We start from the raw sequence: 115343 nt of genomic DNA, 5'->3' as shown, positions 1-115343 counted from the left end.
TGCTCCCAGTTTGGCAGTAAGCTGCTCTGATACAGCAGACAAAGCCTTTTTGGAGGATTCAATCTGCTTGCTGACGAGTTCTTCCGTCAATTGCGATGAGACTGTGTTCCCTTCCAGAGTCACATGCTCCTTAGAGATCGTAACTTCGCCGGCTTTGTTCAGGGCCGCCTGGCTCGATGACAGGATGCCTTGTTTCAATTGCTCGATCTCTGCTGCCGCTACACCCTGTGTGTTATTCATAACTGCTGCCGCATTCTGTATGAGCGTCTGTGCAAAGGCAAGCGCTTTGTCAGCAGTGTCCAGCTTGTTCAATACATATGATGCGCTGTCTATTAATGTATTGATTGAACTGACAATCTTTTGCTTCTCTGCAGGATCTTGAATGCTTGCCAGCAATTGGGCCGCACTGTCCAAGGCTTGAGACATACTCTTGCTGTTCTGTTCCGCTTCTTGGGCTGTGGCCCCGGCCTTCAGGGATTCGGCAATGCTGCCCAGCGCTTTCTGCGCCGCAGCTGCCCGTTCTGCCTGTGTCCCGCTTGAATTTTTTACCAAATCCTGAAGCTTTGTATTCTGTTCATTTACATTCACATTTACCGGCGTTGTGGTTACAGGTGCTGTTACACCGCCGTTACCGTTGCCACTGCCATTACCATTACCATTACCATTACCATTACCATTACCATTACCATTACCATTACCACTGCCATTATCGGGATTGCTGCCGTTCCCCGGATCTGTTCCCCCGCTGCCGCCGTTTCCGCCCGGAACAGGCACACCAGGATCGATAACGGTTCCCGCAGCTGTGTCCAAAACAAATTTCTTATCCAAACTATAGGTTTGTCCTTCAATTGTTACCGAAGCTTTAAGCACGTAGGTCCCGTTCGGGAAAATTCTATTTACGCTAATTGGGTAGCCGGTAGAAGTTGCTTCGTACAGTTTCAATCCGGCCTCATCCTGGATCTCATAAGAAGCCGCTTCAGGATACAGAAGTTTATATCCCCGGGATGATCCATAGTCTGTAACCAGAATCCGGGGTTTACTAAGTTGTCCAATCTGGTTTCCTGCGGTATCGACTAATCCGATTTGCAGCTGTTCATTGCCGGAGGTGCGAACCAGCTTGCCGTTCTGCAGCCCAAAGATATCCAATCCGGCGATAGCTCCCGGCGCAAGTTCCGATATAGTTCCTGCTTTCAGTGCTCCCGCTGCAAAATGAATATTGAACTGATATTCAAGACTGCCGACCAATTGGTCCACCTTAACGATGACTTCCCCCGGAGTCAACTGGATCTGTCTGGCATCGTAGGAGTAGCCTCTTAATTGCGACCGGGCTGGTGTAATGTACTCTACACCGTAAATGCTTCCCGAGTCCGGGGCAAGCAGCGTCGCTAATCCGGCGGCACTGTCATTATAATCCCATATATTATCTCCTGCATTTACAGCAACATCATCGCGGTAAATAAAGATGTCTCCCTTGGTATGGGCAAGAGCGCTATAAGTTCCTTCTGTGGCATAAAAATAATTATCTTCACTGGTATTGCTGTCCATGACATAAGGCACATAATCGACCCCGGGCAAATCCTTGCGGATTACTGATAATTCCTCTATATATTTAGTCAGGTTGACTTTGCTGACTGCCTGCAGCGGTTCTCTTGCATCAAGCAGCAAGGAATAATCCTTACCCGGCTCGGTATGAATGGAACCATACATGTAGTAACCGTATTTAGATTCCACACCCAGATGGCTGCGGTTATAGCGCATGAAATCTACTCCGACCGTCGATGGCGATTCTACAACCAGAAATGTCTGCTCGCCCCCGGTGCCGATGAACTTCGACTGCCGGGTATAGCTGTCATCACTCTTTTTAATTACGGCTTGAACGTAAGCATAGTCCAGCGGAACTCCGCCGTCATAAGCACCTTCAGCCTTGTCCAATCCCCGGACCCGGACTACCGCTTGAATCTTCGGATCGATAACGGCAACAGATTCCGTTCTGGATAAATAATCCGTTTTCTTAAAAAAGAATTCGCCGAAATACGTACCCAGTCTTGCCGGTAGAATCAGTTGGCCCTGCTCATCTGTTACTCCGATGTCTTCACCGTACCGGGTCACCTTTACACCTGGCAGAACTTTTCCAAGCCCGCCTGTAACATGCTCGCGTACAGTAACGGTTACCTTCTCAGCCTGGTCTAAGGTTATATAAGGCTTATTCACCAGGTCCACCAAATTTCCGGACTTATCACGGATTTCGACTTCAAGCTCCTGCTTCGGCAGAACCTTGAGGGCTGCTTCGGCAATCACTGCGCCCTTAACGTACCCGGTACCGCTTACGTAGTGATGCGGCAGAAATTGAATGGTGTAATCGCCGGACTTCGCAGGCTTCCATTGCCGCTGGCTGATACGCATCAGCTTGCCGTCTTCTTCTTCAGATGTCCAGCTGAGTCCGTTGTCTTCAACGATTGCTCCAGAAGCATCCAGAATTTGTATGGTGTACTCACTTGTCAGATCTATCGCGTTATTGTACTCGTCCCTCATATCCACTCGCAACTGCAGGTTCTCACCCAAAACAATTTGATTGCGGACCTCGTCTTGGTCATAGTAGTCGGAACTAAGGACCTTCAGAGTGACTTGAGACGTGTACTTGCTTCCTCCCTTGAATGCATACTCATTATCCGTCGGGGTAAAAAAGGAATTCAGCACGATTTCATCATTGTAGCTGCTGTTCTTGGCTGCGCCGGAAACGGTGGTAGTTAAACGGTGAATTTCTTCACCTTTCCGTACATACAGGGTTGAATCAGCAGCCTGAACCTTCAAGCTAAGCTCATTGTGATTGAATTTATTATTCAAATAGGAAATAAATAGATCTCCCAGCCCTTGTCCGCGCTCCGGAACCTGAACCTTCAGGGCGCTGAAGTCCGCAGCTTTGGCTGCATATTGTACGGTGAACTGGTCTTCGGCAGGTTTGACCTGGTTTCTCAGTACAACTTTGCTGTTTGTTCCGGGGATACCCGCAACTGCTGTAATATCATATTCCACATCTTTCTTCACATATAATGAACTTGAAGCTATGTTCTGAAACGGATTGGATAAATTGACTTGTTTGTACTGATTGTTGGGAACAATGGAGAAGGACTCAATCTCAACAGGTGCCCCTTCCCATGAATACTCAAAGCCCAAGCGGCTGTATTCGCTGCTGTCCTGGACAATCTCCAGACGAGCCCCGTCGGCGGCTGAATACAATGCAGTCTGGCTTGTCTGGAACATGTAAACTTCGTTTTCTACGGATCTGATCAGCGCCGGATAAGTGCCCGAAATTTCACCTGTTTTGAGCACCAGCACATCCAGCCCTGAAGTGCCAAAGGATTGGCTTACCCCACTCGGCAGGGAAGTATTGTCCGATTTCTGCTGAATCAGTTTTCCATTCCCATCAAGGTAACGGATAGCCGCTGTGTATGTACCTTCTTTCATCAGGTTATTGACATATAGAGGCGTAGCCTCATAGTCTGGTTTTCCTTGACGCACGGACACAAAGAGCACCGGACTTGTCAGCGAAACTTTCGGGTTTCCTATGATTTGTACCTGTCCAGCCTCATCTGTAGTCAGATTGTTGTAAGAGGAATAAGTTCCAACCGAAATCGCTTCGTTGGCGAGCGGCACGCCTTTGCTTAAAATCGTCAGCCTGATATTTTTATCATCGCTGCGGACTTCTCCGGTTGGTGAAATGTTGTATGTATCGGAATCCTTAGCCATCCGTTCCACGACAATTTGGATTTCAGAGGCAGCAGGAACCTTGATGCTCTGCGGGTCAGTAACTATTAACCCCGACTCCCCTTGATATTCTGCCTGAAGCACAACCTCCTCGCCGGCGGTAAGTCCCTCAAATGAGATATCAGGGTACTTGAGCGAATATACGGAATCCGCTGCAGATATGCGTTCTCCCTGATCTTTTTGCTTGATTTGGGTTGCCAATACATTGCCGTCCTTCATAAGAGAGAACTTCACTTCGTTAAGCTTGTTGTAGTCTCCATAGGTTACATCCAACACGCTGTTGACAGAGATCTTCTGTGTCCCGTTCAGCATTTTCTCCGAGGTTACTACCGTCGCTTTCAGCGATGCAGCCGATACCTCCAGCACACCCATAAAGGATAAAATGAAAACCAATACCATGGATACTGCACTTCTCAACCTTTTTGAATACATAATTGTCTCCTTTACACCAAAGATAGTCATCCATACAGCCCTAAAACCCAGAATCTATCCTTGACTCCTCCCCCAGCAGAATTGTCAATTACAGATAGATATAATGGCATCCTATCTAAGGACCTATTTAATGTCAATCAATTCCTTAACAATAGACCGAAGAATCTCTTAATTTAGCGTAAAGAAAGATATTTTGTCACATTTCGCCATTTTATCAAGTATAAAATAAGGACTAAAGACCCAAACACACACAAAAGAGAAAAACTTGAGATTTCTATCCATTCGGCAAAACAGCCGCTTTCAACCAGAAGAGCCAGCTTCGCAAAAAAAAGAGAGCAGCTGAACTGCTCACTTCCAGTTGGGCCTCAAGGCGATAAGCTGATCGTCCGCTGCGCCAGGGCTGCCTCTGCCATCCCGGTTATTGGTCATCACGTAGAGGGTGCCGTCCGGCCCTTCGGCCACGTTGCGGATACGCCCCCATTTTTCATGAAACAAAGCTTCTGCCGAAGGTTTCTTATCTCCCGTACCCGGTGAAACATGAAGCAGCTGCTGTCCGGCCAGATTCGCCACAAGCAGCTCGCCGCTCCACGGCCCCTGGGTAATAAAAGCCATTCCTGACGGCGCCCAGGTCACCTCCCCGCTATGCAGCAGCGGAAGCTTCATCTTCGCCACGCTCCCGGTTCCGGCCTCATCGCCTTCGATCAGCGGCCATCCATAATTGCCCCCGGCCTCAATGAGGTTGATCTCGTCATGGCTGGACTGTCCATGCTCCGAGCTGTAGAGGACTCCGCTCTCCGGCTGCCAGGCCAGCCCCTGAGGATTGCGGTGCCCCCAGCTGTAGACGGGAGAATGAGGAAACGGGTTATCTGCCGGAAGGGTGCCATCCTTGGAAATGCGCAGGATTTTGCCGCCCAGGCTCTCCTGATCCTGCGCCAGCTCCGGCTCATATCTTTCACCGGTAGTGATATACAGATAGCCGTCAGGTCCGAATTTGATCCGCCCGCCGTTGTGGTTGGTGTCACCGGGAATGCCGTCCAGCAGAACCTTGTCGATCTCGGCCTTGCTCCCGCTGATGCTCAACCGCAGCACCCGGTTCTCCACACCGCCGCTGTCACTGCGGTAGGAATGGTAGGCATAGGCGAAGCCGTTGTCTTCAAAAGCCGGATCAAGGGCTAAGCCCAACAGCCCCCCTTCGCCTTCGCTGATAAAAGGCGCCGGGAGCTCCAGCAGCGGCTTCTTCCTCAGCTCACCTTCTTCAAATACACGCAAGGTACCGGGCCGCTCAGTGAAAAAGATCCGTCCATCCGGAGCAAAGGCCATCTCCCACGGAACATTCAGACCGCTCGCCAGCGTCCGGGCCGTATACGGAAAGGACGAAGAAGAAAAGGCCGGCTGCGAATTCTCCGGCTTCCCCCCTCCGTCTTTTGACGGTTCGGCTGCTGATGGCACTGGCTCAGGGCTGGCGGATGCGGAAGGTGTCTTCGCAGGACGGTTTTCCCCGGCGCTCATTCCGGCTTCATTGACCTCCGGTGCGGCAGAATTCATGCAGGCGCTCAGCAGTCCAGCCCCTATAATACATGTGCTGCCTAGCAGCCATATGCGGTTAAGGCTTTTTTTACAAAACATGATTTAACCTCCCACAGGATAAAATTCCGGGGGAGCGAATGGAGCCCCTACGGAGTAAGTTTGTTCAGGAAACAAAATGAAATGCAGATAGGAACCCAAACCTTTCACACAGGTATGCTAAATGTATTATGTGCAGTTAAAAGAAGGTAAAACCGCCTCATGCCAGCGCCAAGTGTATTTCGTGCAACTAAAAATAGCGTTTGGCCTGTTTTCAGCCCATTGGAGTCTTTTTAATTGTACGAAGTGCAATAAGCTTTGGTTTGGACATAAAAACATTCACTTTAGTTGTACGGAATACAGTTAGGGTTAGAGCTACAGTTACAGCTAACACAGGCGGATAGTAAAAAAGCCACCAGCTCATTCGGCATCAAAAAATGCATAGCTCTGCTCTCGCCGCTGCCAAGCCGTAAAACGATTTTGGCACCTATTACCCCGCGCTCACCAGTCATAAACCCTGGCCCCCCCCGTATTGACCTGCGCGTGCACCCTACCGGGTTATGATCTATAATGAGAGCGTTGCTTTGTAACGTGAAACCGAAAGGGGAACAACTGAAATGAATGAGGCTCTATCCACATTGGAGCAGGGAATGGCCGGCGGAGGCCTGGATGCGCTGCTCGTTACCGATCCGAAGCATGTCTATTATTTGACCGGATTTGCCAGCAATCCGCATGAGCGTTTTCTTGGACTGCTGCTGATCCGCGGCGGGGAGCCGGTGCTGATCGTTCCGGCACTTGATGCCGAAGCGGCTCATGCCGCCTCCTCGGTAACTAAGATTCTGACGCACAGCGACACGGACAACCCGTATGAGCTGTTGAAATCATGTTTTGCAGGCTCTAAGCCGGGAACTGTGGGCATCGAGAAGGAGCATTTCACCGTACACCGTTATGAACAGCTGGCCGAAGCGGTTCCTGCGGAAGCCTTCCGCGATATCGGCCATCTGCTGCGGTCCATGCGCGCGAAAAAAACGCCGGATGAGATCAGCCGGATGAAGCATGCCGCCGAGCTGGTCGAAGAGGTGCTCCGTCAAGGCCTCACCCATGTCAAAGCGGGGGTCAGTGAAATTGAGCTGGTTGCCGAGCTGGATTATCTGATGAAAAAGGTGGGGGCTTCCGGACCCTCCTTCGACACCATGGTTCTCTCCGGCCCGAATACTGCCTTGCCGCACGGTGTGCCGGGCAGCCGCATTATTCAGCCGGGAGACTTTCTGATGTTCGACCTGGGTGTATACGCCGCAGGCTACGCTTCCGATATCACCCGCACCTTCGCTGTGGAAGAGGCAGACCCCAAACTGGCCGAGATTTATAACACTGTGCTCGCCGCCAATGAAGCGGGTATCGCCGCTTCCCGCGCTGGCGCGACCTTCGGTTCAGTGGACCGTGCAGCACGTGATGTGATCGAAGCAGCCGGTTACGGCGAGTATTTCATGCACCGGGTCGGTCACGGCCTCGGCATGGACACGCATGAGTACCCTTCGCTGCACGGCATGAACGGGGATTTCATTGATATCGGCAATGTATTCACCGTGGAGCCGGGAATTTATGTGGCCGGTCTGGGCGGTGTGCGGATTGAAGACGATGTCTGGATTACGCCGGAAGGCCCGCAGACGCTGACAACCATGTCCAAAGCGCTGACGGTGCTGCATTTGTAGTTAGCGGCTTCCGTACCAGCATTTCCCGCAGACCGTGCGTATTTTCCGTGTGCTGCCTGCGGGCAGGCGTAGAACAGAGCGGTGCGCCGTCCTGATTGGATAAGCAGCCGGTGAGGATTTCAATTAGCGCCGCTTGGAGAACCCTGGATGAATCCTTCGGCAATTCCAAGTGGAAAAAGGATCACTAATTTAGCTCGTTCCGCCTCTGGCAGCGTAATATTGTCCAATTAAATTCCTTTTTTCCACTTATATCTCATAATTGTTAATTTTCAGGAAGAAATAAGTTCCCTTATTCCAACTAGCATTTGCAAAAAAGCCGGTGAGAAAGCGCTAGTTGGAATAAAGATATCTAGACCGACTGATTTCCGGACTTTTCCCAAATAATCAAAAAAAGCAGCAGAACGGCTCCGGAAAGAGCTGGTCTGCTGCTTTTGTGATGCAATATAATCGGGTGCTTCTTAGGCAAGGCCTCAGGAAACGCTGCGTGTATCTGGGGATGTACGAACAGGCAGTTCGTCCTCCGTAAATTTGAAGGAACGGGCAATGTACAAAATTGGCGTTCCAGCCCCGGTAAGAAGGAACTTTACAACATAAGTAGTCAGCAAAATCTCTGTCCACACCCTGAGGTCATAGGTTCCGGCGAAGGCAATCGTGCAGAAGACCAGCGTATCGACAAAAGAACTGACCATCGTACTGCCGTTGGAGCGGACCCATAGCTGGCGCGAGCTGCCATAATACTTGCGAATCCAGGCGTAGAGCCGGACATCGAGGAACTGGCTGATAAAATAGGCGGTCAGGCTGCCCAGCGCCAGCCGCGGCATCAGACCAAAGATGGTCTCCAGCGAAGACTGGGCGATATCCGTTTCCTGCGGCTCGAACAGGAGCACCATCTGCATAATCGCGGTAGTCATCAGCAGTGTGAAAAAGCCAAACCATACCGCATGCCGCGCCTCGGCACGCCCGTATTTCTCGTTCAGCAGGTCACTGGTCATATAGAGCGTGACGTACATGGTGTTGCCCAGCGTCATTACAATATCGAACGGCATGGCAATGGTTTTGGCGACCTGAATGTTGGCGATGACCGTTGCCACGCCGACCCAGGCATACAGGCCTTTTTTGCCGAAAAGCCGGTAGCAGAGCAGATAGAAGCCAAAGTTGACAACTACGAACAAAATTCCCCACAACAAATTAAACATAAATCTGTAACTCCTCCTAGTTTTGGTTACGCGGGATGGTTACGAACCGCGGCGTTCAGCTTTTGACAAGCAAAAACAATTAAACCGTTCTTCAAAAAACGTATAACTGTTCTATATGAACAAAAGATTACTCTACCACAATCAAAGCTAACATGCTATGAAATTTTAAATTTTCATGAAAAACAGTTTTATTCATCTTTTTTCGCTAAACAAACAAAGGATTCGTCATTTATTCATATATTTTCTGAAAATTCTTCAGGATTAAGCAAATTTTCACTATTCAACCGGAGGTTAATTCTATAGAATAGTTATCAATCACATTCCCGGAAATGATAGCTTCATATATGACCAATACCTACGGAATATATCGCTGCTTACCGGCCCGCAAAGCATTGACATGGGTTAGAAGGATGCAATTGAAGGATAAGGAGAGAATGAAATGTTTCAAGTCAAAAAATCAATCAGCCGTAAATTTACACGTTTGCTGTTCGTCGTTCTGCTGCTCTCGTCTGTTCTGCTAAGTACCAGCTTTTATTTCATATCCATCAATACCATCAACAGCTATGTCATGCCGCAGATCAACAAGATTCTGACAGCCGCCGCCCAGGACATTTATAAAAATATGAATGCGGCACATGCCCAGCAGACTCTGAACAAAAACGAGCAATCGAGGACAACAATCGAATTTTATTTCCAGGATAAACGAAAGCAGCACGATCTTGAAACCATCTTTCTTATCGATTTGAAGGAAGGCAAAGCCACTGTGCTGACCGCAGATCACGGAGCTAAGCTGAAGCCGGATGAGAGCATCGAGGTACAGCCAGCCATGGAACAGGCCGCCAAAGGAAAGGCCGGACTCAGTGAAATCTATAGTGACAGTCATGGTATACATAAGACCGCGTATGTCGGTGTTCCCGGCACTACAATGGTCATCGGAGCAAGTTCGGATGTCGCTTTTGTCAAAGATAAAATGAGCAGTATCCTCTGGACCAGCGCCGGAATCACGCTGGCTGTACTGATCGTTGGCGTGGGTTCTGCACTGCTTATGACCCGCAGAATTACCCGCCCGATCACACAGCTTGCAGCCTACAGCAACAAGCTGGCAGGCGGCGATTTCACCCAGCAGCTGGAGATTAAGGGCAGCGACGAGGTAGCCCAGCTCGCCGAAAGCTTCCGGACCATGAGCCAGCAGCTGAGGGAAATGATCGGACAGGTACTGGATACCTCCAGCATCGTGGTTGCAGATTCCAATGATCTGAAGGAGCGCACTAACATTTTGAACGGAATGGCTGAACAATCCTCCCTGTCCGTTGCGGAGATCGGCAAAGGCAGTACTGCCATTGCGAGCAGTGCGCTGGATAACTCCCGGGCCATGGATGAGATTAATACCGGCATCCAGCATATTGCTTCAGCAGCCGGTGAGGTTACCGAACAGATTATCGAGGCTTCCGAAGAGGCAACTGGCGGGAACGACATTGCTCAAAGCGCCGTGGAGCAGATGCGCCAGGTAGCGGAGGCTTCTGTGAAATCCCTGGAGCAGTTCCGCATGATGAATGAGCGTTCCCTGCAGATTGGTGAGGTTGTCCAGGGCATTACGGAAATCACCAAGCAAATTCAAATGCTCTCACTGAACGCTTCCATAGAAGCTGCGCGGGCTGGCGAGCATGGCCGCGGTTTTGCGGTGGTTGCCGGGGAGGTCCGCAAGCTGTCCGAGCAATCCAAAGAATCGAATGAGCAGATCCGTGAGTTCCTGCTCAGCCTGCAGGAGGATATGAACCGGTCGGTGGAAGAAATGAATCACGTGAACGCCGAGGTGGCTTCCGGGGTGGGTAAAGTGGCTGAAGCCGGAAATGCTTTTAGCCATTTGCTGATTCTGATTCAGAGCATTAACCACAGCATTCAGTCCGTATCCGCCGCCACCCAGCAGATTTCAGCAGGCACCGAGGAGGTCAGCGCCTCTGTGGAGGAAACGGCCCAGATCACTTCCAAGTCCCGGCAGAATGCCGATACCCTTGCCGCCAACTCTGAACGTCAGCACCAGGAGCTGGAGGTCCATGCGCAAACCGTAGAGCATTTGTACCAGCAAGCTGTACAGCTGCAGCAAGCCGTACAGCGGTTCAAAATATAGTCCGGCGTACTCGTAAGCTCGCCGCAGCAGCAAGCATAAAACGGGTGCCGCTCCCTGCAGGGAGCGGCACCCGTTTCTTGTTTAGTTTAATTAGGAAATAGCAGAAACTCTATCACATGCTGCCAATTAAGGCTACTACGGAAACAGAAGTGTGGCGTGCAGCTCCAATCTGCAGCCCTGCTGCGGCAAACCGAGAGGAGTGGAGTGGAAAAAGGATCACTAATCTTACCCAAAGAGCCGTTTAGCGATGGATATGCTTGAATTAGGTGGATAAATTCCCACTAAACACCGCTCCGGAATAAATTTGCGCAAAATAGTTACACTTTTTCCACTTAGCCTCCGGTTCGCCATGAACTATCTTCTTCAGTCAGCTCCATGGTCCAATCCGGACCTGGAACTGCCTTTTATCTGTTCCCTGACGCTGCCGGTGTAGAGACGCATGCCTGCTATGGCTGTAGACATGCCTATCCCAGAGCGTGCCTCTCACAGCCGCTCAATGTCTTGGCGCCCACAGAATGACAGACACGCCGATTACACAGATGCCGGCACCCAGCCAGTCATAGAGATCGGGTGTTTTTTTATCGACCAGCCAGCCCCACAGCACGGCCAGCACGATGAACACCCCGCCATAGGCAGCATAGACTCTGCCGAAGGAAGGAAACTTCTGCAGGGTGGGAATGATGCCGTACGCCACGAGAATCAGCGCTCCAACCAGTCCATACCAGAGCGGCCGTGATTCCCTGAGCCACAGCCAGACCAGGTAGCCGCCGCCAATTTCGGCCAGGCCGGCAACGATAAAGAGCAGAATCGCAATAACCATGGTTACCTCCCTTGCTGAGATACACCCATAATCTCATAGATGGCGGCCATGTCAAGGCTCGCACGCACGGTATCCGCCAGACGGTCAAACTCCTGCTCGCGCAGCGCCGCTGCCGAGAAGGTCTGCCCCAGCGGCGCTAGTCCTTTGGACAGCCTCAGGCCGTCAAGCCAGGCTCTGCGCAAGGCATCGTTATGGAACAATCCATGCAGATAGGTTCCCCAGACCCGTCCTTCCGGCGTTCCCCAGCCTTCTTGCTGTATACTCCCATCCGGTCCCTGCAGCCGGAAAAGGCTTCTAACCGATGCAGGATCATGGTTCGTGGTGGTGCCCATATGGATTTCGTATCCTTCGATAGAGAACTCTGCTGCCGTGCCGGGGGATGCTTCGCTTAGTGGCAGCGGATGATCCTGAGCCAGCATCCCTTTGGCACGGACAGTGGTCTTCTGCTGCAGAAAGGAGGTCGACAGCGGCAAAAGCCCAAGCCCCTCCCTTTCGCCGGGTTCTGCACTTTCTACAGCATGCGGATCAAGAAGCTTCAAGCCCAGCATCTGGTAGCCTCCGCAGATTCCTGCAAGCTGCCGGGTTCCCTGATTCAGCGCGGCTGCGATAGCTTCCGGGAAGCCCTGCTCCCGCAGATAATCCAGGTCGGCGGCTGTGTTCTTCGTGCCCGGCAGGATGATGACATCCGGTGTACCCAGTTCTACAGCGGTGCTCACATAACGCACAGCTGTATCCGGTTCGTCCTCCAGCGGATCAAAATCGGTAAAGTTGGAGATTCTCGGGTAGCGGATGACGGCGATATCCAGCTCTTTCCCCTGCGCCGCGCGCATCCTCCCCGAGGTTCCTTCCAGAACCACGGAATCTTCGGCTTCAATCCGCAGGCGCGGTAGAAAAGGCAGCACGCCGAGCACCGGGATGCCTGTCCGCTGCTCCAGCCAATCGAGTCCGGGCTGCAGCAGCGACAGGTCGCCGCGGAACTTATTGATGATGAAGCCTTTGACACGGGCCCGCTCATGCGGCTCCAGCAGCTCCAGCGTGCCGACCAGAAAAGCAAACACACCGCCCCTGTCAATGTCGGCAACCAGCAGCACCGGAGCATCCGCCCAGCCTGCGAGATTCATATTGACTATATCCCCCGCCTTTAGGTTGATCTCCGCCGGACTGCCTGCGCCTTCCATCAGCACGATATCATAGGCCGTCCGCAGCCGCCCAAGCGCATCCATCACTGTACTTTTAGCTTCGGGCAGAAACTTCTCCCGGTATTCGCGCGCACTCAGCGCTGTATGCGGCACGCCGTGCACCACAATCTGGGCACTCATTTCGCCTGAGGGCTTCAGCAGAATCGGATTCATGTCCGTGGTGGCGATAATGCCGAACGCTTCGGCCTGCATGCCCTGGGCACGGCCAATTTCCTTGCCGTCCTCGGTGACATAGGAATTCAGCGCCATATTCTGCGACTTAAAGGGTGCCGTACGGTATCCGTCCCGGGTCATGATCCGCCCGATGGCCGCAGTCACCAGACTCTTTCCGACATCCGATGCCGTTCCCTGAATCATCAGCACGGCCGCAGGCTGCGGCTTCTTTTCTGTTGTAGCTGCCTGATCTTTCATGCCAAGCCTCCTTGCTGTATTCCTGCTGCCGGAGTTCAGGCGAAGCAGTTGTCTTATTGGAAGGAGCCGACTGACAGGACCGGCTCCGATAAGTGCTAACGGCGCTACAGGTTATGCTGCAGCAGCACCAGCAGGAGCAGCAGCAGCGCCTCCAGCAGCTCGTTCAGCGCGCCGTACACATCGCCGGTGAGCCCGCCGAGCCGGCTGCTGATCCGCCGGGCCGCAAGCGTGCCGCAGGCCAGCGCCAGGGCCGGGGCCAGGATGGCCGCTGCCAGCAGCTGCGGCCAGGCGCTGTCCGCGCCCAGCGCCAGCGGCGCGGCGGCTGCGGCCAGCGAGAGCAGCGCCGCCAGCAGCAGCGCGCGCCGCTCCTGCCGGGCAGGCAGCCCGCCGAAGCTGGCAGCCAGCCCTTCATTGCTGCGGGCGAGCGGGTAGCGGGCCATAGCCCGCACCATGTACCAGCGGCTCCAGACCGGCGGCAGCAGAAGCAGCGGCAGCTCCGTCCAGGAGCCGCCTTCGAGGAATGCCGCCAGCAGCGAGGCCTTCAGCAGCAGGAGCAGCACGCAGGCCAGCACTCCCATAGCCCCAACGCGGCTGTCCTTCATAATCTCCAGCATCCGCTCCCGCGTGCGGTAGCTGAGCAGCGCGTCGGCGCTGTCCATCCAGCCGTCCAGATGCAAGCCGCCCGTCAGCCCCACCCACAGGATGAGCGTGATCACGGCGGCAGGCCAGGCAGGCAGCAGCCAGACCGCAACGCCTGCGCCTAATGCCGCGCTCAGCCCGATGGCTGCGCCAACCAGCGGGTAATACACCACGCTGCGCTGCAGCAGCTCGCGGGAGAAATCTCCGCCCCCCTTAACCGGGAAGCGCGAAAGAAACTGAAAAGCGGCAGCAGCATCCCCCCGCACGCTCATAGCCGGTACTCTCTGCTCTTCAGCTCAATCGGAATCCCGGCAGTAACCAGAAAAACCTGCCCGCACCGCCGGGCCAGCAGCGCATTCATCCGTCCGGCCAAATCCCGGTACAGCCGGCCAAGCGCGTATTCCGGCACAATGCCGTCACCTACCTCATTTGTCACCAGCACCAGCGTGCCGCGAAAGGAAGATACACTCTGCTCCAGCCGGGAAATTTCCCGTTCCGCCCGTTCTTGTCTGTCTTCCTGATCCTCCACGGCCAGCAGGACATTGGAGAGCCACAGCGTCAGGCAATCCACAAGCACCGCCTTGCCGCCGGAGAGGCGGTCCAGGAGCGCAGGCAGCTCAAGCGGCTCCTCCAATATCTCCCATGCGCCCCCGCTCTCTTCACGAAGCTTGCGGTGCAGAGCAATCCGGGCCTTCATTTCTTCATCGAAGGCTTGGCCGGTAGCCACATATACGGCCTGATCCGCCAGGGAGTGCACCAGCCGTTCGGCAAAACCGCTCTTTCCGCTGCGCGCCCCGCCGGTTACCAGAATGCTCATTTCCCCTCAGCTCCCGAAACGCCGGCACTTTCAAAGGTAGCCATCTCAGTCATGATGCGGCTGACCGCTTCAATTAGATGGAGACAGAGCACGCCTCCCGTTCCTTCGCCCAGCCGCAGCCCCAGATCAAGCAGCGCTTCCAGTCCCAGGCACTCCAGCATCAGCTTGTGTCCCTGCTCGTTCGATACATGGGAGGCGATCATATACGCTGTGGACTCGGGGGCAATGGCTTTTGCAACCAATGCGGCTGCGCCGGAGATGAATCCGTCGAGAATGACGGGAACGCCTGCGGCAGCGGCTCCAAGAATAAGCCCCGCCAGCCCGGCGATTTCAAGCCCGCCTACCTTGGCAAGCACATCCATCGGGTCTGCCGGGTTCGGGGAATTTACCCGCAGTGCCCGCTCCACGACCTCGATTTTGTGCAGCAGCCGTTCATCATTGATTCCTGTTCCGCGTCCGACGGCCACCTCCGGCGAGATGCCCTCCAATGCGCACAGAATGGCCGCGCTGGCTGTTGTGTTGCCGATGCCCATTTCACCGGTGATCAAAATCTCCGTACCGCTTTTTACCGCTTCCTGGGCAACTCTTACACCCGCAAGCACCGCCTCAAGAGCCTCCTCCCGGCTCATGGCCGGTCCTGCGGCCATGTTGTCCGTTCCCCGCCGTACTTTGCGGTTAATCAGCTCCGGGTGCTCAAGCTCTGCGTTGATACCGATATCCACGAACTGTACGTTTGCCCCGGCCTGACGGGCCAGCACATTGACCGCCGCTCCTCCGCTGAGGAAATTATAGGCCATCTGCACCGTAACCTCCTGCGGAAAAGCGCTGACTCCCTCACAGCACACCCCATGGTCGGCTGCCATTACAACAACAGTGCGTGTCCCATAGCCGGGCTGCTCCGTCTTCGAAATGCCCGCCAGGCGGACAGCCAGTTCTTCCAGCTGTCCGAGGCTTCCCGGAGGTTTGGTCAGACTGTTCAGGCGGAGTACCGCCCGCAGTGCCGCTTGTTCATCTGGCGGAGCAATCGGCCCCGATACTTCTTCAATTGCTGAGATCATCATATAGCCTCCAGTGTGTTTATTATATTGAAATTAGAGTTCCAAACCATTAATGCAACTAAGGCAGCAGAGTGCCCTCTTCCCTGAAGAAGAGGGCACTCTGCTGCGCCAGCTATTCCGTCACAACTCCCTATTTCTTCCTTAAGGATTATAGGGGATAGAGATTGATCTTACAATTACATTTTTACCTTCATGAAGCCTTCCATTCGCTCCAGCGCTTCGGCCAGCTTGGCGGGGGAAGCCGCATAGGAGCAGCGGAGATGGCCTTCGCCGCCCGTTCCGAACACATGGCCCGGCACTGCTGCAACTCCTGCTTCCCGCAGCAGCCGAAGCGCAAAATCCTCCGACCTCATCCCGGTATGCCTGATGGAAGGGAAAGCATAAAATGCCCCCTGCGGCTCATGGCAATGCAGCCCGATGGATCTGAGCCCTTCTACGAACAGCGAACGGCGCTGCCGGAAGCATTCCTTCATATGATCTTTGTCAGGCAATCCATGGCGCAGCGATTCCAACGCAGCAATCTGGCCCAGCACCGGTGCGCACATTGCGGTATATTGATGGATTTTGAGCATTGCGGCCAGCAGCTCGCGGTTCCCGCAGGCATAGCCGACCCGCCAGCCGGTCATGGCAAAAGCTTTGGAGAAGCCGCTGATGACGATTGTCCGCTCTTTCATGCCGGGAAGCGAGGCAATGCTGACATGTCTGCTGTCATAGGTCAGCTCGGCATAGATCTCATCCGACAGGACGATCAGATTATGGGCCTTTACAATTTCCGCAATGGGCATCCAGTCCTCGTAAGACATGACCGCCCCCGTGGGATTATTCGGAAAGTTCACCATCAGCAGCTTGGAACGCGGGGTAATGGCCTTTTCCAATGCCTCGGCAGTAAGCTTGAAGCCCTGTTCCGCAGCAGCCTCCACCTCCACCAGTGTTCCTCCGTTCAAATAGGCGATGGGCGAATAAGCAACATAGCTGGGAGAAGGAATAATAACCTCATCCCCCGGAGCGGTAAAGGCACGCAGCGCCAGATCCAGAGCTTCACTGCTGCCGACCGTTACTATCACCTCGTCCTGCGAATGGTACGCCAGTCCGAAGCTCTCCTGCTGATAGCGGGCAATCTCCTCCCGCAGCTCCGGCAGCCCGGCATTCGGGGTATACATCGTCTCTCCCCGTTCCAGGGCACGGATGCAGGCGGCCCGGATATGCTCAGGCGTAGTGAAATCGGGCTCCCCCACTCCAAGTGATATAACCCCGTTGTTACCCGCACTGAGATCAAAAAAAGCACGGATGCCCGAAGGCGCAATCTCCCGTACACGCGGAGCAATCCGCTCACTCAGCTGGGCGCTGCTATCCTGCGGCAGGAACGGCTTTATTTTATACATAGTTGACCACTCCCTGCTTTGTTGTCAGCGCTCCCTGCATGGTTTCCCCCAAACCTTGCCCGCTCTGCACTTCCTGGTTTCCGTTTTCACCTTGTATGCTTCGGGTTCCTATTAGGCCTTGTTTTTCCACCGCTGCCTCCATCCCCCGCCGCTCTGCAAGCGAACCGGAGATGATCTCGTCCAGCAGACCGCTGAAGGTATATCCGGCAGCAAGCGCACTTCTTGGCAGCAGGCTGGTTTCGGTCATGCCCGGCAGTGTATTTACCTCAAGCACATAAGGAATGCCGTCCTTAACCAGCATATCCACCCGGGCGTATACCGTACATTTCAGCGCCTGATAGCAGGCCAAGGCCGCCGCATGCACCTGTTCCTCAAGCTCTGCAGACAGCTGAATCACCCGCTCTTCTGCACCGCCCAGCTCATATTTGGCGCTGTAATCGAACCAATCCGCTCCAAGTGAACGGATGCCGATGATCGGCAGCAGCGTTCCTCCGAGAATGGGGCAGGTGATTTCCTGGCCTTCGGTATATTCCTCGATCAGCACTGAACGGTCAGCGGCAAAAGCCTTCTCCACCGCGCTCCGCAGCTCCGCACTGCTATCCACCTTTGTCATGCCGATGCTGGAGCCGCCTGAGTTCGGCTTAACCATTACCGGGTAACCAAGAGCCTCCACCGCTTCCGGCGATAAATCCTCCATCCGGCCGAGGCAGAGCCAGTCAGGGGTGTGCACACCTTTGCTGCGGATAATGGTCTTGGACAGATGTTTATCCATGCACAGGCTGCTTGCGAGCACGCCGCTTCCGGAATAGGGGATGCCCAGCGTTTCCAGCGTACCCTGCACCGTTCCGTCCTCGCCGTAGGCTCCGTGGAGGGCGAGCAGCGCGAAGTCCAGGCCTTTTACCGCATCAACCAGCTCTTCCCGCGAATGAATGACAACCGGAACGCCCTCATATTTGCTGCGGTCCAGATGCTTCAGCATTTCCCTGCCCGTATTCAGCGACACCTCATATTCCGAGGATACCCCGCCCATAATCACGCCTACTTTTTTCATTCTCATAACCCCTCTTCATCCCAGTAGTTGCCGTGCTGTCCTGCCAATAATCTCAATGCCCTTCAGAATATCCTCATCAGCTACCCTGGAGAAGCCCAGCCGCAGCGTGTTCTGCCCTTGCCCATTCGTATAAAACATATCTCCCGCCGTAAAAATAACCCCCTGCTCCCGGCATGCGTCCAGCAGCTCTCTCGTGCTGAAGCCCTCGGCAAATGTTGCAAAAAGATGCAGGCCCCCATCCCCGGTGAGTGACGCATACGGAATGTGCTCCTGGCAGCAGGCCAGAGTCAGCTCGTATTTCCGCTTATATTCCGCTCTCGCCCGCTTCAGGTATTTCTCCAGGTTGCCGCCCAGCAGATACTGGTACAGAATCGATTGGTCCAGCGTTGAGGTGTGGATGCTGCGGGCTCTTTTGACACTTTCCAGGTAATAAATCAGCTCCTGATCCGCAACCACCCAGCCGACCCGCAATCCGGGGAAAAGAACTTTGGAGAAGCTGCCCAAATAGATCACAGCGTTTCCGCCGCCCGCCGCTGCAATCAGAGGAGCCACGTGGGAACCCGAATACCGCAGCTCTTCGTTGAAGCCGTCCTCGATCACCGGCACCTTGTATTCGGCCATCAGCCTCATCAGCCGCTGCCTTTTTTCGGGAGACATGACGATGCCCGTCGGATTGTGATAAGAGGGAACGAAATATGCACAGTCATATTCACGTGCCTCCAGCGCCCGCTTCAGCTCACCCAGATGAATGCCGTCACGCTCCATAGCCACTCCGGCTATCTCAAAACCGTGCAGCTTCATGTTCTTAATCGCCGTATGATGCGTAGGATTCTCACAAACCACTGCCCCGGCTTTACGGCCGAGTGCGGACAACACAAGATCAAAACCTTCCGTAAATCCGTTCGTGATCAACATGTCCTTGCCCCGCATATCCACGCCTTTGTGCTCCATATATTGCTTCAAATAGTCTATTAAAGGCTTATACCCCTTGGCATAACCATAGTTCAGCAGAACATTGCCTTCCACCGCCATGCGTTCAAGAAACGCCCGCTTCACATTTTCCAGATCGAACAGGCTTTCATCGGGGGCGATGCTTGTAAAAGAAATCGTCCCCTTCGCCGCGCGGATCCCGCGCTTCATAATATCCAGCTCTTCAGCGAGCCGGGCCTGGCTGCTTAACCGGGCTTTCCAGTCCAGTGTCCATGCGGATTCATCCGGGCTGCCGGCCTGGGCTGCTGCACCTGGTGCGACGTAGCTTCCCTGACCCTGCACCGCATACGTGAATCCATCGTCGGCAAGTGCCTCGTAGGCGGAAATGACCGAATTGCGGCTGACGCCCAGCAGCGTGCTGAGCTCGCGTGTGGAAGGAAGCTTTTGGCCCCCTTGGAGGGCGCCCTTGATCATAAGATGCTTCATGTAATCCTTCACTTGTATATATACCGGCCGACCGGCAATGAGCCTGAAATCCTTGAACATGCTTCAATCGCCCCCATAGCTATCATGGCACAGTCTTCTTCGTAAAAAAAGAACCACAGCCCCGGGATTTTCTTCCCGCTGTGGTTCTATTGAGGGTAAATCCGCCCGAATTCCCGGCGGCAGCCTGGTTTCGAACGGATTCTATACCGTTAGGGAGCTGGATAACCGGAGGTTAACCGCCATTGCCCTCCCTGAAGCTGCAGCCTCACCGTGGCTGCAGTACCCGGCGGCGGGGCAGCTGTGTCACGGAAGCTGCACCCCTCCATGGTCCGTGCCAGCAGCTGGCGGATGATGCCGCCATGCGTCACAACCAGCACCCGCAAAGGCCCCGCATGGCTGCCGTTCTTCAAGCCGGGCGCTGCTGCCGCTGCCTGCAGCAGACCGGACACAAAATGCTCGACGCGTCCAGTGAACGCACTCCAGGCTTCACCGCCCGGCGGGGTGACCGCCGCCGGATCATCGATCCAGCTCCGATATTGCGGAAGATGCTGAAGCTGCTCATAGGTGTGTCCTTCCCACGAGCCAAAGCTCATTTCCCGCAGCCGTGAATCATAGATGGCATTGTGCATAAGTGCAGGCGCGATGAGGTCCAGGGTCTCGCGGCATCTGCGCATATCGCTGCAGTATACCCGCCAGAAGCCCCCGGCAAGCTCCGGCTGCTGCCGGAGCGCAGCCAATTCCGCCCTGGACTCCGGCAGCAGCGCAAGATCGGTGCTGCCCAAATAGCGTCGTTCCTTATTCCACAGCGTATGTCCGTGGCGGATCAGCACCAGTTCAAGCACAAGTCCAGAATCAGAACCAGATTCTGATTCCGATTGATCATCGGACCCCAATTCCGTTTGCTTACGTTCAGGGCTCGGGTCATGCTCATACTCAGAACTAGACTCACGCACATGCCCAGAACTGGGCTCATCCGCTGTATCCAGTTCATCCACTGGTTTCCGTTCAGGCTCAAAATCCAGTCCGGATTGGGTCTTCGCCATCTTCAGGTCAGCCCCCCATCCCGTGCCAGAGCAACGCGGCCGCTGCACAGAGGCAGACAAATATGGCAGAGGTGCGCAGCATCAGCCGTGAAGCAAGGATGATATCCTCCGGCTCCATTGTCCGCAGGGGATCGCCCATGTAGGCGCGGAACGAAGCCACGCCGTGATATACGTTTTCTCCGCCCAAGCGGATGCCGATTGCTCCGGCTACCGCCGACTCCGGGAATCCGCTGTTCGGGCTGGGATGGAGGCGGGCATCGCGCCGCACGATACGCCAGCTGCTGCGCCAGTCCAGGCGCAGCAGCCAGGCACACAAGACTAACAGCAGCGCTGTCATCCGCGCCGGTATGTAGTTGGCCACATCATCGAGCCGGGCGGAGGACCAGCCGAGATTGCGGTATTTGTCATTTTTGTAGCCAACCATAGAATCCAGCGTATTCACCGCACGGTAAGCCATGGCCAACGGTGCTCCGCCCAGCAATGCGAAAAAAAGCGGTGAAATAATCGCATCCACGATATTCTCCGCCACTGTCTCTACCGTGCCCCGGACAATATCCGGGCTCTCCAGCTTGGTAGTGTCACGGCCGACGATCATGCCGAGCGCTGTGCGGGCTGCCGGGATATCCCCCTTGCGCAGCTCGGCATATACAGCCATCCCGGCATCCTTAAGCCCCTTGGAGGCAATCGTTGTAGAGATCAGCCAGACCTCTGTCGCCCAGGCCAGCCAAGGTGCGATGCGGGACAGCAGCAGGAGGATCACTGCGGTCAATCCCCAGGCTCCGCCTGCTACCAGCAGCGGGAGCAGCACTCCCGCAATTTTTAGCGCGCGCGGCTGCGAGCAAAAGCGGCGGATCAGCCGCTCAATGGCGGTAATCGCTTTTCCCATGAGCACGACCGGATGGGGAATACTGCGCGGATCGCCTATTATCCGGTCCAGTACATAGGCTGCAAGCAATATAACAGCAAGCTTCACCGGCCTTCACCCGGCAGCGGCTTACGATTCAAATCGCTCATTGGCTGCCCTTCCTTGCCGGCTCCGCAGCGGGGGAACCGCCAATGCCGGGTCTGACTGTGAATCCACAGGCTCCTGCGCAGAGCTCCAACCGCTCGGCTTCTCCGTTTGGGCCGCCGCTACCGAACCGAGGCTCGCTGTTACAGCGGCGTACACCAGCCGGCCGATGGCTCCCCCCAGGTCGGTGGCCGTTCCGGCGTAGACATGCTCCGCGCCGTAGCGTCCGCTCCCGCTCACTGCGAGTACAACTGCATCCGTAGTGGTGCCGGTTGCAATCAGGCCATTCTCGGGGTCTGTGATCCCGAGATCGGCCAGTGCGGCAGCCTTCGCTTCGGCTGCCGTCATGACGGCATTGACCATCGCGGACGGAGTCAGGCGGCCGTCAATGCCCAGCATGATGTTGATCGTGCCGGGGCGGTAAGCCGCCAGCACGTTCCGCGCCACTCCGGCGCGCGCGGCATTGCCGGATGCTGCGGTCACGCAGCAGAAAATCCCCGCCGAGCCGGTATCCTCCTCTGCAACTGCAGCATGCTCCAGCGGCACCGCTGTCATCAGCCCCGCGCAGCCTTCCAGCGGATACCCCCATTCGCGCAATTTGTTCTCCATATCGCGCACCGGATTGCTGCACTTATAATCGCGGCTGACGAACTGGTTGACGGCCCGTTTCAGACGGACCATGCCCCCTCCGTATACCGCACTCGAAATTCCTTCCGCTTCAGCCGGGAATTCCAGCAGCAGATGCTCAGGCTTCCGTTCCAGTACCAGCCCCGGCCAGACGGCAGAACCATATCTTGTCTCCCCATCCTTGAGATTAAAAGGATTTCGCGCCTCAGTCATTGAATTTCCTCCCCCTTCACACTCATAATCAACAGCTATCCATGACCACGCAGCTATCCTAAGTGGAATTTCTCCAACTAATCGGGGCCATATGCCGTTCCTGCAAACGTTATTTGGAAAAAGTAAACTTAATCACGCCACATCCGCACATATATGGGGATTCACCTCAAATTAAGTGTACAAAATCCCACTAATCCCCATTCCGAGCTGCAATTCAACGAAATAAGTTTACTTGCTCCACTTAGATTTTTCACAAGGGCAGATTAGTCCAAAACGTTGAAGAACCTCTACTTATGCATCAGTATCTGGAGCGCAGATGCTACCAGAGTATGGTATGACCGTTTCATTTCACACTTCTACTCCATAAGACAACCTTCATTTACTTCTACCACTTCTACTCCGTACCACTGCCCCTACTTACTTCTATCACTATTACTCCGTACGCTGCTCCCCAATTACTTCTACCACTATTACTCATACGCCGCTCCCCACTTACTTCTACCGCTTCTACTCCGTGCTCCCAGCTGCTCAGCGCACCCGCCTTACGCCTTGCGTTTTACTGCGGCTTGTGCCATCGGGCTGCACGCTTTAGCTTTATTTCAGTGTCAGCCCCCCCGCCCCGATAATCTCCTCCAGTTGCCGCAGCAGGCGGGCATTGTCCCCGCGGCCTTTGACCGCGACGCGGATATGGCCCGGCGCAAGGCCCGGGTACATCGCGCAGCTGCGCACGAGAATGCCGCTTCGGCCCAGCTTCTCCTGCAGGACCGCTGCGCTCCAGGGCGCGGGCAGGCCCAGCAGCAGGAAGTTCGCTTCGCCCGGCGGCACCTCGCAGCCGAGCCGCAGCAGGCCCTGCCGCAGCGCTTCGCGCTCTGCGGCAATCAGCCCCCGCGTGCGCTCCTCATAATCGCGCCCGCTGCGCAGGCAGGCTTCCCCGGCCAGCAGGGCCAGGCCGTTTACGCTCCAGGTCACCTGCTTGCCGGTCATGGCTGCGGCAAGCTCCGGGGCGGCGATGGTGAAGCCCAGCCGCAGCCCCGGAATGGCATAGAACTTCGTCATCGAGCGGATCAGCACCGTATGACGGTAAGCCATAAGCTCCGGCAGCAGCGATTGCCTCCGCTCTTCGGGGATGAAGTCGATGAACGCTTCATCCACCGCTAGCACCGCCCCGCAGCGCTCCGCCTGCTGCGCGAGAAGCCGGAGGTCGTCCAGCGCATACTGGACGCCATTCGGGTTGTTCGGCTGTCCGAGGAACAGCAGATCCACCTGTTCCAGCAGTCCGGCGATGCTCTGCACACCGGCCCGGTAGCCCTGCTCCTTCGTCCCACGGACCGAGAGGACGTCCGCACCGAACTGCTCCGCGAGCTGGCGGTACTCGGAGAAGCAGGGCTCGACGATCCCTACCCGGCGCGGAGCCGCAGCCAGCAGCAGCAGGGCCATCGATTCCGCGGCTCCGTTGCCTACCGTAATCCATTCGCTGTCTACGCCGAGACTCTCCGCCAGCAGGGATTTCAGTCTGCGGTGACCGGGGTCAGGATAAGCCGTCACCGCTGACACTGCATCCCGCAGCAGTTCCAGCACGCCGGGCGGCGGACCGAGGGGGTTGATATTCGCGCTGAAATCCACAAAAGCGCCGCCCCCCCCCTCCCCATACAGTTCCGCCGCCGTCAGCAAATCGCCGCCGTGGCCGTATTTTTCAAGCATGTCTACACTCCTCTTAGACTATCGATTATTACTCTATGTGACTCATTGACCCCATTATTGCCCCATTGCAGGAGATACGTCAATGATTTCACTCCCCGGCCACAGCAGGGTTTTGCACAAGAGGGGGGCTTCTGTCTCAAAGCTGCTTGTTCTTTTGTACAAACTGCGCTTTTGGTTTAAAATAACTAAAGCAGTTAATCATGCACAAGCGGAGGAATTCACCATGCTTTTTATCGATAACACCGGAATTACAGACGCTTCGATCAATCTTGCGATTGAGGAATTTGCCCTGAAAAATCTGCCGATGGACGACAGCTATCTGCTTTTTTATATCAACAGCCCGTCCATTATCATTGGCAAACATCAGAATACCATTGAAGAGATCAACCAGGAATATGTGAAGGAGCATAATATTCAGGTCGTACGGCGGTTATCCGGCGGCGGAGCGGTCTATCACGACCTGGGCAACCTCAACTTCAGCTTCATTACCAAGGACGACGGGCAGTCTTTTCATAATTTCCTGAAATTCACCCAGCCGGTCATCGACTACCTGCAATCCATGGGGGTGAACGCCGAACTCAGCGGACGCAATGACCTTCAGGTCGGTGAGCAAAAAATCTCCGGCAACGCCCAGTTCTCCACACGCGGACGCATGTTCAGCCACGGCACTCTGATGTTCGACCTCAATCTGGACGATGTGCAGGCTTCGCTGAATGTGAACCCGGAGAAATTCAAATCCAAGAGCACCAAATCCGTGCGCAGCCGTGTCGCCAATATCAAAGACCTGCTCGGAAAAGAGATGACGATTGAGGAATTCCGTGCGGGCCTGCTCCGTTCGATCTTCGGCATGGAGCCTTCCGAGGTTCCGCAGTACAAGCTGACTATGGACGATTGGGTGCGGATCAATGAAATCTCCAAGGAGCACTACCAGAACTGGGATTGGAACTACGGCCTGTCGCCAAAAAGCAATGTAAAGCACACCCGCAAATTCCCGGCAGGACTCGTCGACATCCGCATGGATATTGAGGATTCCTACATCAAGGATATCAAAATCTACGGCGATTTCTTCGGCGTAGGCGATGTGGCGGATGTGGAGAATGCGCTGCGCGGCAAGCGTTATGAAGAAGCAGCGGTCAGAGAAGCTCTTGCCGGACTGGACCTAACGCATTATTTCGGCCGCATTGAGCCGGAGGACTTCATCGGGCTGATTTTCCTGGAGGAATAGAACAAGCAGCAACGCTGAATATGAAAAAAAACAAGGGCGGGACCGTAGTCATTATATACGGGCCCGCCCTTTTGTGGTGGTATAGCAGTGCGAATCAAAGGTATAAATACCCTCGATTTCACTGCCTGAGCACATCCGTACGAAATCAAAGGTATAAATACCCTTGATTTCACTGCCTGAACGCATCCGTACGAAATCAAAGGTATAAATACCCTCGATTTCACTGCCCGAGCACATCTGGACGAAATCAAAGGTATAAATACCCTTGATTTCACTGCCTGAACGCATCCGTACGAAATCAAAGGTATAAATACCCTTGATTTCACTGCCCAGGCTCATCTGGACGAAATCAAAGGTATAAATACCCTTGATTCCACTGCCCGAGCGCATCTGGACGAAATCAAAGGTATAAATACCCTTGATTCAACTGTCCATGCGCAATTGGACTATATCAGAGGTATAAATACCCTTGATTTCACTGCCTGAACGCATCCGTACGAAATCAAAGGTATAAATACCCTTGATTCCACCGCCCAGGCGCACTTGGCCTATATCAAAGGTATAAATGCCCTTGATTTCACTGCCTGAGCGCAGTCAGACAATTCAAAGGCTTGTCAAACTCTCCGGCAGCAAAAAGACTCCCGTCGCTTTATGCGGCAGGAGTCTTCAAGATGGAGCAGCAGCTTTTTACAGATTGGGGGTGAGCACAAATACATACATAACCAGCACCAGTGTGAGCACGATGCAGAATTTCTCCACCGCACTGCCCTTCTTCGTGCCGGTGCTCATCAGCTTCAGGCGAAGCTTGATGGGCAGCGGAGGCAGCGGAGTAATGCCGCGCTGGGTCAGGGAATCGGCCAGCAGATGCAGCGCATAAGACATGCCGCCGGCAATCCACAGGCTGCCGCCGTCATTCATGCCGAGCGAAGCAAAATAGAGCAAGGCTCCCCAGCCGGCCACAGCGTACAGCGTATGCGTCAGTCCGCGGTGCGGAACAACCGAGGATACGACAAGCACGCAGGCGGCTATGTAGTTCCACGGATCGTAGGCATCCGCGAACGCGAACAGCGCCAGTGCCAGCAGCAGCATCACGAGATGCCGGAGCCTGCGGCCCGGCAGGAAGGATACGCTTCCGACAAGCAGCGCCAGCGCGAGATTCCAGGGGGGCGCGGCGATTCCGGCAAAATACAGATAAATGGCCGCCCCGATTAGCGATACCTGCAAGATCCGCAGCAGGAATTCCGGCACGGCTTTGCGCACCAGCAGTGAATTCGGCTCATCAATATCGGGCAAGAGGGCACTGAGCCCTGCCACGGCAACCGCCGGAATCGTAATTTCATGGCCGAGCAGGCTCATGACGGATAGGGTAACCCCGGTGCTGATGATTAAATGGGATTTGCCCATCATGGTGTACCCGCTCCTTTCTAAGGTGTAGGGACTTTGAAGCACAAAAATAAGAACAAGTGTACGGTTCTCGAAGTATACCAAGTGCTGGCTTTTTTGTCCAGCCTTTAGCTGTATTTCAGAGGTTTCAGCCCTCCCCAGGCGTTCCGGGGCACAGTTCTGTCTTGTCCTCCCCCCTGTTTTGAGCTACAATTTGGAGAACTTGATTTTACAAAATATTTGTCGTGTCAAGAAAGGATGACCTCTGTGAATCGCTCCCGATTAGCCGGCCTCAGTCTGCTGCTGGTGGCGATGATGTGGGGATGTACATTTCTCATTGTGCAAAGTGCGGTCAAGGTGCTGCCGCCGCTCGCCTTCAACAGCATCCGTTTCATCGGCGCAGCTTTGCTGCTGGCGCTGATTACCGCCGTTTTTTACCGCCGGGAATGGAGGCTGCTGAACTGGCGTATGGCAGGGCATGCCTTGCTGCTGGGCCTATTTCTGTTTCTGGGCTATGGGTTCCAGACGATGGGACTGCTCTATACCACAACCTCCAATACCGGTTTTATCACGGGACTGTCGGTCGTGCTTGTCCCTTTCCTCTCGCTGGCCCTGCTTAAGACGGCCATCTCACGGTATACCTGGTTCAGCGCGGGACTCGCGGTGGCAGGCCTCTACCTGCTCACCTTCACCGGCTCCGCGCTGTCCCTTAATAAGGGCGACGCGCTGGTGCTAATATGTGCTGTCGCCTTTGCCCTGCAGGTCGCCTATACCGGCGTATATGCTCCGCGATATCCGGCGCTGCCGCTGGCTGCGCTGCAGCTTGCTTGTGTCGGGCTGCTCAGCGCCGCCGCCTCCCTGCTTGTGGATGGGCCGGCCCCGCTTGCGCACAGCGGGACCCTGATCCTGAAGCCGGATGTGCTGTGGGCCCTGCTTGTTTCCATCGGCCCCACCAGCGCCTTTGCCTTCTGGATTCAGACGGCCTGCCAGAAATACACCACGGCTTCCCGGGTGGCGGTTATTTTTGCCACGGAGCCGGTATTCGCTGCCCTAACAGGGCTGGTGTTCGGCGGAGAAACGCTCGGCGTATCGGCACTGCTGGGCTGTCTCTGCATTCTTGCGGCCATGCTGATGGCCGAACTCAGCCCCGGGCCTGCCCCTACATCGCAAGAGGACGAAGAACCAAGCCTTCTGCTTTCATCTGATCCATGATTTTTTTGGCCTAGTACAGCATCAGTTTTTTAATTGTGGAATCCAAGCTCTGGCCCATCGGAAGCTGCCCATTTGGAATCCACAGGGTACTACCAGCTTGTTCAGAGACAAGAGCCATGCCTTCCGCACAGGCTCCCCAAATTTAAGCTTAGGCTTCCGAAGCATTGGTACGAAGCTATTCAGGAAGCTAAGCTCACCCCATAGGAGAGAATCTACATGTACAAATTGATTGCAATCGATATTGACGATACCTTGATTAACGATGACAAGGAAGTTACCCCTGCCACACAAACAGCGCTGGAAGAGGCCGTTGCCGCAGGCGTTGTGGTTACCCTGGCTACCGGGCGCGCCTACGCTTCCGCCCAGGCCATCGCCCGCCAGACCGGACTGAACGTGCCGATCATCACTTACCAGGGCGCACTTGTGAAGAACCTTATGGATGAAAAAGTGCTCTACGAGCGTTATGTGCCGCAGGATGCCGTACGCAAGCTGTTCAACTACTGCGTGGAGCATAACCTGCACTTGCAGACCTATATTGATGACAAGCTGTATGCCCGTGAAGAGAACCAGAAGCTGGTCGACTACGCCACCCTTAACGGAACTAAATATTATATCGAGCCGGATTGGGAGAAGCTTGTCCCGCAAAAAACGCCAAAAATGCTGATCATCGACGATCCCGATTTCCTGGATGAGCTATCGCCTATTCTGCGCGGGCTGCTGGGCGATTCCGTGCACATTACCAAATCCAAGCCGCATTTTCTGGAGATCATGCACCATGAAGGCACCAAGGGACTGGCGCTGGAGTTCCTGGCGGCCCACTTCGGCTGCGAGCTGTCCGAAACCATCGCAGTCGGCGACTCCTGGAACGACCACGAAATGCTGGAAGCTGCCGGCCTTGGCGTAGCCATGGCTAACGCCATCCCGGCGCTGAAGGACATTGCAGACTTCGTCACCCTCAGCAACAATGAAGACGGCGTGAAATACGCCATCGATAAATTTATCCTGCAAACTGCTGAATAAAGAAGCATAAGCTTGCTCTCCAGCAGCACAAAGGGTGCCTTACGCCGGTCAACTGATCCCGGCGGTAAGGCACCCTTTATTTCCTATCCCATCGACTCTATAGAGCTTTATGTTCCATATCCGGGGGATTAATCGAACCGGTAGGTCCAAAACGGTTCCGTTCCGAACCGGGTCCGGATTTCCTCATCCGTCAGCTCCTGATTCCCAACCAGCTCCGCCGCTTGGAATTGCGTACGGTGCGCACGGATCGACGCCATTTTTTCCTCAAGGAAGGCGGTCACGTCTACGATCATATCCGCCTTCCCGATCGCCCGCTCGTGGTTGCTTGCGAACGCGACGCAGTGGACAAGCGGCCGTTCTGCTGCGGGAAGCCGGCCAATCGTACGTATGACAGCGGCTCCGGTGGCATCGTGGTCGGGATGCACACTGTACCCCGGATAGAAGGTGATCACCAGCGACGGACTCAGTTCCTGGAGCAGCGCCATAATCTCATTGTCCAGCCGCTGCTGGTCTTCGAACTCGATCATTTTATCGTGGAAACCGAGCATCCTTAAGTCCTGGATGCCGATTGCAAGGCAAGACGCTGCCAGTTCCTCTTTGCGGATGGCCGGCAAAGTGACACGGCTCGCGAACGGCGGGATGCCCATGTTGCGCCCCATCTCTCCCAGGGTCAGACAAGCATAAGTGACTTGAGCACCGCTGTCTATGTACTTCGCCAGCGTCCCCGATGCCGCAAAAGCTTCGTCGTCTGGATGGGGAAACACAACTAAGATACGCTGGTGTTCCGTTTGTTGGTTCTTCATGGCTGTGTAATCCTCCGCTTTCATCAGAACGTTTCCCGGCTCAGCTGCAATGCAACGATCAGCTTGCCTTGACTGTCATGCCCAGCCAAGATTAGCCGTTCCTTTTCCGTCTCATCCACATGTGTAAGGCCTTCGGCATAAACCCAGCCCTGTGTTGTCTTTAAGCCCACCCGGTAGGGTCCCGTGCCGGAGATGGAGCCTTGTGTATAACGGACCGCCGCATTGGAAATGAACGCCGACGCCGGGTGCCGGGTACTGTCCAAGTGACTGGCGTAGGCGCCCGTCGTGAGTTCAAGGTGTACGTATAGATTCTGCCCGGCGAGCTGATCAATCCGGATTTGGATGTCTTCGGGGGTTATCGGCTGCATGTTGGCCTCCTTATGTCTGTTTCTCCGATCCGCTTATTTAGCTATCGTGTCCTGGTATTACAGCAAGTACAACTCATTTTCTTGCTAAATACAAGTCGATAGTATCATAAACCATTAGGACATCGCCAAATTTTATAATGGCTTCTCTGATCTCATCTTCAAACCGCTCTTTGGCAGGGGATGGCAAGCTTCTATGGTCTGAATATGTGTTCAATAATGCGACATAGTCAGTCGAAGAAAATTGTCTGGTTAAATGATACAGCTTAAACACAACATCTCTAAATCCATAATTTTGAATAGTTTTCGATGTATTATTGTATCTCTCAGTGTCATTTTCTATGAGCTTGGTATTAGAAGGTCTATATTTTTGATATATGCCTTGAATAATCTGATGTAATTCGTCATTTTCCCGTGATACAAACGGCCGGTTCCAAAATAACGCCAGAGTCCCATCATTTTTTAATAATTTGGAGGCTTTACGATAACCTGTTTCTTCCGGAATCCAATGAAATGCAGTAGCTGAATAAATGAAATCTATACTGCTGTCCGGGCATGCAAACTCTTCAAATGAAGTATTGTATATCGTAAAATTTTTATATTCCCGGAATTTTAATTTTGAATATTCTGTGAGATCTTTTCCTAATTCAATTGCCGCTACTTCACAGTCTGTTTCCAAAAAAGGTCTGGTGGCTTGGCCTGTTCCAATACCAATTTCAATTGCTTTTCCGCCCTGTTCAAGATGAGAGTAGGCTATGATATCTTTAAATAATTCTTCACAATAGGTTGGTCTCCATTTGTCGTAATTCTCCACATCTTCATTAAAGGTTAGCCGTTTATCGATAATAATCATCCTCCATTCCATCCCCATAACGCAACCGGATAAGAGCCAATCAAGTAAAAGATATACTCCTTATCGTTGCCCCAATTTCTTCATAACGGCGAAGTAAATTTTCGTATTGGTCTTTTTGCATTAACACTTTTTTATTTCTTTCGCAATAATTAACGATTTGTCCAACGTCTGTGTTGAGGATATGCTGCCCTTCATTTTCCAACTCCGAGAACATGGCTTTTTGCTCTGCTCTAAAGGTATGGAGAGAGTCTTCTATTAGACTCTGTTTCCTTGCCAAAAGTGTAGTTGCTTCATTTAGGTCAATCAACTGATGCTTCCATAAAATTTTAATAGACAGCAAATCGGTATCTTCATAAATGTCTATCGTTTGCGCCAGTTCCCGTAGACTTGAAGACAATCTTGAGACGAGATCCGTATCCCATTCATTAATCAAATATAAAAGGATGTTGTATATCCAGCCGGTGTCGCTTTGAGAAAAAACCGTTTTGACATGCGGAATAGTTTCGGACGTATACTTTGACAAAAGGTCTACAATTTCTGCAGCTATAGGCCAATTCATATCCTGCAGCCATTCCAACAATTCCGGCAATAAGGGGATGATCATTGATCTTTCTAAGCGGGCCAGGGCTTCAACACTTTTAAAATCATGCTTATCCTTTGGTAGAATGTTGTGATTCATTTGCACGCCTTCTCCCCCTAAGCTGAACTATTCAACTCCCAAAGCACTTTCAATTGCATATTTATAGTTATCCCACTTAAAGTAATAAGGTCCGATTTCAAGCTTATTATTGCTGCCCGTTACCTGAAAGTTACTCCATTCTACAATATCTGATTCTTTACCGATACTCACTGAAATGTATCCGCACTCCAAATCACCGCACCAAGGGCAAACTAATATTGGATATCTATGATACATGAGTTCAAATGGAGATTTTAATAAAAAGTATTCAATCATTAGTCTTTGATGCTCTTCACTCCCCCAACCAAGGGCGGGAACCAAATCATACTTCTTTAGTTTTTGGTATAGCGAGTTCCCGTCTATAATGATGTCAGCAAATATTGTGTTTTTATTTCCGGTTTGTTTCGGGTCATGTTCCGCATATCTACTGGATGGCCTCGTTTCTAAGTAACTAACTTTTATCATAGCTCCCCCTAGTAATTCATCATGCATCCGGTCCCGCTTCATTGCTTCGGCATTAATGTTATCATTGCAGTCCTTGTATACTTAATGGGGAACGCGACTTGAACACCCTGCTGCAAATAAAGCTCCTCTAAAATTCAGCTCCCCGTACCTTGGCGTATACCTTGGAGTCATGCAGCTCTCCATCCAGACCGAGGGCGTTAAGGCGCAGAATGCCATCCAGTAAAAAACCCGCACGCTCGGCGACGGCTGCACTTCTGGCATTACGTCCGCTGCAGCGGATTTCAATCCGGTTCGCCGCAAGCTCCTCTATGGCAAAGCGGGTAATTCCGTTCACTGCCTCCGTGATGTATCCCTTGCCTGTGCAGGTGGTCCGCAGCCAGTATCCGGCTTCAAAACAACGGGTCTCCCAGTCGATATGATGCAGACCGGTACACCCGAGAAATGTCCCCTCTTCCTTGTGAAAAATAAGCATATTCAGCATAGTCCGGTTCAGAAACTTCAGCCTGGAATCTCTGGCGTATATTTCGGATTCCTCCAGTGCCGGTATGCTTTGGGCAAAAGGCATCCACGGCTTCAGCTCCTCCAGACTCTCGCGGATTGCCTCATTCACTACTGCTCCGTCACCCCACTGCGGGGCGCGCACCAGCAGGCGTTCAGTCTCAAAGAACTCGGGAAAATCAAACAAGACCGGGATAAATGGATCTGACTTCATGACCATATTCAGCCTCCTGCGCAATTAAATGCGAATTTCAATTTTTTAACAAGAATATTCACATTATAATGGCAGTTCTCTATCTTGGAAATGCGGATTAATATGCGGAGTCACAAGACATTGAAGACCCGTGGATCATCTTGGCCCTCCTTCATTCGGCTGGAGTAGGTTTAGATGGACTGGAGTACGCGGACTGAGTCCGCATGAGCGAAAAAAACGGTATTTTCCTGAGATAAGGCCTCCTGAGGCCACTTCATTACACACACAAATAAAAAACCGTCTCCCACGTGAATGAAAGACGGTTCCCTTTAGATTTCAAAACTATTTGGCGGCTCATACTGGGAGAGAATCTCCAGCACCACCTCAGCCGAGTTTGCCGCAGCCAGCTCCAGATGGGATTTGAACAATCCGGCCGCCTCGGAGCCGGCAATATCCGATATGGCCCGGACCGCCAGAAAAGGAACACCGAACTGATAGGCCGCCTGGGCAATCGCCGCACCTTCCATATCGGTCGCTTTCGCCTCCGGGAACCGGCTGACAATGGACAGCGCCCGCTCCGGATCGCTGATAAAAGAATCGGCTGTCGTAATCAGCCCGGTGACAGTCTGCCCCTGCCTTACGCCGTACCGGACGAGCTTCCGCGCCTGGGCAAGCAGCCCGGCCGCAACCGGATAACGCTGCGGCATCTGCGGCACCTGCCCGTAGGCATAACTGAAGGCCGTAGCATCCACATCGCTGTAGACCAGCTCCTCGGCGATGACCACATCGCCAACCTTCAGGTCAGCGGCCAGGCCGCCAGCCGCCCCGGTGTTGATGATCAGCTCACAGTGAAACCGCTCCAGCAGCAGCGTGGTGGTCACTGCCGCGTTGACCTTGCCGATGCCTGATTGAAGCAGTACGACCTCCTGTCCGTCCAGCACTCCGGCATACAGCTTTCCGCCGCCAGCCTTCAGGCTGCGCACATCCCGCAGCTTCGGCAGCAGCGGGGCTATCTCTTCTTCCATGGCTCCGATAATCGCTATACTCATCAGATGCTTGCTCCTTTTGTCTGATACTGACCAGCCGTTTCGTATTCCTCCAGCTCCGCCACTGCATCCGCCACTGCGTCAGCGGTAATTATGCCGGGCATCATATGAATGGAAGCTTCGGGGACAACCGTCCTTTCGCCCAGCTTCAGCAGTTCTTCCCTCTTCAAGTGACCCAGTCCCATGGCCCTAAGACTGGACGGCAGGCCCAGCTCCTCGTAGAACGGCAGCAGCCCGTCAATCTCCGGCCAATTCCCCTCCAGCGCCAGCTGCACCAGCACACCGTAAGCTACCTTGCTGCCATGCAGCAGGCCGTGTGTCTCCGGGATGGCTGTCAGTGCGTCATGCACCGAATGGGCGCCTGCGGTACGGCCATAATCCTCGCCGAACCCGCCCACAAGCCCGGCGACCATAATAATCGTTTCGGCTGTCCGGGTCAGGGCATCATTCAGCTCTCCTGACCGCACCGCAGCAAGCGCCGCGCTGCTGTAGCGGAGCAGGTTTTCACGGCATTTCCGCGCCGCATCCCAGGCCAGTTCCACCTCTACCGGCGGTGCCTCCAGATGTCTGATGATGACATCCGCCTCATACCACTTCGCCAGGGTATCGCCGATTCCGGCGGCCAGCAGCTCTGGCGGTGAAGCGGCGATTACCGCCGGGTCCAGCAGCACCAGCGCGTTGCTGCGGGCAAAAACCTCAAAACGGATAAACGTCCCCTGCTCATCGTACATCACACTGAGCGAGGACCAGGCTGCACAGGTCGCAGCCAGGGTCGGAAGAATAATGGCCGGCAGATTCAGCCTGGCCGCTGCCGATTTTACCAGATCGGTAATCTTCCCGCCGCCTACGGCGATGACCGCTTCAAGCTGATGCTGTGACGCATAGCCGGCAATGGCATCACGCTCGCGGTAGGTGCATTCTCCGCCGTACACATGATAGTGTACCTCTGTCTCTTTCAGCTCCGGCCAATACGGCGCAGCAGCCGTCCAAGACCTGTCTCCGCGCACCACCAGCACACGGCGGATTCCTCTTTTCTGCAGATGCTGTTCCAGGCTGCCCCAGCTGCCCGGCCTGCAAATGAACTCCTGCGGCGCGGCGCGCACAATAATTTGCTGTTCCACCAGCATATCCCCTTCCGTATTCAGCGCTTAGTCGCGGCGGGCTTTGCGGGCCAGCCGGTTCCCTGCGGACTGAATGCCCTGGACAAAAATAATCAGAATCGCCACAGTCACAATCATCACAAAGGTATCAAAACGCTGATAGCCATAGGAGATCGCCAAATCGCCAATCCCCCCGCCGCCCACTGAGCCTGCCATTGCGGTAGCCCCGATCAGTCCAATCGTCGCCGTCGTCATCGTCAGAATCAATGAACCAAAAGCCTCGGGGAGCAGAAAATGCCAAATGACCTGAAAGGTAGTCGCGCCCATCGCTTCTGCAGCTTCCATGATTCCAGGGCTGACCTCAAGCAAAGAATTCTCCACCAGCCGCGCTATATATGGAGCAACATATACAACCAGCGGCACAATTGCCGCGCTTGTACCGATCGATGTATGCACCAGAAGTCTTGTAAATGGAATAATGGCCACAAGCAGAATAATAAATGGCAGCGAGCGGATGATGTTAATGACCGGATTAAGGACCGCAAACACAAACCGGTTCTCCATCACACCGCCCGGACGCGTAATCACCAGAATGATGCCAATAGGAATCCCCAGCAGCGCCCCGAAAAACAACGACACGCCCACCATAACCACGGTTTCCCTCAGCGCTTGAAACAGCTGCTCCGAAGTAATCACTGAATCGAACATTTAAGCTTCCACCTCCGTAATCTCAACACCCTGGCTGACGATAAAAGCCGCCGCCTGGTCAATCACTGCATGGTCGCCGTGCATCTGCAGAATCATATTGCCCAGCGTCGTATTCTGGATCTCCGTCATATTGGCGAACAGAATATTCACATTCACCTCATACCTGCGGATGAGGCTGTTGATGATCGGCTCCGAGGCCGCCCCGCCGACAAACTTCAGCCTGAACAGCCGGCGCCCGCTTTCCGCCTTCAGGGTATGCAGCACACTCTGCGGCACACTGTTATGTATGACCGTCTGCACAAAGCTCTGCGTAGTCGGATGATGCGGACTCCCGAACACATCCAGCACATTGCCCTGTTCGATGATTTCCCCACGCTCCATGACAGCTACCTTATTGCAGATCTGCTGAATAACCGCCATTTCATGGGTGATGATCATGATTGTAATGTTGTACTCTTCGTTAATTTTTTGGAGCAGCTCCAGAATCGACTTGGTGGTCTGCGGATCAAGCGCCGAAGTTGCCTCATCGCAGAGCAGAATTGAAGGATTGCTCGCCAGCGCCCGGGCAATGCCGACCCGCTGCTTTTGCCCGCCCGACAGTTCCTTGGGGTAGCTGTGCGCTTTATCCCCGAGTCCCGTGAATTCAAGCAGTTCGGTCACCCGCTCGCGGATTTCCTGTTTGCTTCTCTTCAGCAGCACCAGAGGAATGGCGATGTTGTCGAACACGGTTTTGGATTCCAGCAGATTGAAATGCTGAAAGATCATTCCGATGTTCTTTTTGGCCTGCCGCAGCTCTGCCGGATTATATCCTGCAAGATCCTGGCCTTCCACCAGCACTTCCCCGGAAGTGGGCCTTTCCAGTGCGTTGACCAGACGGATCAGCGTGCTTTTGCCGGCCCCGCTGTAGCCGATAACGCCGTAAATGTCCCCTCTGGCAATACTCAGGCTGACACCGCGCAGGGCTTCAATGGACTGGCCTTTGCGTTCAAAGGTTTTGTATACATTTTTAATCTCAATCATGGTGCACCGCCTCCTGACCGGCCGATAACTTGGCCCGTGTGAAAATACCCGCTGCCGCGATCCGGTCAACGGCTTCGTTCAGCTTGTCCTCGCTGTTCACGAGGCTGACCCGCACATATTCGCGGCCCTGCGCTCCAAAACCGCCGCCTTCAGCGACGGCAACCTGCGCCTCATCCAGCAGCCGTGCTGCAAAGGACGCCGCTGTATAGCCTTCCGGGACTCTGAACCAGGCAAAAAAAGTGCCCTGCGGAGCGTTGATCTCCCATCCCAGCTCCTGGAGTCTGGCAACCAGCACATCACGCCGCCGCTCATACAGTCTGCCAAGCTCTGCAACCCCCTCCTGCGGACCCAGCAGCGCGGCCACTGCCGCATCCTGCACTGCACCGAACACCGTGCTGTAGGCCTGGGTGTGATAATGCTTCAGTGCCGCGATAATCGAGGCGTTGCCCACGGCAAAGCCGAAGCGCCAGCCGGCCATGTTGAACGTTTTGGAGGCCGTATAGGTCTCAATGCCATATTCCTTGCCGCCCGGCTGCTGCAGCAGACTGACCGGCTTGTGGCCGTCGAAGCCAAAGGCGCCGTATGCGAAATCATTCAGCACCGGAAATTCATAGCGGGCCGCAAAAGCAAGCGTCCGTTCATAGAAATCCGCCGTAGCCACCGCCCCCGTCGGATTATTGGGATAGTTCAGCATCAGCAGCTTGACCTGGCGGGCTAGTTCCTCCGGAACTGTCCTGTAATCAGGAAGGAAGCCTTCGGCTTCATGGACGGGAATCGTATGAATACGGGCCCCGGCTAAGGCGGCTGCTGCGTGATAGGCCGGATAGGCGGGGTCCGCCGTCAGCAGCAGATCTCCAGGATTCAGCAGGCTCTGCGGAATACCGACCACCCCGATTCCTGAACCGCTGAACACTGCGACTTCCGTTTCCGGGTCAAGATCCACCCCATATTCACGCTGATAAAAAGCAGCGATGGCCTCAAGCGTAGCGCTTTTGCCATAAAAGGGCGGGTAGCCCTGATTCTCCGGCTTGTCGACCGCCTCCTTCAAAGCGGCAACAATATGCTCCGGCGTCGGCTGGTCGGGATTGCCGCTGGCCAGATCAATGACATCGATTCCTCTGCTGCGGTATAAGGCGATTTTGGCTTTCATAGCGTTGAAATAATTTCCGGGAAGCTCTGTGACGATCCTGGAGGGTTTAAAATCCATGCTGATTGCACCTCTTCGCAAATTCTTTGGAATAGACAATGATCTGCCACTCCCCCGCTTGCAGAGGAATGACAGACCGGAAGGGGAATATTATTTAAAATAAGCCGGCAGCTTGTAGCCTTCATAATCCGGGTTCGACTTGATGTATTTCTGGAATTCATCCGAATGATACCCTTCAATGATGTCCTTAACAAACTGAGCATCTTTGTTCTTGCTGTCCACCGCCACGATATTCGTGAACGGATCGGTCATATTCTCCAGCTTCAGTGCCGTAGTCAGCTTGATATTGTTCGATACAGCGAAGTTTCCCTGAATTGCGGCGTAATCCACATCCTCCAGCGCCCGCGGTCCCTGTGCCGGCTCGGTGGCAATAAATTTGAGGTTGTGCGGATTCGAGGTAATGTCAGCAAGCGAAGTCTGCAAAGGATCAATGTTGTCCTTCAGTGTAATCCAGCCCACGTCCTTCAGCACATTCAGGGCACGGAGCATATTCACCGGCTCATTCGGCAGATTGACCTGGTCACCGTCCTTTACTTCATCGAGGCTGGTATGTTTTTTGGAATACAGCCCCATTGGCGGAGTCGGCACCTGCACCACACCCACCAAATCTATTTTTTCCCGTTCATTAATCGACTGCAGGTATAAGGAGTGCTGGAACACGTTGGCATCAATTTCGCCGTTCGCTACCGCCACATTCGGCTGGATGCCGTCTGTGAACTCTTTATATGTAATGGTATAGCCCTTCTTCTCCAGATAAGGCGCAACGCCGTTCTTGAACTGATCACTGTAAGGACCGGGATTAAAGCTGATCTTCAGTGTCTTCTTCTCTTGTGCGGAGGAATCGCTGCCAGCACCGGAAGCTTCCTTGCCATTGCCGCATCCGGCAGTAAATAAAGCGACGGCGACGACCAGCAGCGTTGAATGAATCCATTTTTTCTTCATACGGTTGTTTCTCCTCCTATTAATCCTAGTAAGTTGATGTGATTTAATTTTGATTCATATCTTACAATGCATTAATATGCGTGTCAACACATTTTCATTAAGCAGATTAGTATACTCGGATTAACTATTTACTTCTCTTATTCATTGTGATAGTTTGATATGAAAAGGCCGAAAGGAAGAGGAACATGGCAAAAGTTGAAAGTTTCCAATTGGATCATACGAAGGTAAAAGCCCCCTATGTGCGGGTTGCAGGTACAGAGAAAAACGAGAAGGGCAGCACGGTGCAAAAATATGATCTCCGCCTGCTTCAGCCGAATGCCGACGCTCTGCCCACGGCAGCAGTCCATACGCTGGAGCATCTGCTGGCTACCTATCTGCGTGACGAGCTGGAGGGGATCATCGATATCTCTCCAATGGGGTGCAGAACCGGCTTTTATCTGATTATCTGGGATGAGCATGAGCCGGCCGATGTTGCCGCTGCACTGACGAAGGTCCTGCATAAAGTGCTGGAAACCGAGCATGTGCCGGCGGTGTCCGCGCTGGAATGCGGCAATTATAAAGACCACTCCCTGTTCAGCGCCAAGGAATACGCCAGACTTGTGCTGGAGGCCGGCATCAGCGATGATCCCTTCCGCAGCTAGCCTGAAAGGAACCCTCATACGATGCTGAATATTGACTTTGCCGGCAAAACCCTTGTTGTAACCGGAGGGCTCACCGGAATTGGCAAGGGAATCGCGGATTTATTCCTTAAGGCCGGAGCGAATGTAGTAATCGGAGATATCGCCTGCCGCCCCGGCATTGAATCTATCCATGACCGGCTGGTGCAGATCCAGATTGACGTTACGGTAAGTGCAGACGCAGCGCGGCTGATTAATGCCGCTGTGGAGGCTTTTGGCGCGGTCGACTTTCTGGTAAACAACAGCGGAACCTCGACAATGGATTATGCCATCGATATCCGGGAGGAAGACTGGGATAAGGTCATGGATATCAACGCCAAAGGCGTATATCTCGTTTCCCAGGCGGGAGCGCGGCAAATGCTGCGCCAGGGCGGAGGCGGCCGCATCATCAACATTGCCTCCCAGGCAGGCAAAAACGGCTACCGCTGCATGGGCAACTATGTCGCGTCCAAGCATGCCGTGCTTGGCTTCACCAAGGTAATGGCACTGGAGCTGGCCCAAGCACAAATTCTGGTGAACGCCGTCTGTCCCGGCATCGTCGAGACGGACATGAAGCGCCGCGAGCGTGTGGAAGGCGCTGCCCTGCGCGGCATGCAGCCGGAGGATATTCTCGCTGAGGACCGCTCGCAGGTGCCGCTGGGCCGGACGGCCGAGCCGGAGGATGTAGCCAATGTAGTGCTGTTCCTTGCCAGCCCGATGGCCTCTTACATGACGGGCCAGGCCATTAACGTGACCGGCGGCATGACGATGAATTAACGGTCACGACAACATAAAACGGCTACGTTGTCCAGTGAAGGACAGCGTAGCCGTTTTATGTTTCAGTTTACCGTTGTCTGGGGGACCCTCCATGTTAAAAGGATCACTAATTCGCTCGAACACCTGTACTCTCCTGGCGAAGTGGAAAAAGGATCACTAATTCAGCTCTTTTCGCGCCTGACAGGGTAATATTGCCCAATTAGGTTTCCTTTTTCCACTTAAACCTCTCAACTTTCGATTTTTCAGGGAAATAAGTTCCCTTTTTCCAACTAGCACCTGCTCACCTGCTTCTACGCAAGCAAAAGTCCGAGTTCTAATCCGACTGGTTGCCGTAGGGTCCCAGAACTCCAATGAGCCTCAACCTTCGCCGTGACCCAGCTGCAGTTTCAGCCCCGTAACCGCTAGCGTCACATTGCCCGGCAGAATGTAGTCTTTTCTCATATCCACATCATGCGACATATGCGTATACACCGCACGGACCGGCTGTACGATGTCCAGCAGTTCTGCCGCTTCAGTCATATCGTACACTGAACGGGTGGACAGCTCGGCAGATTCATAATAAAAGCTTGTCCCCAGCACCAGCAGATCTGCTCCATGCATATGCTTCGTCTCCTCCGGTCCCAGTGAAATAGAATCCGGACAATAGACCCAGGTGTAGCCGTCCTTTTCCAGCCGGTAGGCGTAGGAATAGCCGTTCTTGCCATGGTTAACCCGCCAAGTGCGGATCTGCCAGCCATCCAGTTCAAGACCGTCATCGCACGGAATCATATCGATATGTCCGCCAAGCCACGGATACTGCCGCTGAATCACAGGGATCACCTCCGCCGGAGCGTAGAGCTCCCCTCTGTACCCCATCCAGCGGCAGCTGTCGGCCCACTCCGGCAGTCCGCCGATATGATCGAAGTGGGGATGTGTCACCAGCAGCCTGCGCATGCTCCGCCGCCCCTGCAGCTCCATTTGCCGCCGCCAATCCGGCCCGCAGTCAATGACCCAGAAATCACTGCCATTATCGATAAGCACGGAGGAGCGCAGCCGGGCGTTGTCTCCGCTGCTCCTTGCCTCCATGCAGGTCTCGCAGCTGCAATATACCCGGGGTACGCCCATGGCGTCCCCAGTTCCCAAAAATACCAATGTGTCCACAAGCCAGACCTCCCTCTAATATCGTCACGGATGTTCCAAAAACACTTTACCATTATAGAACAGCTCAGCGATCGATTGCATCCTGTTAGTGAAGGAGAGACTCGTTTTTCCTACACACCACCGTTAGACTAGGCACCTTGAGCAACGACCTGAGGTAATCTTGCACGCTATACAACATCTCAGCTCATCCTACCCCACATTCGCTCCAAATCTTGCACGCCGTACAACATCTCTGCTCATTCCAGCCTGATCTCACCTTAAATCTTGCAATCTGTGCAACAAGCCGGTCATTCCACCTTAAATCAGCCGACATTACCTGCATACTGTACAACATTCCAGTTCAATCCACTCTCTACTCCCCAAATCCTTCATGCCGTGCAGCCTCTTCTTCGGAAGCAGCTCTGTTTTTTCACTTCTGCACACGCCAGGACGGACCTAAAAACCGAAAAAAGAGCCGTCCCGTTCTGCAGCCGCCTGCCGGTTGGGACAACTCTTTTTTTGACCATCCAAATCCTCATCCACGCTCATGTTACCCCATCACTCCGTGCCCTAAATTCCGGCCAGCACCTGATACCAGATGCCCCGCTTCGAGTACAGTGTCGTACGGACCTCATCCCAGCCGCCCAGATACGAAATGTCGAACAGACCCGCAGGCACCGGATAACGGCTCTCATTCTCTGCATACACCTGCTCGTCAACTGGCCGGAAACCGTATTTGGCAAAAACCTGCTGTGCCTCCGGCGTGGTCAAATAATCCACTAACGCGTCCGCAGCCTCGCTGGTGCCATGTTCCTCAGCATACTTATCCACGACCGCTGCCGGATTTTCGATCAGGATCGTGTTTTTGGGAATAATCACCTCATACTTGACGCCTTGCGCGATCCGGGCCAGCAGCTCATTTTCATAGGTGACAATCACATCGCCCACCCCGTATTCAAAAGCCGCCATGGAAGCCCGCCCGCTTTTATCCAGAGATTCTACATTGGCATGTACGCTCTCCAGGAAAGCTTTGGCGGCAGCCGGGTCCTTTGCCCCTTCCTGCTCCTCGGACAGCTTCAGGCCTGCCCCATAGATGGCATTGATGTCCCATTGGGCTCCCCCGGAGGTTTTGGGGTTGGGGTAGAGCACCTTCACTCCCGGCTTTGCCAGGTCGGCAAAATCATGAATGCCCTTGGGGTTGCCCTCCCGGGTACCGAGCGCCACCACCGAGCGGGTCACCATCCCGTTCACGCCCCGGTTCTTCCAGTCCGCTTCAACCAGTCCCGCCTTCACCAGCTTGTCGACATCGCCTTCCATCGCCAGCAGCGTCACATCGGCTTCAAATCCGCCAGCAATGGCCCGGGCCTGGGTTCCCGATGCCTCATAAGACTGCTGGAACGTGAGCGTCTGCCCCGTTTTGGCCTTCCACTCTGCCGCGAACAGGGGCAGAATTTCGCCCATGGCATCCTTCGCCACACTATAGGCTCCTACCACCAGCGTAAGATCACCTTGCTGTGGCTTCACAGCTGCAGTTTCTTTTCCATTCCCGCACCCGGCCACCGCCAGCGCGAGTATTGCCAGCATTAGGGCAGCCAGCCATCCGTGCAGTTGTCTGCTCCTTTTGAAAAGCCTCATCCCGGCGACACATCCTTTAGTTAGATAAAGACAGGCATTGGGTCTTCCTTCAGTCCGTTCTCTTGAATCCAGCTCCGCTCGTCGTTGAAAAGGTAAGCACGATGGACAAGCACCGCGATTTCCTGGCCCGGGGTCAGGGTTTCTTTTTCCAGCGAGCGGTAGGTTACCAGCTTATGGCCGTTTACTTCCACCTCAACCAGCCATTCGCTGCCGCGGAAATGCAGATGCTTCACGATGCCCTGCTCCGTTGCCGAGGCCATTTTGAATTCATTCAGGTGGCCTACTTCGATATATTCCGGACGGATCAGCGCCTTAGTAGGCTTGCCGCCGGTGTTGTGGAAGCCCTTCAGCTCCGCAGCGCTCCCGATCAGCGTAGACTCCCCGATAAAGGTCGCCACAAACGGCGTCTTCGGCTCTTTATAGATGTCCCAAGGCGTGCCCTTCTGCTCCAGCCGGCCTTGATTAATAATCATGATCTCGTCAGCAACTTCAATCGCTTCATCCTGGTCATGGGTCACGAAAATGGAGGTGATGCCGACACGCTCAATCAGCTCACGCAGCCATGAACGCAGCTCCTGCCTGATCTTGGCGTCAATCGCTGCGAACGGTTCATCCAGCAGCAGCAGCTGCGGCTCAGGCGCAAGCGCCCGGGCAAAAGCAACACGCTGGCGCTGACCGCCTGAGAGCTGATGCGGATAACGTTTTTCAAAACCCTTGAGACCCGTAAGCTCCACCAGTTCGGCCACGCGGTTCTGGATGGTGTGTTTGTTTGCTTTTTTCACCTTCAGGCCAAAAGCAATATTCTCATACACCGTCATGTGCTTGAACAGCGCATAGTTCTGGAACACAAAGCCGATCTCGCGCTCCTGGGGAGGAAGATTATTGACCGTCTTGCCATGAAAAACAATCTCGCCGCTGTCCGGCGTCTCCAATCCCGCCAGCATGCGCAGAATCGAGGTTTTGCCCCCGCCGCTTGGACCGAGCAGCCCAATCAGATGGCCTTTGGTAATGCCGAAGTTGACGTCCTTCACCGCGTGAAAATCTCCGAAATGCTTATTGAGTCCCCGGACCTCCACATGCATATTAATGCACTTCCTTTCTTCTTTTGCTCCATTCCATAAGCAGCAGCAGACCCGCGGAGAATGCGGCCAGCACCAGCGCTATACCGCCCGCAGCCGTTACATTGAAGTTCTCGACATCCTGATAGACCAGCGTGGTCGCGGTCTGGGTCTTGTTCATGATATTGCCCGAAACAACCAGCACCGCCCCGAATTCACCCAGCGAGCGCGCAACCGTCAGAATCACACCGTAGATCACAGCCCAGCGGATGGAGGGCCAGGTTACCTTCCAGAAGGTGGTCCAGCCATACGCGCCAAGCGTTGAAGCTGCCTCCTCCTGCTGCGAGCCGATCTCCTGAAGCACCGGCATGATCTCGCGCACCATCAAGGGGAAGGTCACAAAGAGTGTGGCAATCACCATTCCCGGAAAAGCATAGACAATCTTCACCCCGATTTGTTCAAACACAGCACCGAGCGCACTGTCCGGACCGAGCAGCAGCACTATCATCAGCCCGCCAATTACAGGAGACACCGCATAGGGCAGATCGACGATACTGTTCAGGAGCCCTTTGACCCGGCTGCCCAGCCAGCTTGCCCTTACCAGATACAAGGCCATCATAATGCCGAACAGCGTATTGAGCAGCGTTACCACCACAACGACGAACCCTGTCATCATCAGCGCGTGCAGCGCCTCCGGCCGGGTCAGTGCATCCCAGAAGCCGCCGAAGCCTTCGCTGAAGGCGCCGATTGTCATTTTCCCGAGAGGTGCGGCAATCAGCAGAAAAAATACAAGATAGGTAAGTCCGATCCACAGCTTTCTCATACTCTTCTCCCCCGCATCTGCAGCATATTGATCAGCCAGAGAATAAGGAAGGACAAGGTTAAAAGAATGATGGATACCGCCGCGGCTCCGACAGGATTGTCACTTTCCACTTCCCCGAAAATGAACACGGAGGATACCAGCGTACGTCCCGGAATATTGCCCGCTACGAGTACGACAGCTCCGAATTCAGCAAGCGCCCGGGAAAAGGCCAGCATGCCGCCGCCGATCATTCCTGGGGCCATGGAAGGCAGAATGACCTGCCGGAATACGCGGCTGCGTGTGGCTCCCATCGTATAAGCTGCTTCTTCCTCCGAAGCGTCCAGCTCCTCCAGCAGCGGCTGCACCGCGCGGATCACAAAGGGGAAAGTTACAAAGACCATAGCAATCACAATCGCCGGCTGGTGAAATACAATTTCGAATCCCAGTGCTTCCGCCATGCCGCCAATCAGACTGCCCGGACCCAGCAGCAGCAGAATCATCAGCCCCCCAACTGCTGTCGGCAGCGCAAAAGGCAGATCAACAAGACTGTTCAGCAGCGCCTTCCCGGGAAATTGATAGCGGATCAGCACCCAGGCAATCATCGTCCCGAGCAGCACATTAATGACCGTAGCAATAACAGCTAATTTGAGCGTCAGCAGTACAGACTTCCAGGCTATCGGATCACTGATACTCCCGGCAAAATTACTGAAGCCAAGCGAAAACGAGTTGTAATAGACCCCCAGTATCGGCAGAACAATCAGTACAACAAAATACAGCAGAATAGTCGTGCGGAATCCCCAGGTCCAGCCCTTGTGTCTAAGCAGCGTATTCAAGAACAAATCCCCCCACCTCCGGCTTACCGGTCGGTATACTCGCCTTTACAGCCATAATTATTCCTATTAATATACTTGGTTTAAAGTTATCACTACTTTACCAAATGCCGCTTGCGCTCGTCAATTACTTTCGTTCGATTTGGGGTAAACTATAGTATATTTATTGTACAGAGAGGGGATAACATTATGCTGCACACTATGGAGATCAGTACCAGCAAACGGGATGAGCTGCGGGACATCACCAGAGAAGTCATATCCTATGTCAAAAAAAGCGGTGTTCAGAATGGCATCATCGTTGTATACTGTCCGCACACCACTGCGGGAATAGCTATTAATGAAAATGCCGACCCGGACGTCAAACATGATGTGCTGATGCGGCTTGACGAGGTTTATCCTTGGGAGCATCCCAAATACCGCCACGCGGAAGGCAATACGGCTTCTCACCTGAAATCCATCACTGCCGGTCCCTCCCAGAGCATCATCATCCATGAAGGCGCACTGCTGCTGGGCCGCTGGCAGGGCATTTACTTCTGTGAATTTGACGGCCCGAGACGCCGGCAATGTTATCTGAAGATTATAGAAGGCTAAACTAGCGTACTCACGTACAGCTTCTATAATATACACCTTGCTACAGCAAAAAGACGGCCCGCACTTCTTGCGGGACCGTCTTTTATTAGAAGGGATAACCCTCTTCACACTTTCACCATTCAAAGTTATACCAATGCAACGCGCTAAACCGAGAAATGTTAAAAAAAACACAGCCTCTATAAACTGCGGCTTAATACCTTAACATGCATAATTGCAGCCTGCCTGACATCCTCGAACGATACCTTATCCTGGATATAATAAGAAATAAATCCGTGTGCGGACAAAAACAAAGTAAGCGGTATGCTCTGCCAGTCCTCCGACACATAGCCCTCTTCTTTCATGTGAGAACGCACAATTCCTGCGAATAACTCAAAACATCGGCCCTGTTCCGCCCGGCAATAAGCCAGAAGCTCTTCGTCACGGATCATGAACATAATCTCATACTGGTAAGGATGATCCAGTCCAAACCGGATAAATTCCAGAATCAGCTGTTCCACCCGCGTCATTCCCGGTTCAGGAGGAGTCTGCATGACTTGATTCAGCAATGTGGCAACATGATTGAAATCCTCGACAACAATGGCGTAGAACAGCTCCGCCTTCTCTTTGAAATGATAATAGAGCGATCCATGGCTGTACCCCAGATGCTGGCCAATGCTGCGCATCGATATTGCCCGGTACCCTTTGGTAATGAATAAATGCCTGGCCGCTTCCAAAATTCTTTCCCTCGATAATTCCTGCTCGACTGCTCTTCTTGCCATATCTTATTCCCCTTCGCTGTAGTAAAGCCGCCGCCCTTCTGTAACCAGCGCTTGCCCCTGGGTAAGATCCGTTATCCATGCCATAAATGTGTCTCCTTCATCATTGCGCGGCAGACACAACAGCGTAACTTTATCCGTAAACAAAGTTTCACCTGTCTGTATGCCTCTTCCTCTAAGCTCGTTCTCAACCTTGCCCAGCCAGGTATAGTCAATTTCCACAAACACCTCACGCCTTAGCACACGGGTGATCACTTCTCCAGCTTCGAGTGCCAGGACAGCGCCGTCCGTATAGGCCCGGATTAAACCGCCTGCGCCTAGCATAATGCCTCCGAAATAACGTGTAACAACAATTGCGACATTTTTAACGTTTTGGCTGCGAATTACCTCCAAAATCGGTTTACCGGCCGTTCCACTCGGCTCCCCGTCATCCGACTGTCTCTGGATCTCGTCCCGCTCGCCAATCATATATGCAGAGCAGTTATGTGTGGCATTCCAATGCTGCTTCTTAATGTTCTCAATAAATTGCACCGCTTCTTCTTCGGTCTCCACAGGCATAACATGGCCGATGAAGCGTGACTTACGGATTACGACTTCCCGGGAACCGGGAGAGCGCACCGTCCGGTATTGTTCCAGCATCATTATTCCATTCCTTACATCCAATTAATATCTTAATATATATTAGGAGAGCAGGCCATGGTATGGATTACCTATGGTCTGCTCCCTGGTGGCTATACTAGTATGAATGATCTGCGGTGACCGGCAGTGTTATTCGGTAAGTCTGGCTTCGAGCTCTGCCTTTTCTTTCTCGTAGCCCGGTTTGCCGAGCAGGGCGAACATGTTCTTCTTGTACGCTTCTACACCCGGTTGGTCGAACGGATTGACGCCCAGCAGGTATCCGCTGATACCGCAGGCTTTTTCAAAGAAGTACACCAGATACCCGAAGGTATAAGGCGTTTGATCCGGGATGGTCACGATCAGGTTCGGCACTTGTCCGTCTGTGTGTGCCAGCATTGTACCCTGGAACGCTTTTTTGTTGACAAAATCCATGGTCTTACCGGTCAGGAAGTTCAGGCCGTCCAGATCATCCGGATCATTCTCGATGGAAATTTCATGCTGCACCTTTTCAACCTGGATCACCGTTTCGAAAATATTACGGTTCCCCTCTTGAATGAATTGTCCCATGGAATGCAGATCCGTGGAGAAATCAACGGAGGATGGATAAATGCCCTTGAAATCCTTGCCTTCGCTTTCGCCGTACAATTGCTTCCACCATTCGGATACGAAATGCAGGGAAGGCTCGTAGTTGACGAGAATTTCAGTTGTTTTGCCCTTGCGGTACAAGGCATTGCGGACAGCTGCATATTGATAGCTCTGGTTGGTAGCCACATCCGGGTTGTTGAATTCATCCGCTGCGGCTGCGGCCCCTTGCATCATTTCTTCAATGTTGATTCCTGCTACAGCAATCGGCAGAAGTCCTACCGGTGTAAGTACAGAGTAACGTCCGCCTACATCGTCAGGGATAATGAACGACTCATAGCCTTCTTCATTGGCAAGCTTCTTGAGTGCGCCTTTCTCCTTGTCGGTTGTAGCGTAGATACGCTTGCGTGCTTCTTCTTTGCCGTATTTCTTCTCCAGCGCTGCACGGAAGATGCGGAATGCGATAGCCGGTTCAGTGGTTGTGCCGGATTTGGAAATCACGTTAACGGAGAAGTCTTTGCCTTCTACAAGGTCAAGCAGGTGTGTGATATATGTAGAGCTGATGTTGTTCCCTGCAAAATAAACTTCCGGTGTTTTGCGTTTGTCCTTGGAAAGGTTGTTGTAGAAGGAATGGGAGAGAGCCTCAATGGCTGCACGCGCACCCAGATAAGAGCCGCCGATACCGATAACGATAAGCACATCGGAATCGCTCTGAATCTTCTTGGCCGCCTGCTGGATACGGGCGAACTCTTCTTTGTCATAAGCTGTAGGCAGATCGATCCAGCCCAGGTAGTCGGAACCTGCTCCGCTCTTGTTATGAAGCTGCTCATGGGCCAGCTTCACCGGAGCGGCGAAGTAGTCAATCTCATGCTGGCTGAAGAAGGAGAGAGCTTTGGTGTAGTCAAAATTAATCTTCTTGGACATCGGTAATGGTTACCTCCTGTTTATCTCTTTGGATTTGATACCGTTTGTTACAACTTTATAAATAGGATACTTTAATTTGCCTTGACTGGCAAGGTCATTAGGCACATCCCGGGCTTTTGAACCATGTTTTCGGAAGTTTCGTGGAAACGCTTGCTGCATAGAGCAAAGGACCGTTTTGTGGAACAAGCCAGGGTGCCGTGATAGAATATATAAAAGCATGCAATTTCAAAGAGCGAAGGTGGAAACGGAATGAAACAGATCGGCTTTATCGGACTCGGAACGATGGGGGCACCTATGGCTTCCAACCTGCTGCGCAGCGGATTTGAGGTTACCGTGTACAACCGGACAGCAAGCAAAAGTGAACCTCTGAGAGCAGAGGGTGCCCGGGTGGCCGCAACGCCGCAAAATGCCGCCGAAGGCAAGGATGTTATTATTACCATGATCAGCAACGATGATTCCATCCGTGAGGTGTTCTACGGCACCGGCGGCATCCTGGCTGTCCTTAAGCCTGGGACCACGGTTGTGGATTCCAGCACGATTTCCCCCGGTTTGGCTAAGGAAATTGCCGCAGCCGTGGAGGAGCGGGGCGGAAGTTTCCTGGATGCGCCGGTAACCGGCAGCAAACCTGCGGCTATCGAAGGCACGCTGGTGTTTATGGTTGGGGGCAGCGCCGGGGTCATTGAGCAGCACCGCGATATCTTCGACTCCATGGGCAGACTGCTCCTGCATATGGGCGGCAACGGCAGCGGCGCTGTCGCTAAGCTGGCTCACAACGCCATGGTCGGCATTCATAATGTCGCGCTCGCCGAAGGCTTCTCCATCGCCGTGAAGTCCGGCGTTCCCGCAGACAAGTTCCTGGAGCTGGTGAAGAATGGGTCAGCCGGCAGCAAACAAGCCGAATTGAAAGGCCAGAAGATCATAGACAATGATTTCAGCAACGAGTTCTCCCTTGCGCTGATGCTGAAGGATCTCAAGCTGGCCTCCTCGCTCAGCGACTCCACAGGCGTGCCCTCCCCCATGCTTGGTGTCGCCAAAAGCATGTTCCAGGCCGGGTTCAACCACGGTTACGGGGAGGAAGATCTGTCTGCAGTGGTCAAATCCTATGAGGAATGGATTGGCCAGAAGATCGGCGGGGACGCAAGCAAGGAATAGGCTCCCAGGCTCCCGCTTAAGTTGAAACCCTAGCAAAGTGAAGTCGGACGCAGCCGCAGTGTAGGCTGCGTCTTCTGCTGCTGTAGTTACCGGAGCTGATCTGCCCGGCCGGATGCTTTGCCCATTTGCCTCCAGCAGAGCAACAAATGGAACTTACCTAAAACACCAAGGAGGACAATTAGATGCTATCCATTGTTTTAGCCGAACCCCAGGATGCTGCCCAGTTAGCGGAAGTCCAAAAAAGAACCTTTGATGAGGATGCACGCCGATTTCAGAACAAGGCTGAAGACGGGCCACCGGGATATGACTCCAGCTCATGGCAGCGCGAGATGATGGAAAAAGGCCTATACTACAAGCTGATTGCTGATGAGCACATCATCGGCGGAATGCTTGTATTCGCTTCACCGGGCGGACAGGAATATCACCTGGGCAGAATCTTCATCGACCCGCTGTATCAGAGCCGGGGGTATGGCCAGCATGTCTTTCATTTCTTATTCAGCACATTCCCCAACGCGCATAAATGGACACTGGACACCCCCTCATGGGCGGTCAGGAACCACTACTTCTATAAAAAGCTTGGCTTTGTGCAGACCGCTGAAGTTGAAACCGAAGAAAGCGGCATAACGCTTATTCAATATGAACGGATGAAGCAGCATTCAGACTGATGTTCAGTTCTCGCTGCTTACTCTTGAGAGCCATTCTCTTGCCATTGCCTTAAACAGCTCTTCTTGCTCCAGATGCAGATTATGACCGGCACGGTCCAGAACCGCAAACGTCGCGTGTGGTAAGGAATCCAATAGCTTCCAGACATCCTTATATCCTGTCATTGAATCCTGCCTTCCTGTGAGGATCAGACTTGGCTTCCCAAAGGGGGCGATAGCATCTGCATCAAAGCTGAAGGGATAGCCGCCGTCCGCTATTATCCGCTCCATGAAGGCTTTGTCCGCCAACTGGAGGCCGCATAGTATCTCATGGCTGTACCGCTCCCATACAGTTCTATCCTGCACAACTGCAATGGAGATGAATTCCTCTCTGTCCGCTGCACTCAACTCTTCCAGCAATTCAGCATCCTGGACCATCACCTGGTGCGGTGGGAGCTCCCTCTTGGAGGATTCAGCAACTACACATGGACAGAGAAGAAATAAACCATCGATTAACTCCGCGTATTCTCCCAGCAGTCCTCTTGCCAGATAACCGCCGTAGGATTGGCCTACAAGAAGAAAACGTTCATTAGGTATTAACACTTCAATCATCATCTTGACCGCACGCAGCATATCATCCGAAGAACGGATCCATTCTGCGGCAGGTGACATTCCCATCCCAGGCAAATCAACATAGATCCGTCTATACTGGTCTTGACTGGAGAATAGAGGTTCCATACAACTCATCATCATCCGGTGATCCGGGCCGTTACCGTGAAGGATCAGCATCGGCTTGCCCTCTCCGGCCTCTTCATAGTTAAACGTTATGTAGTTATCCGAATACAGCATAATCTCACTCCTATGCATATCTGGAATTAGAATAAACAACTGAAAAAAATAATATTCTCCATAATCACAAACATATGTTCCTGTTACAGGATAACAAATTTCCGTTTGACTGGCAAGTACATATACATGAAAAACAAGTAAACGTGGCTTCATGTTCCTCCAAAGATAGCGGGTCCCGTTTCAGCAAGAAATGGAAGGATGCAATGCAGCGCTCAGCATATATGGTGTACATTCGAACCAAAAAAGCCCGCTAATAGCAGGGCTCTATAGGTACATCCAATATGAACTTGTTTGCGATTTATGGGGTATATCCAGGTTCTGGCGGTGTTTGCCCGGATTGCTCAACAGCGGCCGCTGGATCGGCATCCGTTGTATCAGCATCAACTGCTGTACTTTGTGCAGCTTCCTCTATCGGCCACTTGAGTTCTGCCTTTCGCCCGTCAATCCACCACTGCCCGCCGGGGGTCGAGGCCAACAGCCAGGTTCCCCATCTTCCCGAGACCTGGACGGTTTGCGGAGCGAGAACGGTAACCTTAGGGGAGAAGTCATCCGGATATTTATAAGCGGGTGCGCTCACTTTTAATTCAGCAGTGGCCGTGATTTCCTCGATAATCGCCAGCTTTCCCGGAGATGGGTGGATCCATCCCAGCCCTTTATCTGCTTGAACCTGGTACCAGTCACCCTTCCGTGCAATAACCTGAATATTTTGCGGTTGCAGATTGGTCCCGCCGGCTGCAGCCCCGATTGTAGCATAGAGTTCCGTTCCTGCTAGCAGGCTCATGGTTTGCTGCAGATATTGGATCTTCTGCTTCCCCAGCCATAACGAATAGGACTGCAGCGCGGAATACAGCCCAACTTCCTTGTTCTCAGACCAGATTCCGCTAAACTGCCTTAACGGAACACTGCTCTCACCGGCATAATTTGCAATTTCAATCGTAAACCCGGGCCGGCCATACTCCTGAATGAACCAATCCTTATAGCCGCCGCCAGAAGGGTTCTTCTGTGGAGTCACCAGAGAGTATCCCGTCAGGCTGCCCAGGGCCCGGGCCATCGTTTTGTCACGGGTCAGATTGCTGTTCAACGTGTTGAAGTGCCAAAATATGATTTCCCCGGAGCTATGGTAGGAAATTGTAACTTCCGGATCAATCTTATGTGTAAAATCCATCATCGCCTGCACTTCAGGAGCTTGCCCCGGCTTCTGTCCTTTGTAGTTCTGATACCATGGATACTTCACCGCATCCGTAATCGTACTCCACCTCGCCGGATACTGGCGGTTAAGGTCAATTCCCTGCATATTTGCTTTCCAGCGGGAAAAATTAGTGCTGTTTCCGTTATACCGGCGCAGCGTTTGGGCCAGATTCACCGGCAGCCCCGCTGTACCCTGCTGGGATAAGGTAACACCATCCGGGTTTACCATCGGAACCACCCAAATGCTGACTTTATCCAGTAAGCTGCGTACGTTATAATCCGCAATTTCCCCATTGCTATAATAGGCTTGGGCATATGTATCGATCATTTTCATCAACAACGTACTTGTCATCCATTCTCTGGCATGATGCGACCCGTTAAGAAACAGCACGGCTTCCCCCCGGCCCAGCTTCACAGCCCACAGCTGCCGTCCATAGGCGGTTTGTCCCAGCGATTCTGCAGATACCAGATCAGGGTATGCCTTCACTAATCTTTCAATATCCCTTTGCATCACAGTATAGGAATATACCTGGTTGGGGTTCACAATGTTTGCCGATGCCTGTATCGGTCCTGTAATGATGAATAATGAGCCTAGTAGCATAAAACTGAAAAAACCTAGCGTAACCTTATGTATTTCCTTGCAAAAGCATGTCCTTATCACATTCCCATCCCCCATTCAATCTGACTGAGAAGAGTTAATCTCTCTAGTAGCTAGTGGAAGTATATGAGAAGGTAACTTAAGCCGTCAATATTAATAATTGGTAGATTCATCTATGTAAACAAAAAAAAGTGCCCCGGCAACCGAAGCTGCCGGGACATCACTTCATCCTATAGATTCAATTACAAAACCGGGTAAGAACAGCAATAATCAGTTAATGCAAAGACTTCCAGCGCAAACTTGGAGTTGCCGGGAACGTGGAAGGTATCTGTGCCTTTGATGTCTTTCCACACATCTGTACCGGGAAGCAGTACTTTCAGCTCGCCGGACAGAATTTCCATCGTCTCGGGACCTTCCGTACCGAACTCATATACTCCAGGCAGCATGATGCCAAGTGTCACCTTAGTGCCATCCTGCAAAGTAACCGTGCGGCTGGTAACTTTTCCATCGTAATAAATATTAGCTGCTTTTTGAATTGTTGCGTTGGTGAACTGACTCATCTGCTTATTCTCCCCTTTGTCCTTAATCCGTCTATTATAGCAGGGCTTTGACGCGGCTGACTACATTTTCCACGGTAAAGCCGTATTCTTTGATTACCGTATCGCCAGGTGCAGAAGCACCGAAGGTTGTAATGCCAAGAATATCGCCCTGATCGCCAGTGTAACGTTCCCAGCCGAAGGTCTGCGCCATTTCGATAGCCAGACGGGCTTTGACCTCAGGGAGGATAACGGAATCACGGTAAGCTTTATCCTGTTTCTCGAACAGATCCCAGCTCGGCAAGCTGATGACACGGACATCGATGCCTTCTTCGGCAAGAGCGGCCTGTGCTTTTACGGCCAATTGAACCTCAGAGCCTGTTGCGATAATCTGCGCCTGCGGTGTACCGTTCTTGGAATCGGAAACCACATAACCGCCGCGTTTGATGTTGTCGCGCACTCCGTCTACGGTGCCTTGCAGGATCGGCAGGTTTTGGCGGGTAAGCACCAGCGCTACCGGATTTGATGTATTTTCCATTGCATATGCCCAGGCTGCAGAGGTTTCATTGCCGTCAGCCGGACGGATAACCGTAAGACCTGGAATGATGCGCAGGGATGCAAGCTGCTCAATTGGCTCATGGGTAGGACCGTCTTCACCGACAGCGATACTGTCATGTGTCAGCACGTAGGTTACCGGCAGCTTCATAATCGAAGCCAGTCGAACCGCCGGACGCAGGTAGTCGGTGAATACGAAGAAGGTGCCGCCAAATACCTTAAGGCCGCTGTGCAGGGCAATCCCGTTCATCGCCGCAGCCATACCGAACTCGCGGACGCCGAAATAGATATTACGGCCGTCGTAAGAATCCGGAGTGAACTGGTCAAGACCGTTCAGATGGGTCATTGTCGAGCTTTCGAGGTCGGCGGAACCACCCACCAGCTGCGGAACACCTGCCGTAAGTCCGTTCAGAGCATTACCGGAAGCAACACGCGTGGAAACCGCTTTGTCTTCGGCTTTGTAGAACGGAAGATTAGCATCCCAGCCTTCAGGAAGCTCGCCGTTCAGGGCTTTTTCCAGCTGAGCCGCAAGCTCAGGGTATGCTTTTTTGTAAGCAGCGAATTTCTCATCCCATGCTTTGTTGGCGGCAATGCCTTTTTCCTTCACTTCAGCAAAACGTGCCCGGACTTCATCTGGCACATAGAAGTTCTCTTCGTATACCCATTTGTAAAAATCCTTCGTCAGCTTCGCTTCATCTGCTCCCAGCGGGGAACCGTGAGTACCGCCGTGGCCGCCTTTGCCTTGCTTGTTCGGGCTGCCGTAGCCGATGACGGTCTTCACTTCGATCAAGGTCGGTTTGCCGCTCTCGGCCTGCGCCTCGCTAATCGCTTGGCTGATTGCCGGAAGGTCGTTGCCGTCTTCCACACGCAGAACCTGCCAGCCGTAAGCTTCAAAACGTTTCGCTACATTTTCGGAGAACGCCAGGTTCAGCTTGCCGTCCAGCGAGATATCATTGGAATCGTAGAGCACAATCAGTTTGCCAAGCTTCAAATGACCGGCAAGCGAAGCGGACTCGGAGGAAATCCCTTCCATCAAATCGCCATCGCCGCAGATTGCGTACGTATAGTGGTCAATTACATTATGGCCGCCTTTATTATAGGTAGCGCCGAGCTGAGCTTCAGCCATCGCCATCCCTACTGCCATACCGATACCTTGTCCAAGCGGACCCGTAGTCGCATCAACACCTGCAGTGTGGCCGAACTCCGGATGTCCCGGCGTCAGACTGCCCCATTGGCGGAATTGCTTCAGTTCTTCCATCGGCAGATCATAGCCGCTAAGGTGCAGCAGGCTGTACAGCAGCATGGAACCGTGTCCTGCGGACAGCACAAAGCGGTCACGGTTGACCCAAGTCGGGTGTTCCGGATTATGATTCATAGTCTTCGCAAACAGCTGATACCCCATTGGAGCTGAACCCATTGGCATTCCCGGGTGGCCGGAATTCGCTTTTTCAATCGCATCAATGGCAAGTGTGCGGATCGTCGTGATGGCCAGGTTATCCACAGTGGAGTTTTCTTCTTTATGGATTGCTTGTTCTTTTGCCTGTTCAGTCATGAAAATAATCCTCCTCGTAATCAAGAATGTCATTTTGACTATTATTGTATCACTAATGTGGAAGCAATTCCAATTGTTTTTACAGACCCTATGTTCGAACAGCTTATATTTTGCGGCTTCAGCCAAATCTATTCATTTCTATTCATTTATTTTCCCAGAGGCCTTGCAGTGGGCCAAGCCTTAATGCAGCAAAAAAACAGCCCGTTTCTATGAAAAAGAAAAAGCCGCTTCAGCCAATGTAGAGTATGATAGATATAAAGAAAGCGCTGTACTTTAAAATATACCAATCATTCAAAACCCATTGATAATCCCTGCAACGTGCATAGGACCAGTTTCCGGCTTAGCCTTTGGTCCAGTAACTGAATAAGACTAAAGTTTGTTTTACAACACTGGAATATACAGTAAGATGGAATTACTTAAGCAAGCGATTAACCGGATTAACACCATTTCCAGCAGAAAGGAATCTCAAAGATGAATGCAAATCGAAATATCTATGTTGTGCTTACCGGAACGGGCACTGCTTTTAGCGGAATTATTAAATGGTTTACCAGAGCTGAACTTAATCACGCTTCGATTGCTTTTGACAAGGAGCTGAGTGAGGTGTACAGCTTCGGACGAAAAAAAGCATATAACCCCTTTGCCGCGGGGCTGATCCGCGAGGATTTTGTGCACCCTTTTTACAGCAGTGCGGACTGCGCTGTCTATCAGCTCAGTGTGAGCAAAACAGAATATGAAAAGATGTACAACCATGTGAAAGGCATGATGGAGCAGCAGGACCGCTACAAATACCATCTGTTAGGCTTAATTGGTGTTCTGCTCAATGTGGAAATCAACCGGGAAGATGCCTATTTCTGCTCCCATTTTGTCGCTTCTGTATTCGAAAAATCTGCAGTTCATCCCGTTGCCAAGCCCTCCTGCTTTGTAACACCCGAAGATTTCGCCTCATCACTGCGCGCGCATAAAATCTTCAGCGGCAAGCTCTCCTATTACATGCGCAGAGCGCACGGAAAGAAAGTCCATACTTCAGGTATTCATCATTCCGGATCTGCAGTTCAGGCCTCCGTTGCGTCACGGATGATGCGGCTGCAGGAAGAGCGGGTAGAGGGAGTCGTCTAAAGCCCCTCCACCCGCTATACGTTCCCCTCACATTTCACTTTATTCTATGACTACGGAAATACTCCGTCCAATCTTCAGAAATGACCACTGTCACCGTATCTACCTTTGTTTGATACTCATTTGTAGCCGTAAAGGTGAACGTAACCGGCCCATTTGGTAATTTCTCAAAAGAAGGATCAGAGAGTTGTCCATCCCAAATGAGCTTGTCGCTATTGGCCGGGGTGAGTTGCGTTGTATACCCGCCCGTCATCGTTACCTGAACTGTATCTGGAAGACCGGTTGTCTTCGCTTGCAGCACAAAGGCTTCTCCTGCCCAATACACGTTATAAGCGCGCGGACTTTCCGGATCTCCGCTTTGTTTCAGATTAAAGGCTTGGCGGTTAGCGTTCCACTCCTCGGTGTGCTTGACTCCGCCCTTTACCGTTAACAGATTGACCATAAAATATTTCCGCAGAGAAATCGCGCTCCAGTCAAAGCCGTCAAAAACCTCAACCTCTACCGCATACTTTTCATACTCTGCAAGCGCTCCAGCGGGCACCTGCCACTGCTTAGCACTGGACACCTGTTCACCTGACTGCACCTTTACTGCGCCTGTGGCCAAATTGATAATGCGTACTTTATAGCGCTGCTGCAGGTCGCCGTCATCATCCTGGTAATCCCACTTGATGATCGGCTTAAGCGTACTGACAATGGTTGGCTTGGCCTGGTTATCGCTAGTCGGATACGTGATATTCACTTTCGGGAGACGGTTTACAACCGTGAGGCTATGTGTAATCTCACGGAAGAGCCCTAGCGAATCCGTAACGACTTGACGATACGTAAAAAGTCCATTAGAAGCAAATTTCTTCGTGAAATCACCCTGGGTGCTGGCGAGTCCTTCCGTTCCGTTTTCAGGTTTAAGCGTATACTTATAGCTGATAGTATCTCCTTTCGGCTCATCTAAATCTGTAGCCGTGCTTTTGATGTTGAGAATATCCGTCCGATAGATCGGTACCTTTGTGGCATCCTTTCCGGTGTCGGTGATTAAGGTGAATCCAGGCTTTGGCGGGTTATCAATGATGAACATTTTTTCATTCGAAATCTCGGACCAGGAACCTTTAGAATATGTCCGCCCCAATACAGTGAAATATTCGAAGCGATTAAACGTTGGGTTAGGGACTTGATACTGGCGGATCAAGCCGGTGTTATCTGCAATCTCCACGCTTTTTTCCAATATACCTTCCTTTGTAAAAAACTCCAGCCGGTACTTTTCCTGCGGGTCATTCTCCGGATCGGAGTATGTCCACTCTACCAACGGATCTCCTTGCTTCTCAGCATCTAGCACGGAAGGGTTCTCCGATGTGCCATCAGGTGAAGTTATCGTCATTGATGGAGCCAGGTTCTTCATAACGTTGACCTTTAGCGTGTCGATGTTCGACTTGGCCCCGATCTGGTCCACGGCCCAATGCTCCAGGGTGTAAATACCCGAATTCGGGAAACTGATTTCGATGTTGGGGGTCTTGTATAATTTGGTGGCCCCGTCACTATCCGTCACCTTCCAAAAATATTGAAGACTGGCCATGTCGCATGGATCTCCATCATTATCAGACGATGTGTACTGCTTCGTGTCGAACTGATATACCGTCGCAGGCCCGTTAATGGCTGCTGTAGGAACATGGTTTAAAACAGTAAAATTTCTAGTTGCATTAGAGGAAAGTGTTCCATCTGAAGCTGTCAGACGCATTTCCCAGCCATCCGATATGGCTTGCTGCTGTGATATTCCACTGCGTGTAATCAAGTCCCGGATGGTCATCACCTGATTTCGGTTACCTCCGGAATAATAATATGGGCTGTTATTTATTCTTGCGTTCCAACCGTAGCTCAATACATCGCCGTCTTCGTCCGGATCAGGTGTCATATTCTCCATCGCGATGAGTGTATCCCGGTACACTTCCGTTGGCATGCTAAAGGCCGCTGCAGGGGGATGATTAATCACTTTCACGGTTTGTGTATACGGTTCCGACCAAAGTCCGCGGTTATCATGGACCTGTAAGGTCAACTGATATGTCCCGACTCCGTATGCGGCGATGTTCGGAGGTGTGTTAGCACCGCCCCAATGACTCCATACCTGCTGCCAACCATCCTTATTTACAATCCAGTAATACACATCGAGCGGATCATTATCCGGATCAAAGGACTTGTCTATAATGCTTGTGGCTTTTCGGTAAGACACGATGCTCGGCTCCAAGGTAAAGAGTGCTACCGGGGGTAAGTTAAAGGCCGCTCCAACGGTTTGCTTCGACCAATCGCTCCACACACCAGCCCCATTTTCACCATCTACGTCTCTCACCCTTAAGCGAATATCATACTGGTCACTGCTCGGCAGCTGCGCCGGAGGAAACCCATCCGTCCAGACTTGCCCTTCTGTCTTCTTATACTGCCATTGCCAGTCCATCAGCCCTTTATTAGATGCAGTAATATGATCTAAATCGTAAGAGCTGTCGGTTATCTGCAACATTCCGCCCATCAGCTTGGCGCTGAACAAGGCAATCGGTTTGCGGTGGACATGGAACGTCATTGATGACAAATTGTCCCGGCTCCATTTCCGGTAAACGTCGAACCGGTCGTCGTTTTTGGGGTTGTCCCGGCCCTGAAAAGTAGCCACGTACACTCCGCTATAGGGGAAGGAAGAGTAGACAGAACTGCGCCACAACCCGGAATCTCCGATGATACCCATGGAATTATCAAAAAAGTACGGATCATGATCGAATCTGTAGCGCTCCCCATGTTTAGCATCACCCTCGGAGTCAAAGAACTTCGTTTTCGTTTCTACAGGTGTATTAACGAGTACAAAGGACTTGTTTCTCATTTGCTGTTTAACATTAATCGTGAGCGATGCCTTTGCTGTCATTCCAGAGGGGTCGGATGCCGTGATATTCATTGTGTACGTCCCTGGCGGCAAAGAATCTTGAATCGCGTCTATCGGTATACTGAAAGTTTTCGATAACCTGGCTTGAGGTACAACGGTCTTCTTGTATAAGACATTGGGTATTTCAGCGGTTACCGTTACATCTTCGTTATCCGGATCACTGACATATCCCTCAATATTGACTCCGCTCAAATTGGGAGCATTGACTAACGTTATTCCATTAGGTGTACCCACGGATAAAGAAGGTGGATGATTGGGTATGAGTTCAACCGTCCTTGTCATATATGGAGTCCAGTAGGCCGGTGTATAGCCGACCCCGTAAGGGTCCCCCGCAAGAAAGTCTGTATGAACAACTATTCTAATTCTGAACAATTCCGGATCTCCAGCTAATCCTGGACGTATGTCTTGTTCTTCAATGTCATTAGAACCTTGAAAGTATACGTTCGGTGCAGTTACTTTCATCTTCTCTCTTATGTTAGATAAATCAAAGTCAACATAAGGTTTATACCGCTCCTCATAAGGGACAAAACTATACAAGTTTCCGAAATCCGCTGGCCAATAACGATCATAGTAGGAAGAGTATGGGGTTTCACGACAAAACCAGGACTCATCTGCCCCATACTGATCCATTTTTTCGTATTCATACCCCTTCTTGGTATAGATAGAAGAGCACATCTTGGTCATAATTCGTTCTGTACCATAACTGCTGTTCAAATGGACCCGCATGTTGGCTCCAGGTGCAATATCATAGGTCAATCTTTTAGTGGTTTTATTGTATTTAATATTGATAACCTTGAGGGCTGGAAAGTCTAAAGTGATTGCATCATCCTGGTTTCCGTGCCCCCCTTGTCCGGCTTCAAAGGTGATATCCCGATAGTAAATGATGTCGTCCTCTGCCGCCTGCGCGACTGTTCCGAGTCCTACCCCCTCTAATGCTGGTCGTGGCAAGAAAGGAAGGAGTAAAGCAAAACAAAAAAATAAAATGATGCTTTCCTTAAACAAACGTTTCATATGTCTTTCCTTTCTCCACTTAAAAATCCCAATCTACTTCAGGTGGGCGGTTATTTACTTCGACTATTCGCTCGATAACATTCTGGGTAGCCTCAGAGCCAGTCCGCAGCCTATCGGCATCGGTGACAAAATCCTCAATCGTCGGCTGGCCAAACTCTTCAATGACGGTAACACGTACCTCATACTTCCCCACCTGATACAGCTCCAAGTTTAGGCGAGTTTTGTTTTCGTCACTGAACTGTACCCAGCTCTCATCTGTGAAACCTCCGTTGTTATTAGAATCGTAGCGATATTCCCAAATCCGTTTAATGATATTATCTTTGTCCGAAGAAAAAGACATATCATCAATAGAAATGACTGCTTTATTTCCATTAGCCGGGTCCCTATAGGCCCCTATAGGCATTGCAAAGTAAGCAACTGGGGATTCATCGGGAACGATATCGAAGGTAATCTCCTTGTCTGAAGCATACCCGGCCGTATTCTCCACGTGAATGGTCGCCTTATATTTCCCTGGTTTCCTAAAAAGTACATCTTTACTCTCCAGCTCGGCCAAGCTGCCGCTGTACTTAATATCCGCATTCGTGCCTCCGCTGACTGCACTAATCGTGACCTGCGTCCTAGATTTAATAATCGGAAACCGGGTAGGACTTGAACTGCTGTTGGTCAATGTGGTTTTCCGGTTCTGCTTAAGCGATCCGCTGATTTCGAGGTCTGCCGCTGGCCTAGGCTCAATGACCGTCACTTCTGTGCTGGTGCTTCCGGTCATACCGTCATTATCAACAACGGTCAGGGTAATTGGAAAAGTCTCTCCGACCTTATCCCGTGTATACCAGACATAACCTCTGGCCGTATTTTCAATCCCGCCTTCTGCTCCAGGAGTTCCCCAACCATAGTCGGTGATGTATCCGTCCGGATCGGAGGAATTCCCCCCGTATACCATCATGTCAGCCCCGGCTTTGATGTACTTAGGTGCGGTGATGCGGGCGATAGGAGGCTTGCCTTCCGGCTTGGTCGGTGTACTGGGTACGGATGGATAGCTGACTGGGTTATCCTTCTTGTACACACCGGCAGAGACTTCCATGCTCTGCTCCAGAGATGTTATGGTCCCGGTCTTGGTAACCACAGGCTTCTTAAATCGAATGACGACGGTCGTGGTATAGTCTTGCTTGAAATTATCATTGACGACCCGACTGGCCGGGATTGAGAAGTCAAAACTCTTTGATGCGGTAAGTTGCTTGCTGTACTCTTTTTTCATATCGGCCTTGCTCGTGCCATTCTTCTCCTTGGCGTAAAACACCCATTCCTCGATGTTAGAGGAATCCGTGTAACCTAATAGCTCCCCTTTGACGTTGATTTTCACATCTACTTTGCTGCCCTCCAGCTTGATCGGGTTCGGGCTTGGCTTCTCCAGCGTAGCCGTTCCGTTTAGCGTAGCTTGGTCGGGAGGGGAGTAATCGAAGGTGACTGTGCCGGCATAGCTGTAGGAGGTGAGTTTGGCTTGAGCTTCGTAGTAGTAGGGTTGATTAACAAAGTATAGACGTCCTTCTACCCACTGTCCTTTTTCAAAATTATCCGAAACTTGTTCTGGTCTTACGTTTGCTGTGGGAATTTCATAAGTGATGACGACTTTCCCGTTTTTGAGACCACCAGACCCTTTAGCCCCATCTAAAAGCGTTCCTAGTTTCATTTTGATACTGGATTCATTGACAGAACTAAAGGGAACTAATGTGTTATCCTTTCGAAACCATGTTGCCGAATTGGGCAGTACAATGTTAATAGATTTAGTGGTTACATTTTTAGTTGGTGGATTAGTTGAGGGTGTACTGAAATCAGTTGCAGCTGCGTTGTAAAACGTATTGATGTCTCTGTATTCATCATAATTATTAATTTGCCAGCGGCGTCCATCTGCATACCGCCAGATTGAATTTCCTGGGTTGGTTACAAATGATTTTCCAGGATCGCCATCAGTCCCCACAACAGGAAATGTCTCATCCTTCAAGTTACCTTTCAGCGTGACCTTGATTTTCCCGTTCTCGACGCTGATCGCTCCTACGACACTATTGTTTCCGGAGTATTTGAGAGTACCCATCTTTATCGCGGAACTGGTGACTCCGCTAGGCAAATCAAGATAAAAGGTCTTCGCACTATTGGCCGATCCAGTTAAGCCACTTGTCACCGGCACGCTGACACTGCCTTGCTTGGCTCCTTCTGCTTGTGCAGAATAGATTAAGGTCGGCATAAATACCAAGCAAGCGATGATAAGAGAAGTAATCGATAATTTCTTTGGTTTCATCTGCTATGCTCCCTAGTCCTTCTCTTTCACAATATACTCGGTGGCAGAAGCGCTTTTGTTATCCAACCAGATAACAAAATGATTAAAGTTTCCTGAATAACGTAATCCTTGATAGGTAGTAATCCTTTCCCCTGGCTTTAAACTCCAATCCCAAAGCGCTTCTTTGCTATTTGGTTTGTAAAAGCTAACCTCCGGCATAGCCGCTGAGGCATCGCCATTCACCAATCCACCAAAGTTCAGACGCCATTTGTCACTTAGATCCTTAGCATTCTGTTGAACAAGGTTTCCACTTTTATTCTCCACGGTAATCTTTGTCCAAATAAAATACTTAGCGTTGTTCAGGTCATACCCATACTTCTTGGCCAGTGCCAGAGTATCCTTCGACTTGGCATCATAGATCATGATCTTCTCCAACGTATAACTAAGACCACCCGCAGTCACTGTTACCGGCAGCTCTACGTCCTTTTTCAAACCATATTTGCTTAGATTGTCTGTCATTATTGGTTGTGACTGGCTGGCCGCTGCGGATGCTGTATTAATTACTGCTCCTTGAATCAATATGGAACTGAACATCATCGTTGCTGCCAGCGTTACTTTTATTACTGTCTTCATCATAGAAATCTCTCCCTTAAATGTTTGATATGTATGTGCAGCCGGCAAATGGCTCGCCTCGGATCAGGTTGACCATTTCAATTAATGCTCATCGGATATGCCGGAGCGCAATCACCATTAAACCGATAATGGCACGCTGGATCAAAGGCGGCCAGAGCCAAAAAAGTCCGCACGCTTCATTAAATCACTTATTCATTTTGTACTCCTGCACGGCAGGCACGATTATGGCCTCCTGGACTTTCGCACGGGAGATCAGCACCGGGTGAGCCGTCTCAATGACGGCAATCACGGACGGACCTTGTATGTATTTGGTAATGCCATAATTGCTGTCCTCATAGAGAAAAGGAAAGGTAACTCCGCTGGACTGATCAACAATGTCGAACTTTACGATTTTCACTTGAGCTTGCAGCCGGCTCCCCGCCAGGGGGGACAGGCCGTCGTCCAGTCCCAGATTTGCCTGAAGAGATTGCCGGAAGGCGGCAAATGCTTCAGCGGGTTCGATAATCAGACGGCCTTGTGCCCGTGCGGACTCATTCAGCTCCTGTGATGCGTCATGGACAGCAATGTTATTGGCATCCTTGAGCATACTGCGCAGCATGTCCCATTCCTGATTCTGAATCTGAAAAAACCAGGAATAGATGAAGATCATTAGAACAAATGCGAGCTTAATAATATAGTCCATAGATTAGGTTCATCCCTTAATCAGTCGAGATACTCACTCATGATTGACCCATGCCCGTAATAACGCGTGGGCTGTGACACCCCGGAAAAATTGTACGGAAACAGATTCATTCTGGGTGCTGAAATATACACATCCATGCGTTGCTTGCGCTCCTGCAAGGTCTCTGTGCTGCTTGTGATTTGAATCGAACCTTCAGGAAATCCGACAGCTTTTAGGTTAGAGATGACCTCATTCCTCATTGAAGCCGTGACCATCCCCTCCGTTGCTGCTTTTTGGGTAATATAGGATGTGTTGGCCTTGACCTGCAAATCTAGCAGATAATCAATATAGGTGAAGATGGGCTGTAGGATTATAAACAAGACAAGCCACATGAATAATGCCCGGAGGATGGTAGCCTTCAATGCCCACGCCCCCTTTTAATACTGCTCGACTTGTTTGGTGTGTGTGATGATGTCGTCCTGACTGCTGCCGATGATGTTCGTTGCCGCCGCGATGAACATTCCCGCAATCACAAAACCGATCGCCAGAAACATGGCAACTGAGATCGAGTCTTTTTTCATCGTCTTAGACCGCAGTATGGAACTCAGTATTGGCGACTGTAGCTGATGGAGCTAACTCTGCCGGTTGAACCATAGTCACTCCCGGGATTGTCGGTCTGTTGTCGTCCGCAGAGTTAATGACATCCCGAACAACCGGAATCAAAATAGCAATTACGATGGCAACACACAGGAAACCGATAGCGATGAACAATCCAGTAGATATAGCGTCTTTTTTCATTGTTAATATCTCCCTTTTCATTTTATGTTTTTATTGGATTCTTGAATAGAACAAAAATTTCATTCTTGGTTGCTGGACCGCGTTCAACTCACTGAAACAGCCCAACCCCATTAAAATTCTCTTTGATCAGCAAAATGTACTGCATCGCCAGCGATACGATCATCAGAAAAGTGGCGATGGAGGGAATGACGTTGATGATGGTAGAGACGTCGCCGATGAAGGACCATTTTTTCAAATATTGATCGCTGGAGATCTTGGCAATGATCTTCCCCTGCTCCCGCAGATAATTGGCCGCTTCCGTATCGTCATCCATACCTTCCGTTGCCAGCAAAATAGAGCGAATGTCGTTGATGAACGCGTGGTTGTCCGGAAATTTACCGCAAAACCATTCAATGGCCCGTTCCGTCCCCTCATCTACCGCCCGCTCTGACAGCTCATACAAATCCTGACGGATGTAGTTGAAATGTCCTGCCGTTCCGGCGCAAAAGGCCCCAAACTGCACATATCCCCGTTTGCGCAGCCGGTTGTTCTCATAGAGGCGGATGAAGGAGATCAGCTCCCCGTCTTTTTGAATGAGCGTCTTCTGATGCATCCAGGCCAGCAGCCACCCCAGCGGAAGATATCTCAGTGGACTGGTAACCGCCAAAATCAGAACGGCAACAAGCAGATCATAGATGGAAAAAGGCACAGACCGCAGGAAGTCACCTGCCGCTTGAACAAGCACATATATCAGGGCCGCCGAATAGCGGAACAGTGTGATTTTGCCTGCGGAAATGGTGATGCCGCTGTTATAAAGAAGCTGCTGCAGCCGCTCATTGTGCATGCGTTCTCCCAGTGTCTTCCATCTGGCACCAAGCCGGAGAAGATAACGCTCCTGTCTGGTGCTGCTGCTCACAAAAACGAGCAATGAGAGGTATACAAGTCCCAGTACTGCAATCAAAAGTAAAAGTCTATCCATAATTCATCACCTTAGTGGTAGTCCAGCTTTGGCCTGGCGAGTATGGTACTGATCATGAAAGAAATGAACAGCCCGGATATAATAATCATCAAAAAGGTTAAGCCAACCGTGGTCTGAAACTGCAGTTTGAAATAGACATCCGGCTTCAGCATATAAATAAAGGTTCCGACGGATGATACCAGCACCACCAGATTGCCGTACAACCCGAGACTGATCGCATCCCTGCTCCCTGCCTTCACCGTAAGAATCGTCTCCCGCTGCTGCTCCATGGACCGGCTTAGCATCATCAGCGTGTTCTTCAGGTAACGGGTGCCTTCTTTCTCGCAGTACAGCAAATCCGAGACAAATTCCACAGCAAAGGTAGTTCCGATAGCTCCAGCAAACCGTTCTGCCTCAAGGGTCAACTCCTGTTCATTGCTGTAGTTGGCAAATGCCGCTCCAAGCAGTCTGAGTGGAGTCTTCAGCACACTTTCTTCTGTCAGGAAGTCAGCAGTCTTAGATAAAATCGAGTCCACCGACAGGTGTGTGAACTTGGTTGCGATTTTGATTACATCCAGCAGATCGTAGCTTCCATGCACCTTCCGCTGCGCGTAGAGATACCTCGTCCGCAAATAGGGAATACTGGCTGCGATGACTGCCACAAAAAGCGGAAACCGCCACGATCCCTGAACCGGAAGCCGGTTATCTAAGCTGATACCTTCCAAAAACGGATTGCTGAAGCTCAAATGCCCCGGCAGCTCTCTTAGAGTAAGCAGTCCTGTGAGAAATACCGCGATGAACACAAACAGAGTCCGGAGGGAAAAACGCATAACACTAATTCCTGGCTCATATTTACGTTGGGCAAAATAGAGCAGATCGTCCAAATGCCGGTACAGCCACCTCCTTTGCTTATTGCTGCTGACCTTTTGACCAAAAAGACTTATGCGCAGGCTCATCCGCTGGTCGATCTTTTGTCCAAGCTGGCGCAGCTGCCTCTCAATGAATGGCTTCACCAGCAGCCACAAGCCACCGATAATCAATAAATGAAAGGCAGTCTGAAGCACATAAAATAACAGCTCCACGAGTTGTCCCCCTTCATTCGTTCAAAACAATCTTTGATTTGAGGCTCTCCTTCAGCGGCTCATCCATCGGTTTCTCCGCAGCCAGATGTCCCAACTCCTGCAAAAGCACCCGTGAAGCGCGCGGGTTTTTCTTCTTCATCTTGCGCATAAGGCCAGCCGTCAGCTTGTCATTATAGCTCCAGGCGGACTGTTCTTCTTCCCAGCGCATCAGATCATTGGCAAATACGGAGTTTGCAGCTTCGTCATAATAGACCTCGGAGATCCGGGCCAGCCGTTTTTTTCCGTCCGCTACGCTTTCCAGAATAAATACCAGCTCACAGGATTTAAGCGCAGAGATCAGATGGCCTTTCAGACTGCCGCCGATCCGGGTGGATACCGCAAAAGCTCCCTGATAAGGAATGTCCTCCGAATCCACAGTATGAAAAGTGCCTGTAATGCCGTCATAGCCTTTTTCGCCGCTCCACAGATAAAATTCCCATTCGTTATAGCGCATCTCCGTCATGTAGAGAATGTTCGGATCATGCCGCAGCGACTCTACCCCGACCTCCATCAATTCCTCATTGGCTGCCTGAATCGGAATAATCCGGTGGCCTTTGATCTGATACGGCAAAATCGACTCCGGATGTTTTTCAATCATCACCACTCCCATACACGAAGAAGATCCAAGCAGCTGCTCACCCACAACAGTGTTGGCAAAGGTAGTTTTGCCCGATCCGACCGCTCCGGCAATAATGGTGTTGCGGAACGTACCCGACAGGGCGCGGATCAGCTCAATGGCTTCCGCAGGAATACATTCCGTACCGGCTTGATCCTCCAGATCCAGAAACTCGACCACCTGCCGCCGCAGTGAAATCGTGGTGAAGCCGTCCCACACTCTGGGAGACACCCAAATCGCGAGCCGGATGAAGCGGCCGGGCCAGAGCGGATCATCCATTTTGAACTCTACGGAAGGATTATCCTTGTTGAGTTTCTTATCGGGATCGCTTTTCAGCAAAGAGCGTTTGAGCTGCTCCACCCGGTCCAGTGAGGGCATTTCATAGGGATACACCACAAACTTGCCCCGATGGTTGTAAAAAATCTGCCGTCCGATCATCTGCAGCCCGGTAGATTCGCTATAGGCCCGGTCGGTAAACCAGCGGTACGCGGGCCCGAATCCCTTCCATTCGTGAAACAGCGCTTCTGCTGCTGTCCCGTATGCTTCCGGCACCTTGCCGGTAAACGGTGTTTTGCGCAGATATTTCTCAATCACATTCATAAAAAAGCTGACTGCCTGCGGGTCGCCGGTCAGCGCCTTCGCATTCAGTTCAAAGTACCCGTCATCCTCCCGCTCCAGCCCGGCGTTCATGTCGCTTTTCATTTTTTGCAGAAAACCGTAAAAATCCTCTTTGCCTGGCCTGCTGGTGCGAAGCACACTTTGTTTCAGGGAGAACAGCCTGCGGTTGTCATGTGGATTCGGCAGCCAGACCGCCTTATGTACCTGCTCCATCCCTTGTTCTTCACGCTGAACCTGTGCCTGATTCCACTTCGTGCGCAAAATCTCTTGCCGGTATTCAATCATTGAAAAATCCCCTTCTTTCGGGCTTCCGGCGCCAGGCCCAGGGATACCAGCAGCGCATGTACCTTGTCGTCTATATGCTGAAGCTCTCTTTTGCCCAGGGGAAGACTATCCTGAAACGGCTGATAATAGGGCAGTTCAAGTAAAATCTCACTGCCAAAGCGGAGTACAAGATTCTTGGGCGAGGTCATTTCCTCCACATTGCTGCGGTTGATAATCCACTGGAAATCCTGCGGATACAGGTCCATATGTCCGGCAAGCTCCATTAGCGGCTGAAGCCGGTATTCGTGTCTCGGGTGTGTGACAATCAAACGCAGGGCTGATTTTTGCATCCCCACATACCATGCTGCACTCTCGGGAATCGATCCGAAATCAGCAACCACCACATCGGCATTCCCGGCAGCCTGGGCCAGCAGATATTCAATTTCCTCTTCCTGATAGTCCTGAACGCTTAAGTAGTCAAAATTGCCAGGCAGATAAGCGTAACCCTCCTGCTTCACCAAACCTTCAAAGTCTGCGGACTGCAGCATTTTGCCGGTCATCCGGGGCCGCAGCCTGTCGAGGCTGACCGCCGTCTGGCGGTCGAATCCGGGATCGTACAGATCAAGGCCGAGCAGAATCACACGTTGTCCCGCAGCGGCAATCCGCCGGGCAAACAGCTTGGCCACACTCGTACAGCCAATACCCGGGCCGGAGCCGAAAAAACCGACAAGATTGCCGCGCTCCTCACGCTCCTCCTCCAGAATGTAACGCAGCTTCTCCACAATCGCTGAAGATGTAGAACGCGGCGGGATAAAGAAAATCCCCAGACTTTCGCAGAACATATGGATGGCCTGATAGCTCCTTACACCCTTTTGCCGGTAAACATATAATATGGAGGAGTTCGGATAGCCCTGCCGCAGCTCACTCAAAGCTGTCACCGGGACCTGTTCACTGGTAACCATCAACATCTGTCCCTGAGTCTGGGAAGGTTCGGGCAGGACATTTTGCGTAACTACCGTGAACCCGGCAAGCTTGATCTCATTAATCGTGAGCTGATCCATCCCAAAACTGAATATTTTCATCACATTGGCCTCCCTTCACTTTTACTCTACACGTACAATCCACAGCTTCTTCCCCTGCTCCAAATATTGCCCCAGCAGCTCGCCGTCGTTTTTTTTCAGCTTGAGCTCAGGTGCTGCCACCTTGCCGGTTGAGGTGAAACGGTTGTTCGTGTTGCCATTCTCCGAATCCTGAACATCGTTGTTGTCTTCCGACCTTACATAATTAACTGTGACTCCGGTTAGGAATACTTTACGTGCAGGCGCGGAAGGCTGTGGGGTTGCGGTGTTTGCTGCACCTGCTGTTTTTGCGGCTCCTACGGTGCTTGCTGCTCCCGCGGTTCCAGCGCTTGCTGCTGTTTCTGCGGTTTCTCCTCCCCCCGCTGGTGTTCCGGCAGTGCTAGAGTTTGTTCTACCTGCTGCTGCAGAGCTATAACCGCCACTCCGCGATTGATTACCTGAATCACCTTCGACCAGATAAATATCCACCTTGTCTCTACTGCGCAGCGAACCGTTGATTGCATAGATGGCTTCCTTGGGAATAGGAAAAATCCCCTCATCCTGCTGCGGCTCCAGGTCACTGACATCCACCAATGATGCCGTCAGAATACTTCCGTTCGTTAAAATTACGTTTGTGATCTTGTGCTCCACCTGACTGACTTCCGTAATCACCCCTGAAGGGATATCCTTGGTCTGGACGGAATCCAGATAGAGATCACTTGGTTTTAGTTCATAATTTTTGGGCAAAAAGCTGCCCTCTGCCACTTTGATCTTGACCACAGTTTGCGACAGCACATACGGCTTGAAGTATAGATCGTAGCCGAGCAGTCCGCCGAAGCCGATAACCAGAATGAGAAAAGCAAATAAATAATTGCGTCTTAACAGATGTCCCCGCTGTGAAGCCAAGCCTTTTACCCCCTTATAAATGCGTTGATGAGCATGACAAAATACACCTTGGCAGAGAGAGCCAAAATGCTGGTAAAATGCTTTTTCACCTTGTTGTTGAGAAAAGTATTAGATTATCAATGTGAGGTACGGAGCTTGAGGATAACCGCGGGAGCAGGCTCCCGGCTGAAGAAGGATTCCGGTGAACAGTACACACTGTTCCATGCAGGGAAAAGGCTGCGCATGTTCACCGGAGATTATTCAATTAATTAAAAACCACGGTTTTGTTGTGATGGACAAGAATTCTGTCTTCGATATGCCATTTGACCGCCCGGGCCAAAACGACCCGCTCGATCGTGCGTCCGATGCGTTTCAGCTCATTTACATCATCGCTGTGGCTGACCCGCTGCACATCCTGCTCGATAATTGGACCGCCGTCCAGCTCTTCAGTGACATAGTGGGCCGTTGCACCGATGATCTTCACCCCGCGCTGATAGGCCTGGGCATAGGGCTTGCCGCCTACGAACGCCGGAAGGAATGAATGATGGATGTTGATGATCCGATGGCGGTAATGCTCTATGAACGAGGGCGAGATAATCTGCATGTAGCGCGCCAGAATAATAACGTCAATGTCATCTCCGATGGCCTTAAGCTGGCGCTGCTCCGCTTCTGCCTTGGTATCCGCCGTCACCGGGATATGGTGGAAGGGGATGCCGAAGGACTCCACATATGCCTGCATATCTGTATGGTTGCTGACAACCAGAGCGATATCTGCATCCAGATCCCCGGCCTGCCACTGCCAGAGCAGTTCAACCAGACAATGATCCTCTTTGGAGACAAAGATAGCTAGCCTTTTCTTTTGGCTTACATTGAATATTTGCCAGTCCATCTTGAACCGTTCCGCAACCCCGCCAAAGACCGAACGCACTTCATCAATCCGCTCATCCAACTTGGGCAGGTCAAACTCCACTCTCATAAAGAACATTCCGCCATCCGGGTCCATGGTGTATTGATCCGACTGGACAATGTTCGCACCATGCTGGTACAGAAAATGCGATACAGCAGCCACAATTCCCGGTCCATCAGGACAGGAGATAAGCATGCGCGCCCGGTTGGGGTATTGTCCGCTTGAGGAATGTTCTCTTTTTACATGCAATTCCATAATTCTCTTTCCATCCTCTCATCTACTTGCGCAATCTTTAATTTGGCTTTAAGCGTTCACGAGCAGCTGCTTGCCTGCCAGCCAAGCGATCAGCCGTTGATTGACCGCTTCTTCACTAAGCTGAGGAAACAGCTGTGCGGCAGCAACCGTATCATACAGACGTTCCAGCGGTTCACGCGGATCTGCCTTTTTGGCCTTGGCATCGTTCTTCAGCAGTTCCCATACATTCAGCACGTACTGGCGGGGATCAAGCTCCTGCTTGGCAAAAAAAGCATGCAGCTCTTCCACCTCATTCAGAAACTCCGCCCCGAACCGTTCAGCCACAGTGCCTCGCAGCAGGGCAATTTCCACCTCATACATCGGGCGCAGCTTCTTCGCATCTTTCCCGATCCAAGGAGTCTCCAGAATGAACGGCAGACCTGCAAGGGCTTCGTGATGGACTACATTGTTGATAGTCTCAAAGCCAATGTAGCCCGAGCCAATCGGAGTATGGCGGTCCTTGCCTGCACCACGCGGATTCTTGCTGTCATTGATATGGATTACACCCAGCCGGCTCAGGCCAATGATCTGGTCAAACTGCTGCAGCACACCGTCCAGATCACCGACAATATCATATCCGGCATCATGGATGTGGCAGGTATCGAGACAAATGGACAGCCGCTCATTATGAACGACTTTGTCGATAATGGAGGCAATCTCCTCAAAGCTGCGGCCAACTTCTGTTCCTTTGCCGGCCATCGTCTCCAAAGCAATATGCACTTCCGTCTCGTTCGTACCGCCAAGCACCTCGTTCAGGCCATCTGCAATCCGCTGCACTCCATATTCAGCATCTTTGTCTGTGTATGCCCCCGGATGGAGCACGATATGCTTCACCTCAAGCGCATGCGTACGGCGGATTTCCTCCTGGAGGAAGTCAACAGCCAATTGATACGTACTGTCCTTGTAAGAGCCCAAGTTGATGATGTAAGGAGCATGGACTACAATTTCTTCCACACCATTATCCTTCATCGCCTGCTTGCCTTCAACGGGATACATCGATTCAATAGGCTTGCGGCGCGTGTTCTGCGGTGCACCTGTATATATCATAAACGAGGTCGATCCGTACTCATTTGCTTCATTGGCCGCACTCAGGAGACCCTTGTCCGCACAGGACACATGTGAACCTATTTTAAGCATGCCTTATTCCCTCTTTCCTCACGAATTACCCCCTATTCTACCGTGATCGGGAAAATAAATCTAGGCAAGCTCTTGACGTCTGCTCCTGCTTCGCAAAACTTTGGAAATGCGCTATACTTTAGATGAGAATCAAGTTTGTGACAATCATCATTGTCAAAGGCGGTGTATTCATGTATTCAAAATCAAGCTTAGGCTTGCTGTCTGCAACACCGAGCAACTGGTTTATGAACTCCATCGCATTTTGGACTTTTGTGCTGCTGGGCTGCATGTGCATCGGCGGCTATTTCATGTTCCGCAAATTCCTAAAAGTACTGCCGAAAGCCGATGGCAAATCCAAGCTGGACTGGCAGAATTATTGGGTCGAACGCAGCCGTCCACTGTGGAGTGACGAGATGAAGGCATTTCTGGATCAGCTCGTTCAGCCTGTGCCAAGCCCTTTCCGTGATATCGCCAAGCATTCCATCGCCGCCGAGATTGGCAAGATCGCTGTAGAGAGCCATGCGCCGGAGGTAACCCGCGAGCACTGCATCAGAGGATATATCGTGGCTACCCCACGCCGTGACAACCGTTTTCTGATCAGCTTCCTGGAGAAAAACGGTATCGACTACTCTCCTTATCAGCATCTGATTAAATAATCGAAGGAGCGACCTTATGAAATACCTAATCTGTGGGGGCAGCGGCTTCATCGGACGTGAGCTTACCGAATATTGGCTCCAGGGTGGACATCAGATTATTGTTGTCGGACGTAAACAGCCTGAATCCCGAACCGCTGCCCATCCGGCCCTAAGCTTCCTTACTTGGGACAGTCTGGCTTCACATCCGGAGCTTGCCTATGGCGCTGATGCCCTGGTCAATCTTGCCGGTTCCTCACTGAGCCAGCGCTGGAGCCCAAGCGGCAAGAAGTCCATTATGCAGTCCCGTCTTGAAACCGTTTCAGCGGTAGCCAAGCTGCTGAACGCGCTGCAAAACAAACCTCCCGTAGTGATTCAGTCCTCCGCAATAGCTATCTATGGCACTTCATTGGAGGATACATATGACGAAACTTCTCCAGCCCATGTGATGGATTTCCCGTCCGAGGTTGTGGAAGCCTGGGAAGGAGCTGCAGACGAAGCCTACAAAGGTGTAAGAGTAGTCAAGCTGCGCACTGGCGTGGTGCTGGGCAACGAGAGCGGTGCTTTCCCCAAGATGAAGCTGCCCTACATGCTCGGCTTTGGCGGGAAGATCGGCAGCGGGAAGCAGTGGCTGTCCTGGATCGGTCTCACCGATATCGTCCGGCTAATCGATTTCTGCGTTCAAACTCCCGGCATTGAAGGCCCTGTCAATGCGACTGCCCCGCATCCCGTGACCAATGAGGCATTCGGCAAAATGATCGGCAAGGTCTATCATCGTCCCCACTGGTTCCCTATCCCTGCCTTCCTGCTCAAGACAGCCGCAGGTGAGCTCTCGGAAATCCTTCTGAAAGGCCAGCGGGTGCTCCCTGCCAAGGCCTTGGAACATGGATTTACTTTTACTTATCCAACCTTGCGGCCGGCGCTGGAGCAGCTGAAAGCGGAATAATATCCTCCCAGGGAGCTGCCACATCACAGGTCCCTGATCGCTTCCCCTTAGGCTGACCGGAAAGTATAGCAGCCTTTTACTATCGTGAACACGGCCCCTTCGGTCAGCGGATATTCCTTGTAAGGGATCATCGCCTCCCCTTGAAATAATGTGCCGTTTCTGGAGTCCAGATCCTTCAGGATATATCCTCCCCCGCTTTTAAGGATCTCCGCATGCACTCTCGAAACTCCCTCGGACTTCTCCACATACTGCGCTACCTCAGGAGAGCGGCCAATAAGAAAGCTGGGGCGGTTCAGCACGATTTTTTCCGGAAGCCCGCTCTCATTCTCCTGGACTCTTTCAAGATAGGGTACTGTATGGCTTACTCTCCGTGCCTCTTCATTCTCCGAAGGCAAATCCTGCTGCAGCAGAGCTGTAGCTTCTACAGGCATTGGCGCGGGTATTTTGAGTTGGCTTCTTTCCTGCTGCGTCCCCTTCGTAAGCGCAGCTTGAGTATTAGCGTAGGCAGGAATCTCCAATTTCTGTGAAGGCACTTTAATGTCTGGAGCAGCAGGCGATACGGTGGAAGCTGCGGGAGTCCGGCCAAAATCCCATTCCAGCTCCTTGTGATTTCTCCGGCGCATAACCTCCATACCGTCTTCAGTCTCTTCTTCCTGTCTCTCAACACCTATAATCAGTTTTCCGCTCCAGACCAGCCAGCATAATACACCCAGTACCAGCGTCGCCATTGCGCAGACAGCCATCCAAAGCAGCTTAGGATTGTTCAAATAAAGAAACTTCCATAATACCGCATCAGCCAAAACCCCGCCCAGCACCGTATAGGTTCTGTAGGCAGAGGGGGCAGGAGCAGCGTTGTTCCCCATTTCTCCATCATCCGGCTGCTGAAATGGCTGCAGCTCTTTTAGCTTGAGTCGCGGATAACCACTCATCCATGGAGCAGGCTTTTGAGTCTCAGCAGCGGTATTCCCGAACCCTTCCCCCGTCTGGCTCTGCTCAGGAACAGCAGATGCAATGTTTGGCGCTGTGCCAGTTGATTCCCGAATGCCTCTCCCTGCCGGCCCATTTGTATCCGGCCAAACAGAGCTTGGCGCAGCCTGCGCAGGATCTGTGAGTCTGTATGCCCCCTCACCGTCTGTCAGCAGTTCGGCTAGCAGTTCCTTCAATCCGGCCGGAGTGAACTCCTCTTCCCCGCAGTAATGCAGCAGCCTTTGCATTCCATCACCGGACAATTCTCTTACAGACGCCATAAGGGCCATAATCAGTGACTTCAGCGCTTCTCCTGCACTCACCGGAAATTCTGCAGCCTGCAGGGGAAGATAAGTAAGATACACCTTGCCGCTGCGCAGAGGTCCTTCGATAAAAATGTAATCCTCATGCAGCACATACTGCTCAGCGCTCAGCATGTATAACCGTCCCTCCTCCATCCCTGCCGCAATCTGCAGCAGAAGTCCGAAAAAATCGGACATGCCCAGCTTATTCCCCTTCAGAAGATGACCGAGCATTTTCCGGCGGGAAAGCGCATAATCAAGGGTTACCTGCAAATTGATCTCTTTGAGCTGGAGCCGGAGATGATGTGGAATCCCGGTATTCATCAGCATACGGGCCTGAACTATATTGAGCTCATCCGGCCTCAGCCCCCCAGGTTTGCTGAGCAGCATCGAGATGCCGTCCCGCTGTACAAAATCACGGCTTAATCCAAACAATACGCCTCACCTCTCCACTATAAGTACAAGTAAGCACAGATGAACCCTGGAACAACCGCCAGCATAAAAGGGAATTTCAACAGATCATCGCTTCGCCTCTTCAATAGCCGGGGATCCCGGAGCATTAAAAATCCGGCACTCCTGCTGATAATTCCTCGAATGCGCCTGCCCGTTTCCCGTCTGGAAAGAACAATGATCCATCCGATCACCGCTCCGAACAATACAGAATAGACAGTAACCTGCAAGGTGAACAGCATCCCCGTCCAGGCACCGATTCCCGTAAAAAGCTTCACATCTCCTGCTCCAACCGCACCCAGAAGATGCATGATCAGCAGGAGCAGTAAACCTGTGCCTGCGCCGCATATGGATACCAGAAATCCTTGGCGTCCGTTCATCATCCCCTGCACAACCAGCCCGGCTACCAGCAGCGGGAGCGTGATCCAGTTCGGTATCCTCATGAAGCGGATATCTGTAAGGAGCGCTGCTGCCAGGAAGGGCAGACAGCTCCAGAATGCCCAAACCGCCATTACTTTTTCCCTTCTTCCGCCTGAATTTTTTTCACTACTGTAAAAGCTGCCTCCAGCGAGGTGCCATCCTGCAGCTGGATAACAAAACGCCATGTGCCCGGCGTAGTATTCACTCCAATTTTCCATTCCCAATCGATATATCCGTTCGCATCCGCCTGCTTCCAACCCAAGTATTTGGCTGTGCTCTGGCCGCTTTTATAGAAGATGGACAAGCTGGCTGAAGCATTGGGCGGAATCTTGACCCGGATCCTGCCCTGATGATTGGCCACTCCTGGGCTCGGCTTCTCCAGAATAACAATGGAGCTCTGCCCTTCCCCGCCCCCTGTACTGTCCTCTTCATTTTCAGCATCAGTATTTCCTACCCACAGACGCTCCACCGAACTGGCCTCCAGCACGATCCGCTGATTCAGAAAAGGCACCCTCATCGGCAGTTCATAGCTCACCACAAGTCCAAAGTATGGGCGCGATCCTGTCTTAAGGTCCGGGACAATCACATTCGAAACATGAATGCGGTCATATTCCAGCCAGTCTGTTGAAAGATAGGGCTTCATTACAGGCTTGAGTGCCAGATCCAGCGCCCCTTCAGATGCCTCTGCCTGCAATTTTTGCAAGGGATCTTCTCCCCGCTTCACGGCTGAACGGACCCAACCAGCAATCGGTTCCGGGAGGCCGGCCGCATAGCTGTCACTCCACTCCTCAAGCGAGAGCCGGGGGATGCTCCATTTATCCGAGGGTCCGGCAGCTCCAGAAGCTTCTGCTCCTCCGTCTGAGCCTTCCGCAGCGCCTCCTTCTTTCCCGGCTTCCCGTTTCTGCACAGCCAGTACAGCAGGATACATATGGGCCGAGATGACCTTCACCGTATCCGAAGCTGTGCTCTGCAGAGCCGTCGAGTATAAGGACATTTGCACGATGAAGATCAGGAACAGGACAAACAGCAAAAACATAGGGAGGACCATAGCGGCTTCCACAACCATGCTGCCTTCACACCCCGGTCTTCTCCGCTTCCGGAACCTTTGCTTCACCTTGTTCCACCTCCCAGCTAATAAGAAAAATCTGCCTGTACAGTCCGGTAGTATAATTTACCCTGCACATCACCGGAAAGACCGCCGCCGTAATCCAGCAGCTCCACCACTCCCGGCAAAAACCATAACGGCATAGCTATTTTGATATCTGCTGCTGCGTAAGTGAATTTCTCATCCGGATCACTTCCGGTATTCAGCCGGATTAAAGCCAGCATTCGCGATAATTGGACGTCCCCGCCTCCATGCAGCACCAGAAACAAGCGCAGATAATCCCGGTAACTCAGCTTGGCGGATATGTATTTGGAGAGTGGAATTTCACCATTCTTACATAACAGCAGCATATCCTGCACAGCCTGCTCGACTCCGTATAGAAGTGCCGAAGCCAATATTAGCAGTGGGTTGCCCAGGCTTGTGCGCTCTGTAAAACCCTCCATGGTACGTATAGCCAGACGCACTGCAAAAATCTCTCCATAAGCTGCTGCTATATTCCCGGCCGGATTATAGAAGCCATACAATACATACTCCAATTCCTGAGCCGTAGGATCAAGCTGATCCGCCAGCTTCCCTGCCGCTTCATCTGTAGAGCCTAAAGCTAACCCGGACAGCTGCGAGATATCAAAGGGAGGAAAATACAGCGCCGCGTATTCGGTCTGAAAAAGCCTGTCTCTGGCGCCCTCCAGCACATTGCCCATTGCGGCATAGAGTCCGTCCACTTTGACCATGGAGGAGCTTCCGGCAGAATAGAGGTTCTGATCTGCCGTTCCCGTCTCGGTATCCTGGTCCAATCCCTTGTTAAACGCTATATTGTCGTCATAATAATTACGCAGCGTCTGATAACGTTCCATAGCTTCCCCGGCGCCAGCACCAAGCCCGCGGATTTGGTCCAGCAGCTTCATGGCACCGCCTAGCTTGCCTTTGGCCTCCTGCTCTGTCTGCTTACGCTGGCTGTCGAAAGTGCGGTGAGTCTCAATCCGCGCTCTATCAGCAGCAATGAGCACGCCGTCATTTCCATAATTGCGCATATAACTGTCGACTGTCTGGGATGCACCCAGGACACTGGCTATCATGCCGGAAACGTCGGCATTCAATCCGGTTGCCGGACTCAAGCTTCCGGGTAAGAGGGCGACCTGCTGAATTACGGTCTGCGAAGCTGTCTGCTGTTCCGACAAGCTATTCTCCAGCGTACTAATGTCACTTGCGGCGAGGATAAGCGAATCTTCCTGTTCGCGCAGCTTATGGATCGGATCTGCGCTCAGCTCTGCTGTGCCGCCTGGAATATCCCAGCTCCGCGCCGGGTTCTGCGCATCGTCCGGCCCGCTGTTCCGGGACTGCTCAAGCAGGCTTTTCATTTGACCATTCAGAGCTTTGACCCGCTCCAGCGCAGCCGCTGCCTCCTCCAAATAGTGTTGCTGCTCTTCCTGATAAGCGGCCTGTCTGCCGGAAACCTGCTCAAGCATTTCAGCGGATTCTTGTAAATAAGACTGCAAAAGACACTCGTACCACGCAGTTCTGCCCTCAGCCCTGCGCTGCATATCGGCGTGATATTTACCTACATAGTCACCATACATAGCCGGGATATCCGCAGCAGCGGTGATACTGCCTATCGGAGTGAATACGATAGTGTCACCCGGCGGATTCATGATCAGCGCCTGCAGTGCTTTTCCGCTCTCTGCCGCCTGTTTCCGCGACTTCAGCATTTGGTCCAGCGCCTCCTCCCGCTCGTCATACAAAGGCTGCAGCTTGCCGAGCACTTTGGTTGTCCGTGAAGCTTCACCCATTGCCGCAGACAGCGGCTTGAACTTACCGGCCAGCTCCAGGGCAAAGTCAACCGGCGCCTTGTATTTCATCTCTTCAACAATCTGGCGGCGGAAAATATCATAGCTTCCAAGCGGGCGGCTCCAGCTTAAGGAAGAAGAATCCAAATTCAAAGGCAGCAGGTTAAAAGCATCGCCGCGTCCGCTCTCATACAAATTATCATTCAGCACACTGGCCAGCAGCTGGTCGCCGTCATTGCCGCCATAAGCAAAAAGCCCGTATTTGTCTTTCAGTTCAATATCATAAGCTGACATGACTGAACGGACTGCAGCCCTGGCCAAACGCTCTTCCTGTACATTTACAGCGGCAATGCGCGCATAGTCAATCAGCACAGCGGTAAACAGGAAAACGAATGCCAGCACCATAATTAAAAAGATAGAGACTGAACCATCCGATCGGGTATATCTGTCAATCCTACACCTTATAGCTCCCGCAAAAACATGCTTAGTTTCAGACTTCAAGCGGTCTATCCTCCTTCCTCCCCTTAGCCGCTGCTCCCCAAATATCAATTTCCCCTCCAGCCTGCTCCTCTTCCTCAGTGCAGCTTGTTCAACATAATCGCTGCATTCTTCTTTTCCATCCCTGTTCCTGACTTGGCACTGTCTGGCCCGCCTTTGAATTTGGCACCGTAATAACGCATAAGATCAACGGTACGGATAAATTCAACCGGTTCAGCAACCACAGACTGGGCCTGCACCACGGGGACTGCCTTATCGGAAAGAATCCCATCCAGCACAGGCAAATTCAGCATCCGCTTCAGCTCTGCGCTGATTTGCCGGCCTGCGAGGCTATAAGCATATTTCATCTCGCCCGGCATATTTGCCGGCACCATACCGGATGCATGCTCCAGCTTGACCACAGGCAGTGTGCCTCCATCCTTGGCGGCAGGGAGCGTAATTGCTGCTCCACCGTCAGGTGCGCCGATGCCGAATAAAGAGGAAAGCAGAGCATCATCGCCAATGCGCCAATACAGCGGGTCGTATTCGCCAACGGGGTAAGCACCCTTCGTTTCTTTGTGGGTGTTATCCCAGTTGTAAGCTGCACGCTCCGTAGCGGCTGAAGCGATCTGCAGCAGCATCGACTTCTGATAGCTGTACAGACAGAAGAACAGCAGCAGCATAGTGATGCACATAATAATCGGCAGCAATAGAGAAGCTTCTATAGTAAAGCTGCCCTCGTCTTTCCGAAGCGTACTCAATCGAATACTTTCTGGCTCTTTTCACCAGCCGTCTCAATCAGAGCTTCCACTACCTCCTGAATCTTGTCCTTGAAGAGAAGGACGACCGCAATCAGCACAGCAATGATCATAATCATCTCCAGCGTACCGAGTCCTTCCTCGTCCTTCCAAAAGCTTTGTACAGCTCCCGCCAGCATTGAACTCATCATTAGCTTCCTCCTTCTACATTTTGAGCATCATGAACGCCGGTGTCCCCACCAGCACAATGACAATTAAAAAGATGACTACCATCGGAAAAACCAGCTTCGAAGAAGCCTGCTCCCCGCGCGTCCGGCTAATCGCCTTCCGTTTCTCCCACAGCATCCGCGAGAGATCGCGCAGGGCCAGGACAAAATCAGCTCCGCCTCTGCGGTAATTAAGCAGCACCGTGGTGGTGAACAGTGAGACCTCCTGTACCGCACAGCGTTTGCTGAAATTCTCAAAAGCCTGCTGGAACGAATAGCCGCTGTCCCACTCGGTAGTCATTTGGTGCAGTTCCTTATAGAGCGGGTGCGATGTGTCCTCCTTGCGGCTGTCCACACAGCGGATGATCGCCCGCTGCACTGTTTCTCCTGCACCTACGAGAAGCACAATGCTGTTCAGCAGCTCCGGCAGTTCAAAGCTGATATTCTGCTCCCGCAGCCGTACCTTCTTATGGAGATCACTCACCAGGGCAACGGGAAGCATTACCGCCAGAAATGTCCCCAGCACGGCCCCGGCTGTCTCCCCGCTTAACACCGTGAGCACACTTCCGGCTGTCAGGAACAGCCAGCTGTAGCTGATCATCTCCCCCATAAAAAGCAGTGTCCGCTCTGCGCTGTAGCGCGTTCCGTAGGTTCGCTGCAGGGAACGCTGAACCCTGAACATGACGGAAGGAATATATCTTCCAAGCTTCCATCTCTCGATCACCCAGAGAAATGGCTCACTCAGCCCTCTCAGCCGCAGTCCCTCCATTGGGAGTGTGCGTAGTCCAGCGTAACGGCTTCCGCATTTCAGACGGAGCAGCACCCAGCCAAGTGCCAGTGTCAACACGGTTGCGCCGCATAGCCAGGTCATTCATTTCACCTCCTTTACAGTGGAATATTCATGATTTTGGAAGTCCACAGGTAGCATAGAAAAAGCATCCCAAGTGCAAGCGTAGAGATCACGATGCCTGCACCTGTATACATCGGCTGCATATAATCTCCCGCTGTCAGACTCATAAATATCACCATGATAAGCGGCGAAACCAGCAAAGCCTTGGCCTCAAATTTCTTCTGGGCGATGCTGACGGAAATCTCCTGCTGCATATCCAGTTTCTCCCCGATAATGGTTGAAGTGCGCCGCACGATTTCTACCAGGTCGCCACCAGTCCGTTTGCAGACGGAGAATACATCGGCGAACCGTTCAACATCTTCCATGCCCGCCCGTGTGCTGAAATCATTCAGCGCTTCTTCAACCGGCTGTCCATACTCCATGCGTGTACAGATGATGTTCAGCTCAGAGATCATATCGCTGCTGCCTTCCGGGTCTAGCATCAGCAGATCCTGCACCGCTTCGCGAAAGGCATTCTCCACAGAGCGGCCGGCGGACAATGAAGAAGAAAGCGAAAACAGCATCTGCTTAAATTGCAGGTTAAGCGCGGCACGGCGCCGCCGGTGAAGATAATCCCGCAGTATTCGAGGCGCATAAGCCCCGCCCGGGACCAGCAGCAGGGAGAACAGCCCATTGTGGTAAAATAGGCAGCCAATCGCCCAGAGCAGCGTTCCGCCAACCAGCATTGCCGTGATTTTGTGCCAGGATGTCAATATGTACACGGTATAGTCCGGCAGTTGTGCCGCCGCGCCGGGATTCCCCACCGGTGTAGCGGCTCCCTGCTGCGGTCTGCTGTTCATACTCAACCTGTGTGCACCGCTGTTTCGCAGATGCTGTCCCTTCTGTTTTAACGAGTTCAGAGCACTTCCCCCTTCCAGCGGATTCCGGCCATCCTGAGCTTGCCGGTATGCAGCAGCGGGTTCCCGCTGAAGATCAGACCGCCCTGAACATGTCCGTCCGTCTCACCTGTTTCACGGAATTCATACAGTGGATTCAGCACCACCTCCCCCTCTCTGACACCGGCAACCTCACAGATCTCCACCACCCGGCGCGATCGGTCACGCAGCCGCGACAGATGCACGAAGATATCAATCGCAGAGCCAATCTGCTGCCGGACAACCGCCACCGGCAGATCGGCAGCACTGAGTACCATCGTTTCCAGACGGCTGACCATATCCCGGGCACTGTTTGAGTGGCCCGTGCTGAGACTGCCGTCATGGCCGGTATTCATCGCCTGAAGCATATCGAGACATTCCGCGCCCCGAACCTCGCCCACCACAATGCGGTTCGGCCGCATCCGCAGCGAGGAGCGGATCAGGTCACGGATGCTGATCTCCCCCCGGCCTTCCGTATTCGCATTTCTCGTCTCCAGCGAGACGAGATTTGGTACGGTGACGATCTGCAGCTCGGCTGAATCCTCAATCGTTATCACACGCTCCTGCGGCGGTATGAACTGCGACAACGCATTTAGAAAGGTTGTCTTGCCTGAGCCAGTGCCGCCGCTGATAAAAATATTGTATTTCGCCGCCACTAACATCTGCAGAAGCTCCGCAGCCTCCATACTTACAGCTTCCCTGCGGATCAGCTCGTTCATCGTCATCGGCGTTTCGGGAAACTTGCGGATAGTCATCGCCGGCCCCTTCAGTGCTACCGGCGGCAGGACGATATTGACCCGGGACCCGTCCTTCAGCCGTGCATCCACGATCGGCGAGGAATCGTTGACCACCCGGTTAACACCCGATACCACCGACTGGATAATATCCTCCAATCGGCTGCTGGACTCAAAGGCCAGCGGGAGGCGGCGGATCTGCCCGTTCTCCTCGACAAAAATCTCATCATGGCTGTTGATCATAATCTCGGTGACCGCCGGATTATCCACCAGCGGCTGCAGCACATCCAGCCCCCGGAATGAATCGAACAGCTTCTTGACCAGGGTATGCTTCTCTTGAGCGGTCAGATGCCGCAGGCTGTCCCGCGCAAGAACCGTCTTCTCTATATAAGCGGTAAGCTCACGGTTGCCGACTGCGGAGGTCAGATCCAGTCCGGAACGGATGTCACTGCGAAGCAGCCGGAACATCTCTTCATTCATATACCATTCCCTGTAAAGACACGCGGCAGCGCGGGCTCAATGATTCCCGAGCATAGCTGCTGTATCCCGAGAATGAATTGTGGAGAATTCAGGCACAGCTCTCCATGGTGCTGCGTGGCCCAGGAAGAGATATAAGGAAGCACAGCATCCATTTCCAACCCTTCAGAAAGAAACTCTCCCCTATGGGCATCGGCTGCAAAATTCAGCACAAACCTGCTTTTGCCCTGTACCTCCTGCAGTCCGCCGGAGTGGGGTCTACTGCAATGCTCCAGCCATCTCCCGGTCTTGTGCATACTGTTCTTATCACTCGTCAGCACCCAGAGCAGGAGGCCGCATCTATGGAGAACAGCCTGAGTCTGCTGCTCCTCAATGCCCCCGGTATCTACAATGACAACATCATAGCGCCCCGCCCCGGACAGCTCTTCGAGCACATCCAGCGTATCCGTCAGCGTCATCTCCAGCTTTTCCTTTAGATTGTCCACCGGTCTAAAGGCCTCAGCTCGCAGACTTTCATGCCGGATCACATACTTTTCAAGCTCCATCTTTCCTGATTGCGCTTGGCCTCCCTCTCCGGCGCTTGCCTTCAGTTCATACAGCAGACGCTCCAGACCAGGGGCGTTTCCGTCCGGCAGGCGCAAGAACAACCCGCTGCTGTCCACACTTTCCAGATTCAGATAAAAAACAGACAGTCCCAGCCCCCCAAGCTGCTTCGCCATATTGAGCGCTAACGTGGTTTTGCCGCTGCTGCCACTGGCTGAGACCACACCCAGCAGCAACGTCTCCTCCTTGGGCACGGACGCCGTCCGGCTTCGCTTCAGATCGCATAGCTGAAGTATGGACTCCAACAGGGAAGGCAGCGCCTGATACTTGATAATCATTTGTCCGCCCGCCAGACTCCCGGAAGGATTGCCGCGGATGTCCCCGTCATCACTAAGGACTGCCCACGGCACTGAATTCCTCCCTTCCACCAGCCACGCCTCAATAAAAGAAAGATCTCCTACAACCGCGTCCGGGACTTCCTCTCCCTGCATAAACTCCATAAAAGCATCCAGCACGCTGAACGCGCTGACCCGCAGCATCCCTCCATATTCACTATGGTGAATATAATGGAGCAATGGCTCAATATATTGGCTCTCCCGTACTGCGAGCACGATTCTCGCCGCCATGTCACACTCTCCTTTCTGCAAAAAGACAGCAAAAAAGCACCGCCAATAACCGTGGGATACGGTCATTGAACGGTGCTTCCGTTACTATTCCTATAATTTACAGCTATAGTAGCATATATATTAGATCACAGCAATACCTTTTTTTAACTACTCCAAAATTCCCTCAGTTCCTATATCCAGCACAGGATATTCCCCGGACCTCTATCATCCTGTATAATTTATACGTTCATCATTTGCATACCCCCAACATATAACAAAAGGAGATTTTCGACACATGAAATTTGTACCCGGTTTTCTTGCCGCTGTAGCCATATCCGGTGCTATCTGCGTATCGGCAGCAGCGGCAGAGCAGCCCATCACCGTAACGGTTGATCAGCAGAAACTGAACCTGAGCAGCAGCGCGCCAGTCAAGGATCAAGGTTCCATCCTCGTTCCTATGCGTCCGATTTTTGAGAAGCTGGGTCTTACCCTGGTGTGGAATTCCAAGACAGGCACCATTACAGCCTCCAAGGAAGGCCTGGCAATCACCCTGCAGCTCGGCAGCAAAAAAGCGACTGTGAACGGGGCCGTAAAGCAGCTGGCAACCGCTCCAAAAATGGTCAACAACGTTACATATGTCCCGCTCCGTTTCGTAGGCGAAGCAACAGGCAAAAGTGTAGTCTGGAACGCCAAAGCCAATTCCGTAGAAATCAAAAGCAGTCTGAACAGCGCGGACGACAAGGGGATTTCCGAGCTTTTTGATCAATACGTCAGCTATTCCAACAAAGAAGATTACGAGGGATTTATAAGTTTGATCGATCCGAAGTCACCGCTGGCCGCAGCTGCAACAGCATTCAAGGATCAGATGGCAGCTTACGACGTCACCACGACCATTGCCAGAATGGATATTATCGATATCAAGGAGAAGGAAGCAACCGTGGATGTTGTGGAAACAACGGAGAGAACCGGCGGGGCCTTCACACCGAACAGTACTGCAGAATACATTTATTCTCTTACCAAAAATACCACCGGCTCCAACTGGCTGATCAGCAATGTGCAAATCCAGGCTGTCCAATATTCTCTCCCTGCAGGAGCGCTTGAAGCCAGAATCACCGTTCCGGCAGCCGATGAAGAGCAGATCAAGGCCGTGCTGCAGGCGAATACGGATTACACCAACAAAGAAGATCTGACTAGCGTACTCTCTACCATAGACGAATCCTCCCCAGCTTATAAACTGAGCGAGCAGACTTACAAGCAGCTTTTTAACTCCTATGATTTGGAATCCAAACTGGAGTCATCCAAAGTTATTTATTACAATGATAATGAAGCCGCGATTTATGCCGTTATGACAACCAAAAAGCTTAAGGGTCCACAGTTCACCGATAACCGGGCCGAAACCGTGACAACCGTCAAGAAATCGGCAGATGGCAAGTGGAAGCTGGTACAAACTTATAGCCTTGGCGCCAAACCGCTGACCAACTAGGCCAACTTGACATTACTCTGTTTACAAAAAACGCAGCAGGGCTCTATCGGAGCACCTGCTGTGTTTATGATATCTTCTACAGGAACCGCTTCCGGATCTCCGGCGTCGGGACCATACATTGCTCATCCCGGCCGAACCAGCGGTAACGATTCCTCGCAACTAACCTGTACAGGGCGTCCCGCAGCGGACGGGGGATAATGATAAACAGATAAGCAGCAGGCCACGGAAAACGCAGTCTGCGGGCGATCCGCAGCACTGCAGCCGATTCTGTATAGCAGACACCGTTCTCCAGCAGGACAACCGTGCTGAGCTGCCCGGGCACAAGACCGCTGTCATTCATCAGCTTACGGGAAATCTCACTCTGTAAAGGGGCAAACAGAATCCGGCCTCGGGAATCACGGGGGATAATGAACCGCACCAGCCCCTGGCACAGATGGCAGACCCCATCAATCAGCACAATTGCTTTGTTTGTTAGAGCTTCCTCATGTACTTCCACTACTGCTCTCCCCCCATCAATAGTCACAGTATATCCAGAATTCTCCCCGAAAAAAAACAAAAGCGCGGGATAAGCTCCCACGCCTTCATAACCGTCCGTTCAATTTACTCTGCGATTGCTTTGTCGATCCATTCGTTCCCGAGCATCTGCCCTTCGAAATCAGCTGTGAAGGCTTCCATACATTTACAGATGAAATCTTTGCGGCACACCGGACATGGAGTCTTAAGCAGGCGGCTGATGTTCGTCATTTTCCATTCCGGAAACCGATTGTAGAACGCGCGGCACTCCGTTCCGTCAGCAAGCTTGATAATGAACTCGTACAATCCTTCCTTATCGTTGCTGCTGGCTTTGGTCACATTCGTAATATTCGGTCTGTAAGACATCTTCATCACCCATTATTTAAATTTTTGGTAGTTAATTGCACGCGCGACATTAACAGATACTTAGACATATTAAAGAATTTTAGGGGTGATGTCAACCAAAGCAGACGCTCCTGCCTGCGATTTATGGCCCGGCCTGAAATTCCCGACTCTATTTAGACATTATTTCCAAAAAACACGGTTCACAGCACGTTCAGTTCAACCTCAATATTGCCACGGGTCGCCTTGGAGTAGGGACAGAACTCATGAGCTTTGCGGGCAAGGTCCTCTGCTTGTGCGCGTTCAATACCGGGCAGGCTTACATCCAGCTTTACCGCCAGCTTGAAGCCTCCATCACTTTCATCCTTGCCGATCAGCACGTTGGAGGTCACAACTACATCCTGAAGCTTCACGCCCTCTTTACGGGCGATATTTGCAGAGCGCTCTCATAACAAGCGCCATAGCCTGCTGCGAACAGCTGCTCCGGGTTCGTCCCCATACCTCCCGGTCCACCCAGTTCCTTCGGCATTTTGAGATCATGCTTCAGAGCACCGTCCGAGGATTCCACTGACCCTTCGCGTCCGCCGCGGACCGTAGCAGAAGCAGTGTACAAAGGTTTCATTGTTAATGCTGTCATCGCCTATTCTCTCCTTTTTCAAGCCAAATTTTAACTGCTCATACTTTTTACTTAAACAACGGGCTTGGTTTGAAACGGAGATGCGATGTTGTTATCCTCCTGCAGCTTGATTCTTACGATAAATAGTGTAAAATTAAATTGTGATAAATTAATGTTCGGGAGGTATCATTGATGAGTATTTATGATTATGAAGCCAACACGCTGCGCGGTCAGGAAGAATCCCTATCCAAGTACAAAGGCAAAGTGCTGCTCGTCGTCAATACAGCCAGCAAATGCGGCTTTACTCCCCAGTACAAGGGTCTCCAGGAAGTGTACGATAAATTCAAGGACCGCGGTTTTGAAGTACTCGGCTTTCCAAGCAATCAGTTTGCAGGCCAAGAGCCGGGCGAGAGTGAAGACATCGCAGAGTTCTGCGAAATCAATTATGGGGTAACCTTCCCGATGTACGAGAAGATTGAAGTGAAGGGTGACGGGGCGCATCCGCTCTTCAAATACCTCTCCAAGGAAGCACCGGGCGTACTGGGCTCCAAAAGCGTCAAATGGAACTTCACCAAGTTCCTGGTTGACCAGGAAGGCCGTGTGCTGAAGCGGTTCGCCCCGCAGACCACACCGGACCAGATCGAGGCGGACATCGCCAAGCTGCTTGAGAAATAACTACACGGTTAGCCAAAAAAGACTCTTCATGCACAGCTCAATGCCATGTGCGAAGAGTCTTTTTTATCCGCATATTTATCGAAACTGAACACAAAAAAGCCCTTCTTACGAAGGACTTTTACTGTCGTTGTAACTAATGCGGTAGAGAGGACTCGAACCTCCACGGGTATACACCCACTACCCCCTCAAGATAGCGTGTCTGCCATTCCACCACTACCGCGCGGTGTGTGTTGCGTTAATGCGTTGTTTGAGGCCAACATTCAATATTATAAATCGGTTCCTGCAAAAAGTAAAGCTGCCTGGATTAAGAATTTTCTTCCGTTTCTTTTTGCTTGCGGTATTGGGTAAACGCGATGTATTCCTTAATGAAATGCTGCTCTTCAGGCTTCAGTTCATCGGTTTGGCAATTCAATTGCCGCAATTGGCCAAAAAAATAATCCTCCGAACCTTCACGCACCATTTCAGGTGTCTTTTTGCCTAAGATCAGCCAATCGAGACTCACATGAAAAAAGGCTCCGATCTCAATCAGCTTATGCGTACCGGGTGTCGACTTGCCCCGCTTCCAATCTCCCATGTTCCCTGTGCTGATATTCAACTGTTCGCAGAACGATTTCTTGGTGATTCCCTTTTGCTTAATGAGGTATTCAATTCTTTCATAGATGGACTGCATCGTCTAACCGCCCTCCATTATATTTGATAAAAAACACTTATTTACGTAATTTTTATTGTAAAATGACGTAAAAAAGTATATAATTAACTATTATTATGTCTTATCCCATTATATCACACGGCTGGATAGTCGATAAGAGGTGAGCCCCTTTTGAACAGTAAACGTCCTATTACTCCCTACGGCTGGGCAATCAAGCAACGGCTGACAGAGCTGCATCTTGACCAGAAAAAATTCTGTGAGATCTACAACATCCCGCCTTATCGCCTATCCAACCTGATCCACGGCACCCGCAAAGCAGAACGCTACCGGCGCCAGGTTTCAGAGCTTTTGGGCCTGCCTCCATCGTAGCCTTTGGGCATCGCGTGTGACAGCCAGCTTCGTATACAAAAAGCCGCTCCCCATCAGACAAAGTACTCTGATCCAGGAGCGGCCTATTGTGACTGTATGCGGTAGAGAGGACTCGAACCTCCACGGGTATACACCCACTACCCCCTCAAGATAGCGTGTCTGCCATTCCACCACTACCGCATAATATTGCTTCAACGAACCTTATGGATTCTCATCCCGAAACCCGCAGAAGAAATGGTGACTCGTATGGGATACTCTCCACTCTGTTACGAGATTGCGAAGTATTCCTAACGAAGCCTATGCTTCAACGAACCCTATGGATTCTCATCCCGAAACCCGCAGAAGAAATGGTGACTCGTATGGGATTCGAACCCATGTTACCTCCGTGAAAGGGAGGTGTCTTAACCCCTTGACCAACGAGCCATGATTGATAACTTGCGTGTTTGTCACAACAAAAATGAGTATATCAAACACAGTGATTTTTGACAAGAAGTTTTTTTCATCAAATCGTGGGGAGCTGCATCCGTTTACAATACAGTCCCCTGTCATTTCCGGTCCACACTGCTGAACGGCAGCACATCTAGCTTCCTGCTCCGGCAGCAGCCAGCACCTCTATGCCAATTGCAGCTTCATAGCCAAGACTTTGCGCCACAGCGGGATTGGTCACATAACCGGCGGCCACATTAATACCGCTGGCCAGAGCCGCATTGTTTCGCGCAGCCGTATAAATGCCCAGATTCGCGATCTGCAGCGCATAGGGAATGGTTACATTCGTGAGCGCAAGGGTCGAGGTCCGGGCCACCGCGCCCGGCATGTTAGCTACAGCATAATGGACAACTCCGTGCTTCACATAGGTAGGATTTTCATGGGTGGTGATCCGGTCAATGGTTTCTATGGAACCGCCCTGATCAATCGCAACATCCACAATAACAGAGCCTTCTGCCATTTGCTGCACCATGTACTCTTTTACCAGCTTGGGTGCCCGGGCACCTGGAATCAGTACGGCGCCGATCAGCAGATCCGCTTTGCGTACAGCTTGTTCGATGTGGTACGAATCAGACATGAGGGTAATGAGCCGTCCGCCAAAAATATCATCGAGAGCCCGGAGCCGGTTCGCATTCCGGTCGAGCACGGTTACTCTTGCCCCCAAGCCAAGTGCAATCTTGGCCGCGTTGGTGCCTACAATACCTCCGCCCAGGATCACCACCTCACCCGGCTGGACACCGGGAACACCGCCGAGCAGCACGCCTTTGCCTCCATGCGGCTTCTCCAATAGCCGGGCTCCAATCTGAACAGCCATCCGTCCGGCCACCTCGCTCATTGGAGTGAGCAGCGGCAAGGAGCCGTCCTCCAGCTGGATCGTCTCATATCCGACCGCTGTTACGCCGCTCTTAACCAGAGCTGCAGTCAATCCGGCTTCCGGAGCCAGATGCAGATAGGTAAACAGAATCAGCCCCTTGCGGAAATAGCCGTACTCTTCCGGCAGCGGTTCTTTCACTTTTATAATCATGTCCGCCTTGCTCCACACTTCCGCAGCGGACTCCGCTATTGCTGCACCCTTATTCAGATACTCGCTATCCACAAAGCCACTGCCCGAACCAGCCCCTTGCTCAATAAACACCTCATGGCCTGCTTTGCGGAGTGCTTCAACTCCGGCTGGCGTGATCGCTACACGGTTCTCGTTGTTCTTGATTTCTTTGGGCACGCCGACAATCATGTCATCGCCTCCTTGATGTGATGGGGGTGTAAGCCTACAGTGTATTAGGATGCGAAAAGAAAGGCCCACTTATGAGCCTTTCTTTTCAGCGGTTAGATTTATTTTATCATATGCGCAAGGTCAGCTTAAGGATTAACCTTCGTTTCGAATGTCTGCTTGCCGGCAACGAACTTCAGCACTACAGCCGCTTTTACCGGGTCATGCGTCTCATTCAGTGTAATTTTACCGGTCGCCAGCTGCAGGTCTTTGGTTGCTGCCAAAGCGTCTTTAATCTTAGCAGGGTCTGCTTCTCCGGCACGGGTAATGGCATCGGCAACCAGTTTGAGTGCATCATAACCCAGCGCGGCCATGCCATCGGGCACTGCCCCGCCGTTAGCTGCCTTGTAGGCATCTACGAAGCTGGTAACTTCTGCAGCCGTATCTTCCGGCGAGTAGTGATTGGACATATACGTGTCGTTCAGCGCATCTGCACCGGCGATTTCCGCCAGCTGCGGGGAATCCCAGCCATCTCCGCCCAGGAATGGGGCAGTGATGCCCATTTCACGTGCCTGTTTCAGGATTTTACCCACTTCTTCATAGTAGCCTGGGAGGTAAATAACATCCGGGTTAGCGGCTTTGATACGGGTCAGCACAGCTTTGAAGTCAGAATCCTTCTGTTGGTAGGACTCTTGGCTCAGCACTTCTCCGCCTTTGGATTTGAAGGTTTCTTCGAAAAACTTCTGCAGCCCCTTCGAATAGTCACTCGACGTATCTGTGTAGATGACCGCTGTTTTGGCTTTCAGGGAATCCAGGGCAAAGTTAGCCATTACCTGGCCTTGGAACGGATCGATGAAGGCAGCGCGGAATACCCAGTCGTTCACTTTGCTGGTGCGTTCGTCAACAGTAACCTTAGGGTTGGTGGCACCTACGGAGACGAGCGGGATTTCTTTTTCGGTTGCTACCGGAACGATCCCCAGGGTGTTGGTAGAGGTGGAAGCGCCAATAATGGTAACCACCTTATCCGTAGTGATCAGTTTTTGCGCGACCTGCGTGGCTTCCTCGGATTTTGAGGCATTATCGGATACAACCAGTTCCAGTTTTTTGCCAAGAATACCGCCTGCGTCGTTAATCTGCTGCACAGCCAGCTTCGCGCCCTTTGATGCGGAGTCGCCGAAAGAAGCCTGGCCGCCTGTGAGCTCAAGGTCAGCACCGATTTTGATTGTGCCCCCGCCAGTGTTGCCGCCGCTTGCAGAGTTGCCGCTCTTCTCTGTGTTGTTGTTGCCGCAGCCCGATGCTAATATTGCTGTCAGTACCGTCGACAAAATAATGGCCCCAATTTTCTTCATTGTTTCTCTCAGCCTCCCGAATAATGAATTTTATATGTTGTTTCCATGATGCCGCAAAATGTCAGCCCGGCCCGGACCTAGTGTCCGAGGTAAGCCATTTTAATCTCTTCGGAATCCGCCAATTCCTTAGCGTCACCTTCCAGCACTACTCTGCCCGTTTCCAGCACATAGGCGCGGTGGGCGATTTTGAGGGCCTGATGCGCATTCTGCTCCACAAGCAGCACGGTTGTGCCGGCATCGTTCACTTCTTTGACGATTGTAAAAATATCCCGGACCAGAAGCGGGGCAAGCCCCATGGACGGTTCATCCAGCAGCAGCAGCTTGGGGTGTCCCATAAGCGCACGGCCCATAGCAAGCATCTGCTGCTCGCCGCCGGACAGCGTTCCGGCCTGCTGCTTTTTGCGCTCCAGAAGTCTCGGGAAGGTATTGTAGACCCTCTCAAAATCAGCCGCCAGACTGGACGGATTCTGCAAATAAGCGCCAAGCTCAAGATTTTCTTCTACCGACATATTGGCGAATACGCGCCGCCCTTCGGGGCAATGAATAAGTCCCTGCTTCACAATCGACTGGACGCTCTGGTTCGTAATGGATTTATCGAGAAATTCAATACTGCCTGTTTTTGGCTTCAGCAGGCCGGATAGTGTTTGGAGCAGTGTCGATTTGCCGGCGCCGTTGGCACCGATCAAGGTCACAATCTCCCCTTGCCTCACCTCAATGCTAAGGTCCTTCAGAGCGTGAATCGCTCCATAATAAACGTTGATTCCTTGTACTCTGAGCATAGCCGTTACGCCTCCTGTCCCAAATACGCTTCGATGACCTTCGGATTGCTCCGGATCTCCGTGGGTGTGCCATTCGCAATCAGCATGCCGCGGTCAAGCACATAAATCCGGTCGCAAACGCCCATAACAAGAGACATATCGTGTTCAATCAGGAGAATCGTAAGATCAAACTCCTTGCGGATCCAGGCAATCAGATTCATCAGATCACGGGTTTCATTCGGGTTCATTCCCGCTGCCGGTTCGTCCAGGAGCAGCAGCTTCGGCCCGGCAGCGAGAGCCCGCGCAATTTCAAGACGCCGCTGGTTCCCGTAGCTGAGATTGCTGGCAACCTCTTCACTCTGCTCATCCAGATCAAAAATTTTCAGGATATCCATAGCCTTCTGCGTGATTTCATCCTCTCCCTTGAAGTGCTTCGGCAGCCGGAGCATCGAGGTGAACAGGGAGTGTCTGGCATGCTGGTGGAAGGCAATTTTGACATTTTCCAGCACGGTCATGGATGTAAACAGCCGGATGTTCTGAAAAGTGCGCGCCGCCCCTTTGTGGTTAATCTTGTAGGGCTTCATGCCGCCGATCGACTCATTGTTAAGGATGATACTTCCTGTAGAGGGCGGGTAAACTCCGGTCAGCAGGTTGAACAGTGTTGTTTTGCCTGCACCGTTGGGTCCGATCAGACCGATAAGCTCACCAGTGTCTATATGTAGGGAAACTTCGCTAAGGGCTTTAAGTCCGCCAAAGGAGCGGCTGGCCTCTTTAACATCAAGGAGCACTGTTTTCGCTGATTGCGTCATTTGCTTTGGCCTCCTTTTTGCCGAACTTGCCTAGAGAAAATTTGGTTTTGCCAAGCAGGCCGCTTGGACGGAAGATCATCATCAGGATCAGAACGATTGAATAGATAATCATCCGCCATTCCGGGAATTCACGCAAATACGTATAGAGCAGAGTAACGAAGACCGCTCCGACGATGGAACCGGCCGTACTGCCAAGTCCTCCGAGCACTACCATAACAATGATTTCGAACGACTTCAGGAAGTTGAAGCTGCCCGGAGTAATAACATAGAACGTATGAGCTGACAACCCGCCGGCCATACCGGCAAACAAGGCACCGATGGTAAAAGCAATGATTTTGTAACGGGTGGTGTTGATCCCCATAGCCTCCGCGGCAATCTCATTCTCACGGATGGCGATACAAGCGCGGCCGTGTGTAGACCCGATGAAGTTGTTGATCACTACTACTGTAATCAGGGTGAACAGGAACAGCATGGTCCATGTGGTTTTGGCCGGAATGCCGCTCAGTCCTGAAGCTCCGCCGACATATTCCGTGTTGAGCATGATGATGCGGATAATTTCACCGAAGCCAAGAGTAGCAATGGCCAGATAGTCACCGTTCAGGCGGAGTGTCGGCATGCCGATCAATACGCCAAACACCGCAGCGAGCAAACCACCGGCAATAATCGCCGGAACAAATGGCACATTGTAGTCAAGCGTCAGAATAGCCGAAGTATAAGCACCTACCGACATAAATCCTGCATGACCGATGGAAAACTGTCCGGTAATCCCGGTTATCAGGTTGAGCGATACCGCCAGCATGATGTTCACACCAATCAAAAGCAGCATAGATCTCGTTACATCAGTGAATATTCCCGTTGTTAAGAGAACTTGAACGACTCCGTAAAAAGCCAGGGCAGCAATAATGCCTACCCAGAAATTTTTATTTAGCTTCTTCACTTGGATTCCCACCTACACTTTCTCCCGGACATTCTTGCCAAACAATCCGGATGGTTTGAAGATAAGGATCAGAATCAGTACGGCAAAAGCTACACCATCACGCCAGGAGGAAAATCCCAGCGAGGAAATTTCCGTCTCTACCGTTCCCAGCAGCAGCCCGCCTACAAGTGCACCCGGGATGCTTCCGATGCCTCCAAGTACAGCGGCCACAAAGGCCTTAAGTCCAGGCATAACCCCCATTAGAGGATCTACTGAATTGTAGGTCATGCCAAAAATCACACCGGCTGCGGCGGCAAGCGCTGAACCGATGGCAAAGGTTGCTGAAATGGTGCGGTCTACGTTGATTCCCATCAACCGCGCCGCCTCCACGTCGAACGATACCGCACGCATGGCTTTACCGGTTTTGGTGTAACGGACAATATATTGCAGTATAATCATAAGAATTATCGTTGTTAGAAGAATCATTACCTGATTCGATTCCACTTGAATGGATGATCCGAAGAGCGTGTACTGTTTCTTATCCATAATGTCCGGGAAGCCTTGAGCCTGCGGCCCGAGAATGAGCACCCCGGTATATTCAAGCAGAAAGGATACGCCTATCGCCGTAATCAGAGCAGCAATCCGCGTCGATTTGCGCAGCGGCTTGTAGGCCAGCCGTTCAACCGTTATGCCCAGCAGCGCACTGATCGTCATGGAAATGACAAGTGACAGAATCAGAACGACAACCGGAGGAAAACCTGCATTTGCCAAATACCTGGCACTGTACAGGCCGATAAACGACCCCACCATAAATACATCCCCATGCGCAAAATTGATCAGCTTGATAATCCCGTAAACCATGGTGTAACCAAGGGCGATCAGCGCGTAGATACTGCCTACGGAAATCCCGTTAATTAATTGCTGAATGAAATACTCCATCGCCATCCTCTTTTCCCCATAGTCATTTTAAATCCCCTTTCTCTACTTTGCGTTGTTTGCGTTGTTTGCGTTGTTTGCGTTGTTTCCGACGTTTACATTCTTTACATAATTTTCATCTTCCAGCTCTATGATGTCATTTATATTAACACAGACTTATATCCTCGTCACTAACAAAAATGCAATGTAATACAATTTTCAGAAATTTATGTAAGGTTTTATGACACTAATGGTAATTTATAAGTGAAGTAACTTAGTGAAAATGATTAATGTCTAGAAAAACGGAGAAAACCGGAGGTTTTTGAAGCACGCCTTTTTTTGAACTTTTTTCCTTTTCTAATACAATACTTTATTTTTCCGCAATTAATATAACATTTGTCTCTTTACAGCATCAATCCTTCAATTTATTAAAGGGGTGACGGGTTGCATCGGCAGATTTTTTTGTCGGACTATGGGGATATGTAGAAAGCGGATGGAGGCTTTTTAACATAAAAAACACAAGTAGAAACGGCTACGCCGTCCTTCACTGGACGATGCAATCGGTTTAGTTGTCAGTTAGCGGTGCCTGGAGCTCTCCATGAATTCCGCGGCAATTCCAGGTGGAAAAAGGGCCGCTAATTGGCCCGTAGCATCCCCTGCTGCACAGTTTAGGTGGAAACAGGTTAACTCATTGACTCGTAGCACCCTCTGCTCCAGTATTAAGTGGAAAAAGGGTAACTAATCCAGCTCATTCCGCCTCTGACAGAGTAATATTGCCCAATTAAGTTTCCTTTTTCCACTTAAATCTCAGCATTGTTCGGTTTTGGAGAGAAAGAAGTTCACTTTTTCCAACTAGCGCATACTCAACTGCTTCTTGGCACCACTATCATCCTGCAACTCCCCACGCCTGATTTCCTCACTAACCTTTTTTGTAAAATAACGCCCTCTCAGTCCGCTTCATTCAGCAGAAGGACCAAATTTGCTTCTTCACCGCCTACAGCTTATCCTCTGCAGCGTCCAAGTAATCCAAATTTTATGTATAGTTCAGTTTCCTCAAACAACAGAAAAAGAACCTCCGCCGGAAGCTCTTTTTGTATGAAATCGTTTATAAAGTTTGTTTATGCTCCAACGAACCACCGAGGGTTCTCATCCCTAACAGGGAAGTATTTCGATACGGAGAGAGAGGGATACTCTCGCTTCGCAAGAGATTGCGATGTAATCCTAACGAAGTTTATGCTCCAACGAACCACAGAGGCTTCTCATCCCTAACAGGGAAGTATTTCGATACGGAGAGAGAGGGATTCGAACCCTCGCACCGCTTACGCAGTCTAACCCCTTAGCAGAGGGTCCCCTTATAGCCACTTGGGTATCTCTCCAAGAAAATGGCTCCCCGAACAGGACTCGAACCTGTGACAACTCGATTAACAGTCGAGTGCTCTACCAACTGAGCTATCAGGGAACATTAACATGAACAAGAAATAATTTATCATGATTTTGTGGTCTAGTCAAGCATAACTCACTATTTTTGAGATCGTTTTCAGGATCGGCAGCAACCCAGAGGGGGTCTTAGTCATTTTTGGTCATTCCTAGTCATTCCTGGTCTCTGACCTCAACACCATTCCCCGTCTGCCGGAATCTGGACGCGCTCCAGCAATCCCGCCTGCCCCAGCCGGGCGGCAAGCTGTTCCCGGGTAACCAGGCAATGGTTGATGGCTTCCATATGCACGGCAATTACAGATGCTTCCGGGGCATAGCGGCACAACTCTATAATGTCCTGTTCATTCATGGTTATATGTCCACCGGCCAGGAATTGTGCTCCCCCGGCATTGACGATGATGACCTCCGGCTTGTGTTCATCCAGGGCCTCTTTCACTTCATCGCACCAAATCGTGTCACCGGCCACATACAGCACTGGCTCACCTTCGGCGCGGAACACAAAACCGGACACCTTACCCATGAGCTTTCCGATTTCTCCCGTGCCATGCTGGCCACCGGTCCGCTTCAGGGTCACCCCCCGGAAGTTCTTCGCCTCAAGGTCCTCAATCGCGGATACATGCCCAAAGCCCTGTGCCGCTAGAGTCCCTTCATCTCCAGCCTGGCATAACACTGGAAGTTCATGGGGCAAAAGAGACACCGCCGCTTCATCCCAATGATCCTGATGCAGATGCGTAACGAGTACAGCGTCAGGTGCAAGCCACTTTTGAGCAGGCCCCGGTAAGGATACCAGCGGATTTCTGCGTGCATTCGGAGAATTCGGTACGGGCGGATTCGCCTCTTTTTCGCTGAGCATGGGATCCACCAGAAAAGTTATACCGCCGTATTCCAGCCATAGGGCCGCGTTGCGGATGAGCTGTATTTTCAATATAAACACCTCTTTCATCTAGCCTGTCTTCTGCTACAATCTAAGTATAAGTGCTGCTTCGATCAGAATACATTGTGCGGCGAAAGAGATTCAGCATTTCTGCTTTCACCCGGAAAGGATTTCGCGATAAAATGGAAAACTACGGAATAGATGAGATAGACTACAGAATTCTACACTATATAATAGAAGATTCCCGGTTGAGCCATAAGGAAATTGGGGAGAAAATACACATGACAGGGCAGGCTGTAGGCGCGCGAATCCGCAAATTGCGGGAGCTGGAGATTATCGAGGGCTATACGGTACGCTGGAATCCGCAGAAACTCGGACAGAACATTCACGCTTTGATTACCGTGTTCCTTAGCTCCAACAAAGCGCACCCGCTTTTTCAAAAATTTGCCCTGGAACATGGAAGTGTGGCCGAGCTGCACCGGGTCAGCGGTGAGGGCTGCTATTGGATGCGTGTATACGTCAAAGATCATGAGGAACTCGCCAGTTTCCTGGACCAGCTGCTGGAGTTCGGCAATTACCGGGTCAGTCTCGGAATGGGCCAGCTTAAATAGACCGGGCCAAATCACAATGACATGGAGGCTAATATGAAAAACAAAATCGATCCGCCCAAAATCACTGAAGAAAATTCACTGCTGCCGCAGCAGATCCATACGCTCCAATCGAAGGAGGAAATCAGTCACTGCCTGATCAGCGACAGCCTAATTGAATATCAGGAGGCGGACAGGGTATCGTTCGATAAAGTGATTTTCCGAAATGTGACGGTTGCCGAATCCACACTTCATGCCATTGAGCTGACGGATGTGATCTTTGAAAATTGTGATCTGTCGAATGTGAATTTCAGTGACGCTTTTGTGCACCGGACAGAGTTCCGGAATTGCAAATTGATTGGCACAGACTTCAGCAGAGGCCGATTTCAGAATGTACGGATGGTGGATTGTATCGGGGATTTCGCCAGTTTTCGCTTTGGTAAGTTCAAAGGGGCGGCTTTTGCGAACTGCCGGCTGGTCAGCAGCGATTATTATCAGGCGGAGCTGACCCACATCGGATTCTCGGAATGCGATATCGATCAAGCGACCCTTGCGGGCTGCAGGCTAAAAGAAATCGACCTCAGCGATTGCAGTTTCACCGGTCTGCATGTCGATATCGAAGATCTCGCAGGCTGTATCATTTCCGCAGAACAGGCAGCTTCCTTCGCCGGACTGCTCGGATTAGTCATCAAGAGCGACACCGATCTCTAACAGCAGCTATTTAGCTTTCCCTTGGGATTCTTCCAATGCTACCAGCTTGAGCTTGCCTGCACAGTTGCCGCAGCGGTAGCGCTTCGGGTCCGCTTTGCGCTTGCGCGGATATTCCGTGGCACATGCGGTGCAGACGAGCTTGTACCGGTAAGGCTGCGGCTTCCGCGCCTTCGTTCCCGGCAGGGTCTGGCAAAAACGGCTTCCGCCAACCATGGCGAGCAGTTTTTTAAAATCGGCGTCCCGGTGCATATATCCCCGCTTCGCCAGGTGCAGATGGTAGTGGCACAGCTCATGCTTGATGATCCGCTCTGTCTCTTCACGCCCGAACATCTCCAGCTGCATAGGGTTGATCTCGATGTTATGGCTTTTGATAAAATATCTGCCCCCCGTGGTGCTCAGCCGGCTGTTAAAGCTCGCTTTGTGGCGGAACGGGACACCAAAGCTGTCCTGTGATACCTGCTCGATCCACTGCTGCAGCTCTTCATTGCTCATTCTAGTCATCGTTTCTCTCACAAGTCCTCTCCACAGGAAATTACGATCTCTACTTGAATTGTAACTTGTGCATAGGCTACACTGTCAAGAAGGAAGACAAGTTCGGAGGGAGAATGACTTATGCCAAAGATGCGATATGTAATTTTGCAGCAGCATCAGGAATTGCAATTTGTGGAGATGCCGGAGGAATACGCTTATCAGCTCAGCGCACTCAATCTGCGCCTCAATAAAGAGATCGACAAGCTGACAGCGGACAATGTTCCGGATCTGCCGCTCGCCATTGCGGAGTGTGACTCCCTGGAGCTGCTGCGCGAGGAGCATTCAATGGAATCCGGATTGGCCTATATTAACCGGCTGGAGAGTGCTTTTTCGTCCATTCAGGAGAGCAATTATCCCCTCATCTCATTGTTGACAGAAATCCGTGCCCTTCAAGCCCAGCTGGAGCAGTGGTACGAAGAGGAAGAAGAAGGCGTGCACTAGGAACGGAAATTCCGGCTTGCCGCTGCACCTTTGGGCGGGTTCCCCCATATGCTATCTTACGTTAGCATGCAGAGGAGGGGTACTCTTGCCGCAGTGGCTCTGCCATCAGCTCATGAAGGCTTATTACAAAAAAGACCGGCGCCAAATCAAGCTGCTGAACGAATGCTGGTTTTTTTACCGCAATTCCGCCGAAGCCCGTGACTCTATCCAGCGGGAAGTGTAGGTACATGAATCTACACCACAAAACCCACCCCACGGCGATCCAAGGGATGGGTTTTGGCATTTCGGAGGATTGCCTGATATCGACTAGAACAACGGGAAGACGTACTTCACCAGGAAGAACAGCAGTCCAAAAAATATGATCAGGTAAGCGGCGTATTTGATAAAGGTGGATGCGACAACGCTGGAATCCGATTTCTTCTGCACCTCAGTGCGTTCCACTTCAACACTTCTGTCTTTGTAGTTCGGTTCCATCATCTATCTCTCCTTTCGAATCTCTTGGGTGTAGCATCCATTACCCTTACTCTTTCCCGCTTGAAACAAATAGCCGCAGCTCCGGGACTCCCTGGCTTAGGGGAACCGAACTGCGGCTTTATGCTGTGCTGTGGAGCAGGCTGTAGTCTTTTAATTGAAGCTGCGGTTGGTGGGCCAGGAGCCCTGCAGCTTGCGGACCAGCACGATCTGTCCGGTGTGATAGGAGTCATGCAGAATCAGACTCATCACTTCTTCACCCGGAGCATGTCCGGAGCCGCCCCAATCATAAGCGCCTTCCTCCAGCGCCTCAATCACTTCCCGCAGGGAAGCATGGACCTTTTTCAGCTTGGCCACCGCCTGCTCCCATGCCTCTTCCCCATTTTCCGCAACGGTAAAAGTAGCATCATTGCTCTCAGCTTCAGGCAGTTTTGGCAATCCTTTGAGCTTGATAAGCAGACGCTCCTTATAATAGGTCAGGTGGTTGACCGTCTCCCAGATCGAGTTGCCCGCTTCCCCTTGCGGTTTCCAGACGGCCTGTTCACTGGTCACCCCTTCCAAAGCAGCGCTTAGCGGCGGTGCCCAGTCCTCCATATCCATGACATAATCCCAATTTTGCAGCAAAACATCACTGATCTTATTCTGCATGTTCATCCTCCTAAGCGTTGTGTAAGCGATCCATGTAACGACTTAATAACTCGAATAATAGTTACAATAGAAATGTAGCATACTCTCTGCTCCGCATCAAGTAACTAGTAAATTTATATTTTAACTGTTACAATCAGTGAAAAGCGGTGTAGCGGAAGGAGGAAAGCACTGTGTTGTGGGATGATTTTATTAACAGCTACTGGCGGGATTGGCGGACAGGCGACCGCAGCAAAGACAAGGACAAGCTGCAAGACCAGAAGTGGCTGGCCGCCTGGCTGGAACAGCATTCACTGCGTGCGGAGCTGCCTGTTAAGCCTGTAGAGCTGGAGCAATTGCAGCAGCTAAGGAGTTTATTGCGGGAAGCGGTACAAAAGCTGGTGCAGGGCTGTCCCCCGGACGGGGATCTGCTGGAGCAGTTGAACGGTTATATGCTGAGGGGACCGGTTATTCGGCAGGTTGTCTGGAATGCAGAGGGTAATATGGCTATATCCTTTCAGCCGCAGCGTCCGGATTGGGAGCAAGTGATGGCGGAGATTGCTTCTTCTTTTGCCGCTGCGCTTGTGGAGAAGGAAACCTCCCGCTTTCGTATCTGCGAGAATCCGGATTGCCTCTGGGTCTATTATGATGATACCCGGAACCGTTCGAAACGGTATTGTGATGATAAAATGTGCGGTAATCTGATGAAGGTACGCCGTTTCCGGGCACGTAAGAAGGCTGATATGGAAGGAAACTTTTAAGAACATATTATGTAAAATCAAAAACTGCGCTGCCCCGGAATATTCGCCGGGAATTTGCGCTATGTAAATATCGTGGATGAAGATGGAGTCAGCACTTTGTTTTTCCCCTCGTGTTTGGCGGCATAAAGCAGTGCGTCCACTTCCTCAAACAGCTGTTCTTTGGTGGTTCCTTGCGAGTAGCTTTTAAGTCCGATACTCACGGTTACCGCCGCTCCGCCCATTTCTTCATGCGGGGTTTCGGAGAGCCGCAGGCGAATCTTGTCCGCTGTCGCTTCAGCCTCTTCAAGGGTCTTCTCAAAAAAGAGAACAGCAAACTCCTCCCCGCCATAACGGGCTGCAATATCCGCTGATGATATGATGTCCCGAATGAATTTGGCTACCCTGGCCAAAATGATATCCCCTGTACGGTGACCGTATTTGTCGTTGATCAGCTTGAAATTATCGATATCAATCAGGGCCAGATGAAACGGTGCGCCTTGATCCCCATACTCCAGCGCCTTGTCGTAGAACTCATGGAAGGAAATATGATTGTACAGGTCCGTCAACGCATCGGTCGTCGACAGCTTGCGCATGATCGCGTTCTCAATCAACAGATCCTGCTTCGCCGTCAGCGATGCCTCCAGGTCACTGACCAGCTCACGCCCGTTAATAATCATAATGCTGGCGACCAAGGTGCCCACGATAAGAAAAATCGGGATGGCAATCAGATCAAACGAACTTAAAAAATACTTAAACCAATAATCCCACTGGTACATTACAAAAAAAGCGACAGCTTGCAGCGCAAACGTAAAAAAGGTTAAATCCAGCCGGTAAAAAATCGCCGAAGCGAAGATCGGCAGCAGCATAAGCGCCCCAATAATGCGGATATCCATATTCAGATGGATGATGATCATCGCAATAACCGTACCGGCCAGAAAAAGAGAGAGAAACGAATACTTGGAAGCACGGTGGTCAATCCACTGGGCTATGCCCACAAACGCCCCCATCAGCAAAGTCGGATACAGCAGAACCCCATAATAAAATTCATGCGCCCCCCTCTCATACGGGAGAAAAGTATAAGCCGCAAGCTGGGCCAGAAAATGCAGGGCAATCACAAGCCAATAGGTCTGCAAAAAACGTTTGATCCACTTCGCCTGCCGGTAAGCCGAGGTCCCCGAAGGGCTCATGAACTCTCGTAATCTCAACACAGTCACCTGCTGAATTTAAATTGGACTATTACAAGTCAAGTCACAATATTTTACCATGATGTCAGGTGTTTTTGATACTTGTTAGTTTATTTCAATCCACGCTCCTGCGTAAGGAGCGACAGCGATTTTCAACCAAATAAAGGATATAAACACTTTTATTATGATTAAAAACCGCTTGAATCTCAAAACAATTAACAATCACGTAAGAACATCTTTTTTTTATAACAAATAATGTAATAAATCGTAATAAATCCGGTGCGAAGGACCCGGGGATTTCATGTGCGCTATACATTCGCACTACAAAATTAAGGGACCTTCCAGGTCAATGGATTTCTTTATGCCCACATGCTTGACTTTATTCTTGTGCTTGTAGTTCTACTCCCGCCAATATCTCCGCAAACAAACAGATGAATAATACCGCACCAAAAGAACATACGTTTCCTTCATTATAACAGCACAATAAGGAAAAATCCGGCATTTCTTGGAGAACAATCGAACACTTTTTTACAGTTTCTGACCAATATCAGTCAAACCTTCAACAGCCCACATATCTTAAGATGGTGTGGACTGTTGGTTCATTTGACACTACTTGTGGAGACCTATACAAATAGCAAAAAATATCAAGTTCAAGCTCTCGAGTGGATTCATAATATTTATGAAAGGAAGGTGCTATACATGGACAAAACAAAAGTTTATTTTAAAAATTTTATTGGTACAAGCTATGAAGTTGGAACACAAATAGGACAATGGGCTCTCTCAACTCCAAGTTTGCTAAAACAGGTTCTATTGCCGCCTAATGCTTATCCACATGATAAGTTTACAAAAATTACAGGTTTGCTGGATATGTATTGCCAAGGTATCAACGAAGAAATAAAGGGCTTTTCAGATACGATTGGGGTATCATCAGAGCAGGCACTTTTTTATGCCATGACCTATTTAGAACGTGGATGCAGCCTAATGGCAGTATTACCAAGCAAGTCAAAGAGCGAACATACATTAATGGCTAGAAATTATGATTTTAACAATGAAATGGAAGAAATGTGCTTCGCTTTTACTAATATCAAAGGTAAATACCGTTATATTGGTTCTACATTGAATCTTTTCGGCAGATGTGACGGTATGAATGAACACGGCCTTGCCGTTTGTAAAGCAAGCAACGGTATACCTGTAGGCAATTTTGAAGGAGGGCAGAAAGCTGGAGCAACAGGTTTTAGCTTCTGGGTTGTGGTTCGGAGTATACTGGAAAACTGCAAAACCGTTCAAGAAGCAATAGAATGGACAATGAGCGCACCTATCGGTTATAACATTAACTTGATGTTAGCTGACAGCAGTAACAAAATAGCGTTGCTTCAATGCATGGACGGACACAAATCCTATAAGTTATTAGATGAATATAGCGAGGAAGCATTTCTAAGTGTTACAAATCATGCGTTACTGGAAGATATTAAGCCCTATCAAAAAAAGATAATTGAAAATTCGGTAGTACGAAACAATAAAATTGTTGAGGTGTTTACAGGAAAGAAACAGCTCTCAAAAAAAGATATGAAAACTCTTTTGTCCACTTCATATCCGGACGGTCTTTGTTGCCACTATTACAAAGAATTTTTTGGCACATTACGCTCTATGATATTTGATGTAAATGATAAAACTATAGAAATGACATTTGGCTCTCCACAAGTTAATGAATGGCAGACCTTTTCTGTGGGAGCGTTAGAAGTGCAAGAAGTTGAAGTGTTGTTGCCGCAAGAAAGAGCCAGACCTGACTTTTATAAAATAAGCTGATATTTCTAGAGAGGAGGAAACCTCATTGATCAACAACAGTGCAATAGGAGAAGCAATTGTATTTATTGAAAATAGTCTGTACGAGCCTATCGCCGCGTGTGATGTTGCTAAAGCGGTTTCCTACTCTTATTATCATTTCCATCGGTATTTTCAAGCCATCATGGGGGAAACGATAGGGAGTTACATAAGAACCCGGCGTTTAACACAAGCCGCATGGAATTTGGTCCACAGTGAAAAAAAGATATTAGATATCGGGGTTTCCCTTTATTTTGAAACAGCAGAAAGCTTTACAAGAGCCTTTAGAGACCGGTATGGTATAACCCCAACAGACTATCGAAACAATGGGATAGACGTCTTGATAGGAAACAGGCCCCCAGCGCTAATTTCCGATAATAGGGTACACCCGTATGCTGATTTAAACCCGCAAATTGTTACTGTTCCAGAAACCTACACTATGGGTATTCGTTACATAACAACCATTAGCGGAAATGAAAGCATTGCTATGTGGCAGCTCTTTAACCAGCAGATTCCTGATACATTTGTGGGTACAAGATACGGTATTTTTGAAGCCGGAGCAACCTGTGCTGCAGATGTATTTAATCCTCAAAGCGAAACCACAGGGTTTGTAGGAATTGAATTTCCTAAAGAACAGCCTATTCTTAGCTGCATGGAAAGAAAAAAACTATGCGGCGGAAAATATGCAAGGTTTATTCATAAAGGAATAGTACAAGACTTAATACAGACCTATCATTATATTTGGGGCGTCTGGTTTCCTAAAAGCGGCTATGAGCTTGATAACCGTGACGACTTTGAATGTTATACTGAACGATTTGCAGGAGAAAACATAGAAAGCTCTGAAATTGATATTTACTTTCCGATTAAGTAGATAATCTAGACTTTCCGTTTCCGTGTTAGTTCAAAGGTGGCCACCAATCAAACCCTGCTGCTTATTTTTTCATGTAGGTTAAGCATAGGCACAGGTTCCTTGTACAGTTGGTTGGTTGCTTCATCATCGGAGGAGCAAAATGGAACGATATACCTTCTGTATGCCGCAAAGAATAAACTCAGATTGAAAAAGCACCGAATTCGGCTTAGGCGGAATTTCGGTGCTTTTTTTGCTGTTACAGCTTTCTCTCTAACTATTTCGATGCACGTTCCTATGTAAGGAGCGATTCTATTTTGGGCCGAACGTGAGGCACCATTGGAGATTTCAATCCACGCTCCTTACGTAAGGAGTGACTCGCTCGCAATAGGCTGATACTCATATCCTTTGTCCATTTCAATCCACGCTCCCACATAGGAAGCGACAGCGATTTCGCACTTAAAAACATCACAAGCCAATTTTCAGCATTCTTAAATCCACTTTATTGCGTTGGATGCAAAGCGTCAGTAATGTTTATTCCAACTTTTATACAAATAATAATCCAGGTGCGAAAGACCAGGGATTTCATGGGCACTATACATTCGCACCAGACATTACATAACTTTATTGTCCATGCTTCAAATGCTGGTATCTCCTCTATTGTACGTCATATCGCATCGAGCAAGTAGTATCTTCCACGATCACCGTTTACTAAGGGTTCGTTTGACTGACATTCAGATCTCCCACTCCCGCCTTACTTGGGCAAGCATTCTACCCTTAAATTCTAAGCGGTAGATATCAGGCATTGTCGTAGATTGCCAGAAATCATAACCATACTGACAATCAAAATAATTCATCAGTAGGGTCATAATATCACCGTGCGTACCGACGACAAGAGTCTTCCCTTCATATTTCTCCAATAAAAGTTTAAACTCCCCAACAGCGCGAGCCTGCGCTTCAGCGCTGGATTCTCCCCCCTCGAACACAGCCGCAAAATCCTGATAAACCCTCCGCTTAGCTTCTACAAAACTAAGTTCTGCTATATTTCCAATTGTTCGTTCTCGCAAATTCTCCATCAAAAGGATTTCATTCTGCTGTACCTCAGCCAAAGGCTGAATCGTCTGAATTGCCCTTGCATAAGGGCTGGAGACAAACAGATCTATAGGCTGTTTTTGCAAAATAGATTTAATTCTCACAGCATCAGACTTCCCTTGTTCAGATAGTCCTCTCTCACGTTCTTGTCCCTCTACATAGAGAGATTCCGCATGACGGATCAGGCACACTATTGTTCTCACTGTTTCCCCCACATTTATATCTCTGGTTTGTCATATAAGCACAAACACCTAAACCAGCACTTAGTCGTTACTATGTAATTTTGTGTATGAGCAAATGTGCTGATCCAATAGATATCTCATTTAAGCGCCTTTGTTATTCCTCGCACCCGCTCTGCCTTTTCAATAGCTTCGATTAACGTTAAAGTAGGATTAGCACTTCTGAAATTAATGGCCAGCTCAATTGAGCCTCCGGCTTGTTTCCACTCCCAATAATCCAAGGTGTCTACATTCTCCAGATAAAATCGGGAAAGGGCTTCGATTGGATTAATACTGTACAGATGTTTAAATGTTGAGACCGGAATAGGATCATTCAAAAGATATTCATTTTTCAACTCATATAATACCTGAAAAATACTATAATAGTTCACATTAATAATTTTATTCATAAACTGGTTACAACGGACAGATGTATTTAATATGATTTGCATGTCGTTTATTAATGCTTTAAAAGTGCAACCAATTCTCAAATTCTGGAGGAGCAACATGGAATTTAATGAATACACCCTTTACTGCAAATTGGACACTTTACTAAAAAAGCATGATATTTCCGTATTAAAGTTGTCCAAAGAAATCGGGTACCGAAGAACAACGATTATGGAATTAATGCATAATACGAATATGGAAAAGAAGAAAATTTCAGCGGAACTGATTATGAAGTTATGTCTCTATTTTGAGGTCAGTCCTAACAATTTGTTCGAAGTACGACGGAAGGAATAATCTGAGATAGCAAAAAGGCACTGAATTTCAGCTGTTAAGCGGAATTTCAGTGCTTTTTTACACTAGCGTTGCAATAACTCTGAAATAAGAATAGCGAAAGAATAGTAATTCAATGAACCGTAATGTTTTCTTGTCGGCACGATCGGCAAGACCCATTTGAACCTTGGCATCTCTGGTAATCCGTCCCTCGGCCTCCACGGGCGATTCCTACAAAATGGTGGTGAACGCCCGGTCCCGCAGACGCATCACAAACCGAATCCCGTCCGTGCTCCACGCCTCCATCTTTTTGTAGTCATCTTAGCTCCGGTCCATCCTCAATCCCCCCTCTTGTTCAGCTGCCTAACCATACAAAAAAAACGCCAGACTGTATAGTCTGACGTCCTCTCTTGATTATGTCCCAAAAACTGATGCTTATTTGTAGCGCAATATCGCTGTTTGATAGGACTTGACCCACTGCACATCCATGCCGGCTTCTTCGGCGAAGAAGCGGAGCGGAACGAAGGTACGGTGGTTTTTGACGTAGGGGGCGGCGTCCGTTTTGCCGGTTGTTCCGGCTCCGGACTGGGCTTTACGTTTGATGGTTGTGGAGCCCAGATAAAGCTCAATAGCTTGGCCCCCTTTCTCCAATGTAACGGTTTGTCCGTCTTTACTGAATGTAAGGGTATAACCAAGCCTTTCAGCAATTTGCCGCACCGGTACCATCACCCTGTTCCTGCTAATTTCAGGCTTGGCGTCAAATTGAATCTGTTGCGTACCGACCATTACGGTGATTCCTGCCTGATTTGCGGAAATGCCCGCCGGCAGCCGGTAAGGAGCGATTGCTCTGATCATGCTGTTGCCTGAATCCGCAACATAAATGGTTCCATTCGAGGCGACGGCTACATCCAGCGGGGTATCAAAAAGAGCGCTGCTCTCAATACCATCCTGAAAGCCGGCTTCCCCCGCTTGGCTGCCGGCCGCCGTACTTACGGCACCGTTCTTGAGATAACGGATCACATGGTTTCCGGAATCGGCTATCAGAAGACCGCCGGCGGCATCAAGAGCGATGCCCTTCGGGAAATGGAAGGCCGCCTTGTCCGCTGCGCCATTCTTGTACCCTTCCGTAGCATAAAGAGCATTGCTGGCATACACCGCTGCGTCTCCTCCGGCCAGGGTGCTAACCCGGTTCAGGGAAAAGTCTATGTAGCGGATCCGCTGATTACCGGAATCGCTGATGTATAAATTCCCCTTGGCATCCAGCGCAAGTCCTGTCGGCTCATTAAACAACGCCTGTTCCAGCGCACCATCCTTGAAATCACCCGCAGGCAGCGCAAGTCCTGGATAACGCTCAACCACTCTCTCTGATGCGGTGTTTAGAGTGACGGTGGTTCCATCCGGACTGATTTTACGGATCAGGTGATTTAAGGTATCTGCAACATATATTTCGCCGTTGGCAGCAACGGCAATCCCCTCGGGATGATAGAAGGTCGCTGCCGCTCCTTTTCCGTCGGCCGAACCGATTTTCCCATTCCCCGACAATGTTGTAACTTCTCCAGAAGAAGCAATTTTACGGATAGCGTTATTGGCACTGTCTGCCACGTAAAGGCTTCCGTCAGCCCCAAAAGCAAGGCCAACAGGGGCTTGGAACAACGAATGCTCCCGGCTGCCATCAAGAAGGGCTCCCAGGGGCTGTCCGCCGGCATCTCTGAGAATTGAAGAAGGCGGTCCGGCATACACGCTGAGGCGGCCGGAGCTTAGCTTTTGAATCTTGTGGTTCAGCGCATCGGAAATATACAATTCATCGTTTGCACCGACCGCCAAACCCGCAGTCTGTCTGAAAGAAGCCGACGAAGCGGTTCCTTCCTGTTCGCCAAACATTCCGCTGCCCGCGAGTCTGGAGATTTGCGAGATCAGTCCGCCCGTTTCATTATAGAAGGGAGCTGCTGCAGCGGATGCATAGGATGAGGAACCAAGTACCAGGAGGACAACAACAAGAGTCAATGTAAATTTACGCAATAAAGTCATAAGGCCTCCACAGATAGGGATGTTGAACATGCATTTCACTTGCTGTATACAATAACCGGCGGTAAACCTGCTGCTGCATCGGTCAATTCCAGAATCGCCTTGCCCGTGCTATCAACAATTTTGACATAAAACAGTTTCAGTGTTCCGCTCCCTGTCACCTTAAAAGGAATGGTTGCAAGAACTCCATCGGAAATCGCAACATCGGATGCAGCTCCAAACTGTGTTGCCGCGTAAATGGTTTCCGTCTTCATTACCGGAGAGCTTCCCATGGCTCCCGTAATAGTCTTCAGCGCTTCCGTACTGTTTGCGGGAGAGAAATAAGAATTGTTCAGCAGTCTTGCACCGGAGCCGCCGGCCACAAGCGAATGATCACTGATAAAATGAAACTCTGCCGCATACAAAGCACTTGATCCGGTAAATTGCTTTAGATGGATAGACAGATTAAAGCCAGTCTCCGTTTTGGTTTGAACCAATGTGATCTCCGGATCAGCGGAGGAGCTGTCAGACGTCACCGGGGCAGGGACGGCAGGTTTAGCGGCCGTATTCAGTTGTCCGGCTACCAATTGCTGTTTGTTTTTTTTGTACACTGCAAGCTCTTCCGGTGACAGCTGGGCGATGTATCTTTTTTCCGCATCGTCCTGCAGCTTCTCAAGAATTGACTGGTTAGCGGCAGCAAGATCATTTCTGAGGTCCGTTAGCTGCTGCAGGGTCAGGGATACATTGGCCTTGAAGTCATTCTGCAGGAGCTGCTGCTTCTGCTCAATCTCCTTCAGCACTGCCTCCAGACGGATCCGTTCTTGCTCTTTTTCAGCAGCTGACATTGGGTTGACACCTGCCAGTGGATTGATTGGGTCGACACCGGATAAGCGGACGGTTTGGCTCGAATCTGCAATTTTCCGGTTGATCTCCTTAATAAATCTCGTAAGCTCGGCCGAATCCAGCTTGGACGCACGGACCGCTTCATAAGCGACATTGGAGATGAAGTTATTCAAGTTGGCCGCATATGCCTGAAGGTCCTGCTGACTGCTAATGTAAATATCGGATTCGACACCGCCGCGTTCAATGACCGGCTGCGTATTTGTATTAAGGTCCTTCTGCAAACTCTGGATAAGAGCATTATTCTCTGTAATTATGGCAGAGGTACTGGCGATTATAGCCTTAAGAATGAACGGATTGCTTTGCTTGACCAATTCCTCAACATCTACAATAGTCAGTGCATTATGCAGCTCCCGGGGCAAGTTGGCGGGAAAAGCAATAAGTTGTTGTGTAGGCGCCACCAGGATTGATGCATCACCGGAAGAACTTTTCGTTGTAAGATCAGCCTCTACAAGACCGGAAGCGGCAAATACGGATAAAGTCCCGTCTGCCTGAACCCGGACCAGAAAATTGGTGCCACGGACATTGAGTCTTGCACCAGGGGTTTCGACGACTGCTTCATCGCCTGCCGAAAGGGCATTTACAGAATTCCACATGGAACCTGTCCACAGTTTGAGCGAGAATTTGCTTCTTGCTGCCTTACGGTCAAGTTTGGCAATCGAGACCCGCGAATCTGGGCCGATGGTACTTACGGATTCCGGTTTAGCAACCCTGATTTTCGCGCTCCCATCGTCACCTGTAAGGATTTGATCTCCTTGAGATAGCGGCATATTGGCAAACGCGGCAACGGTCTTGACCCCACCGGCAAGCTTAACGCTTACTTCTCCGCTGACTTCGTCAATGTATGCTGCTCCTTTCTCTGCTGAAACTATCTTAATGTTGAAGGAGCATGTTAGAAGAGCGACAAAGGAAAATAAGAGTATGAGCCTGCAAAATGTTCTATTCACCGATATCCCTCCTTTCAAAATTGGAGAGTCTAAGGTTTTGCAGCAGCAACTGCTGTTTTTGTTTTTCAATGTACTTTATTTTTTCGCTGATGACCTTTTGATTAGGTGCTTTAAGCTTCAAAGAACGCAGCAGGGCAGCACCTTCAGCGATTTGACCATTCTGCACAAAAATATCGGCCTTCAGCGCGTCTGCCTTCCAATGGCAGATATCCTGATCCGGAACAACCGGACCGCGATACGTATGAAACCCGGTAGCTGCGAGTTGTACATGCTTCATGGCGGTACTCAGCAGCTTCTGGGCTTTCAGAGTGGCAATACTCGCCAGATGGAAGTGGGCGTCCGGATAGTCGGGATGCAGCGCCAGAGCTTTCCGGTAGTACTCCTCTGCCTGGTCAAGGCGGCTCTGTGAATTATGAATCTTCCCCATTAGCATGTAGACTTCAGCCATACGTCCAAAATGCCGGTTATCTTTGCCGTATTCTATCACCTTCTCAAAGCATTCCAATGACCGTTTGCTGCCCTCGGAATCCATCGTTTCCCTGCCAAGAAAGTACCACCAGCCGGGATTCGTCGGTTCTTCCTCTGTCATCAGTTCCAAAAGCTTGAGATTGCGGTTCGCCTTGTCCTTTCCGGCTTTGATCTGAGGCTCGTAGCCGTCATGATGTAGACGGATACCTACCGGTTTATGCAGAACGCGGGTAGTAAAGATGCCCTCTTCCGCTGTAGCAATCTGTTCATGAATTCTGCCGCTGAAGTAAATATCTTTATCCGTCGGGAACAGGCGGGGAACAGAAAATTCCTGAAGCGTTCCGTCCTTCACATAGTTGACGATACACGGCTGCAATGCCGGAATTAATTCTTTCAGCCTGCTGAAAATGCCGGCGGTAAGGCGGATCAGGCCACGATCCTCCTCATGCAGCCATTCATCCGCATCCAGCCAGAATACCCATTGGGAATGGACATGGCTCAGCGCTTCATTGCGCAGTTCAGCAAAACTGTCATTCCACTTCATTTGATAGACCTTGACCTGCGGAAATTTCCGCAGGATGGACAAGGTCTGGTCGGTTGATCCTGAATCTACAACGATAATTTCATCGACCGCGTTCAGTATGCTTTGAATGCATCTTTCGATGCTCCGTTCTTCATCCTTAACAATAATGGCAGCGGAGACGGTCACCTCCGGAACGGAGAGCAATTGTTTGAGCTCATCACTGACTTCTCCCAAGGGTACTTTCTGCAGCTCTTTTTGCATAAATGACATCCATGTTGCTTTGGGATCAAGCAATACGGATCGGTTGAATAGCTTTTGTGCAGCTTGTCCATGACCCTGATTCATTAAAGCTTCACCTAGCAGCAGCCACCCCTGAGGGTCGATAGGAAATTCTTGCACATGCTTTTTACCTAATTGCTCAGCTTCTTCATATCGCTCGCTCAGAATCAAATCCGATAGCAGCTTGTGTCTGGGATCCATAGTTTATCCTTTCTTGATGTCTTGGGATTATTGGCTTGTTCCGTCCTTGTCAATTCGGATAGAGTTATTTACCCACCAGCCATGGCCGTCCGTCGCAGAGATCTGAATCGACATCGGACTCGCGATCACACCGGAGATAAACAGCACATTGCCGTCCAGCCAGGTACTTACAGGATAGCTCGTGCCCGAATAGCTATTAAGTCCAAACGACAATGCCTCATAATCCCGGTCGATGAAATACTCGTTCAGGTTGATTTGCGTCAGCGGACCATTCGCCTGAATAACCGCATAAGATACTGCCTCCGGCACAAAATTCAGTATGCTTTGCATATCCGCGTACAAGCCGGACGGGTCTGTTGCACGCACGGTAAAGGCTGTCGGTGCTGTCGGAGTACCGCCGATGGACAAGTATCCGCCATTCAAGCTAAGACTCAGACCGCTTTGCGGGTCTGGATTCTGTACGATGGAATAAGACAACCAGTCTCCGTTCGGGTCTCGGAACAGCTCATCCAAGTTAAAGAATGGCTGCATGAAGTAATCATCCGTGGCATTATAGATTACCATCGGCTGGCTCAAGGTTAGCGGGGCTAAGTTGTCCCCTCCCTCGACAGGTGTACCCTGCACAGCAGCCGTGTTGTACGCCCACCAGCCATGGCCGTCTGTTGCCGTGATGTGCAGCGACATCGGAGTGACAATGGTGCCGGAAATGGTCAGCACATTACCGTCCAGCCAAGTACTCACGGCATTGCTCGTATACGAATCGCCGTACAGTCCGAACGACAGCGCCTCGTGATCCCGGTCGATGAAATATTCGTTCAGGTCGATTTGCGTCAGCGAACCCGTCATCTGAATGACCGCATGAGATACTGGCTCCGGTACGAAATTCAGCGTACTTTCCATGTCTGCGTACAAGCCGGACGGATCGGTCGCACGGAC

General features: G+C 51.3%; 109 protein-coding genes, 5 tRNA genes and 1 pseudogene (1 of these 115 running past the window's edge). 24 read left to right on the top strand and 91 right to left on the bottom strand.

Features of this window, described 5'->3' with window-relative positions; all coding sequences use genetic code 11:
• A protein-coding gene (locus tag BLQ82_RS09935) for an S-layer homology domain-containing protein (RefSeq protein WP_062523892.1) crosses the window boundary here: on the bottom strand, window positions 1–4197 show its 5' portion. Its footprint begins 1083 nt before the window's first position; 4197 of the gene's 5280 nt are visible here — the first part of the coding sequence; its start codon is at window positions 4195–4197; its stop codon lies beyond the left edge, outside the window.
• A gap of 348 nt (window positions 4198–4545) precedes the next feature.
• On the bottom strand, window positions 4546–5823 hold the full coding sequence (locus tag BLQ82_RS09930) for a PQQ-dependent sugar dehydrogenase (RefSeq protein ID WP_244280752.1): 1278 nt from the start codon (window positions 5821–5823) through the stop codon (window positions 4546–4548).
• A gap of 554 nt (window positions 5824–6377) precedes the next feature.
• On the opposite strand from BLQ82_RS09930, the gene BLQ82_RS09925 reads away from it, so the two are divergent.
• Complete coding sequence (locus BLQ82_RS09925; protein WP_062523891.1) at window positions 6378–7472, top strand: M24 family metallopeptidase; 1095 nt, start codon at window positions 6378–6380, stop codon at window positions 7470–7472.
• Window positions 7473–7942: 470 nt separating this feature from the next.
• Here the strand turns inward: BLQ82_RS09925 and BLQ82_RS09920 are convergent, their stop codons facing one another.
• A complete protein-coding gene (locus BLQ82_RS09920) occupies window positions 7943–8668 on the bottom strand; it encodes a queuosine precursor transporter (RefSeq protein WP_062523890.1) in 726 nt (241 codons plus the stop codon).
• A gap of 439 nt (window positions 8669–9107) precedes the next feature.
• Here BLQ82_RS09920 and BLQ82_RS09915 point away from each other — a divergent pair, with 439 nt between their 5' ends.
• Window positions 9108–10796, top strand: coding sequence for a methyl-accepting chemotaxis protein (locus BLQ82_RS09915; RefSeq protein ID WP_062523889.1), 1689 nt, complete (start codon window positions 9108–9110; stop codon window positions 10794–10796).
• Between the two features lie 493 nt (window positions 10797–11289).
• Here BLQ82_RS09915 and BLQ82_RS09910 read toward each other — a convergent pair whose 3' ends face one another.
• The 12 genes from BLQ82_RS09910 to BLQ82_RS09855 form a co-directional block, all read right to left on the bottom strand.
• On the bottom strand, window positions 11290–11616 hold the full coding sequence (locus BLQ82_RS09910) for a YnfA family protein (RefSeq protein ID WP_062523888.1): 327 nt from the start codon (window positions 11614–11616) through the stop codon (window positions 11290–11292).
• Between the two features lie 2 nt (window positions 11617–11618).
• Window positions 11619–13226, bottom strand: coding sequence for a cobyric acid synthase (locus BLQ82_RS09905; RefSeq protein ID WP_062523887.1), 1608 nt, complete (start codon window positions 13224–13226; stop codon window positions 11619–11621).
• Between the two features lie 104 nt (window positions 13227–13330).
• Complete coding sequence (gene cobS / locus BLQ82_RS09900) at window positions 13331–14137, bottom strand: adenosylcobinamide-GDP ribazoletransferase (protein ID WP_074648104.1); 807 nt, start codon at window positions 14135–14137, stop codon at window positions 13331–13333.
• On the bottom strand, window positions 14134–14682 hold the full coding sequence (gene cobU / locus BLQ82_RS09895; protein WP_062523885.1) for a bifunctional adenosylcobinamide kinase/adenosylcobinamide-phosphate guanylyltransferase: 549 nt from the start codon (window positions 14680–14682) through the stop codon (window positions 14134–14136). The genes cobS and cobU overlap by 4 nt, the downstream gene beginning before the upstream one ends.
• Window positions 14679–15740, bottom strand: coding sequence for a nicotinate-nucleotide--dimethylbenzimidazole phosphoribosyltransferase (gene cobT, locus BLQ82_RS09890; protein WP_208810836.1), 1062 nt, complete (start codon window positions 15738–15740; stop codon window positions 14679–14681). The genes cobU and cobT overlap by 4 nt, the downstream gene beginning before the upstream one ends.
• A 176-nt stretch (window positions 15741–15916) precedes the next feature.
• The gene (locus BLQ82_RS09885) at window positions 15917–17122 is read right to left on the bottom strand and encodes an aminotransferase class I/II-fold pyridoxal phosphate-dependent enzyme (RefSeq protein ID WP_062523883.1); all 1206 of its coding nucleotides are present in this window, start codon (window positions 17120–17122) and stop codon (window positions 15917–15919) included.
• Window positions 17115–18173: a D-alanine--D-alanine ligase gene (locus tag BLQ82_RS09880; protein WP_244280751.1), complete on the bottom strand. Its 1059-nt coding sequence runs from the start codon at window positions 18171–18173 to the stop codon at window positions 17115–17117. The genes BLQ82_RS09885 and BLQ82_RS09880 overlap by 8 nt, the downstream gene beginning before the upstream one ends.
• Window positions 18174–18188: 15 nt before the next feature.
• Window positions 18189–19649: an aminotransferase-like domain-containing protein gene (locus tag BLQ82_RS09875; RefSeq protein WP_062523882.1), complete on the bottom strand. Its 1461-nt coding sequence runs from the start codon at window positions 19647–19649 to the stop codon at window positions 18189–18191.
• A gap of 149 nt (window positions 19650–19798) precedes the next feature.
• On the bottom strand, window positions 19799–20632 hold the full coding sequence (locus BLQ82_RS09870) for a histidine phosphatase family protein (protein ID WP_062523881.1): 834 nt from the start codon (window positions 20630–20632) through the stop codon (window positions 19799–19801).
• A gap of 7 nt (window positions 20633–20639) precedes the next feature.
• Entirely contained in the window at window positions 20640–21605 is a 966-nt protein-coding gene (cbiB, locus tag BLQ82_RS09865) for an adenosylcobinamide-phosphate synthase CbiB (protein WP_062523880.1), read from the bottom strand.
• Between the two features lie 21 nt (window positions 21606–21626).
• Window positions 21627–22481 (bottom strand): adenosylcobinamide amidohydrolase, encoded by an 855-nt coding sequence (locus BLQ82_RS09860; protein WP_074648102.1) that lies wholly within the window; start codon window positions 22479–22481, stop codon window positions 21627–21629.
• A 594-nt stretch (window positions 22482–23075) separates the two neighbouring features.
• Entirely contained in the window at window positions 23076–24182 is a 1107-nt protein-coding gene (locus BLQ82_RS09855; protein WP_062523879.1) for a pyridoxal phosphate-dependent aminotransferase, read from the bottom strand.
• 223 nt (window positions 24183–24405) lie between these two features.
• Here BLQ82_RS09855 and lplA point away from each other — a divergent pair, with 223 nt between their 5' ends.
• Window positions 24406–25407 carry a lipoate--protein ligase gene (gene lplA / locus BLQ82_RS09850; protein ID WP_062523962.1) on the top strand — a complete coding sequence of 334 codons (1002 nt, stop codon included), beginning with the start codon at window positions 24406–24408 and terminating at the stop codon, window positions 25405–25407.
• 51 nt (window positions 25408–25458) lie between these two features.
• Here the strand turns inward: lplA and BLQ82_RS09845 are convergent, their stop codons facing one another.
• Window positions 25459–25797, bottom strand: coding sequence for a hypothetical protein (locus tag BLQ82_RS09845; RefSeq protein ID WP_062523878.1), 339 nt, complete (start codon window positions 25795–25797; stop codon window positions 25459–25461).
• A 297-nt stretch (window positions 25798–26094) separates the two neighbouring features.
• Complete coding sequence (locus tag BLQ82_RS09840; protein ID WP_062523877.1) at window positions 26095–26814, bottom strand: metal-dependent hydrolase; 720 nt, start codon at window positions 26812–26814, stop codon at window positions 26095–26097.
• 243 nt (window positions 26815–27057) lie between these two features.
• Here BLQ82_RS09840 and BLQ82_RS09835 point away from each other — a divergent pair, with 243 nt between their 5' ends.
• Together BLQ82_RS09835 and BLQ82_RS09830 are read left to right on the top strand one after the other, a co-directional pair.
• On the top strand, window positions 27058–28002 hold the full coding sequence (locus BLQ82_RS09835; RefSeq protein ID WP_062523876.1) for a DMT family transporter: 945 nt from the start codon (window positions 27058–27060) through the stop codon (window positions 28000–28002).
• A gap of 216 nt (window positions 28003–28218) precedes the next feature.
• A complete protein-coding gene (locus tag BLQ82_RS09830) occupies window positions 28219–29022 on the top strand; it encodes a Cof-type HAD-IIB family hydrolase (RefSeq protein ID WP_062523875.1) in 804 nt (267 codons plus the stop codon).
• 128 nt (window positions 29023–29150) lie between these two features.
• Here BLQ82_RS09830 and bshB2 read toward each other — a convergent pair whose 3' ends face one another.
• From bshB2 to BLQ82_RS09770, 12 genes are all read right to left on the bottom strand, one after another.
• Window positions 29151–29825 carry a bacillithiol biosynthesis deacetylase BshB2 gene (gene bshB2, locus BLQ82_RS09825; protein WP_062523961.1) on the bottom strand — a complete coding sequence of 225 codons (675 nt, stop codon included), beginning with the start codon at window positions 29823–29825 and terminating at the stop codon, window positions 29151–29153.
• A 23-nt stretch (window positions 29826–29848) separates the two neighbouring features.
• A complete protein-coding gene (locus BLQ82_RS09820) occupies window positions 29849–30193 on the bottom strand; it encodes a YojF family protein (RefSeq protein ID WP_062523874.1) in 345 nt (114 codons plus the stop codon).
• Between the two features lie 73 nt (window positions 30194–30266).
• Window positions 30267–31043: a class I SAM-dependent methyltransferase gene (locus BLQ82_RS09815; RefSeq protein WP_074648098.1), complete on the bottom strand. Its 777-nt coding sequence runs from the start codon at window positions 31041–31043 to the stop codon at window positions 30267–30269.
• Window positions 31044–31083: 40 nt separating this feature from the next.
• Window positions 31084–31722, bottom strand: coding sequence for a DUF5071 domain-containing protein (locus BLQ82_RS09810; RefSeq protein ID WP_143013393.1), 639 nt, complete (start codon window positions 31720–31722; stop codon window positions 31084–31086).
• A gap of 27 nt (window positions 31723–31749) precedes the next feature.
• On the bottom strand, window positions 31750–32214 hold the full coding sequence (locus BLQ82_RS09805) for an oxidoreductase (RefSeq protein WP_341874839.1): 465 nt from the start codon (window positions 32212–32214) through the stop codon (window positions 31750–31752).
• A gap of 100 nt (window positions 32215–32314) precedes the next feature.
• Window positions 32315–32899 (bottom strand): GNAT family N-acetyltransferase, encoded by a 585-nt coding sequence (locus BLQ82_RS09800; RefSeq protein WP_143013400.1) that lies wholly within the window; start codon window positions 32897–32899, stop codon window positions 32315–32317.
• 308 nt (window positions 32900–33207) lie between these two features.
• Window positions 33208–33927: a 5'-methylthioadenosine/adenosylhomocysteine nucleosidase gene (locus BLQ82_RS09795; RefSeq protein WP_062523870.1), complete on the bottom strand. Its 720-nt coding sequence runs from the start codon at window positions 33925–33927 to the stop codon at window positions 33208–33210.
• Window positions 33927–35048 (bottom strand): iron-containing alcohol dehydrogenase family protein, encoded by a 1122-nt coding sequence (locus BLQ82_RS09790; RefSeq protein WP_244280756.1) that lies wholly within the window; start codon window positions 35046–35048, stop codon window positions 33927–33929. Before BLQ82_RS09790 ends, BLQ82_RS09795 begins: the two co-directional genes overlap by 1 nt.
• Window positions 35049–35072: 24 nt before the next feature.
• Window positions 35073–35732: a methionine ABC transporter permease gene (locus tag BLQ82_RS09785; protein WP_062523869.1), complete on the bottom strand. Its 660-nt coding sequence runs from the start codon at window positions 35730–35732 to the stop codon at window positions 35073–35075.
• Window positions 35733–36752: a methionine ABC transporter ATP-binding protein gene (locus tag BLQ82_RS09780; protein ID WP_062523868.1), complete on the bottom strand. Its 1020-nt coding sequence runs from the start codon at window positions 36750–36752 to the stop codon at window positions 35733–35735.
• Complete coding sequence (locus tag BLQ82_RS09775; protein WP_062523867.1) at window positions 36745–37959, bottom strand: aminotransferase class I/II-fold pyridoxal phosphate-dependent enzyme; 1215 nt, start codon at window positions 37957–37959, stop codon at window positions 36745–36747. The genes BLQ82_RS09780 and BLQ82_RS09775 overlap by 8 nt, the downstream gene beginning before the upstream one ends.
• A gap of 90 nt (window positions 37960–38049) precedes the next feature.
• Window positions 38050–38901: a MetQ/NlpA family ABC transporter substrate-binding protein gene (locus tag BLQ82_RS09770; protein WP_062523866.1), complete on the bottom strand. Its 852-nt coding sequence runs from the start codon at window positions 38899–38901 to the stop codon at window positions 38050–38052.
• Window positions 38902–39086: 185 nt separating this feature from the next.
• Here BLQ82_RS09770 and BLQ82_RS09765 point away from each other — a divergent pair, with 185 nt between their 5' ends.
• On the top strand, window positions 39087–39542 hold the full coding sequence (locus BLQ82_RS09765; protein ID WP_020428307.1) for an S-ribosylhomocysteine lyase: 456 nt from the start codon (window positions 39087–39089) through the stop codon (window positions 39540–39542).
• 21 nt (window positions 39543–39563) lie between these two features.
• Window positions 39564–40334: an SDR family NAD(P)-dependent oxidoreductase gene (locus BLQ82_RS09760; protein ID WP_062523865.1), complete on the top strand. Its 771-nt coding sequence runs from the start codon at window positions 39564–39566 to the stop codon at window positions 40332–40334.
• Window positions 40335–40691: 357 nt separating this feature from the next.
• On the opposite strand, the gene BLQ82_RS09755 is transcribed toward BLQ82_RS09760, so the two are convergent.
• The 5 genes from BLQ82_RS09755 to cysT form a co-directional block, all read right to left on the bottom strand.
• Window positions 40692–41474 (bottom strand): MBL fold metallo-hydrolase, encoded by a 783-nt coding sequence (locus BLQ82_RS09755; protein ID WP_062523864.1) that lies wholly within the window; start codon window positions 41472–41474, stop codon window positions 40692–40694.
• Between the two features lie 549 nt (window positions 41475–42023).
• Window positions 42024–43088 carry a sulfate ABC transporter substrate-binding protein gene (locus BLQ82_RS09750; RefSeq protein WP_062523863.1) on the bottom strand — a complete coding sequence of 355 codons (1065 nt, stop codon included), beginning with the start codon at window positions 43086–43088 and terminating at the stop codon, window positions 42024–42026.
• A gap of 20 nt (window positions 43089–43108) precedes the next feature.
• Entirely contained in the window at window positions 43109–44170 is a 1062-nt protein-coding gene (locus tag BLQ82_RS09745; RefSeq protein ID WP_062523862.1) for a sulfate/molybdate ABC transporter ATP-binding protein, read from the bottom strand.
• A 1-nt stretch (window position 44171) separates the two neighbouring features.
• Window positions 44172–44969 carry a sulfate ABC transporter permease subunit gene (locus BLQ82_RS09740; protein ID WP_062523861.1) on the bottom strand — a complete coding sequence of 266 codons (798 nt, stop codon included), beginning with the start codon at window positions 44967–44969 and terminating at the stop codon, window positions 44172–44174.
• The gene (gene cysT / locus BLQ82_RS09735) at window positions 44966–45781 is read right to left on the bottom strand and encodes a sulfate ABC transporter permease subunit CysT (protein WP_062523958.1); all 816 of its coding nucleotides are present in this window, start codon (window positions 45779–45781) and stop codon (window positions 44966–44968) included. Before cysT ends, BLQ82_RS09740 begins: the two co-directional genes overlap by 4 nt.
• A 186-nt stretch (window positions 45782–45967) precedes the next feature.
• Between cysT and BLQ82_RS09730 the strand changes: the two genes are divergently transcribed.
• Complete coding sequence (locus tag BLQ82_RS09730; RefSeq protein ID WP_025706486.1) at window positions 45968–46369, top strand: secondary thiamine-phosphate synthase enzyme YjbQ; 402 nt, start codon at window positions 45968–45970, stop codon at window positions 46367–46369.
• 176 nt (window positions 46370–46545) lie between these two features.
• On the opposite strand, the gene BLQ82_RS09725 is transcribed toward BLQ82_RS09730, so the two are convergent.
• From BLQ82_RS09725 to BLQ82_RS09715, 3 genes are all read right to left on the bottom strand, one after another.
• On the bottom strand, window positions 46546–47127 hold the full coding sequence (locus tag BLQ82_RS09725) for a TetR/AcrR family transcriptional regulator (protein ID WP_062523860.1): 582 nt from the start codon (window positions 47125–47127) through the stop codon (window positions 46546–46548).
• Window positions 47128–47130: 3 nt separating this feature from the next.
• The gene (locus tag BLQ82_RS09720; protein WP_062523957.1) at window positions 47131–47763 is read right to left on the bottom strand and encodes a YigZ family protein; all 633 of its coding nucleotides are present in this window, start codon (window positions 47761–47763) and stop codon (window positions 47131–47133) included.
• Between the two features lie 129 nt (window positions 47764–47892).
• The gene (locus BLQ82_RS09715; protein ID WP_025706483.1) at window positions 47893–49248 is read right to left on the bottom strand and encodes a glucose-6-phosphate isomerase; all 1356 of its coding nucleotides are present in this window, start codon (window positions 49246–49248) and stop codon (window positions 47893–47895) included.
• Window positions 49249–49497: 249 nt separating this feature from the next.
• On the opposite strand from BLQ82_RS09715, the gene BLQ82_RS09710 reads away from it, so the two are divergent.
• A complete protein-coding gene (locus BLQ82_RS09710; RefSeq protein WP_062523859.1) occupies window positions 49498–50400 on the top strand; it encodes an NAD(P)-dependent oxidoreductase in 903 nt (300 codons plus the stop codon).
• Window positions 50401–50582: 182 nt separating this feature from the next.
• Window positions 50583–51065 (top strand): GNAT family N-acetyltransferase, encoded by a 483-nt coding sequence (locus BLQ82_RS09705; protein ID WP_062523858.1) that lies wholly within the window; start codon window positions 50583–50585, stop codon window positions 51063–51065.
• A 3-nt stretch (window positions 51066–51068) separates the two neighbouring features.
• On the opposite strand, the gene BLQ82_RS09700 is transcribed toward BLQ82_RS09705, so the two are convergent.
• The 4 genes from BLQ82_RS09700 to tkt all read right to left on the bottom strand — a co-directional run bounded on the left by BLQ82_RS09700 (window position 51069) and on the right by tkt (window position 56319).
• Window positions 51069–51890 (bottom strand): alpha/beta fold hydrolase, encoded by an 822-nt coding sequence (locus BLQ82_RS09700; protein ID WP_062523857.1) that lies wholly within the window; start codon window positions 51888–51890, stop codon window positions 51069–51071.
• Between the two features lie 298 nt (window positions 51891–52188).
• Entirely contained in the window at window positions 52189–53589 is a 1401-nt protein-coding gene (locus BLQ82_RS09695) for a M14 family zinc carboxypeptidase (RefSeq protein WP_280140360.1), read from the bottom strand.
• Window positions 53590–53918: 329 nt separating this feature from the next.
• Window positions 53919–54236 (bottom strand): pyrimidine/purine nucleoside phosphorylase, encoded by a 318-nt coding sequence (gene ppnP, locus BLQ82_RS09690; RefSeq protein ID WP_062523856.1) that lies wholly within the window; start codon window positions 54234–54236, stop codon window positions 53919–53921.
• A 34-nt stretch (window positions 54237–54270) separates the two neighbouring features.
• A complete protein-coding gene (tkt, locus tag BLQ82_RS09685; protein WP_062523855.1) occupies window positions 54271–56319 on the bottom strand; it encodes a transketolase in 2049 nt (682 codons plus the stop codon).
• Between the two features lie 471 nt (window positions 56320–56790).
• Between tkt and BLQ82_RS09680 the strand changes: the two genes are divergently transcribed.
• Window positions 56791–57435 carry a hypothetical protein gene (locus BLQ82_RS09680; protein WP_208810785.1) on the top strand — a complete coding sequence of 215 codons (645 nt, stop codon included), beginning with the start codon at window positions 56791–56793 and terminating at the stop codon, window positions 57433–57435.
• A gap of 34 nt (window positions 57436–57469) precedes the next feature.
• Here the strand turns inward: BLQ82_RS09680 and BLQ82_RS09675 are convergent, their stop codons facing one another.
• The 14 genes from BLQ82_RS09675 to BLQ82_RS09610 form a co-directional block, all read right to left on the bottom strand.
• Window positions 57470–61354, bottom strand: a complete 3885-nt coding sequence (locus BLQ82_RS09675; protein ID WP_062523854.1) for a glycoside hydrolase family 78 protein — start codon at window positions 61352–61354, stop codon at window positions 57470–57472.
• Window positions 61355–61373: 19 nt separating this feature from the next.
• Window positions 61374–63647, bottom strand: coding sequence for a hypothetical protein (locus BLQ82_RS09670; RefSeq protein ID WP_062523853.1), 2274 nt, complete (start codon window positions 63645–63647; stop codon window positions 61374–61376).
• A gap of 12 nt (window positions 63648–63659) precedes the next feature.
• Window positions 63660–64262 (bottom strand): hypothetical protein, encoded by a 603-nt coding sequence (locus tag BLQ82_RS09665; protein ID WP_062523852.1) that lies wholly within the window; start codon window positions 64260–64262, stop codon window positions 63660–63662.
• 181 nt (window positions 64263–64443) lie between these two features.
• Entirely contained in the window at window positions 64444–64941 is a 498-nt protein-coding gene (locus BLQ82_RS09660) for a hypothetical protein (protein ID WP_062523851.1), read from the bottom strand.
• Between the two features lie 20 nt (window positions 64942–64961).
• Window positions 64962–65342 (bottom strand): hypothetical protein, encoded by a 381-nt coding sequence (locus BLQ82_RS09655; RefSeq protein WP_062523850.1) that lies wholly within the window; start codon window positions 65340–65342, stop codon window positions 64962–64964.
• 15 nt (window positions 65343–65357) lie between these two features.
• Window positions 65358–65501, bottom strand: coding sequence for a hypothetical protein (locus BLQ82_RS31905; protein WP_020428330.1), 144 nt, complete (start codon window positions 65499–65501; stop codon window positions 65358–65360).
• 4 nt (window positions 65502–65505) lie between these two features.
• A complete protein-coding gene (locus BLQ82_RS09650) occupies window positions 65506–65718 on the bottom strand; it encodes a hypothetical protein (protein ID WP_062523849.1) in 213 nt (70 codons plus the stop codon).
• Window positions 65719–65806: 88 nt separating this feature from the next.
• Window positions 65807–66676, bottom strand: a complete 870-nt coding sequence (locus BLQ82_RS09645; protein WP_062523848.1) for a hypothetical protein — start codon at window positions 66674–66676, stop codon at window positions 65807–65809.
• Between the two features lie 11 nt (window positions 66677–66687).
• The gene (locus BLQ82_RS09640; protein WP_062523847.1) at window positions 66688–67737 is read right to left on the bottom strand and encodes a hypothetical protein; all 1050 of its coding nucleotides are present in this window, start codon (window positions 67735–67737) and stop codon (window positions 66688–66690) included.
• 13 nt (window positions 67738–67750) lie between these two features.
• Complete coding sequence (locus BLQ82_RS09635) at window positions 67751–69295, bottom strand: P-loop NTPase family protein (protein WP_062523846.1); 1545 nt, start codon at window positions 69293–69295, stop codon at window positions 67751–67753.
• Window positions 69292–70356, bottom strand: coding sequence for a CpaE/TadZ family protein (locus BLQ82_RS09630; protein ID WP_062523845.1), 1065 nt, complete (start codon window positions 70354–70356; stop codon window positions 69292–69294). Before BLQ82_RS09630 ends, BLQ82_RS09635 begins: the two co-directional genes overlap by 4 nt.
• A 21-nt stretch (window positions 70357–70377) precedes the next feature.
• Window positions 70378–71238 (bottom strand): hypothetical protein, encoded by an 861-nt coding sequence (locus tag BLQ82_RS09625; RefSeq protein ID WP_062523844.1) that lies wholly within the window; start codon window positions 71236–71238, stop codon window positions 70378–70380.
• Between the two features lie 244 nt (window positions 71239–71482).
• Window positions 71483–72379 (bottom strand): formyltetrahydrofolate deformylase, encoded by an 897-nt coding sequence (gene purU / locus BLQ82_RS09615; protein WP_062523842.1) that lies wholly within the window; start codon window positions 72377–72379, stop codon window positions 71483–71485.
• A gap of 48 nt (window positions 72380–72427) precedes the next feature.
• Window positions 72428–73555: a deoxyribonuclease IV gene (locus BLQ82_RS09610; protein ID WP_062523841.1), complete on the bottom strand. Its 1128-nt coding sequence runs from the start codon at window positions 73553–73555 to the stop codon at window positions 72428–72430.
• Between the two features lie 170 nt (window positions 73556–73725).
• On the opposite strand from BLQ82_RS09610, the gene BLQ82_RS09605 reads away from it, so the two are divergent.
• Window positions 73726–74190: a DUF2621 domain-containing protein gene (locus tag BLQ82_RS09605; RefSeq protein WP_062523956.1), complete on the top strand. Its 465-nt coding sequence runs from the start codon at window positions 73726–73728 to the stop codon at window positions 74188–74190.
• Between the two features lie 16 nt (window positions 74191–74206).
• Window positions 74207–75112, top strand: a complete 906-nt coding sequence (locus BLQ82_RS09600; protein WP_062523840.1) for a TIGR01777 family oxidoreductase — start codon at window positions 74207–74209, stop codon at window positions 75110–75112.
• A gap of 47 nt (window positions 75113–75159) precedes the next feature.
• Here BLQ82_RS09600 and BLQ82_RS09595 read toward each other — a convergent pair whose 3' ends face one another.
• The 10 genes from BLQ82_RS09595 to BLQ82_RS09550 all read right to left on the bottom strand — a co-directional run bounded on the left by BLQ82_RS09595 (window position 75160) and on the right by BLQ82_RS09550 (window position 85724).
• A complete protein-coding gene (locus BLQ82_RS09595; RefSeq protein ID WP_062523839.1) occupies window positions 75160–76815 on the bottom strand; it encodes a DUF6382 and FHA domain-containing protein in 1656 nt (551 codons plus the stop codon).
• 17 nt (window positions 76816–76832) lie between these two features.
• On the bottom strand, window positions 76833–77342 hold the full coding sequence (locus BLQ82_RS09590; RefSeq protein WP_062523838.1) for an A24 family peptidase: 510 nt from the start codon (window positions 77340–77342) through the stop codon (window positions 76833–76835).
• Window positions 77342–78364, bottom strand: a complete 1023-nt coding sequence (locus BLQ82_RS09585; protein ID WP_143013391.1) for a TadE/TadG family type IV pilus assembly protein — start codon at window positions 78362–78364, stop codon at window positions 77342–77344. Before BLQ82_RS09585 ends, BLQ82_RS09590 begins: the two co-directional genes overlap by 1 nt.
• Before the next feature lie 17 nt (window positions 78365–78381).
• Window positions 78382–80640: a hypothetical protein gene (locus BLQ82_RS09580; protein ID WP_157243814.1), complete on the bottom strand. Its 2259-nt coding sequence runs from the start codon at window positions 80638–80640 to the stop codon at window positions 78382–78384.
• A 74-nt stretch (window positions 80641–80714) separates the two neighbouring features.
• Window positions 80715–81377 (bottom strand): TadE/TadG family type IV pilus assembly protein, encoded by a 663-nt coding sequence (locus tag BLQ82_RS09575; RefSeq protein WP_062523836.1) that lies wholly within the window; start codon window positions 81375–81377, stop codon window positions 80715–80717.
• Window positions 81374–81565, bottom strand: a complete 192-nt coding sequence (locus BLQ82_RS09570) for a Flp1 family type IVb pilin (protein WP_025704990.1) — start codon at window positions 81563–81565, stop codon at window positions 81374–81376. The genes BLQ82_RS09575 and BLQ82_RS09570 overlap by 4 nt, the downstream gene beginning before the upstream one ends.
• Window positions 81566–81578: 13 nt before the next feature.
• Window positions 81579–82451 carry a type II secretion system F family protein gene (locus tag BLQ82_RS09565; protein WP_062523835.1) on the bottom strand — a complete coding sequence of 291 codons (873 nt, stop codon included), beginning with the start codon at window positions 82449–82451 and terminating at the stop codon, window positions 81579–81581.
• Between the two features lie 14 nt (window positions 82452–82465).
• Window positions 82466–83269: a type II secretion system F family protein gene (locus BLQ82_RS09560; protein ID WP_082722695.1), complete on the bottom strand. Its 804-nt coding sequence runs from the start codon at window positions 83267–83269 to the stop codon at window positions 82466–82468.
• Window positions 83270–83325: 56 nt separating this feature from the next.
• The gene (locus BLQ82_RS09555; protein ID WP_062523834.1) at window positions 83326–84558 is read right to left on the bottom strand and encodes a TadA family conjugal transfer-associated ATPase; all 1233 of its coding nucleotides are present in this window, start codon (window positions 84556–84558) and stop codon (window positions 83326–83328) included.
• On the bottom strand, window positions 84555–85724 hold the full coding sequence (locus tag BLQ82_RS09550) for a P-loop NTPase family protein (RefSeq protein ID WP_062523833.1): 1170 nt from the start codon (window positions 85722–85724) through the stop codon (window positions 84555–84557). The genes BLQ82_RS09555 and BLQ82_RS09550 overlap by 4 nt, the downstream gene beginning before the upstream one ends.
• Before the next feature lie 274 nt (window positions 85725–85998).
• Here BLQ82_RS09550 and BLQ82_RS09545 point away from each other — a divergent pair, with 274 nt between their 5' ends.
• A complete protein-coding gene (locus BLQ82_RS09545; RefSeq protein WP_062523832.1) occupies window positions 85999–87186 on the top strand; it encodes a copper amine oxidase N-terminal domain-containing protein in 1188 nt (395 codons plus the stop codon).
• 76 nt (window positions 87187–87262) lie between these two features.
• On the opposite strand, the gene BLQ82_RS09540 is transcribed toward BLQ82_RS09545, so the two are convergent.
• The 3 genes and pseudogenes from BLQ82_RS09540 to BLQ82_RS09530 form a co-directional block, all read right to left on the bottom strand.
• Window positions 87263–87682 (bottom strand): thiol-disulfide oxidoreductase DCC family protein, encoded by a 420-nt coding sequence (locus BLQ82_RS09540; RefSeq protein ID WP_062523831.1) that lies wholly within the window; start codon window positions 87680–87682, stop codon window positions 87263–87265.
• Window positions 87683–87786: 104 nt separating this feature from the next.
• Window positions 87787–88065, bottom strand: coding sequence for a hypothetical protein (locus BLQ82_RS09535; RefSeq protein ID WP_020428353.1), 279 nt, complete (start codon window positions 88063–88065; stop codon window positions 87787–87789).
• A 179-nt stretch (window positions 88066–88244) separates the two neighbouring features.
• Window positions 88245–88663 (bottom strand): annotated as a pseudogene (locus tag BLQ82_RS09530) (organic hydroperoxide resistance protein).
• A gap of 186 nt (window positions 88664–88849) precedes the next feature.
• Here BLQ82_RS09530 and BLQ82_RS09525 point away from each other — a divergent pair.
• A complete protein-coding gene (locus BLQ82_RS09525; RefSeq protein WP_062523830.1) occupies window positions 88850–89332 on the top strand; it encodes a glutathione peroxidase in 483 nt (160 codons plus the stop codon).
• Window positions 89333–89469: 137 nt separating this feature from the next.
• Here the strand turns inward: BLQ82_RS09525 and BLQ82_RS09520 are convergent.
• Together BLQ82_RS09520 and BLQ82_RS09515 are read right to left on the bottom strand one after the other, a co-directional pair.
• A tRNA-Leu gene (locus BLQ82_RS09520) sits at window positions 89470–89552 on the bottom strand.
• Between the two features lie 84 nt (window positions 89553–89636).
• Window positions 89637–90002 carry a helix-turn-helix domain-containing protein gene (locus tag BLQ82_RS09515; RefSeq protein WP_062523829.1) on the bottom strand — a complete coding sequence of 122 codons (366 nt, stop codon included), beginning with the start codon at window positions 90000–90002 and terminating at the stop codon, window positions 89637–89639.
• 150 nt (window positions 90003–90152) lie between these two features.
• On the opposite strand from BLQ82_RS09515, the gene BLQ82_RS09510 reads away from it, so the two are divergent.
• Window positions 90153–90350 (top strand): hypothetical protein, encoded by a 198-nt coding sequence (locus tag BLQ82_RS09510; protein WP_020428361.1) that lies wholly within the window; start codon window positions 90153–90155, stop codon window positions 90348–90350.
• A 97-nt stretch (window positions 90351–90447) separates the two neighbouring features.
• Here BLQ82_RS09510 and BLQ82_RS09505 read toward each other — a convergent pair.
• The 11 genes from BLQ82_RS09505 to BLQ82_RS09455 form a co-directional block, all read right to left on the bottom strand.
• Window positions 90448–90530, bottom strand: a tRNA-Leu gene (locus tag BLQ82_RS09505).
• A gap of 168 nt (window positions 90531–90698) precedes the next feature.
• Window positions 90699–90773 (bottom strand) — tRNA-Glu (locus tag BLQ82_RS09500).
• 157 nt (window positions 90774–90930) lie between these two features.
• Window positions 90931–92067 (bottom strand): alanine dehydrogenase, encoded by a 1137-nt coding sequence (gene ald, locus BLQ82_RS09495; RefSeq protein ID WP_062523828.1) that lies wholly within the window; start codon window positions 92065–92067, stop codon window positions 90931–90933.
• 125 nt (window positions 92068–92192) lie between these two features.
• A complete protein-coding gene (locus BLQ82_RS09490; protein ID WP_062523827.1) occupies window positions 92193–93392 on the bottom strand; it encodes an ABC transporter substrate-binding protein in 1200 nt (399 codons plus the stop codon).
• A gap of 77 nt (window positions 93393–93469) precedes the next feature.
• Window positions 93470–94171 (bottom strand): ABC transporter ATP-binding protein, encoded by a 702-nt coding sequence (locus BLQ82_RS09485; RefSeq protein ID WP_062523826.1) that lies wholly within the window; start codon window positions 94169–94171, stop codon window positions 93470–93472.
• 5 nt (window positions 94172–94176) lie between these two features.
• Window positions 94177–94959, bottom strand: a complete 783-nt coding sequence (locus BLQ82_RS09480) for an ABC transporter ATP-binding protein (RefSeq protein ID WP_062523825.1) — start codon at window positions 94957–94959, stop codon at window positions 94177–94179.
• Window positions 94928–95896 (bottom strand): branched-chain amino acid ABC transporter permease, encoded by a 969-nt coding sequence (locus tag BLQ82_RS09475; RefSeq protein ID WP_062523953.1) that lies wholly within the window; start codon window positions 95894–95896, stop codon window positions 94928–94930. Before BLQ82_RS09475 ends, BLQ82_RS09480 begins: the two co-directional genes overlap by 32 nt.
• Before the next feature lie 12 nt (window positions 95897–95908).
• The gene (locus BLQ82_RS09470) at window positions 95909–96814 is read right to left on the bottom strand and encodes a branched-chain amino acid ABC transporter permease (protein WP_062523824.1); all 906 of its coding nucleotides are present in this window, start codon (window positions 96812–96814) and stop codon (window positions 95909–95911) included.
• 1263 nt (window positions 96815–98077) lie between these two features.
• A tRNA-Ser gene (locus BLQ82_RS09465) sits at window positions 98078–98166 on the bottom strand.
• A 7-nt stretch (window positions 98167–98173) separates the two neighbouring features.
• Window positions 98174–98249, bottom strand: a tRNA-Asn gene (locus BLQ82_RS09460).
• Window positions 98250–98399: 150 nt separating this feature from the next.
• Complete coding sequence (locus tag BLQ82_RS09455; protein WP_062523952.1) at window positions 98400–99152, bottom strand: MBL fold metallo-hydrolase; 753 nt, start codon at window positions 99150–99152, stop codon at window positions 98400–98402.
• A gap of 131 nt (window positions 99153–99283) precedes the next feature.
• On the opposite strand from BLQ82_RS09455, the gene BLQ82_RS09450 reads away from it, so the two are divergent.
• Both BLQ82_RS09450 and BLQ82_RS09445 read left to right on the top strand, forming a co-directional pair.
• The gene (locus BLQ82_RS09450) at window positions 99284–99712 is read left to right on the top strand and encodes an Lrp/AsnC family transcriptional regulator (protein ID WP_062523823.1); all 429 of its coding nucleotides are present in this window, start codon (window positions 99284–99286) and stop codon (window positions 99710–99712) included.
• Window positions 99713–99745: 33 nt separating this feature from the next.
• Window positions 99746–100399, top strand: a complete 654-nt coding sequence (locus BLQ82_RS09445) for a pentapeptide repeat-containing protein (protein ID WP_062523822.1) — start codon at window positions 99746–99748, stop codon at window positions 100397–100399.
• Between the two features lie 6 nt (window positions 100400–100405).
• Here BLQ82_RS09445 and BLQ82_RS09440 read toward each other — a convergent pair whose 3' ends face one another.
• Window positions 100406–100891 carry a SprT family protein gene (locus BLQ82_RS09440; protein WP_062523821.1) on the bottom strand — a complete coding sequence of 162 codons (486 nt, stop codon included), beginning with the start codon at window positions 100889–100891 and terminating at the stop codon, window positions 100406–100408.
• Window positions 100892–101011: 120 nt separating this feature from the next.
• Here BLQ82_RS09440 and BLQ82_RS09435 point away from each other — a divergent pair, with 120 nt between their 5' ends.
• Together BLQ82_RS09435 and cmpA are read left to right on the top strand one after the other, a co-directional pair.
• Window positions 101012–101371 carry a hypothetical protein gene (locus BLQ82_RS09435; RefSeq protein ID WP_025704964.1) on the top strand — a complete coding sequence of 120 codons (360 nt, stop codon included), beginning with the start codon at window positions 101012–101014 and terminating at the stop codon, window positions 101369–101371.
• An 85-nt stretch (window positions 101372–101456) separates the two neighbouring features.
• Complete coding sequence (gene cmpA / locus BLQ82_RS31370; protein ID WP_020426225.1) at window positions 101457–101594, top strand: cortex morphogenetic protein CmpA; 138 nt, start codon at window positions 101457–101459, stop codon at window positions 101592–101594.
• A gap of 83 nt (window positions 101595–101677) precedes the next feature.
• Here the strand turns inward: cmpA and BLQ82_RS31900 are convergent, their stop codons facing one another.
• Window positions 101678–101848 (bottom strand): hypothetical protein, encoded by a 171-nt coding sequence (locus BLQ82_RS31900; protein WP_167330838.1) that lies wholly within the window; start codon window positions 101846–101848, stop codon window positions 101678–101680.
• 147 nt (window positions 101849–101995) lie between these two features.
• The gene (locus BLQ82_RS09430; protein ID WP_074648094.1) at window positions 101996–102490 is read right to left on the bottom strand and encodes a DinB family protein; all 495 of its coding nucleotides are present in this window, start codon (window positions 102488–102490) and stop codon (window positions 101996–101998) included.
• Between the two features lie 170 nt (window positions 102491–102660).
• On the opposite strand from BLQ82_RS09430, the gene BLQ82_RS09425 reads away from it, so the two are divergent.
• Window positions 102661–103227, top strand: coding sequence for a CGNR zinc finger domain-containing protein (locus tag BLQ82_RS09425; protein WP_062523819.1), 567 nt, complete (start codon window positions 102661–102663; stop codon window positions 103225–103227).
• A 59-nt stretch (window positions 103228–103286) separates the two neighbouring features.
• On the opposite strand, the gene BLQ82_RS09420 is transcribed toward BLQ82_RS09425, so the two are convergent.
• The gene (locus BLQ82_RS09420; RefSeq protein ID WP_244280749.1) at window positions 103287–104411 is read right to left on the bottom strand and encodes a GGDEF domain-containing protein; all 1125 of its coding nucleotides are present in this window, start codon (window positions 104409–104411) and stop codon (window positions 103287–103289) included.
• A 678-nt stretch (window positions 104412–105089) separates the two neighbouring features.
• Between BLQ82_RS09420 and BLQ82_RS09415 the strand changes: the two genes are divergently transcribed.
• Together BLQ82_RS09415 and BLQ82_RS09410 are read left to right on the top strand one after the other, a co-directional pair.
• The gene (locus tag BLQ82_RS09415; RefSeq protein WP_062523818.1) at window positions 105090–106196 is read left to right on the top strand and encodes a C45 family autoproteolytic acyltransferase/hydrolase; all 1107 of its coding nucleotides are present in this window, start codon (window positions 105090–105092) and stop codon (window positions 106194–106196) included.
• A gap of 25 nt (window positions 106197–106221) precedes the next feature.
• Window positions 106222–107082 (top strand): AraC family transcriptional regulator, encoded by an 861-nt coding sequence (locus BLQ82_RS09410; RefSeq protein WP_062523817.1) that lies wholly within the window; start codon window positions 106222–106224, stop codon window positions 107080–107082.
• A 710-nt stretch (window positions 107083–107792) separates the two neighbouring features.
• On the opposite strand, the gene BLQ82_RS09405 is transcribed toward BLQ82_RS09410, so the two are convergent.
• Window positions 107793–108353, bottom strand: coding sequence for a histidine phosphatase family protein (locus tag BLQ82_RS09405; RefSeq protein ID WP_062523816.1), 561 nt, complete (start codon window positions 108351–108353; stop codon window positions 107793–107795).
• Window positions 108354–108469: 116 nt separating this feature from the next.
• A complete protein-coding gene (locus BLQ82_RS31020) occupies window positions 108470–108724 on the bottom strand; it encodes a hypothetical protein (RefSeq protein ID WP_244280748.1) in 255 nt (84 codons plus the stop codon).
• An 85-nt stretch (window positions 108725–108809) separates the two neighbouring features.
• On the opposite strand from BLQ82_RS31020, the gene BLQ82_RS09395 reads away from it, so the two are divergent.
• Window positions 108810–109109, top strand: coding sequence for a helix-turn-helix domain-containing protein (locus BLQ82_RS09395; RefSeq protein ID WP_341874837.1), 300 nt, complete (start codon window positions 108810–108812; stop codon window positions 109107–109109).
• A 411-nt stretch (window positions 109110–109520) separates the two neighbouring features.
• Here the strand turns inward: BLQ82_RS09395 and BLQ82_RS09390 are convergent, their stop codons facing one another.
• The 4 genes from BLQ82_RS09390 to BLQ82_RS31895 all read right to left on the bottom strand — a co-directional run.
• Entirely contained in the window at window positions 109521–111113 is a 1593-nt protein-coding gene (locus tag BLQ82_RS09390; protein ID WP_062523814.1) for a stalk domain-containing protein, read from the bottom strand.
• Between the two features lie 35 nt (window positions 111114–111148).
• On the bottom strand, window positions 111149–112936 hold the full coding sequence (locus BLQ82_RS09385) for a FecR family protein (protein WP_062523813.1): 1788 nt from the start codon (window positions 112934–112936) through the stop codon (window positions 111149–111151).
• Window positions 112929–114407, bottom strand: coding sequence for a glycosyltransferase (locus BLQ82_RS09380; RefSeq protein ID WP_062523812.1), 1479 nt, complete (start codon window positions 114405–114407; stop codon window positions 112929–112931). Before BLQ82_RS09380 ends, BLQ82_RS09385 begins: the two co-directional genes overlap by 8 nt.
• Before the next feature lie 27 nt (window positions 114408–114434).
• Window positions 114435–115343: hypothetical protein (locus tag BLQ82_RS31895; protein WP_167544688.1), on the bottom strand; the 909-nt coding region annotated here is incomplete at its 5' end.

The organism is Paenibacillus jilunlii (assembly GCF_900102965.1).
GTDB classification, from domain to species: domain Bacteria; phylum Bacillota; class Bacilli; order Paenibacillales; family Paenibacillaceae; genus Paenibacillus_AQ; species Paenibacillus_AQ jilunlii.
This window is presented reverse-complemented; position numbering and strand designations above follow the sequence as displayed.

Coding starts and splice junctions, on each gene's coding strand:
- BLQ82_RS09715 (WP_025706483.1), bottom strand. CDS start 49,248: ATGTCCAAGAAGATTAATTTTGACTACACCAAAGCTCTCTCCTTCTTC.
- BLQ82_RS09840 (WP_062523877.1), bottom strand. CDS start 26,814: ATGATGGGCAAATCCCATTTAATCATCAGCACCGGGGTTACCCTATCC.
- BLQ82_RS09925 (WP_062523891.1), top strand. CDS start 6,378: ATGAATGAGGCTCTATCCACATTGGAGCAGGGAATGGCCGGCGGAGGC.
- BLQ82_RS09785 (WP_062523869.1), bottom strand. CDS start 35,732: ATGTTCGATTCAGTGATTACTTCGGAGCAGCTGTTTCAAGCGCTGAGG.
- BLQ82_RS09830 (WP_062523875.1), top strand. CDS start 28,219: ATGTACAAATTGATTGCAATCGATATTGACGATACCTTGATTAACGAT.
- cobT (WP_208810836.1), bottom strand. CDS start 15,740: ATGATCTCAGCAATTGAAGAAGTATCGGGGCCGATTGCTCCGCCAGAT.
- BLQ82_RS09725 (WP_062523860.1), bottom strand. CDS start 47,127: ATGGCAAGAAGAGCAGTCGAGCAGGAATTATCGAGGGAAAGAATTTTG.
- BLQ82_RS09555 (WP_062523834.1), bottom strand. CDS start 84,558: ATGAATGAAGAGATGTTCCGGCTGCTTCGCAGTGACATCCGTTCCGGA.
- ald (WP_062523828.1), bottom strand. CDS start 92,067: ATGATTGTCGGCGTGCCCAAAGAAATCAAGAACAACGAGAACCGTGTA.
- BLQ82_RS09780 (WP_062523868.1), bottom strand. CDS start 36,752: ATGATTGAGATTAAAAATGTATACAAAACCTTTGAACGCAAAGGCCAG.
- BLQ82_RS09765 (WP_020428307.1), top strand. CDS start 39,087: ATGGCAAAAGTTGAAAGTTTCCAATTGGATCATACGAAGGTAAAAGCC.
- BLQ82_RS09710 (WP_062523859.1), top strand. CDS start 49,498: ATGAAACAGATCGGCTTTATCGGACTCGGAACGATGGGGGCACCTATG.
- BLQ82_RS09605 (WP_062523956.1), top strand. CDS start 73,726: ATGTATTCAAAATCAAGCTTAGGCTTGCTGTCTGCAACACCGAGCAAC.
- BLQ82_RS09775 (WP_062523867.1), bottom strand. CDS start 37,959: ATGGATTTTAAACCCTCCAGGATCGTCACAGAGCTTCCCGGAAATTAT.
- BLQ82_RS09745 (WP_062523862.1), bottom strand. CDS start 44,170: ATGCATGTGGAGGTCCGGGGACTCAATAAGCATTTCGGAGATTTTCAC.
- BLQ82_RS09445 (WP_062523822.1), top strand. CDS start 99,746: ATGAAAAACAAAATCGATCCGCCCAAAATCACTGAAGAAAATTCACTG.
- BLQ82_RS09395 (WP_341874837.1), top strand. CDS start 108,810: ATGATTTGCATGTCGTTTATTAATGCTTTAAAAGTGCAACCAATTCTC.
- BLQ82_RS09560 (WP_082722695.1), bottom strand. CDS start 83,269: ATGAACAGCAGACCGCAGCAGGGAGCCGCTACACCGGTGGGGAATCCC.
- BLQ82_RS09800 (WP_143013400.1), bottom strand. CDS start 32,899: ATGAAGTCAGATCCATTTATCCCGGTCTTGTTTGATTTTCCCGAGTTC.
- BLQ82_RS09440 (WP_062523821.1), bottom strand. CDS start 100,891: ATGAGCAATGAAGAGCTGCAGCAGTGGATCGAGCAGGTATCACAGGAC.
- purU (WP_062523842.1), bottom strand. CDS start 72,379: ATGGAATTGCATGTAAAAAGAGAACATTCCTCAAGCGGACAATACCCC.
- BLQ82_RS09645 (WP_062523848.1), bottom strand. CDS start 66,676: ATGGATAGACTTTTACTTTTGATTGCAGTACTGGGACTTGTATACCTC.
- BLQ82_RS09550 (WP_062523833.1), bottom strand. CDS start 85,724: ATGGCGGCGAGAATCGTGCTCGCAGTACGGGAGAGCCAATATATTGAG.
- BLQ82_RS09485 (WP_062523826.1), bottom strand. CDS start 94,171: ATGCTCAGAGTACAAGGAATCAACGTTTATTATGGAGCGATTCACGCT.
- BLQ82_RS31905 (WP_020428330.1), bottom strand. CDS start 65,501: ATGAAAAAAGACTCGATCTCAGTTGCCATGTTTCTGGCGATCGGTTTT.
- BLQ82_RS09435 (WP_025704964.1), top strand. CDS start 101,012: ATGCCAAAGATGCGATATGTAATTTTGCAGCAGCATCAGGAATTGCAA.
- ppnP (WP_062523856.1), bottom strand. CDS start 54,236: ATGAGTCAGTTCACCAACGCAACAATTCAAAAAGCAGCTAATATTTAT.
- BLQ82_RS09570 (WP_025704990.1), bottom strand. CDS start 81,565: ATGATGAGTTCAATGCTGGCGGGAGCTGTACAAAGCTTTTGGAAGGAC.
- BLQ82_RS09490 (WP_062523827.1), bottom strand. CDS start 93,392: ATGAAGAAAATTGGGGCCATTATTTTGTCGACGGTACTGACAGCAATA.
- BLQ82_RS09450 (WP_062523823.1), top strand. CDS start 99,284: ATGGAAAACTACGGAATAGATGAGATAGACTACAGAATTCTACACTAT.
- BLQ82_RS09855 (WP_062523879.1), bottom strand. CDS start 24,182: ATGCTTGAAAAATACGGCCACGGCGGCGATTTGCTGACGGCGGCGGAA.
- BLQ82_RS09760 (WP_062523865.1), top strand. CDS start 39,564: ATGCTGAATATTGACTTTGCCGGCAAAACCCTTGTTGTAACCGGAGGG.
- BLQ82_RS09545 (WP_062523832.1), top strand. CDS start 85,999: ATGAAATTTGTACCCGGTTTTCTTGCCGCTGTAGCCATATCCGGTGCT.
- BLQ82_RS09805 (WP_341874839.1), bottom strand. CDS start 32,214: ATGCATGATGAATTACTAGGGGGAGCTATGATAAAAGTTAGTTACTTA.
- BLQ82_RS09470 (WP_062523824.1), bottom strand. CDS start 96,814: ATGGAGTATTTCATTCAGCAATTAATTAACGGGATTTCCGTAGGCAGT.
- BLQ82_RS09650 (WP_062523849.1), bottom strand. CDS start 65,718: ATGAAAAAAGACGCTATATCTACTGGATTGTTCATCGCTATCGGTTTC.
- BLQ82_RS09565 (WP_062523835.1), bottom strand. CDS start 82,451: ATGACCTGGCTATGCGGCGCAACCGTGTTGACACTGGCACTTGGCTGG.
- BLQ82_RS09415 (WP_062523818.1), top strand. CDS start 105,090: ATGGACAAAACAAAAGTTTATTTTAAAAATTTTATTGGTACAAGCTAT.
- BLQ82_RS09380 (WP_062523812.1), bottom strand. CDS start 114,407: ATGGATCCCAGACACAAGCTGCTATCGGATTTGATTCTGAGCGAGCGA.
- BLQ82_RS09665 (WP_062523852.1), bottom strand. CDS start 64,262: ATGATGAAGACAGTAATAAAAGTAACGCTGGCAGCAACGATGATGTTC.
- BLQ82_RS09390 (WP_062523814.1), bottom strand. CDS start 111,113: ATGACTTTATTGCGTAAATTTACATTGACTCTTGTTGTTGTCCTCCTG.
- BLQ82_RS09750 (WP_062523863.1), bottom strand. CDS start 43,088: ATGAGGCTTTTCAAAAGGAGCAGACAACTGCACGGATGGCTGGCTGCC.
- BLQ82_RS09845 (WP_062523878.1), bottom strand. CDS start 25,797: ATGCGCTCGGGCAGTGGAATCAAGGGTATTTATACCTTTGATTTCGTC.
- BLQ82_RS09635 (WP_062523846.1), bottom strand. CDS start 69,295: ATGATTGAATACCGGCAAGAGATTTTGCGCACGAAGTGGAATCAGGCA.
- BLQ82_RS09730 (WP_025706486.1), top strand. CDS start 45,968: ATGCTGCACACTATGGAGATCAGTACCAGCAAACGGGATGAGCTGCGG.
- BLQ82_RS09885 (WP_062523883.1), bottom strand. CDS start 17,122: ATGTATAAAATAAAGCCGTTCCTGCCGCAGGATAGCAGCGCCCAGCTG.
- BLQ82_RS31900 (WP_167330838.1), bottom strand. CDS start 101,848: ATGATGGAACCGAACTACAAAGACAGAAGTGTTGAAGTGGAACGCACT.
- BLQ82_RS09720 (WP_062523957.1), bottom strand. CDS start 47,763: ATGCTGGAACAATACCGGACGGTGCGCTCTCCCGGTTCCCGGGAAGTC.
- BLQ82_RS09705 (WP_062523858.1), top strand. CDS start 50,583: ATGCTATCCATTGTTTTAGCCGAACCCCAGGATGCTGCCCAGTTAGCG.
- BLQ82_RS09820 (WP_062523874.1), bottom strand. CDS start 30,193: ATGCAGCCGATAACCCCCGAAGACATCCAAATCCGGATTGATCAGCTC.
- bshB2 (WP_062523961.1), bottom strand. CDS start 29,825: ATGAAGAACCAACAAACGGAACACCAGCGTATCTTAGTTGTGTTTCCC.
- BLQ82_RS09600 (WP_062523840.1), top strand. CDS start 74,207: ATGAAATACCTAATCTGTGGGGGCAGCGGCTTCATCGGACGTGAGCTT.
- tkt (WP_062523855.1), bottom strand. CDS start 56,319: ATGACTGAACAGGCAAAAGAACAAGCAATCCATAAAGAAGAAAACTCC.
- BLQ82_RS09680 (WP_208810785.1), top strand. CDS start 56,791: ATGAATGCAAATCGAAATATCTATGTTGTGCTTACCGGAACGGGCACT.
- BLQ82_RS09860 (WP_074648102.1), bottom strand. CDS start 22,481: ATGACTGAGGCGCGAAATCCTTTTAATCTCAAGGATGGGGAGACAAGA.
- BLQ82_RS09810 (WP_143013393.1), bottom strand. CDS start 31,722: ATGAATCACAACATTCTACCAAAGGATAAGCATGATTTTAAAAGTGTT.
- BLQ82_RS09675 (WP_062523854.1), bottom strand. CDS start 61,354: ATGAAACGTTTGTTTAAGGAAAGCATCATTTTATTTTTTTGTTTTGCT.
- BLQ82_RS09515 (WP_062523829.1), bottom strand. CDS start 90,002: ATGCAGTCCATCTATGAAAGAATTGAATACCTCATTAAGCAAAAGGGA.
- BLQ82_RS09740 (WP_062523861.1), bottom strand. CDS start 44,969: ATGAGAAAGCTGTGGATCGGACTTACCTATCTTGTATTTTTTCTGCTG.
- BLQ82_RS09590 (WP_062523838.1), bottom strand. CDS start 77,342: ATGGCGGTTTGGGCATTCTGGAGCTGTCTGCCCTTCCTGGCAGCAGCG.
- BLQ82_RS09875 (WP_062523882.1), bottom strand. CDS start 19,649: ATGTTCAAGGATTTCAGGCTCATTGCCGGTCGGCCGGTATATATACAA.
- cobU (WP_062523885.1), bottom strand. CDS start 14,682: ATGAGCATTCTGGTAACCGGCGGGGCGCGCAGCGGAAAGAGCGGTTTT.
- BLQ82_RS09870 (WP_062523881.1), bottom strand. CDS start 20,632: ATGGCGAAGACCCAATCCGGACTGGATTTTGAGCCTGAACGGAAACCA.
- BLQ82_RS09915 (WP_062523889.1), top strand. CDS start 9,108: ATGTTTCAAGTCAAAAAATCAATCAGCCGTAAATTTACACGTTTGCTG.
- BLQ82_RS09920 (WP_062523890.1), bottom strand. CDS start 8,668: ATGTTTAATTTGTTGTGGGGAATTTTGTTCGTAGTTGTCAACTTTGGC.
- BLQ82_RS09930 (WP_244280752.1), bottom strand. CDS start 5,823: ATGTTTTGTAAAAAAAGCCTTAACCGCATATGGCTGCTAGGCAGCACA.
- lplA (WP_062523962.1), top strand. CDS start 24,406: ATGCTTTTTATCGATAACACCGGAATTACAGACGCTTCGATCAATCTT.
- BLQ82_RS09815 (WP_074648098.1), bottom strand. CDS start 31,043: ATGATTATTATCGATAAACGGCTAACCTTTAATGAAGATGTGGAGAAT.
- BLQ82_RS09525 (WP_062523830.1), top strand. CDS start 88,850: ATGAGTATTTATGATTATGAAGCCAACACGCTGCGCGGTCAGGAAGAA.
- BLQ82_RS09430 (WP_074648094.1), bottom strand. CDS start 102,490: ATGCAGAATAAGATCAGTGATGTTTTGCTGCAAAATTGGGATTATGTC.
- BLQ82_RS09535 (WP_020428353.1), bottom strand. CDS start 88,065: ATGTCTTACAGACCGAATATTACGAATGTGACCAAAGCCAGCAGCAAC.
- BLQ82_RS09630 (WP_062523845.1), bottom strand. CDS start 70,356: ATGAAAATATTCAGTTTTGGGATGGATCAGCTCACGATTAATGAGATC.
- cobS (WP_074648104.1), bottom strand. CDS start 14,137: ATGAGCGTGCGGGGGGATGCTGCTGCCGCTTTTCAGTTTCTTTCGCGC.
- BLQ82_RS09660 (WP_062523851.1), bottom strand. CDS start 64,941: ATGGACTATATTATTAAGCTCGCATTTGTTCTAATGATCTTCATCTAT.
- BLQ82_RS09880 (WP_244280751.1), bottom strand. CDS start 18,173: ATGAAAAAAGTAGGCGTGATTATGGGCGGGGTATCCTCGGAATATGAG.
- BLQ82_RS09610 (WP_062523841.1), bottom strand. CDS start 73,555: ATGCTTAAAATAGGTTCACATGTGTCCTGTGCGGACAAGGGTCTCCTG.
- BLQ82_RS09905 (WP_062523887.1), bottom strand. CDS start 13,226: ATGAAAGATCAGGCAGCTACAACAGAAAAGAAGCCGCAGCCTGCGGCC.
- BLQ82_RS09770 (WP_062523866.1), bottom strand. CDS start 38,901: ATGAAGAAAAAATGGATTCATTCAACGCTGCTGGTCGTCGCCGTCGCT.
- BLQ82_RS09795 (WP_062523870.1), bottom strand. CDS start 33,927: ATGAGTATAGCGATTATCGGAGCCATGGAAGAAGAGATAGCCCCGCTG.
- BLQ82_RS09670 (WP_062523853.1), bottom strand. CDS start 63,647: ATGAAACCAAAGAAATTATCGATTACTTCTCTTATCATCGCTTGCTTG.
- BLQ82_RS09700 (WP_062523857.1), bottom strand. CDS start 51,890: ATGCTGTATTCGGATAACTACATAACGTTTAACTATGAAGAGGCCGGA.
- BLQ82_RS09480 (WP_062523825.1), bottom strand. CDS start 94,959: ATGACGCAATCAGCGAAAACAGTGCTCCTTGATGTTAAAGAGGCCAGC.
- BLQ82_RS09695 (WP_280140360.1), bottom strand. CDS start 53,589: ATGCAAAGGGATATTGAAAGATTAGTGAAGGCATACCCTGATCTGGTA.
- BLQ82_RS09910 (WP_062523888.1), bottom strand. CDS start 11,616: ATGGTTATTGCGATTCTGCTCTTTATCGTTGCCGGCCTGGCCGAAATT.